Annotated in this window: 60 protein-coding genes and 3 tRNA genes (1 of these 63 cut by a window edge); 22 read left to right on the forward strand and 41 right to left on the reverse strand. The window is 48.9% G+C overall.

The genetic code is table 11. The annotated features are described in order from the left end of the window. Window positions 1–154: 154 nt before the first annotated feature. Genes pcaG through pcaD form a run of 4 tightly spaced genes read right to left on the reverse strand, consistent with a single transcriptional unit; the run spans window position 155 to window position 2,711 of the window. Window positions 155–781 (reverse strand): protocatechuate 3,4-dioxygenase subunit alpha, encoded by a 627-nt coding sequence (gene pcaG / locus ACYSNS_RS00545; protein WP_461721184.1) that lies wholly within the window; start codon window positions 779–781, stop codon window positions 155–157. Between the two features lies 1 nt (window position 782). Next, window positions 783–1,502, reverse strand: a complete 720-nt coding sequence (gene pcaH, locus ACYSNS_RS00550; protein ID WP_461721185.1) for a protocatechuate 3,4-dioxygenase subunit beta — start codon at window positions 1,500–1,502, stop codon at window positions 783–785. 23 nt (window positions 1,503–1,525) lie between these two features. After that, window positions 1,526–1,921 carry a 4-carboxymuconolactone decarboxylase gene (gene pcaC / locus ACYSNS_RS00555; RefSeq protein WP_461721186.1) on the reverse strand — a complete coding sequence of 132 codons (396 nt, stop codon included), beginning with the start codon at window positions 1,919–1,921 and terminating at the stop codon, window positions 1,526–1,528. After that, on the reverse strand, window positions 1,914–2,711 hold the full coding sequence (gene pcaD, locus ACYSNS_RS00560; protein ID WP_461721187.1) for a 3-oxoadipate enol-lactonase: 798 nt from the start codon (window positions 2,709–2,711) through the stop codon (window positions 1,914–1,916). The genes pcaC and pcaD overlap by 8 nt, the downstream gene beginning before the upstream one ends. Window positions 2,712–2,802: 91 nt before the next feature. Between pcaD and pcaQ the strand changes: the two genes are divergently transcribed. Further along, entirely contained in the window at window positions 2,803–3,726 is a 924-nt protein-coding gene (gene pcaQ, locus ACYSNS_RS00565; RefSeq protein WP_461721188.1) for a pca operon transcription factor PcaQ, read from the forward strand. A 31-nt stretch (window positions 3,727–3,757) separates the two neighbouring features. Here the strand turns inward: pcaQ and ACYSNS_RS00570 are convergent, their stop codons facing one another. The 5 genes from ACYSNS_RS00570 to ACYSNS_RS00590 form a co-directional block, all read right to left on the reverse strand. Further along, entirely contained in the window at window positions 3,758–4,150 is a 393-nt protein-coding gene (locus ACYSNS_RS00570; RefSeq protein ID WP_461721189.1) for an SDR family NAD(P)-dependent oxidoreductase, read from the reverse strand. A 32-nt stretch (window positions 4,151–4,182) separates the two neighbouring features. Further along, window positions 4,183–4,773, reverse strand: a complete 591-nt coding sequence (locus ACYSNS_RS00575) for a hypothetical protein (RefSeq protein ID WP_461721190.1) — start codon at window positions 4,771–4,773, stop codon at window positions 4,183–4,185. Between the two features lie 26 nt (window positions 4,774–4,799). Then, window positions 4,800–4,876, reverse strand: a tRNA-His gene (locus ACYSNS_RS00580). 103 nt (window positions 4,877–4,979) lie between these two features. After that, the gene (locus ACYSNS_RS00585; protein WP_461721191.1) at window positions 4,980–6,068 is read right to left on the reverse strand and encodes a quinone-dependent dihydroorotate dehydrogenase; all 1,089 of its coding nucleotides are present in this window, start codon (window positions 6,066–6,068) and stop codon (window positions 4,980–4,982) included. Further along, a complete protein-coding gene (locus ACYSNS_RS00590) occupies window positions 6,065–6,412 on the reverse strand; it encodes a DUF952 domain-containing protein (RefSeq protein ID WP_461721192.1) in 348 nt (115 codons plus the stop codon). Before ACYSNS_RS00590 ends, ACYSNS_RS00585 begins: the two co-directional genes overlap by 4 nt. A 106-nt stretch (window positions 6,413–6,518) precedes the next feature. On the opposite strand from ACYSNS_RS00590, the gene ACYSNS_RS00595 reads away from it, so the two are divergent. Then, window positions 6,519–6,905, forward strand: a complete 387-nt coding sequence (locus ACYSNS_RS00595; protein WP_461721193.1) for a hypothetical protein — start codon at window positions 6,519–6,521, stop codon at window positions 6,903–6,905. Between the two features lie 274 nt (window positions 6,906–7,179). Then, complete coding sequence (gene mscL, locus ACYSNS_RS00600; RefSeq protein WP_461721194.1) at window positions 7,180–7,593, forward strand: large conductance mechanosensitive channel protein MscL; 414 nt, start codon at window positions 7,180–7,182, stop codon at window positions 7,591–7,593. Window positions 7,594–7,877: 284 nt separating this feature from the next. Here mscL and ACYSNS_RS00605 read toward each other — a convergent pair whose 3' ends face one another. The 3 genes from ACYSNS_RS00605 to putA form a co-directional block, all read right to left on the reverse strand. Next, the gene (locus tag ACYSNS_RS00605) at window positions 7,878–10,157 is read right to left on the reverse strand and encodes a PAS domain-containing sensor histidine kinase (RefSeq protein WP_461721195.1); all 2,280 of its coding nucleotides are present in this window, start codon (window positions 10,155–10,157) and stop codon (window positions 7,878–7,880) included. 181 nt (window positions 10,158–10,338) lie between these two features. After that, on the reverse strand, window positions 10,339–13,038 hold the full coding sequence (locus ACYSNS_RS00610; protein ID WP_461721196.1) for a DNA translocase FtsK: 2,700 nt from the start codon (window positions 13,036–13,038) through the stop codon (window positions 10,339–10,341). A 189-nt stretch (window positions 13,039–13,227) separates the two neighbouring features. Further along, window positions 13,228–16,896 (reverse strand): trifunctional transcriptional regulator/proline dehydrogenase/L-glutamate gamma-semialdehyde dehydrogenase, encoded by a 3,669-nt coding sequence (gene putA / locus ACYSNS_RS00615; protein WP_461721197.1) that lies wholly within the window; start codon window positions 16,894–16,896, stop codon window positions 13,228–13,230. Between the two features lie 161 nt (window positions 16,897–17,057). Between putA and ACYSNS_RS00620 the strand changes: the two genes are divergently transcribed. Then, window positions 17,058–17,528 carry an Lrp/AsnC family transcriptional regulator gene (locus ACYSNS_RS00620; protein ID WP_461721198.1) on the forward strand — a complete coding sequence of 157 codons (471 nt, stop codon included), beginning with the start codon at window positions 17,058–17,060 and terminating at the stop codon, window positions 17,526–17,528. A gap of 23 nt (window positions 17,529–17,551) precedes the next feature. Here ACYSNS_RS00620 and proP read toward each other — a convergent pair whose 3' ends face one another. After that, window positions 17,552–19,021 (reverse strand): glycine betaine/L-proline transporter ProP, encoded by a 1,470-nt coding sequence (gene proP, locus ACYSNS_RS00625; RefSeq protein ID WP_461721199.1) that lies wholly within the window; start codon window positions 19,019–19,021, stop codon window positions 17,552–17,554. A 596-nt stretch (window positions 19,022–19,617) separates the two neighbouring features. Here proP and ACYSNS_RS00630 point away from each other — a divergent pair. The 6 genes from ACYSNS_RS00630 to ACYSNS_RS00655 all read left to right on the forward strand — a co-directional run bounded on the left by ACYSNS_RS00630 (window position 19,618) and on the right by ACYSNS_RS00655 (window position 26,716). After that, window positions 19,618–20,217, forward strand: a complete 600-nt coding sequence (locus ACYSNS_RS00630; RefSeq protein ID WP_461721200.1) for a hypothetical protein — start codon at window positions 19,618–19,620, stop codon at window positions 20,215–20,217. A gap of 160 nt (window positions 20,218–20,377) precedes the next feature. Then, entirely contained in the window at window positions 20,378–22,459 is a 2,082-nt protein-coding gene (locus ACYSNS_RS00635) for an AAA family ATPase (RefSeq protein WP_461721201.1), read from the forward strand. Window positions 22,460–22,516: 57 nt separating this feature from the next. Beyond that, window positions 22,517–23,944, forward strand: a complete 1,428-nt coding sequence (locus ACYSNS_RS00640; protein WP_461721202.1) for an aldehyde dehydrogenase family protein — start codon at window positions 22,517–22,519, stop codon at window positions 23,942–23,944. Window positions 23,945–24,036: 92 nt separating this feature from the next. Beyond that, on the forward strand, window positions 24,037–25,038 hold the full coding sequence (locus ACYSNS_RS00645; protein WP_461721203.1) for an RluA family pseudouridine synthase: 1,002 nt from the start codon (window positions 24,037–24,039) through the stop codon (window positions 25,036–25,038). 171 nt (window positions 25,039–25,209) lie between these two features. After that, window positions 25,210–26,112, forward strand: coding sequence for an RNA polymerase sigma factor RpoH (gene rpoH, locus ACYSNS_RS00650; protein ID WP_461721204.1), 903 nt, complete (start codon window positions 25,210–25,212; stop codon window positions 26,110–26,112). Between the two features lie 142 nt (window positions 26,113–26,254). Beyond that, window positions 26,255–26,716, forward strand: coding sequence for a carboxylesterase family protein (locus ACYSNS_RS00655; protein ID WP_461721205.1), 462 nt, complete (start codon window positions 26,255–26,257; stop codon window positions 26,714–26,716). A gap of 115 nt (window positions 26,717–26,831) precedes the next feature. Here ACYSNS_RS00655 and ACYSNS_RS00660 read toward each other — a convergent pair whose 3' ends face one another. From ACYSNS_RS00660 to ACYSNS_RS00700, 9 genes are all read right to left on the reverse strand, one after another. Beyond that, entirely contained in the window at window positions 26,832–28,490 is a 1,659-nt protein-coding gene (locus ACYSNS_RS00660; RefSeq protein ID WP_461721206.1) for a hypothetical protein, read from the reverse strand. A 294-nt stretch (window positions 28,491–28,784) separates the two neighbouring features. Continuing rightward, window positions 28,785–30,074 (reverse strand): adenylosuccinate synthase, encoded by a 1,290-nt coding sequence (locus ACYSNS_RS00665; RefSeq protein ID WP_461721207.1) that lies wholly within the window; start codon window positions 30,072–30,074, stop codon window positions 28,785–28,787. A 238-nt stretch (window positions 30,075–30,312) separates the two neighbouring features. Further along, entirely contained in the window at window positions 30,313–32,073 is a 1,761-nt protein-coding gene (locus tag ACYSNS_RS00670) for a GMC family oxidoreductase (RefSeq protein WP_461721208.1), read from the reverse strand. A 4-nt stretch (window positions 32,074–32,077) separates the two neighbouring features. Further along, the gene (locus ACYSNS_RS00675; RefSeq protein ID WP_461721209.1) at window positions 32,078–32,824 is read right to left on the reverse strand and encodes a gluconate 2-dehydrogenase subunit 3 family protein; all 747 of its coding nucleotides are present in this window, start codon (window positions 32,822–32,824) and stop codon (window positions 32,078–32,080) included. A gap of 21 nt (window positions 32,825–32,845) precedes the next feature. Then, window positions 32,846–34,141, reverse strand: coding sequence for a c-type cytochrome (locus ACYSNS_RS00680; protein WP_461721210.1), 1,296 nt, complete (start codon window positions 34,139–34,141; stop codon window positions 32,846–32,848). Window positions 34,142–34,754: 613 nt separating this feature from the next. Further along, window positions 34,755–35,255 (reverse strand): GNAT family N-acetyltransferase, encoded by a 501-nt coding sequence (locus ACYSNS_RS00685; protein ID WP_461721211.1) that lies wholly within the window; start codon window positions 35,253–35,255, stop codon window positions 34,755–34,757. 3 nt (window positions 35,256–35,258) lie between these two features. Then, entirely contained in the window at window positions 35,259–36,863 is a 1,605-nt protein-coding gene (gene serA, locus ACYSNS_RS00690) for a phosphoglycerate dehydrogenase (RefSeq protein WP_461721212.1), read from the reverse strand. Between the two features lie 64 nt (window positions 36,864–36,927). Then, window positions 36,928–38,091: a phosphoserine transaminase gene (locus ACYSNS_RS00695; protein ID WP_461721213.1), complete on the reverse strand. Its 1,164-nt coding sequence runs from the start codon at window positions 38,089–38,091 to the stop codon at window positions 36,928–36,930. 108 nt (window positions 38,092–38,199) lie between these two features. After that, window positions 38,200–39,075, reverse strand: a complete 876-nt coding sequence (locus ACYSNS_RS00700; protein WP_461721214.1) for an NmrA family NAD(P)-binding protein — start codon at window positions 39,073–39,075, stop codon at window positions 38,200–38,202. 115 nt (window positions 39,076–39,190) lie between these two features. Here ACYSNS_RS00700 and ACYSNS_RS00705 point away from each other — a divergent pair, with 115 nt between their 5' ends. Beyond that, a complete protein-coding gene (locus tag ACYSNS_RS00705; RefSeq protein ID WP_461721215.1) occupies window positions 39,191–39,607 on the forward strand; it encodes a hypothetical protein in 417 nt (138 codons plus the stop codon). A 77-nt stretch (window positions 39,608–39,684) separates the two neighbouring features. On the opposite strand, the gene ACYSNS_RS00710 is transcribed toward ACYSNS_RS00705, so the two are convergent. The 3 genes from ACYSNS_RS00710 to ACYSNS_RS00720 all read right to left on the reverse strand — a co-directional run bounded on the left by ACYSNS_RS00710 (window position 39,685) and on the right by ACYSNS_RS00720 (window position 43,725). Next, window positions 39,685–39,966 carry a TFIIB-type zinc ribbon-containing protein gene (locus ACYSNS_RS00710; RefSeq protein WP_461721216.1) on the reverse strand — a complete coding sequence of 94 codons (282 nt, stop codon included), beginning with the start codon at window positions 39,964–39,966 and terminating at the stop codon, window positions 39,685–39,687. Between the two features lie 182 nt (window positions 39,967–40,148). Beyond that, entirely contained in the window at window positions 40,149–43,148 is a 3,000-nt protein-coding gene (locus ACYSNS_RS00715; RefSeq protein ID WP_461721871.1) for an autotransporter outer membrane beta-barrel domain-containing protein, read from the reverse strand. Between the two features lie 502 nt (window positions 43,149–43,650). Beyond that, a tRNA-Glu gene (locus ACYSNS_RS00720) sits at window positions 43,651–43,725 on the reverse strand. Window positions 43,726–43,884: 159 nt separating this feature from the next. On the opposite strand from ACYSNS_RS00720, the gene ACYSNS_RS00725 reads away from it, so the two are divergent. Continuing rightward, window positions 43,885–43,960: transfer RNA gene (locus ACYSNS_RS00725), tRNA-Phe, on the forward strand. 308 nt (window positions 43,961–44,268) lie between these two features. On the opposite strand, the gene ACYSNS_RS00730 is transcribed toward ACYSNS_RS00725, so the two are convergent. The 6 genes from ACYSNS_RS00730 to ACYSNS_RS00755 all read right to left on the reverse strand — a co-directional run bounded on the left by ACYSNS_RS00730 (window position 44,269) and on the right by ACYSNS_RS00755 (window position 54,112). Then, complete coding sequence (locus ACYSNS_RS00730) at window positions 44,269–45,606, reverse strand: MFS transporter (protein WP_461721217.1); 1,338 nt, start codon at window positions 45,604–45,606, stop codon at window positions 44,269–44,271. A gap of 177 nt (window positions 45,607–45,783) precedes the next feature. Next, on the reverse strand, window positions 45,784–47,235 hold the full coding sequence (locus ACYSNS_RS00735; RefSeq protein WP_461721218.1) for an aldehyde dehydrogenase: 1,452 nt from the start codon (window positions 47,233–47,235) through the stop codon (window positions 45,784–45,786). A gap of 66 nt (window positions 47,236–47,301) precedes the next feature. Next, window positions 47,302–48,909 carry a benzoylformate decarboxylase gene (mdlC, locus tag ACYSNS_RS00740; protein ID WP_461721219.1) on the reverse strand — a complete coding sequence of 536 codons (1,608 nt, stop codon included), beginning with the start codon at window positions 48,907–48,909 and terminating at the stop codon, window positions 47,302–47,304. 420 nt (window positions 48,910–49,329) lie between these two features. Continuing rightward, window positions 49,330–51,054 (reverse strand): acyl-CoA dehydrogenase family protein, encoded by a 1,725-nt coding sequence (locus ACYSNS_RS00745; RefSeq protein ID WP_461721220.1) that lies wholly within the window; start codon window positions 51,052–51,054, stop codon window positions 49,330–49,332. A 1-nt stretch (window position 51,055) separates the two neighbouring features. Continuing rightward, window positions 51,056–53,191: an acetate--CoA ligase family protein gene (locus ACYSNS_RS00750; protein WP_461721221.1), complete on the reverse strand. Its 2,136-nt coding sequence runs from the start codon at window positions 53,189–53,191 to the stop codon at window positions 51,056–51,058. 108 nt (window positions 53,192–53,299) lie between these two features. Next, window positions 53,300–54,112 carry a p-hydroxycinnamoyl CoA hydratase/lyase gene (locus ACYSNS_RS00755; protein ID WP_461721222.1) on the reverse strand — a complete coding sequence of 271 codons (813 nt, stop codon included), beginning with the start codon at window positions 54,110–54,112 and terminating at the stop codon, window positions 53,300–53,302. A 103-nt stretch (window positions 54,113–54,215) separates the two neighbouring features. On the opposite strand from ACYSNS_RS00755, the gene ACYSNS_RS00760 reads away from it, so the two are divergent. Then, the gene (locus ACYSNS_RS00760; protein ID WP_461721223.1) at window positions 54,216–54,659 is read left to right on the forward strand and encodes a MarR family winged helix-turn-helix transcriptional regulator; all 444 of its coding nucleotides are present in this window, start codon (window positions 54,216–54,218) and stop codon (window positions 54,657–54,659) included. A 197-nt stretch (window positions 54,660–54,856) separates the two neighbouring features. Then, on the forward strand, window positions 54,857–56,665 hold the full coding sequence (locus ACYSNS_RS00765) for a LysR family transcriptional regulator (protein ID WP_461721224.1): 1,809 nt from the start codon (window positions 54,857–54,859) through the stop codon (window positions 56,663–56,665). 17 nt (window positions 56,666–56,682) lie between these two features. Here ACYSNS_RS00765 and ACYSNS_RS00770 read toward each other — a convergent pair whose 3' ends face one another. Further along, window positions 56,683–57,987, reverse strand: a complete 1,305-nt coding sequence (locus tag ACYSNS_RS00770; RefSeq protein ID WP_461721225.1) for an MFS transporter — start codon at window positions 57,985–57,987, stop codon at window positions 56,683–56,685. Window positions 57,988–58,280: 293 nt separating this feature from the next. On the opposite strand from ACYSNS_RS00770, the gene ACYSNS_RS00775 reads away from it, so the two are divergent. From ACYSNS_RS00775 to ACYSNS_RS00795, 5 genes are all read left to right on the forward strand, one after another. Beyond that, window positions 58,281–59,654 carry a dihydroorotase gene (locus tag ACYSNS_RS00775; protein ID WP_461721226.1) on the forward strand — a complete coding sequence of 458 codons (1,374 nt, stop codon included), beginning with the start codon at window positions 58,281–58,283 and terminating at the stop codon, window positions 59,652–59,654. Next, entirely contained in the window at window positions 59,654–60,901 is a 1,248-nt protein-coding gene (locus tag ACYSNS_RS00780) for a Zn-dependent hydrolase (RefSeq protein WP_461721227.1), read from the forward strand. Before ACYSNS_RS00775 ends, ACYSNS_RS00780 begins: the two co-directional genes overlap by 1 nt. Before the next feature lie 38 nt (window positions 60,902–60,939). Further along, window positions 60,940–62,307 carry a UbiD family decarboxylase gene (locus ACYSNS_RS00785; protein WP_461721228.1) on the forward strand — a complete coding sequence of 456 codons (1,368 nt, stop codon included), beginning with the start codon at window positions 60,940–60,942 and terminating at the stop codon, window positions 62,305–62,307. A 32-nt stretch (window positions 62,308–62,339) separates the two neighbouring features. Continuing rightward, window positions 62,340–62,912 carry a UbiX family flavin prenyltransferase gene (locus ACYSNS_RS00790; RefSeq protein WP_461721229.1) on the forward strand — a complete coding sequence of 191 codons (573 nt, stop codon included), beginning with the start codon at window positions 62,340–62,342 and terminating at the stop codon, window positions 62,910–62,912. A gap of 799 nt (window positions 62,913–63,711) precedes the next feature. Next, on the forward strand, window positions 63,712–70,806 hold the full coding sequence (locus ACYSNS_RS00795) for an autotransporter outer membrane beta-barrel domain-containing protein (protein ID WP_461721230.1): 7,095 nt from the start codon (window positions 63,712–63,714) through the stop codon (window positions 70,804–70,806). A 405-nt stretch (window positions 70,807–71,211) separates the two neighbouring features. Here the strand turns inward: ACYSNS_RS00795 and ACYSNS_RS00800 are convergent, their stop codons facing one another. The 6 genes from ACYSNS_RS00800 to ACYSNS_RS00825 form a co-directional block, all read right to left on the reverse strand. Further along, the gene (locus tag ACYSNS_RS00800) at window positions 71,212–74,481 is read right to left on the reverse strand and encodes an autotransporter domain-containing protein (protein WP_461721231.1); all 3,270 of its coding nucleotides are present in this window, start codon (window positions 74,479–74,481) and stop codon (window positions 71,212–71,214) included. 221 nt (window positions 74,482–74,702) lie between these two features. Continuing rightward, on the reverse strand, window positions 74,703–75,797 hold the full coding sequence (locus ACYSNS_RS00805) for an alpha-hydroxy acid oxidase (protein ID WP_461721232.1): 1,095 nt from the start codon (window positions 75,795–75,797) through the stop codon (window positions 74,703–74,705). Continuing rightward, entirely contained in the window at window positions 75,798–76,634 is an 837-nt protein-coding gene (locus ACYSNS_RS00810) for a tetratricopeptide repeat protein (RefSeq protein WP_461721233.1), read from the reverse strand. It abuts the gene before it with no gap. Between the two features lie 16 nt (window positions 76,635–76,650). Beyond that, window positions 76,651–77,334: a Fe2+-dependent dioxygenase gene (locus tag ACYSNS_RS00815; protein ID WP_461721234.1), complete on the reverse strand. Its 684-nt coding sequence runs from the start codon at window positions 77,332–77,334 to the stop codon at window positions 76,651–76,653. 99 nt (window positions 77,335–77,433) lie between these two features. Further along, window positions 77,434–79,764 carry a TonB-dependent receptor gene (locus ACYSNS_RS00820; protein WP_461721235.1) on the reverse strand — a complete coding sequence of 777 codons (2,331 nt, stop codon included), beginning with the start codon at window positions 79,762–79,764 and terminating at the stop codon, window positions 77,434–77,436. A 210-nt stretch (window positions 79,765–79,974) separates the two neighbouring features. Next, window positions 79,975–80,880 carry a LysR family transcriptional regulator gene (locus ACYSNS_RS00825; RefSeq protein ID WP_461721236.1) on the reverse strand — a complete coding sequence of 302 codons (906 nt, stop codon included), beginning with the start codon at window positions 80,878–80,880 and terminating at the stop codon, window positions 79,975–79,977. 105 nt (window positions 80,881–80,985) lie between these two features. On the opposite strand from ACYSNS_RS00825, the gene ACYSNS_RS00830 reads away from it, so the two are divergent. After that, on the forward strand, window positions 80,986–81,741 hold the full coding sequence (locus tag ACYSNS_RS00830) for an SDR family NAD(P)-dependent oxidoreductase (protein ID WP_461721237.1): 756 nt from the start codon (window positions 80,986–80,988) through the stop codon (window positions 81,739–81,741). 83 nt (window positions 81,742–81,824) lie between these two features. Then, window positions 81,825–82,532 (forward strand): acetolactate decarboxylase, encoded by a 708-nt coding sequence (budA, locus tag ACYSNS_RS00835; RefSeq protein ID WP_461721238.1) that lies wholly within the window; start codon window positions 81,825–81,827, stop codon window positions 82,530–82,532. Window positions 82,533–83,017: 485 nt separating this feature from the next. Here budA and ACYSNS_RS00840 read toward each other — a convergent pair whose 3' ends face one another. The 3 genes from ACYSNS_RS00840 to ACYSNS_RS00850 are packed head-to-tail and all read right to left on the reverse strand — an operon-like array spanning window position 83,018 to window position 84,265. Continuing rightward, window positions 83,018–83,305: a hypothetical protein gene (locus ACYSNS_RS00840; RefSeq protein WP_461721239.1), complete on the reverse strand. Its 288-nt coding sequence runs from the start codon at window positions 83,303–83,305 to the stop codon at window positions 83,018–83,020. Next, a complete protein-coding gene (locus ACYSNS_RS00845) occupies window positions 83,284–83,892 on the reverse strand; it encodes a hypothetical protein (protein ID WP_461721240.1) in 609 nt (202 codons plus the stop codon). The genes ACYSNS_RS00840 and ACYSNS_RS00845 overlap by 22 nt, the downstream gene beginning before the upstream one ends. Continuing rightward, on the reverse strand, window positions 83,885–84,265 hold the full coding sequence (locus tag ACYSNS_RS00850) for a plasmid mobilization relaxosome protein MobC (protein ID WP_461721241.1): 381 nt from the start codon (window positions 84,263–84,265) through the stop codon (window positions 83,885–83,887). Before ACYSNS_RS00850 ends, ACYSNS_RS00845 begins: the two co-directional genes overlap by 8 nt. 321 nt (window positions 84,266–84,586) lie before the next feature. Here ACYSNS_RS00850 and ACYSNS_RS00855 point away from each other — a divergent pair, with 321 nt between their 5' ends. Next, window positions 84,587–88,457, forward strand: partial view of a HigA family addiction module antitoxin gene (locus ACYSNS_RS00855; protein WP_461721242.1) — the 5' portion only. It continues 263 nt past the right edge of the window; only the first 3,871 of its 4,134 coding nucleotides appear in the window; its start codon is at window positions 84,587–84,589; its stop codon lies off the right edge, out of view.

Raw genomic sequence — 88,457 nt, forward strand, 5'->3', positions numbered from 1 at the left:
CGCTTCACACTTTTCGGAAAATGCTCTAGGCCGTCTTGACCATTTGAGAATACGTTGCAAAGGAGCATATCCATTCATATCGGCTGGTGGATTTGCTCCCACTCTTGATGCAATTTCTCAATTGAAAACCATTTTCCACTTTTCGGGCACCGCTCTACATGTCGAGAAAGACTGTTTCGTTGTCACCCTGAACAAAAATATTAAAAGTGAAAACCGTCATCCCATCGCGTTCAGATTTTTGCGCGATCAACGTATTGCGGCGCTTTTCTGCATCAATACGGTTTAAAAGCGGATCTTTGCTGTTGAGCTCAGCCATATCGGAAAAATAGGCCCGTGTATGGAGCCCGACATTGATGCCGCGCGCACCCACCCAAATGGTAATATGGGGAGCCTGTGTCCTGCCATCGGGATAAGGCGTTGAACCCGGACGGATCGTCTCGAACCGGAATTGCGCCTTGTCGGCAGATGCCGGCTGACGACCCCAACCGCTAAAAGATGAATCGGCCTTGCCCCGTGTCTCGTTCACGGAATTATAAAGGCCCTGCGCATCGGCCTGCCAGATTTCAATCAGGGCGTCTTTGATCGGTTCGCCGCCGCCATCAAATACCTGTCCTTCAAGAATGATACGCTCACCCCTGGTTTCTGCACCGAGCATCGTCGAACCCAAATCATGCGGATAAACGCCGTGAATACCAACATAATTGGGTGTTGCGCCGATATGGATATAAGGCCCGACTGTTTGGGATGGCGATTCTTTTAAATAATCAAGTGTTTGTGCCATTTCAGTTACCCTCCATACGGTTTTCAAACATGGTGGAACGTTGACCGCGCAAAACAATGTCAAACTTATAGGCCAACGCATCCATCGGAATCGTCGCATTCCGGTCGAGTGCTGCAACCAGACGCTCAACCGCGTCAGGATCGGGAATGGTTTTTACAATCGGACACTGCCAGATCATCGGGTCGCCTTCAAAATACATCTGGGTAATGAGACGCTGCGCAAAAGCATGGCCGAAAAGTGAAAAATGGATATGGGCCGGGCGCCAATCGTTGACGCCATTCGGCCAAGGATACGCTCCCGGCTTGATGGTACGGAAGGTATAGCGCCCATCTTCGTCGGTTATGGTACGCCCGCAGCCACCGAAATTCGGGTCGATTGCAGCAAGATAGCTTTCCTTTTTATGTCGATACCGGCCACCGGCATTGGCCTGCCAGAATTCCACCAGCGTATTTGGAAGCGGTTTGCCGTTTTCATCCAGCACACGGCCGGAAACCACAATGCGTTGCCCTATCGGGTCGCCATCCTTGGCATAATTGCGGATAAGGTCATTATCCAATGCGCCCAGAATATCATGGCCAAAAACCGGCCCGGTCATTTCCGATACGGTGGTCGGCAATGAAAGCAAGGCATTGCGCGGCGACCGAAGAACGCTGGTTTTATAATCGGGTGTGTATGCTGGCGGATGCCAATCCCTATCCCGTTGGATATACCGACCAATCATTGTATTTCCTCCCTGCTCTATGGCTAACGCTGTGCGTCGAACTCTGCTAATTCCTTTTTGGCAATCTTGATGGCGCTATTGGCAGCAGGCACTCCGGCATAAACCGCCACATGCATCAAAGCCTCCAATATATCCTCGCTCGTGGCGCCAGTGTTACGCGTTGCACGAACATGCATGGCAAACTCCTCCTCATGGCCCAATGCGGCCAGAAGTGCCAAGGTGACAATCGAACGTTCCCGTTTGGAAAAATGTGGCCTCGACCAAAGGCTGCCCCATGCCCCTTCGGTAATGAAGGTCTGGAAAGCATCATCAAATGGCGTCGCATTTGCCAATGCCCTATCTACATGGGCATCGCCCAAAACCATACGGCGGGTCTGCAACCCTTTTTCATACAGGATGTTGTGCCCGTTCTCAGCCATATATAGTCTCCGAAACAAAGGTTTTTAAATGTTCAATCGTCGCCTGCGGCTGTTCAATGCATGGCAAATGCCCACATGAACCTATCTGAACAAAGCGCGCATGCTTGATAAGGTTGGCGGTTTTTTCCACCAATTCCGGTGGCGTTGAAGCATCTTCCTGCCCCACAATGACCAATGTCGGCAAAGCCAATGTTGATGTCTGTGATGTCAGATCCGCATCTCGCAGCGCAATGCAGGTTGCGACATAGGCCTGTTCAGATGTCCGCTTCAACATGTTGCGATAACCGCGATAGGCGTCCGAACGACGCGCCGTGAAATCAGCCGTCAACCAGCGCTCCATGATTTGTTGTCCTATGGCGGACAGACCGTTTTTGGCAATAGCGTCAATCCGCGCATTCCACGATTGCTCCGTACCGATTTTGGCCGCGGTATCCAGCAAGACCAAACCGGCAACTTTTTCTGCGAACCGAAAAGCAAAATCCTGCGCGATAAGGCCGCCAACCGACAGCCCGACAAGCACCACTTTGCTTGAAATCCCAAGTGTCTCGATCAGTGCGGCAAGATCATCGGCCAAAAGTGAAATCGAGTAGGCAGCATCGTCGCCGTCGCTCAAACCATGCCCGCGTTTATCATAACACAAGCAGCGATAGTCAGCGCGAAGTCCATCCACCACATCATCCCAAATACGCAAATCGGTGCCGAGCGAATTGATAAAGACGAGGCAAGGCCCATCTTGTCGGCCGCTCAACCGATAATGTACCGCTATGTCGTGAGCGATCGTAAATTGCATGATGTTATCTCCTCAAAAGCAGGATATGAGAATTGACAGATTATGTAAAATGATAAATCATGCTCTAAATATAACTTATAGGTTATCTAAAATGATCCCCAGTGACCTGATACGTCTCCGCCATCTAAAAACATTTCAAGAAGTTGCCCGCCAGAACAGTATTAGTGCTGCGGCGAATGTCTTAGCCATCACCCAGCCAGGCGTGTCCAAAACGATCCGCGAGCTGGAGACGATCCTTCAGGCAGAATTATTTGACCGAAGCCATCGGACATTGCGGCTGACGCCGATTGGAAAACGATTCCTGACCCATATTGAAAATTCCATGTTGGCCTTACGTCAGGGCGTAGAAGAAATCGCCGAGACACGTTCTCCGCAGGCGAAGCCTTTGCATATCGGCGCATTGCCTACCGTATCGGCCCGACTGCTGCCGAAGGCCATCCAGCGCTACAATGCCCGCAAACTTGGTGGTAAACCGATGATCGTGACCGGCCCCAACGGCTATCTCATCAACGAATTGCGGGAAGGCAAGGTCGATATCGTCATTGGCCGCATGGGAGAACCATCGGAAATGCTGGGCTTGCATTTCGAACATCTTTATTCTGAAAAGGTGTGCTTTGCCGTTCGTCCCGGGCATCCGCTTTTGGCTGCCAAAACCTTCGATGTGGCTGCCATGGGCCAATATGACTTTATCATGCCCTCACAACAATCGATCATTCGCCCCGCGGTGGAAAAGCTTATTCTGATTTCGGATATGCCGCGCCTCAACATTGTTGCGGAAACGGTATCGACCGCCTTCAGCCGCTCCTATGTTCGCTCCAGCGACACTATATGGGTCATTTCCGAAGGCGTGGTGCTGGAAGATATCAGTTCAGGCGCCTTGCAAGCGCTGCCGATTGATACATCGGAAACATTGGGCCCTGTCGGCATGACTCTGCGCGCCGAGGGGGCCATCCTGCCGGGAATGGAATTTGTCATGAATGAAATTCGCCGCGAAGCAAAAAACTTCCAGCAATAAAGCGACGATTTTGCCAGTGCAGCCGACCTGATTAATAAGGTGGCTGCGGTTGCACGGCTGGAGGCTGCATACGCATTAATTGCGTCAAACCGAAACCGCCATCGACAACGATATCCTGTCCGTTGATGTAATTGGCATCGTGTGCGCATAAAAACGCGGCAACACAAGCAATATCTTCACTGTTCCCTATGCGACGCGAAGCGACAGCCTGACGACGCAAGGCATAAACCGCTTCATCCTTATAAATATCACAGGTAAGCGGTGTCATGATCATACCGGGACTCACAGAGTTTGCCCTGATACCGCGTGGGCCCCATTCAACCGCAATTTGGCGTGTCAAAGCAAGAATGGCGGCTTTAGCCGGTGTATAAGCAGGTTGAGCCAGCGGCAGACTGGCTGCAATCGAAGCAAATTGAAAAATCAACCTGACTTAAACAAGGTAAAATAGCAACAGGCCTATCCATCTACAATACATAGAAGCTTCCGCATTTCGTGGGGCTTACTTGACGTTTCAATATCACGATCCCTTACCCATAGGAAAGCCACAGAGCTTAATAATACAACATTCAAATCAGCATCTATACGACATGTTCTTACGATTTGGCCACGTGAATAAATCGTTTTCTGCCCTTGGCATAGAACGGTTATTGCAGTATCGCTCAACGTTAGCTGATACCCACGACGATATATTTCATAAGATTTTATCATCCTGCTCACCATACGTCTTTGATAGATTATGTATATAGCAAGCAATACGGCTGCCCCCACAAAGCAACCCCAAATGAAACCATCGTATACGGCACTGAAATATCTCGTGTTTTCAACAGAAAACCCACCGAGAAAAATGGTTATAGACCGTGATATCACTAAGGCCAAAACACCAATCACTCCCCCAGAAATGAAACTGCGAAAAGCCTTTTTTTTATAAAACGGCAATTGAGACGTATCTTGTTTGAAAAACTCTGTCATAATTTTCAGATACTGCCTGACGTTGAGTCCGTCGACATGCACAGTTGCTATGATCCCTTCGCCGCCATCCCAGTTCATATACGTTCTCATGGTAAGATTAAGAATGGTACGGTTGGTAGGAGTTGAACCTACGACCTCTGGTGCCACAAACCAGCGCTCTAACCAACTGAGCTACAACCGCATCGTGGGAATGCTATCTTCCGTCCGGTGACATACGGAAGATCGAACGATTTTGCAAGTGCCTTGGCGCATTTCGTGTATTTTTTACAAAACTTCCAAACCCTCTATGCCGGTATTGCGCGGTTTGCCCATTCCTTAACCGTTTGATCGCGATAGGCGGTAACCGTATCCACACCATCGCGTTGCATGGTTTTGATCACGGATTTCGATATGTCGGCCGCAAGCGACGGCCCTTCATAAACCATAGCGCTATAAAGCTGGACAAGATCGGCACCGGCTTTGATTTTATCAAGCGCTGTTTGCCCATCGCGAACGCCACCTACACCGATAATCGGCATCGTCGCCCCCAGCCTTTGACGCATTTTCGCAAGCACAATCGTCGAGCGCTCGAAAATTGGTCGGCCGGAAAGGCCGCCAGCCTCGCTGGCAAGCTCTTGATCTTTCAAACCGTCGCGCGACAATGTTGTATTGGACACGATCAACCCATCAAAATCGGCAGCAAGCAACGCCTCGGCTACATCATCAAGGCCTTCTTCGGTTAAATCCGGTGCGATTTTGAGAAAGATCGGAATATGGACGGCCTTTTCACTTTTTTCAGCGCGCCGCGCTGCACTGACAGCCGATATTAACTGCATCAAGCTGTCACGCGCCTGCAAATCCCTTAGGCCCGGAGTGTTGGGCGATGAAATATTGACGGTAAAGTAATCGGCAACGGCATAAAAACGATGGATACCGGCCACATAATCGGCGATGCGGTCTTGAGCATCCTTATTCGCGCCAATATTCACCCCGACGATACCATGACGTTTGCGCGCTACTAAACGATGATAGGCAGCTTCATGGCCACCATTGTTGAATCCCATACGGTTTATGACGGCTTCATCCTGTTGCAACCGGAAAAGCCGCGGCTTTGGATTGCCCGCCTGTGCTTTTGGTGTCAACGTACCGACTTCGACAAATCCGAATCCCAAACGCAGAACCGCATCGGGCACTTCGGCATTTTTATCAAACCCTGCCGCAAGCCCCAAGAAGTTCGGAAAATCCAATCCTGCAATATTGACGTGCAGGCGTTTGTCAACGATTTGCTGCCCTGACCCAAAGCCGGTTTTCAAAGCCGCGATCGCCATACCATGGGCGCGTTCGGGGTCGAGCATGAAAAGTGCAGGGCGTCCAATGCAATGAAACAAGCTCACGACAATACCTCCGAAAAATGAAAAACACCGTGTTCATCGGGTGCAAAGGGTTCAACCCCGACGACCGCCATTAACGGCAGTTCACCATAAAGGTGGGGAAAGAGTGCGCCACCGCGCGAAATTTCAAAGCGCAAAGCGCCCTCGTCCAAATGTGCCGGATCGACACAGACAAGCAGAAGGTCGTCGAGCCCGCTGAAATGTTTATTGGCAGTTTCAGCCAGCTGTTCGGCAGTCGAAAAATGGATAAATCCATCAGCTATATCCACTGCAGAACCGATGAACGCGCCGCGCATTTCCGCCTCTTGCCATTCCTTGCGAGGAACAATTTTATATATAAGCACCATATCTTTATCCAAAGGCCAAGTCCGCGTAATAATTCTGCTCTCGGTGGGATCTTGCATATTTGTGCCCTATATAAAGGAAGGTAACCAATCAACCAAGGGTTAAAACATGATAAAACCATGGCCGTTCATCATCATGTTGCTTGTCGGTGCCATTGCTATGGCACAACCGGCTATCGGGCAGGCAGCGCAAAATCGTTTTATTTTTGAAAAAACAGCCAATGGCATTCTGCGCTTCGACGGCAACACGGGCAGTATCGATATATGTGCGGATAAAGACGGCGAAATCACCTGCAAACTATCCGATGACGACCGTGCCGGATATGAGAAAGAAATCGCGCGATTGAAGCAACAAATAGCGGACATGCAAACTGCCAAAGACAGTACAACATCAAGCCTTCCCAGCAAAAAGGATATGGATCAGGCTTTTGACACGATGAAATATTTCTTCGACAAATTCAAAAACGAGTTCAAAGCTGAGAGCCCGTTAGAATAAATCCGTTTTTGATTGAGTCATGGATTCACTCTAACTCTTTGTTTTATCGCATTATCCTGACATAAAAGTTGATCCAACTTTTATTGGAAATGCTCTAGCAAAACCGCAAGATGGGCAATTGTAGCGATCGGTCATTGAAAAAATGATAAAGCCGGATAGAATTACGAGGTGCGGGGTTTCCTTTTTTCCGAAACGCCATATTTGCCAAAACACTGCGTAACAATCTTCCGTTTGGCGAAGATCATCGCTTTTATTGCATCAAAGGGGAGACCTTATGTTAAAAGAGTTTCGAGAATTTGCCCTCAAGGGTAATATGGTTGATCTGGCCATCGGTGTTATCATTGGTGGTGCCTTCGGCGGCTTGGTCAATTCTATTGTCAATGATATCCTTATGCCGATTATCGGTTTGATTACCGGTGGCATCGATTTCTCCAACATGTTTATCCAGCTCGCCGGTGAAAAGCAGGCAACGCTTGCAGCCGCAAAAGAAGCCGGTGCAACAATTGCCTATGGCAACTTCATCACTTTGCTGATCAACTTCCTGATTATCGCCTGGGTTTTGTTTCTTGTTGTTAAAGGGCTTAATTCCATGCGTCGTAAACAGGAAGCTGCTCCTGAACCGGCAGCCGTTCCACGTGACGAACAGCTATTGACAGAAATTCGCGATCTGCTTGCCACAAAAAAATAGTAACAGATTGGTCTTCGGACAGTGATCAGAAAGCGTTGCATTGACATCACGTCATGCAGCGCTTTTTTCATGCCGATTTTAGTAAAAACTAAAGTCAAGACTTACTCATTTGGACAAAATACTATTGGGAATGTGATTGAGAGCGAGAAGGAAAACATGCGGTGCATATATTTGACGACGAGCGACGAAAAATCTTGACGGTGTTCAACGCCGCCTTCGCCTTTTGTTTTATTCAGTCACAATCTCTGCACCAACGCAGCTAAGTCTTAAATCGCTACCACAGCCTAAATGTTGGACTGCACCAGAAACGACATTTCTATCGTCGTTCCCATGTTAGGCTTCGATAAGATCTCGAAGCGACCACCGGTTTTTTCAACCAGTGTCTTGGTCATTGGCAGTCCCAAACCGGTACCGACAAACACGCCGTCTCCCTGTCGCCCGTCTTTACGCGCAATCTGGCCATAAGGTTGCATTGCCTTTGCCACATCTTCCTGCGTCATACCGATGCCGTTATCGCTCACCGATATTTTGACAAATTGACCACCGGAATAGGCGGCATGCACGACGATTTGCCCGCCCGATGGCGTAAAGCGGATAGCATTAGATAATAAATTCCATACAATCTGACGGAATTCCTGCTCATCCAAGACGATAGCTGGAACGCTTGGCGGAGTGACTATACGCACGATAATGCCATTTTCATTCGCCTGATTTTCCAACAAAGCGACCGATTTGCGCAATTGCGCGACAACATCGAAACTCTTATCGCTGTCGATCATGCTTTCCTGTGTATCACGCGCATGGCGTGTTTTTGCCTTTTCAAGAAAACGGTTCACCAGCGTCAATATATGTTTGCCCGATGAAACAATATCGCGCACATAGCCGCGATAACGCTCATTTTCGATGCGTCCGAAACGCTCTTCCTTCATAATGTCGGCAAATCCGATCATCGCATTGAGCGGCGTGCGTATTTCATGGATGGTTTCAGCAAGGGCCGCCTGATCCAATTGTGGCTGATTCTGAACCTTGACATTGGTCATATCGCGTAACAATGCCGCAAATCCCTGTCCCGATGACAAGGGAACAAGCGTTACAAGCATTTTTACAACGGCACCGTCTTTGGTTACAATTTCAGCATCTTTGCCACGGTTGAAAAGCTGCTCTGGACCAGCGGCCAACAGAACCTTTACATAACGGTCAATGACATCCTTCGTTGCAACACTGAAAAGCGTGGAAAAGGGCTGCAACACCAGTTCCTCACGATCAAATCCGGATAATGCCGATGCCGCCGCGCTGAGGGAGCGGATATGGCCCTGCTTGTCCAGCCAAACAACACCATCGGTTGCAGTATCAAGCAAATCGGATATGGCAGCCGGTGCCAGATGATAATCTGTTTTTGTTGGATCATCCAAAACGCTCGGCGCTTCTACGACAGCAGGCTTGTTATCCACTTTCACGTTTTGCGGTACCTCAGGCAGATGTAACTCGCTGCGCAATCTTTCGGCTATTTCTTTGAATGCCGACCGTTCGGATTGGGAAAGCCCGCCTTTTACCTCTGGCTCATCACTCTCACGGTCTGGCATTGCGACCGGCGCATTTTCGGATTGGTTGATTGAACCGTGACCACGAAACCCCTGAAGCTCGCCCCTTGCATCAAAAATGGGCATACCTGATAGCGTCAGCGTAAACTGCTTGCCTGTTTCATTCACATGACTGGCGCCGATTTTCAAATCTGTCCATGGCATGGCCAATTGGATACGCTGCCCAAGCGCCGCGACATCATCCGGCGATAGAACCATAGATAGATCTTTGAGATCCCGCCCGATCACTTCGGCAGCCGCTACACCCGTTTTCTGGAAAAATATGCTGGAGAGATCGCTGAAACGACCATTTTTATCCATTTTCCAGCTGAAATGATGCGATGCTGCCGTATCGAAGGTGGTGATACTGTCCACATCTGAATCCGTCAATTCTGCCAGATCGATAAGCATGACGAGATAACACGGTTCATCTTCCAACAGCCGGATCATACTGAGTTGAAGCGGCTTTCCATCATTCTTGATCACCGTTTTAACGGGTAAGCCATCGTCGATCGATGGCAACAGGATGGGAAGTATATCATCCAGCGGGTGATAATTTTGCGTAGCAGCGACAATATTGCCTTTGGCATCGACAATGGCTGCGGAAATGTCTGCACTCTCAAGCCCAAACAGCAAGTCGGCTGCGACATCGCCATCGGCCATTGTGCTGGATTTCGCCAAAACAGCCCGTCCTACGCCTGGCAGCGAGACATTTGACAGAACAAAGGGAGCGGATTGGTTCCTGCCCCGCAGCATGACAGGGCGACCGCTTTTCAGGCCGTTATCAATCTGCCGGCAGACGGCACGATCAAAAAAGGCTTCTCTATCCAACGCATCGGCAAGACTTGAAAAGCCAAAAAATATGGCAGCAGGCCCGTTGAGCCAAAGCAGATCACGACCAGTGGAATCGAGGACGAACGCAATCCGTCCTTCAACGAAAGCGTCTTTTATTTCCCCGCTCGCCAAAAAATCCAGAAATGCCAACGGCCTCTCCCCTGACAAACCAACCAAGCAATAGAATGCTGTTGACTATATAGTGCATTTGAAAGGCAAGTGGAAACCGGTTTTATCGATAAGGGTAAACGTCAAGCGCAAAATCACCTATCGATGAACAAAAACGCGGGCACCAAGCCCGCGTTGATCTTCAGAGCTGTGTTTTTGCCAATCAGCTATGATGGCTATCCTGACCGTTGCGGCCATTCAGCAGGATTTCACGTTTGCCGACATGGTTTGCTGCGCCGACAATGCCTTCTTCTTCCATACGCTCAACCAATGAGGCTGCTTTGTTATAGCCGATACCGAGACGTCGCTGAATATAGGATGTCGAGCATTTCTTATCGCGCATCACAACCTTGACGGCCTGGAGATAGAGTTCTTCGCCATCTTCACCGGCATTTCCGGCAGCAACGATATCGGCAATGGAATCAGCATCATCAATGCTGCTGTCTTCATCCTCTTCACCGTCGGTTACTGTTGCCAGATAATCCGGCGTTCCCTGGGTTTTAAGATGGGCGACGACATGTTCAACCTCTTCATCCGATACGAAAGGACCGTGGACGCGCACGATACGGCCACCACCGACCATATGAAGCATGTCACCTTGACCAAGCAGCGTTTCGGCACCCTGCTCTCCCAAAATCGTCCGGCTGTCGATCTTCGATGTTACCTGAAACGAGATACGGGTTGGGAAGTTGGCTTTGATGGTTCCGGTGATAACATCAACCGAAGGACGCTGTGTCGCCATGATCAAATGGATACCGGCAGCACGTGCCATTTGTGCAAGACGCTGGATAGCGCCTTCGATTTCCTTACCGGCCACCATCATCAAGTCGGCCATTTCGTCGACGATGACTACAATGTAAGGCAGCTGCGCCAAATCCATCGCTTCTTCATGGTAGAGCATCTCGCCGGTTTCCTTGTCAAAACCGGACTGGACGGTGCACATAATGGTTTCGCCTTTTTCGGCGGCTGTTGCAACGCGGGCATTGAAGCCATCAATATTGCGCACACCCAGTTTTGCCATTTTACGGTAACGGTCTTCCATTTCACGCACAGCCCATTTAAGCGCGGTGACGGCTTTCTTCGGATCTGTCACAACTGGCGTCAATAGATGCGGAATACCATCGTAAATAGAGAGTTCCAGCATTTTCGGATCAACCATGATCAAGCGGCATTGCTCCGGCGTCATCCGGTAGAGCAAGGACAGGATCATGGTGTTGATCGCAACCGATTTACCAGAGCCGGTGGTGCCGGCAACCAGCAAATGCGGCATTTTGGCAAGCTCGGCTATAACCGGCTCGCCGCCAATGCTTTTGCCCAATGCCAAGGCCAGCTTATAGCTGCTATCCTGAAAAGGCTTCGACTGGATAAGCTCGCGCAGATATACGGTCTCACGCACTGCATTTGGCAGTTCAATACCAATAACATTGCGACCGGGGATGACAGCAACACGGGCAGAAATGGCCGACATTGACCGCGCAATATCGTCTGACAGGCCAATGACGCGGGACGATTTGACACCCGCTGCTGGCTCGAATTCATACATGGTCACGACAGGGCCGGGACGGACGTGGATAATTTCACCCTTAACGCCGAAATCCTCCAATACACTTTCCAACAAACCCGCGCTGCGTTCCAGGGTTTCCTGCGAAATTACCGCGCCATCCTTATAAACAGGTTGCTGGAGCAAATCGACAGAGGGAAATGTGTAAGGCCCGTAATCGCGGCCCTTGGGGCTTGCGATAAAGGCAGGATTCAACGTGCGGAATGGTGCAGAAATTGTTGCCTTGGCTGCTGTGACTTCTGTTGTCGCAAGAGGTGCAACAACAACATCTTTGCGCTCAACCATTGCTTCAACAGCAGGCTTTTCCGCAAGGGGCGCAGCATCTTCCGGCTTCGCAGCCGCAATGGGCATAACCGGTGCAATGTCTTCCACCAACGGGGCACTATCCATGGTCACCGCTTGTTGCTCATGATCGGCAGTCGGTTGGTTTTCCGGCTGCTCAACAGCATTTTCAACTGCAGGCGATGGCGTCGTTTCATGTGAATCAACCACAATCGTCGCGGGTTCAGAGACCATGGCAGCGCTCGGTGCGACCACGCTCTCTTGCATCGGTTGGGCGAGAACCGGCGCGGCGTCAACCGGCTTTCCTGCTGATACTGGTATTTGATTTATCGGCGATTGATTTGCATGTGAAAACCGGCATTCCAAAACGCGATAAAGATCTGTGATGGAGCCTTCAGGTTCCGGTGCGATTTCTGTAGCATCAGCCCGCATAGTTACCGTTGTTGCGGCTGGCTCCGGTATCCCAGCCACGGCTGGTTCCTGTTGATCCCAGACAAACGGCCCGAATTCAAAAAAAGCGGAATCAGATAGATAGATCGGTTTGGTTGAACTGGCCGCAACGGTTTCAACCATATTGGCATTTTCCACCGTGTTCGATGCGTCAGCCTGCAACGGCGCGCCACTTGGCGCGGTCGGCATAGCAGCAGCCTCGACTGTGCTTACCACTGAAACTGGTTGCGCTTCGATCGGGCCAGATGCCGATGCCGTCACCTGCTGGGGCTCAATCACCTCAATATGGTTGCGGGCGGCATTCTCGCGGCGCTTTTGCTCTGCTTGTTCGAATGCCTTCAACTTTTCGGCAAATCCCGGTTCATTTTCGATCCGTCGGCGCAACAGCTCGACTTCCGGTGTACGTGTGAAACGGACATTCTGCCCCAAGGCAAAGGCCTTTTTCCACACTGTAGGATAAGCAAGCGATGCTGCCTTATCGAGAACGGGGGGTGTTTGCTGGGAAGCAGCCGCGTCGGCGCTATCCGTTTGGGTGTGTGGAGATACTGGATTGGTTTTCAAATTACGCATGGCACTCAAACAAATTTGCGGCGATCACAATGACCACCTCATCTAAAACACTTGATAGCCGGACGTTAGATTGTGAAGGTTAATAACCCTTTGCCAAATGTTCCCTTATGAACAAAAAAGCCGCCTGATTTTTCTCAGACGGCTCTTTCTTGTTGTTATCAACAGGCGGCAAAGCACCTTGGAAGCTTATCAGCCAATAGCCATCAAGCTGGCATTGCCACCGGCAGCAGCCGTATTGACCGAAGTTGAAACCTCTTCCACCATGAAATGCATGCTGTAAGGAACCTCGGCCGCTTGCAAGGCTTCGCTATCGGCTGCCTGCGTCAAGACAAGCGGGCCTGATAATTTGGCGATGATCGACTGAAGCTTTGTTACTCTTTCGCCATTGCCTTCAATCAAGCAACCGGCATAAGGGCCATCGGCATCATAATTTTCAGTCCAGACCAAGCGTGAAGAAACCGCTTCCGGCAGATTTGGCAAGGCTTTCTGCAAACCGCTATTGGCATCAATAGCCACAGTGTTTCCTGTAGCCAGTGCCAAAGCCATCTGGCGATAAAGACCTGTTGCCGATTCGGGGAAAAGCAGGATACGGCCACGCGGATGCAACGCATAACGGTTATCTTCGCCCACGGGGCCCGGGAGCTCTATATCAAGCCCAAGCAGAGATTCTGCCCCAGCATTGCGGGCAAAGGCTGCATCCTGACTATGGCCTGCTTGTTCCAGCCAATTGGTAAACTCGGCCAATCCCTTATCGGTATAGGTGGAACCGGGAAGCTCGGGCTGTGGCTGGACATTGACCAGACGACCTAGATAAAGCGGGCCGCCCGCCTTCGGGCCGGTGCCTGAAAGACCACGACCGCCGAATGGCTGCGAGCCGACAACCGCACCAATGACATTGCGGTTGACATAGATATTGCCGACGCGAATACGGTTGGTGACATGCGCGATGGTATCATCAAGGCGCGTATGGAGCCCGAATGTCAGCCCATATCCTGTTGCATTAATATCGTCGATCAATTGTTCAATATTTTCGCGCTTGTAACGGATCACATGCAAAACAGGGCCGAAAACTTCACGCTTCAAATCGCTGATGCTTTCAAGTTCGATGATGGTAGGCGCGACAAATGTCCCGTTTTGGGTGGCGTCGCCCAGCGGTAACTGCTCTATCTTGCGGCCCATGGCCCGCATCGTTTCAATATGTGTTTCAATATTGTTTTTTGCCTCTTCGCTGATGACAGCACCAACATCGACGCCGATGAAATCCGTCCGCCCTAAACGAAGCTCGCGCAAAGCACCCTTCAACATCGTCAAGGTGCGATCGGCGACATCTTCCTGCAGGCAAAGTATGCGAAGAGCAGAACAACGCTGTCCAGCACTATCAAAGGCCGATGCGATCACATCGCCGACAACCTGTTCGGCCAATGCCGACGAATCGACAATCATGGCATTCTGCCCGCCGGTTTCGGCAATCAGCGGTATCGGCTTGCCAGCAGGTGTCAAGCGGTTGGCAAGCTGCGCCTGGATGAGCCGGGCAACTTCTGTCGAACCGGTAAACATGACACCGGCGGTTTCTTGAGCAGCCACAAGTGCTGCACCAATTTTTCCATCACCCGGAACAAGCTGTAACACATCTTCAGGAACACCCGCTTCATGCAGTATACGCACGCCTTCAGCCGCAATCAGCGGTGTTTCTTCCGCGGGTTTTGCCAAAACCGGATTGCCGGCTACCAAAGCGGCACAAACCTGGCCGGTGAAGATAGACAGCGGAAAATTCCACGGGCTGATACAAACCACAGGGCCTAAAGGTTGGTGGGAAGGCCCAAAGGAAGTGCGGACTTCTGCGGCATAAAACCGTAAGAAATCGATGGCTTCCCTTACCTCTGCGATGGAGTTCGGAATTGATTTTCCCGCCTCACGCGCAGCCAAAGCAAGCAGCGACGGCATGCGTTTTTGCATAATATCTGCGGCTTTATCCAGCATATCAGCGCGCTTGCCGGGAGCGGTTTTAGCCCACGAGGCTGCCGCTTTCGCAGCCTTTGCTGCCATTTCTGCGGCTTGCTTTTCACTGACTTCAAAGACCTCGCCCACCTGATCGCGGTGATCGCCGGGGTTTAGAACCGGACGGCCTTTTGCACTTGCTTTGATGCCCGTAGGCTCAGATGTCCATTTGTTTTGTGAACTCATCTGGAATTCTTTCGACAGTGCCGCCAGAACCGTTTCGTTGGCAAGGTCATAGCCATCAGAATTGCGCCGTTTTTCGCCAAACATATCTTTAGGCAGAAAAATCTTTTCATGCTGGGCACCTGGCACCGGCATTGCGCGCACCACATCAACCGGATCGGCAATCATATCATCCACCGCAACGGACTTATCCGCAATACGGTTTACAAATGACGAATTGGCACCATTTTCCAGCAATCGGCGCACCAGATAGGCCAGCAGTGTCTCATGCGTGCCAACCGGCGCATAAATACGTGCAGGGCGCTGCATCTTATCCTTGCCGACCACTTCATCATAAAGTGGTTCGCCCATGCCGTGCAGACATTGGAATTCAAACTGTTCGGTGGTGTATTTATCAGGCCCGGCCAACTGATAGATCGTGGCCATGGTCTGCGCATTATGCGTTGCAAATTGCGGAAATACAGCATCTGTTGCTGCCAGAAGCTTGCGCGCATTGGCAATATAGGAAACGTCGGTGTACACTTTGCGGGTGTAAACCGGATAGCCTTCCAAGCCGTCCAGTTGGGCGCGCTTGATTTCCGCATCCCAATAGGCGCCTTTGACCAAACGCACCATCATGCGATGACCGGAGCGGCGGGCAAGATCAATCACATAATCCAGAACAAACGGGCAGCGACGACCATAGGCCTGCACGACAAAACCGATACCGTTCCAGCCCTGCAGATCTTTATCGAAGCAGAGATTTTCCAAAAGGTCGAGCGATAGCTCAAGACGGTCGGCCTCCTCGGCATCGATATTGAGACCGATATTGTAGTTTTTAGAAAGAACAGCCAGCTGTTTGACACGCGGCATAAGCTCGCTCATCACACGGTCGGCCTGAGAGCGGAAATAACGCGGATGAAGTGCCGAAAGCTTGATTGAAATGCCCGGTCCTTCATAGACACCACGACCGTTGGAAGCTTTACCAATAGCATGAATGGCGTTTTCATAATCCTTATAATAACGCTCAGCATCTTCTGCGGTCGTTGCGGCTTCACCCAACATGTCGTACGAATAGCGGAAGCCACGCTCTTCAAGAGGCTTGGAGCGCTTGACGGCCTCTTCAATCGTTTCACCACGAACAAACTGTTCGCCCATCATCCGCATGGCCATATCGACACCCTTGCGGATAACCGGTTCGCCGCAGCGGGCAATCAAACGGGTCAGAGATGATGAAAGGCTGCCGGTATTAACTGTGGATGTCAGCTTACCGGTGACAACCAAACCCCAAGTCGCAGCATTGACAAACAGTGACTTTTCACCACCCAGATGCGACTTCCAATCGCCGCCGGCAACCTTGTCGCGGATCAGTGCATCGCGTGTTGCTTTATCGGGAATACGCAGCAATGCTTCTGCAAGGCACATCAACGCCACACCTTCCTGCGAAGACAGCGCATATTCATGCACCAGACCTTCAACGCCAGTGCCCTTATGTTTTGCACGCATGGTTTCGATTAGACGGCGGGCAGTATCTGCAATTTTTTTCTTGGTGTCGCTGTCGATGGTTGCTGCATCAAGCAAGGGCGGCAAACATTCCGTCTCGGGACGGCGATAGGCTGCAGTAATGGCTTTGCGCAAATCTGTCTGTTCTGCGATTGGCGGAGCGAAATCGGCAAAAGGCTTTGGTGCTTTGGTCATGATTGAAACTTTCCACTCTGGAAGGAGATAACGCATCAACAGCTCTTTGGCTGCGTTGACGGCGATAATATCATCGCCAACAGTTTACATCTCGTACAAAAAACGCTATTTTCTAGGAAATTTTCTCGTATTTAAGCGTTTTTAAAGGCTTTTTTATACATATGGACAAGAATAATAGTGAAATCGACCGTATCGATAATCGCATTATCGACGCCTTGGTCGAAAATGGCCGCATATCCATTACAGAATTATCTGAAAAAGTCGGTCTTTCAAAAACGCCCTGTCAGGTTCGTTTGAAAAGGCTGATTGACGAAGGCTATATAACCGGCTTTCGTGCAGTACTTAATCCGGGAAAAATGGGGCTCGACCATATCGCTTTTGCCGAAGTGAAGCTTTCTGATACGAGAGAAGAGGCGTTGCGTGCATTCAACGCTGCGGTGAAAAAAATCCGCGAGGTGGAAGAATGCCACATGATTGCCAGCTCGTTTGATTATCTTTTGAAGGTGCGTACCAGCGATATCAAACGTTATCGCATTGTGCTGGGCGAGAAAATATCCGCTCTGCCCTATGTTGCCAGCACATCGACATTTGTGGTTATGCAGAATGTTGTCGATGCAGGTTTCAGGCGCTGATATAATCAGCGCCTGAAAGATTTTTATGTCAATTTCGGATGCTGGTCTACAAGGTTCTGCCGTTGTTCTTCCAGATCGGAAATTTTATCTTCGATAACACTGACCTGATCTTCAATATGATCAAAGTGGTCTTGTAGCACTTCTTTTGCCTCGGACTTTGAAGATGCAACCGGTGTGGCATCCTTCAACGGACGATTTGCCGTTTCATGAACGCTTACAGCCGCGATAAAGCCGAATACCGCCACAACCATCAGATAATAAGCCGGCATATAAAGTGAACCGGTGCTTTCTACCAGCCATGCTGCGACCGGCGGTGTCAGGCCAGCAATCAGAACCGCAATATTGAAGCAGATAGCCAATGTTCTAAAACGCACTTCGGTCGGGAAAAGTGCTGGCAGAATAGACGCCATAACGCCGGTAAAACAGCAAAGAATAATGGCGAGAATGGCAATACCCAATCCAATCAGCAGAACATTGTGATGCATGATCATCCAGAAAGATGGCAATGCAAGCACCAACAATGCGACCGAGCCGAAAAACAAGAATGGCTTACGACCGATTTTATCACTCATGAAGCCGACAAGCGGCTGTAGTAACAGCATGAATGCCATAACGACAATAATGATCAACACACCATGGTCATAGCTATAACCCAGATTGACCGAAAGGTAGTTCGGCATATAGGTCAAAAGCATATAATAGGTCGTATTGGTCGCAATAACCAAAAAGCAGCTGATGACAATACCGCTCAGATTGGCACGAATGATTTCGCCAACTGACGATGATGTATCTTCTTCGCTCTCGCTTTGAGCCTCATATGTCGGCGATTCATCCAGCGATTTACGCAGATAAAGGCCAATCATTCCGAGTGGAAGCGAGATCAGGAACGGAATGCGCCATCCCCAGTCATTCATGGCTTCTTCGCCAATGCCCATGGAAATCAGCGAAACCACCATGGCACCTGCAAGAAAACCGGCGATTGAACCGAAATCAAGCCAGCTTGCCATAAAACCACGTTTTCTGTCGGGTGAATATTCACTGACAAACACAACCGCGCCCGAATATTCCCCACCGACTGAAAGGCCCTGTACAATCTTCGCTAGAAGCAGCAGGATGGGCGCAAGGATGCCGATGGTTTCGTAGGACGGTATCACCCCGATAAAAAACGTACTGACCGACATCATAATGATGGTGAAAGACAGGATATTTTTTCTACCATATTTATCGCCGAAATAGCCGAATACTGCGCCACCTAATGGCCGGAACAAAAACGGGATAGAAAAGGTTGCAAGGGATGCAATGAGCTGCACCGATGGGGGTGCTGCGGCAAAAAACGTTCGACCGATAATAACGGCCAGAAAACCGTAGACACTGAAATCAAACCATTCAACAGCATTTCCAAGACCGGAAGCGGAAATCACTTTTCGCAATTCCTTATTCCCGACGATGGGAATATCTTTAACAGTGAGTGGTTGTTGTGTCGTTTCTGACATATGTTCTTCCTTCGTTATAAACAAGCTTTCAAGGAGCGTGTTTGTTTTTCCAACGACTGCATTATAAACATTGTTACATGATGAGCAAATTTCACAATCGAATACTCGGTTGAACAACCGCATATCTTTTTTTACAATTTGCTTTTATCCCACATTACTTTTGATCGACTTCAGCTCAATTCAGACACTATCTTGATCCGCCCGATGCCCTGAACCTCTAAGGGCACACGCCGATGGGTTGACGCGCCCTCATTGAAATAGTTTGCTTGTACCGTAGACCTGAAAAACCGCAGTGACTGTGATTTTAAATAGGGCGAGAATGCGGCCCGTCAACATCAACGAAAACACATGACCGCAGATGAAATCCGCATCAATCTGCAGCTATCGTGTTATTTGCATGGCATGCTTTGGTCCGATTTTCCATGATGATTCGGCTTGAAACTTTGCCGCTTCTGCAACAACCTTACTGTTTGATTGCGGAATGAACGGGTGATTAAATTTACCACGCTATGCTATTGTGACTTTTTTCAACTTGCACGCAATGCCAATATGAAGGCGAGCTGTTCTGTTTGGTTAAATGAGGCTTCGTGTCCCTTATGGAAGAACTGATTTATCTTTTGCCGTTTGACCAATACGGTGTCGCGATTACCGTAGCGGCCATTATCATCACCATTGTGGTTCTGGCCATCGCATTACGGTTGCTCAAAGTGCCGCAGAAAATGATGGCCATCTTTATCTGCGGTTTGGCAATGATGGCTTTTTTCTTTTTCCAAACCGACGGTTCCCGTCGTATCGCGCCTTTTCAAGACCTTGTCCATAGACAGAAGCAGCTTGACCAGCAGCTTTTGGAAAAGCCACTGAAGCTTGACCATGCAAAGCTCGTACATGTGAAAGTCAGGGCACGCAGCCTTACACTTACCCTTGTACCCGACAGTGCCGATTTGTCGAACGATACAGCGCAAGACCTGCAGCATTATGCAACGACCTATATTGCGCAAAACGAAAACAGCTTTTGCAATATTTTACGGCTAGAACAAGCGCTGCCCTATCGCAAAAACGGACAAGAATTCATCAATATGGAATTTGATCATTTTCAACTCATTTTTCGGGCCGATGGGCAAACCGCCACGGTGGCAATACCGGTCGCATCATGTCTTGCGCAATCATCACTTGGTCACAATCAGCCCTTAAACTGAAGCGAAGTGCAACGCCCCATCAAAACAAAAAACGACGATATAATCGTAGCAGCAATCACCTTATTGTTCTTGGAAAGACAAATTAAAATGCCGGCGGATCTTTCCATCCCGTTTGCATAAGGCTATCAAAGCGACATTGAAACCATTTGATATGAATTATATGACCCGTACCCTTGCCCAAAAGGCTGCAGATTCTTCTAAGTCAACAATGGAACCCTGGGAAGACGCCTTCGAGCGTGAACTTCTCGCGGCGACATTTTTAAAAATACTCGCCGATATGCGCAAGAATGGCTATGCCAAAATCAATGAACAAGTTGTACGTTGGTATACGACAAACCGTGAAGCTTTAAGTTTGGCAATTCCAGCTCTTGATGAGCTGGGTGAACAGTTGTCGCAGAATATTCGGCCGGAAACTTTTGCGATAAAGCTGTCAATGGACGATGTAACCGACCGTCCGCAGAGAGCGGCCATATCGCCAACCCAGCAAAAACTGGATTGGATCAGGGCGACTTTAAAACTTTCAGCAGAAGAAGCCGAGCTGCTCAATACTGTCTATCGCTTCTCGCAATTTTTGTCATTTACCCAACTTCTGTCTGCCTTTGATGAAATAAATATCATCCGCGACGAGGTAAATCTCCGTTATCTCGCACCTGCGCTCGGCATGAAACGGCCGCGGGTGAAACGGCTTGTTGGCCGCCACACAACCTTGCAGCAGCTCGGATTGATCGAAGACCGTGCCGGTGAAGATTATGCCCCATCACGTATCATCATCAAACTTCTCGAACACGAAGATGATGGTACGCACAAATGGGAGGAAATTCTCCTTGGTTCCCATCCCAAATCAACGCTGACACTGGCTGATTTCGACCATATGGCCACGGTTCGTGATGATGTCGTCAACATCTTAAAAGGTGCTCTCGACAGCAAGGCCAAGGGTATCGGCATCCTTTTTTATGGTGCGCCGGGCACAGGAAAAACTGAATTTGCCACATTGCTTGCCGCTGCCTGTGAGGCGCGCGTTGTTTTTGTTGGCGAGAGTGACGAAGAGCAGGAAGAACCTAATCGTTATGAGCGGCTTGCCCATCTGTCATTGCTATCGGCTTTGGGTGAGCGTGCCGGCCGTGTTGTTGCGGTTGTTGACGAAGCTGACGATATTTTTGCCGGCGTCGACTCATCTGACCGTATGAATAGAACAGGGTCGAAAGTGTTTATGAACAGGCTGGTAGAAAGCAGTTCATTGCCGATCATCTGGATTACCAACAATACGGAGCAGTTTGGCGAAGCTATTTTGCGCCGCATGGTTCGCGCTGTTGAATTCAACAAACCGGACCGGCAGGTACGCCGCCGCATTATCGAGCGTCATGCCGATAAATACGGCCTTGGTTTGGACGATCAGGAAAAAGAGGCCTTGGCGCAATTGCCTGCCGCGCCTGCTATTCTGGCTTCTGCACTGCGGGCGTCATCATTGGGTGGTGGCAGTGGAAAGATCGCTTTGTCGACTGCACGCTCCATGCATCAGGCCCTGACAGGAAAACAACCGGCACCGGACCCTCATATGCCGGTGGCTTTCGATGCAAGCCTGTCTTCTGCGGACACCGACCTCAAAGCATTGGAAGAAAAAGTAGCCGCTATCGGCCCTAAAGCACTTTCCTTTCTGTTTGTCGGTTTGCCGGGGACCGGCAAATCTGCTTTTGCACGCCATTTGGCTGAACGGTTGGGTATGGATGTCATGCATCAACGTGCATCCGACCTATTGAATATGTATGTGGGTGAAAGTGAAAAGAACATTGCTCGCGCTTTCCAGAAAGCAGCCGAATCCAACCAGTTTCTGATTATTGATGAAGCGGATTCGCTACTCTATAACCGACAGGACGCCACCCGCAGCTGGGAGGTGACGCAGGTCAATGAAATGCTGACATGGATGGAAAGCCACCCGCTTCCCTTCGCCGCTACCACCAATTTTTCCGATCGACTGGATCCGGCTGTCTTTCGGCGGTTTTTGTTCAAGGTCAAGTTTGAAGCGATGACAAGCACTCAGATTGCCATGGCGTTTGAGCGCTATTTCGACAGGCCGGCACCGGAAGAGGTTTTGCGGCTTGATCCGTTAACGCCGGGCGATTTTTCCATCGTCGCACGAAAAATAGAGATACTCGGCCCCTCCACTACAGCAGAGATTGCCCATATGCTGGCCGATGAAGTGAAAGCCAAGCCAAACGCTACAAAACCTATCGGCTTTGTCTAAACGCCAACTTGCTCTATACTGTTTTCAACAAATACAACGCAATGGGAGCAAGTCACTATGATGAAACGTAAATTCTATATCGATGGCGCTTGGGTTGATCCGATCGAGGGCACCGATCTGGATGTGATTGATCCATCCACGGAAGAGGTTTGTGCCACCATCAGCAATGGCGGTGTCAAAGACGCGGACAAAGCTGTGGCGGCTGCCAAAAAAGCTTTCTTTGGTTGGAAAATGACGTCACCGCAAGAGCGCCTTTCTTTCGTGGAAAAACTGCTTGATATCTATAATAAACGGGCAGATGAAATGGCTAAAGCTATTTCTCTCGAGATGGGTGCGCCGATTGATATGGCGCTCAATGCACAGACTGGCGCAGGACGGCATCATATCGAGGTATTCATCAAGAGTTTCCGCGATTTTGTCTTTCAAAAACCACTGGTGAAAGGGCAGAATGAAAGCTGTTTGCAATATGAGCCTATAGGTGTTGTGGGACTGATTACACCGTGGAATTGGCCGATGAACCAGGTGACACTGAAAGTCATACCGGCACTGTTGGCTGGATGTACCATGGTGCTGAAACCATCGGAAATCGCACCGCTTTCCTCTATGCTTTTCGCAGAATATCTCGACGAAGCCGGTGTACCAGCCGGTGTATTCAACCTCGTCAATGGAGATGGCGCCGGTGTCGGTTCGCGCCTTTCCGGCCATCCTGATATCGAGATGATCAGCTTCACCGGCTCCACCCGTGCTGGCAAAGCCATATCCAAAAATGCCGCCGATACGCTTAAACGCGTTTGCCTGGAACTGGGGGGCAAAGGGGCCAATATCATTTTTGCTGATGCCGACAGTCAAGCTGTCGAGCGCGGTGTGCGTCATTGCTTTAACAATAGCGGCCAGAGCTGTAATGCGCCAACGCGGATGATGGTGGAGCGCTCGCTATATGAGCAAGCGGTGGAAACAGCAAAACATATTGCTGAAGATACGCTTGTAGCCTCTGCACACCAAACGGGAAAACATATCGGGCCGGTTGTGTCAAAGTTGCAATATGACAAGATCCAAGCCCTGATCCAATCGGGTATCGATGAGGGTGCCGTGCTGGTTGCCGGCGGAACAGGTTTGCCCGTGGGAATGAACCGCGGCTATTTTATCCGCCCTACAGTCTTTGCCAATGTCAAACCGGATATGCGGCTGTTTCGCGAAGAAGTTTTTGGGCCTGTCTTATCCATAATGCCCTTTGACAGCGAAGACGATGCAATCGCCATGGCAAATGATACTGAATATGGCCTGACAAACTATGTGCAATCACAAGATCGCGAAAAATGCCGTAGAGTGGCAACGCAACTGCGCTCGGGCATGGTGGAAGTCAACGGCAACAGTCTTCCGGCTGGCAGCTATTTCGGTGGCGTGAAATATTCTGGTCGGGCACGCGAAGGCGGTATATGGGGCATTGAAGAATTTCTCGATACCAAAGCCATATCACAATGGTAAGAAGCACATCGGCATCCGGCTGCTATGATTCGTATCGCGTCGGATGACTGATATAACAAGAACCACCCCGTAATGATGAATAGGACTATCCGTTGATACAACTGACAAGTAATGAAGACGCAGCCGGTCAACGCATCGATCAATGGCTTGCAAAACAGTGTCAGGACGAGTTTTCCCGTTCACGTTTACAGGCCCTTATTCGCGATGGTCAGGTGAAGGTAGATGGCGTTGTCGTGCGTGAACCAAAGACCAAGTTGCGCGGCGGTGAAAATCTCGAATTGATTGCTCCGCCGCCAGAAGCACCTGAACCGATGGGTGAAAATATTGCGCTGGATATCCTTTATGAAGACGATGATCTGATCGTTATCAATAAACCTGCCGGTCTTGTGGTGCATCCAGGAAATGGCAACTGGACAGGAACTCTCGTCAATGCACTTGTCTACCATTGTGGCGAAACACTTTCAGGCATAGGTGGTGTCAGACGACCTGGCATCGTCCATCGGCTCGACAAGGACACCAGCGGCGTTATGGTGGTCGCCAAGAATGATCGCGCCCATAAAGGCTTGAGTGAACAATTTGCCGATCACGGCAGAACCGGCGCTCTTGAGCGTTCCTATCACGCATTGGTCTGGGGCATGCCGGATCGCGGCTCTGGCAAGGTTGATGCTGCTTTGGGCCGTTCTCATCGCGACCGCACACGTCAGGCTGTTGTATCGCCATCGCGTGCGGATGCGCGCCACGCTGTTACCCATTTTTCATTGTTGGAAAAATACGGTGCAGCAAGTGATGGTACGGCCACGGCCAGCCTGCTTGAATGCCAACTTGAAACCGGCCGCACCCATCAAATCCGTGTGCATATGGCCCATATTGGCCATCCCTTGATTGGCGATATGGAATATGGCAGTGCTTTTAAAACAAAAGCCAACAAGCTGGATGATGAAACACGCAATGCCGTGCACGGATTTCCCCGGCAAGCGCTGCATGCAGCAAGTTTGACATTTGAACATCCTGCAACCGGTGAAATCATGCAATTTGCCTCACCTTTGCCTGCCGACATGGAAGCGCTCGTGAACATTTTTAGGCAGCTTAAGTGAAACTTTTTGCAATCTCGTTATTTACTGCCATGTCGCGATCGTTCACGTGATGTGATTTTTTTTAAAAAATCGTCATAATAGTGATGTAATTTCATGCAAGAGTTCTTATCTCAAAGAGCAATTTTGCGTATTCGCCTAAAATAGGGGATACGCGCAAGAGGAGGGTGCTTCATGGCCCGGGCAAGTCTACCATCTATTACCGCCGGTGATGGCGGTCTCACGCGCTATCTGGAAGAGATACGCCGTTTTCCTATGCTTGAGCCGCAGGAAGAATATATGTTGGCCAAGCGTTATCATGAACATAACGATCCGAAAGCCGCCCATAGGCTGGTAACCAGCCACTTGCGGCTGGTGGCAAAAATCGCCATGGGTTATCGTGGATATGGCTTGCCAATTGGCGAAGTCATATCCGAAGGCAATGTCGGCCTGATGCAAGCTGTCAAACGTTTCGAGCCCGAGCGCGGCTTTCGCTTGGCAACCTATGCGATGTGGTGGATCAAAGCGTCCATTCAGGAATACGTCTTGCGTTCGTGGAGCCTTGTTAAAATGGGCACTACGGCAAATCAGAAGCGGTTGTTTTTCAACCTGCGCAAGGTCAAAAGCAAAATCCAGGCACTGGATGACGGCGACTTGAAACCTGATCAGGTCAAGGAAATCGCTACCCGTCTGAATGTCAGTGAAGATGAAGTCATATCGATGAACCGGCGCCTGTCGGGCGATACGTCTTTGAATGCACCCATCCGTGCCAGCGAGGGTGAAGGCGGAGAATGGCAGGATTGGCTGGTTGATGATTCAAGCAGCCAGGAGCAAATCCTGATCGAACAGGATGAATTGGACAATCGCCGGTCGATGCTGGAACGTGCCATGGACGGATTGAATGATCGTGAAAAGCGTATTTTCAAAGCGCGCCGTCTTGCCGATGATCCGGTTACACTGGAGGAGCTTTCGAGCGAATTCGGCATCAGCCGTGAAAGAGTAAGACAGATTGAAGTGCGTGCGTTTGAAAAAGTGCAAGCCGCCGTCAAGGCATCCGCATTGGCGCAGAAACAGGCTTTGGTAACAACCTCAGCGTAAACTAACGTATGACCTTATGTGGACGGCATTGGTGGCTTCCACATAAGGTCCCCCCCATCCTGTCGCGGTATCTTGTAACTGCAGAATGAATGCTTCATTTGCTCAAAGTTACCAAGGAATTATACAGCAGGGAAATTGCCGTTTGTCTCCAAGCAGCGAAAAATATAAGCTTGCTGACTATGAAAATCCAAGTGCAGCATTTTCCGCAGCCATGACTGACAGCATGTTTGCGTGCACGGCACTGGCGTTGAACGATATACTGGCTGAAAAAATCCCTGTTTACGCCTATGAATTTAGCGACCGTACGGCGCCATCCTATTCTGGCTTCACAACCTTCCCATTGCTTGCAGCGCACACGCACGAGCTTGCCTATATCTTTCCAGGATTTCGTGGTGGAAGCAATGTCCAACCGGCATTAAACCCGTTGCAGGAAGAATTATCAAAGCAAATGGTCGACTATTTTACCAATGTCGCGGCTCTACCGCTGGAAAAGCATGAATGGTCGCGGTTTAACCAGAAAAAGACAAATATCATGACCTTTGCCCTACCGCGCGCCCAAATGGTCTCTGATCAATTTGCAAAAGTCCATCATTGCGCTTTTTGAGATCAAACGAGCACCTATTCGACGTCACGATAAGCATAAAAGCAATAACCAGATGAATTTCTCAAGTGGTTATTGCATATTAGGCGACCAACAGACTTTGCCCATCTTAAAGGTGTTAATGCGTGCCAGCAGGAGCTGCGGGAGCGGGTTGGCCGTTCTGCCCGGCATTGTTCTGATCATAAACCGTCGGCTTATCTTCCTGCTTCAACCATTGATCGATCACCTGACGGAAGATATCCTCTCCCGTCGGGCCTTTCGAGAAGGTCAGCTCTGAAATGCGCCCGTTTTTATCGGTGACAACAAGCCGCATCCATCCTAGTTGACGCATCAACTGAAGATTGCCATCAAGAAACGGCCTTGCACCGCTGAGTGCAAAGAGGAAAAAGTCATCATCAATCTTCGCCGCAACTGTTCCGGCAAGCGGTTGGCCGGTTGACTGTTCGCTGGCTTTAAAGGTCAGTTCGTGCACATTGTCGATAGCCTGCCCTTCAAAACCATCAGGTACGATGAAGATGAATTCAAGCAAATACGCAGCCGGCAGTGACGGATCAGTATTGCGGCGCAACGTCAACCGCAGTGACAACTTCTCGTCTGGTATCGTGACATTGCCGCGGACAGCCAATTCTTCAGGTCCGCCCGTTGTCGATGGCTCTTTCACCAAAGACCACTGCACACTGCCAGTTTCGATTTTTTCTGCCGCATTATCCGTGCGCGCCTGATAGAACACAGCCTCTCCGGGTTGGTCCACTGGGCCAGCAGCCGTGGCAGCGGCGGTTGAAGTGCCCTCGCCCGGTATTGCTGCGGCTTCTGCAGGGCCTGCATCGACTTCACTGCCATCGGCCAGAAGGCGCTGCGTCAGCTTTTCTGCTGACGGCTCCTTGTCGGCATCTGATCCGGCGACCGGAACATCGGTTGTTTCTTCGTGATTGCCCTTGGAAAGAAAACTCCAAGCCGTGAAAAGAACAACGGCCACCAACAGCACCAAAGCCGCAATGGAGCCTCCGACCACGATAGCGCGTTTTTTTGCAGCCTGACGTTCGCTCCGGCGCGCGGCTTGTACGAAAATATCCGAAACAATGTCGAAATCGCCGGTCTGTGGTTGTGCAGTGAATGCATTGGCCGAACGGGCTTCGCTTTCAGACTTTTGACGCGCATATTGCCTTTCAGCTGCGAGGATATCATCCATATTGACCGGTTCGGCCGCGGGAACAACGCTTGCAGCCTGAGGTCTTACTGCCGGTGAAATAGGCGTTTCAAAAGCCGGTTCCTGACGTGTCACAATCGTCTTTTGCGGTGCAACCGGCGGTTCTCGACGGAGCGGCTCAGTCGTTTCGACTGTAACTAATACTCTTTCGACCCTAGCCGTTACCGGATAGGCGAAGATAAGCGGTTCTGCAGCAGGAACATTCTGTTGTGCGCCCGCAGGAGACGGTTCCACTCGACTATCTTGTTCACGCGGTTCAACCCGCTCGATCGGTGCTGCATGGATTACTTTTTCTACCGGCGTCGAAACGTCTGTGACTTCTTCTTCCGCCGGTTCGATGATCATCGACAGCAATGCTTGTTCGACAGCCAGATATTCCGCCTCCACGGCTTTAACGGCATCATCGAGTGCTTTGCGCTGTGCATCGGCGACCGCTTCTGGAACATTGGTTTCAACAAGCTTACGCTCGACAGTTTCGCGTGCACGTGCATAAACCCGTTCGCGCAACTGCGGCGTTGGATTGGCTTGAGCATCAATCGTCTTTTTTAATAATCCTGCGAAATCCGCCATGCGTCTCTTCAGTCTCTCTCATACACCGGAGGGAAAACTGCAGTATCCTGACAGTCGATCCGCATCATCCCACCGCTTTTATTCCTAAAACATACATTCGGCGAAATTGAGCGCAAATGCATGATTGACTATATTTTCGAGTACCAATCTTCAACGGCAACAAAAAACATCGATATGTTTAGAACATTCCGATGAAAGTGGAAACACTTATATCATACTACAAGGTGTCCACCGTAACGGGGCAGCGTACCGGCTAACATTGAATGCACCGATACGCTTTCCCGTTATTGTCGATTAATCCTCGAACGGATCAGTAACGAGGATCGTGTCTTCCCGTTCCGGACTGGTGGATAATAATGCAACCGGCGCGCCAATGAGTTCTTCAATATGGCGAACATATTTAATCGCCTGCGCTGGAAGTTCTGCCCAGCTGCGGGCCCCGGCGGTGGTTTCCTTCCAGCCATCCAGCGTTTCGTAGATCGGTTTGACACGCGCTTGTGCGCCCATAGAGGCGGGCAGGTAATCAATCTTTTCGCCATCCAGCTCGTAACCGATGCAGACTTTGATTTCGTCCATACCGTCCAGCACATCGAGTTTTGTCAATGCTATTCCGTTAATGCCGCAAACAGCAATCATCTGGCGCGCCAATACCGCATCGAACCAGCCGCAACGGCGCTTGCGCCCTGTAACAACGCCGAATTCATGGCCGCGTGTGCCCAAAAACTCACCAACCTCATTCATCTGTTCAGTAGGGAAAGGCCCCTCACCGACGCGCGTCGTATAGGCTTTAGCAATCCCCAGAACATAGCTGATTGATCCCGGGCCCATACCCGAACCCGTCGCAGCCTGTCCGGCAATGGTGTTGGATGATGTTACATAAGGATAGGTGCCGAAATCATTATCCAGCAAAGCCCCTTGCGCCCCTTCAAACAGAATACGTTGACCGGCACGGCGACGCTCGTCGAGCAAACGCCATGTCCGATCCATAAATGGCAGGATCTGGTCCGCCACCTGCATCAATTCGTCATAGAGTGTTTGCGCATTGATCTCTGGCTCTCCCATTCCGCGCCTGAGCGCATTGTGATGCGTCAACAAGCGTTCAATCTTGGCCATAAGGGTGTCCGGTTCAGCCAGATCCATGACACGGATCGAACGACGACCGACTTTATCCTCATAGGCAGGGCCGATACCACGCTTGGTTGTGCCGATTTTAAGACCCGATGTCGCATTTTCGCGGGCCGCGTCAAGATCGCGGTGCAGAGACAGGATCAAAGGCGCATTTTCAGCAATACGCAAAATGTCGGGAGTGATATTCACACCCTGAGCCCGCAATTTCTTCAGCTCTTCAACAAAGTGATGCGGATCAACCACAACGCCGTTGCCGATAATCGAAAGTTTGCCGCGCACAAGGCCCGATGGCAGCAGCGATAATTTATAGCTTATTCCGTCGATGACCAGTGTATGGCCTGCATTATGGCCACCCTGATAACGCACGACAACATCGGCACGTTCTGACAACCAGTCGACAATCTTGCCTTTGCCTTCGTCACCCCATTGTGCGCCGACAACCACTACATTGGCCATAATTCTCTCCGTCGAGTTCAAAGGTCCGAAAACCTGCATCCTGAAACAAACGGTTTCTTATAACCAAGTCTGAGACCAAGTGCGACTCCTCTTTTCGGCTTTTCGATGAAAAGAGCTTTATGGTTCGCCACCATGAGGGCTCGGTCACAATTTTAGGAATGCTGCACCCCATACGCAAAGTCAGGCCAAAGGCCCGACTTTGTAGATCAGCGTCAAAGTCAGGCACGACAATCTTTGACTAGATTAATGGCCCGGGATTTTTAATATAGAGTCTGCGTATGGCATCGGCCGCCTTATAGGCGAGTGCACCCACTGTGCCCGTGGGGTTATAACCGGGATTTTGCGGAAATGCCGAAGCGCCGACAACAAACAGATTATAGACATCCCAACTTTGCAGATATTTATTTACGCTGCTATTTGCCGGATCGGCCCCCATGATGAACCCGCCAACCACGTGGGAAGACTGGTAAGGCACGGTATTCCAATGGCCCTTGGATGGACTTTCCACGATCTGCACCGGATTCATCGCCTTGGCGATTTCGGCAACTTTGCCAGTGCAGTAAAGCGCCATTTTGCGCTCATTATCGGTAAAATCATAGGTGACACGCAAAAGCGGCCGTCCATGTGGATCTTTATAGGTCGGATCAAGCGACAGATAATTGGCGGGCGACGAGTAGTTCGAGGCTTCGCAACCAATCGACATGGTGGACAGATAATTTTTCACCGTTGCCGCTTTCCATTGCGAACCCCATTTTGGCGTACCGGGAGGCACTGGACGTGATGCAATGGGTGCCGCGCCGATAGGTGTTACACGGATGCTGCCACCACCAAAAAATCCCAAGCCGGAATGGTCGAAATTATCGTTGTTGTAATCGTCAATACCCATACCGACCGCGCCGGCACCGATGAAGGAGTTGAATGTTTTATCGTCGAAAAACAATTGCACATTATTGGCAGTCTGATAGGCATAGTTGCGACCGGTATTGCCCGTTCTCGTTTCAGGGTCATAGGCTTTGCCCACACCTGAAAGCAGCATCAGACGCACATTTTCAAAGGTAAACGCTGCTATGACAACGATATCGGCAGGCTGCTCGTATTCATCCCCGTTTTCATCAACAAAAATCACGCCGGTAGCGCGCTTGCCCTCGCTATCAAGCACGACGCGTAAAACTTCCGAATTCACCCTTGCGGTAAAATTTTTCTTACGCATCAAAGACGGGATCACACAGGTAATCGCACTTGCTTTAGAGTAGTTGGCGCAGCCATAATTGGTACAAAAACCACAAAAAGTGCAAGGTGCCATGCTTACACCCAACGGGTTGGTATAGGCTTCAGACAAAAGCGATGACGGCACAGGAAAAGCGTTATAACCCATATCCTCGGCCGCTTTGGCAAAAAGTGTCGGCCCGTAGGGCTGATCCATCGGGCGCGTCGGATATTCGCTGGAGCGAGGGCCTTCAAACATATTCCCGCCTCGCACCTTCTGGCCGTTCAAATTGCCGGCTTTACCCGATGTCCCGGCCAGCTTTTCGAACTTGTCGTAAAAAGGCTCCATCTCGTCCCAGTCGGTTCCCCAATCCTGTAGTGACAGGAAATCCGGAATGGAATCAGCGCCATAACGCTCGGTCAGATGACTTTTCAGACGAAATTCTTCCGGCTGGAAACGAAATGTAATACCGGCCCAGTGATTGCCTGCACCGCCAATTCCGTTACCGGGATGAAAAGACCCCCATATGCGCATGGGAAGCGCGGTTTCGGAACTGTTATTGCGTATTGTGATGCCGCTCTGGCGTGGCGCAACCATCAACTCTTCACGGGCATTGTAACGCAATTCATCGGCTACAGTGGTAATATTGAAATCGCGGGCGGTATCGCGCCATGGACCGCGCTCCAACCCTACAACGTTGAGACCTTCTTCTGCCAATTCATGGGCAATGATGGCACCAGCCCAGCCCAATCCGACAACGACAGCATCCACATGGGGTAATTTACGTGCCATGGTTTCAACCTTTCTCGCTCTGGTTTAGGAATCCGGCAATACTGACCGGCTCGATATCCAGCTTCTGATTATGTTTATTGATAAAGGCACGGTAGTCGTAGCGTGCTCCGGGAAAGCCCAACATCTTCCAACTGACCATATTTTTATTACCGCCATAAATGGGATCGGCAAAAAAGCCTTCCATGGTGTTCTGCAAAACAATATCAAAGAACATTTTTGAGCTTATTGCGTCGAAAGCAATTGCCCCCGTCTCCATACCGCTTAAAATTGCGTCCTGTTGTGTACCATCAAGCGCAGCGAATGACTTTCCATACTGCGCTTGGCAATATTGCTCCAATGCTTTCAAACCCCTTCTATAGCGCTCGCGCGGCACCAACGGCGATTGATCGCCCTGTGTGGCTGTGCCTTGCTGGAAAGGCCCCTGCATGTAATATTTTTCAAATGTGCCGTATTTTCCCGCCAATTGGCGATCGATAAATTCCACGCAACCAGCTTCCTTGCCGCCCATGCTCAGGGCATCGGCCGGTATCAGCCGATCTGCTATTGCCCCAAGCGCAGCCACCTCTTCGGGTTGTAGGAAATACCACTTCCCGCCCGGAAACACCTCCGGCATGCTGATGTCACCCGGTGCCCATACCGGTACACCGGTGACAACACGTGCAAAGCTTGGGGCGGATGATGTGAATGCCAGAAAAGCTGCACCCGCCATCAGGAAATGTCGCCGGGAAAACCTTGTCGATTTATTTTCCATGATAAATTCCTTTACTGACCGTCAGTCGTTACGCGTATCTTGCGATACACTCTGGCTGTCCTTACGCTGTTCAGCGACCGTACCGGCCGACACAATCTCGGCCCGATTGTTCCAACTGTTGCGGATATAAGTGAGCACCGAGGCAATCTCGTCATCCGACAAAGTATGACGGAAGCTTGGCATAGCGGGCGCCGTCGGCTTGGCATCGGTTGCAACGGCACGTGTTCCATCCAGCACAGCTGTAACAAGGTTGATGACATCGGGACTTCTTACCGCCGAGCTTGCGGCAAATGAAGGCGCAATACCGTTTGTGCCTTCGCCGTTCACACCATGACAAGCACTGCAATGGGCGCTGAATATTTTCTCGCCTTCCTGCATCTTGGCGTCATTTTCTGCGATTGGTTTGGCAGGTGCCTTACGATCAGAACCGGTTCGTGATTGCAGATAGGTGACCATCGCCGCCAGATCCTCGCGGTTAAGGTGCTGAAGTGACTCTTCAATCGCTTCTGCCATAGGCCCAGAAGCAAAAGCATGCTTGCTGCTGCCGGTTTTTAAATACTCAACGACATCGTTTTTATCCCAGCCGCCAATGCCACTATATTGGTTTGCGGTGAGTTCGGGTGCATACCAGCCTTGCAATACCGCGCCTTGATAGGCTTTGTCGGCTTTATCCGCACCCAATATATTCTTCGGCGTATGACACATGCCACAATGGGCAAACCCTTGCACCAGATAGGCGCCACGGTTCCATTCATCTGTTTGTCCGGGATCTGGTTTGAAGCCATCCTTATGCAGGAACAAAGTATTCCATCCTGTCACCAGTAACCGGATATTGAAGGGAAACGCCAATTCGTTGACGGGTGCAGCTTTTTTAACCGGCGGCAATGTATCGAGGTAGGCTTTGATAGCCAGAACGTCTTCATCACTGGCCTTGGCAAAATTTGGATAAGGCATTGCCGGATAGAGAAATTTTCCACCTTTTGAACGGCCATGTTTGACAGCATTGATAAAATCCTGATCCGTCCAACCACCGATTCCTGTTTCTTTATCAGGGGTGATATTGCCCGCCGTGATCTTGCCAAAGGGTGTTACCAATGGCTCGCCGCCGGAAAACGGTTCGCTGCCTTTTTTGCTATGACATGCGACACAATCAGCCGCTGTTGCAAGATAGGCACCTCGCTCAACCTTGCTCTGCCCGACATCGCCCGCCGATTTTGGGGCTATCCCATCACGTCCGCTGCCGAAATTTGCATAGCCGACAACCCCAAGTCCAACGACGATAATAAGCCCGATGGCAATCAGGATTTTTCGTTTCATCTGGTTTAAGCTCCCATATCGAATTTCAGTTAGACGAATAGCCGGAACGCAACTAATCCACTAATTTAGAATTGATATAGAGTATTCAATTTCCACGGCAACTGACGATAATGTGAGAGACAGGCTGGAATTGTTTCAAACTCTGGAAAACCTGTGAAAATGCAATCTACACATTGTTTTGAAGAGAAAAAACACGCAACGGGTAATGCTCGGGCGGTAGTGCGATATGGAAGTCGCTAGAGCGGTTCCCGATTGATGTGAATCATCAATCGGATAAGATATCGTGGTAAATCAAAAACATGAGACGCGCCGGTCTGATGCGATCAGGTCGACAAGCGCTCTAAATCATGCCGCCATGCCGGGGCGTCAACGCGTTGCCAGATAAATGGCGATGGAAACAGAAATGGCAACGCACGACAGTAAAACTGCAAAGCGGATGAAATTCCATTTCACTGCGGTCGCCCCTATTGAAACGTTGTTGCCGAAATGCTCGCAGGCCGCTTGACAGCGTGTTCACTACCCGCTGTCATTTGGCGAAGATACTATACCAACCTGTATAAAAGCCAAAACAAGCAACCCGTTTGCTGCCTTGGGGTGTAGCGGTGCCCATAGCCTAATCGATAGAGCGTGTCATGTAACAGGCATCTTCGCTGTAGGTGAGCAATTTTTGTTTCAACTTGGCATCGACTTGCCAAGGCTTGAAACCATGCTTTTCCCAAAAAGGTGGCGAGCCGTTTACCGCGACCAGCGAAAGCGTGGACAATCCCATTTTCAAAGCACATTGTAAAATAAGTGCAACGGCCTTGCCGCCAGCCCCACCTGAACGTGCATCGGGCGCAATGGCAATATCGTGCAAATAAAGCGTATCGCTACTATCGGGCAAAACGCCTAGCATGGAGTCGAGCGCTGGCACCTCTCCCAGTCTAAACGGGTGGGCCAAAAGATAGCCCCCGACACGACCTTCCGTTTCCCAAACAAAACACGTATCGGGTGAAACCGTCTGCTTTTCCGCCAGAACATCGCGTTCTTCGGGAAAGTCAGGATGACACAATTCAGCGATCCGGCAGATATCTGCCAGATCGCTTGGTTGCATTTTCCGCCATAAGCCGGTCATGAATTAACCGGCAATCGCATCAAATTCGAGCGGCTGTGTCCGCTTGATGCCCTTAATCTGGTTCAGTTCTTCCAACACAGCAGCCGGAATTGTTGCATCGAGATAAAGAAGCGCAATAGCATCGCCACCCGGTTCATTCCGTCCCAAGGCGAAATTGGCAATATTGACGCTGTGATTGCCACAGATTGAACCAATCGTACCAATAATCCCCGGCGTGTCGCTGTTGGTAATGTAAAGCATATGCTGGCCGACCTCGGCATCCAGATTGATACCCTTGATCTGAATGAAGCGCGGTTTGCCATCCACAAAGCACGTACCGGCAATCGAACGTGTACGCTTGGATGTTTTGACCGTAAGCTTGATGTATCCATCAAAAATACCCGATTTGTCGCGCTTGACCTCCGACAGGATAATGCCACGCTCTTTCACCATGATCGGTGCAGAAACCATGTTGACGTCAGCCATTTGTGGACGAATAAGCCCGGCCAACGCAGCACTGATCAGTGCACGCGTGTTCATTTCGGCGGTCGCACCGTCGAAAATAATCTCGACTTCCTGAATGTCTTCTTCTGTCGATTGGCCAACAAAAGCGCCAAGCACTTCTGCCAATTTGACAAAGGGCTTCAACCGTGGAGCTTCCTCAGCGGTAATGGAAGGCATATTGATGGCGTTGCTGACAGCACCATTGACCAGATAATCAGCCATTTGCTCTGCCACCTGCAGTGCAACATTCTCCTGCGCTTCAGATGTCGATGCCCCCAGATGTGGCGTGCAAACAACGTTATCCAAAGCGAATAGCGGATTGTCAGCAGCCGGTGGCTCTGTTTCGAACACGTCGATACCCGCACCTGCAACCTTGCCAGACTTCAGGGCTTCCACCAGATCTTTTTCAACAATCAGGCCGCCGCGTGCACAATTGATAATGCGGACACCATCTTTCATTTTGGCAATGGCGGCTGCATCAATAATATTGCGTGTTTTATCGGTCAGCGGCGTATGGAGCGTAATGAAATCCGCACGTTTGAACAAATCATCCAGATCAACTTTTTCAACACCCAATTCTTCGGCACGTGCTTCCGAAAGGAAAGGATCAAAGGCGATGACTTTCATCTTCAGGCCGACACCGCGGGTAGCGACAATCGAGCCAATATTACCACAACCAATCACGCCAAGAGTTTTTCCGGTGATTTCAACACCCATAAAGCGGTTTTTTTCCCATTTTCCAGCTTTGGTGGATGCATCGGCCAAAGGCAGTTCACGCGCTACAGCAAACATCATGGCAATTGCATGTTCGGCAGTGGTGATGGAATTGCCGAAAGGTGTATTCATCACGATGATACCGCGACGCGATGCTGCCGGAATATCAACATTGTCAACACCAATACCAGCGCGCCCGACAACCTTCAAATTGGTCGCGGCAGCGATCAGTTTTTCAGTGACCTTGGTTGCAGATCGAATGGCCAAACCATCATACTGGCCGATCACCTCAGCCAATTTTTCTTTGTCTTTGCCCAAGTCGGGCAGATAGTCCACGTCAACGCCGCGGTCTTTAAAAATCTGTACAGCTGTTGGCGATAATTTATCAGATACAAGTACACGAGGTGCCATCACGGCCTCCATAAATCAATCAAATAGGGAAAAAGGCGGCTGACCGATGCAGCCGCCAAAGAAATCAGAGCGCGGCTTTTTCTGCCTGAAATGCCCATTCAAGCCATTGCGTCAAGGCTTCAAGGTCGGATGCCTCAACCGTGGCACCAGCCCAAATACGCAAGCCCGATGGCGCATCACGATAAGCGCCAATATCATAGGCCACACCGGCTTTATCCAAACGGCTAACAATGGCTTTTGCAAAAGCGGCCTGTTTTTCACCATCAAGCGCCAAAACCGCTGGGTCGACAATCGTCAAACACACCGATGTGTTTGAACGTGTTGCCGGCACTTTGGCCAAATTGTCAATCCACGCAGTTTTTTGCACGAAAGCATCAAGCACTGCAAAATTGGCATCGGCCCGTTTCATCAAGGCATCAAGGCCGCCGAGCGACTGCGCCCATTTCAAAGCATCCAGGTAATCTTCAACACACAGCATTGAAGGCGTATTGATGGTTTCGCCTTTGAAAATACCTTCAATCAGTTTTCCGCCTTTGGTCATGCGGAAGATTTTTGGCAATGGCCAAGCCGGTGCATAGTTTTCCAGACGCTCTACGGCACGAGGCCCGAGAATAAGAATACCGTGCGCACCCTCACCACCCAAAACTTTTTGCCAAGAGAAGGTCACAACATCAAGCTTCGAGAAATCGAGATTTTGCGCAAATGCAGCCGAAGTTGCATCGCAAATTGTCAGACCCTTGCGGTCTGCCGGAATGAAATCAGCATTTGGTACACGCACACCAGAGGTCGTGCCATTCCATGTGAAAACAACATCACGGTCAAAATCAACCTTGGTCAAATCAGGCAACTCACCGTAGGGCGCATCCAACTTGCGCACATCAGCGAGCTTCAACTGCTTGACAACATCGGTGACCCATCCGGCACCGAAGCTTTCCCAAGAAAGCATATCCACACCGCGCTCGCCAAGCAGCGACCACAATGCCATTTCTACAGCACCGGTATCCGATGCAGGCACAATGCCGATACGATAATCGGCTGGAACTTTTAGGATTTCGCGGGTCAGGTCTATTGCTTCGGCGAGTTTTGCCTTACCGATCTTTGCACGATGCGAACGCCCAAGCGGTGCATCGATAAGTGCTTCAACCGTCCAGCCCGGACGCTTGGCACAGGGACCCGAAGAAAAATTAGGATTATTCGGGCGGATGCCCGGTTCATTAAGTGTCGTCATGATATTCTACCCTTTCAGATAGCTCGCCTCTCGTTGGGAAGAGGTGGCCCACTAACCGCATTACGCGAAACATCGGCAGAACACAAGTAAAAAGAAAAAAGCGCACATTTATTTTATAGCTTTCGATGTCTGGCAAAGCTTATCAATATAGTTTTCAAGACTTACCGTGCCGGTACGATAAACCTTGGGTAACTCAATACCACCGTTTCTATTCATGAGTGCCATTGCAGTAAACGAGCGCGCTGATGCAATACCAAAGCCCAACCGGCGGTAATACTCTTCTATGGCCTCAGCCTCTATGAGATGCAAACCGACAGCAACGCCGATGGCACGACCAAACGCCGCTGCGACGTCTCTTACATCATAACGTTCACGCCCTTCGATGTAGCGGATATCGCTTTGATCCGTGTCTTCCAATAACAGTTCTGCAGCATAGGCTGCCACATCGAACGGTGCCACCATGGGCATTGTTAAGCTAGAAGGATAGACCGAGGTGATGACGTTATCCATCCGCGCTTCGTGCAGGCTGGACTGCCAATTGCTCATATAAAAAGCGGCACGCAGAACGGTGGTGCGTTCACAGCATTCGCATACTTGTTGCTCCAACTCATAAAGATTGCCAAGATCGCCGATCCCTTCGCCTTTTTGTGCTCCATAGGTTGACTGGACGACGATTTTTTCAAAATCCGTCTTGCGTAACGCTTTTCCGATAGACGCAATGGTGGCCCGTTCCTCATCATCGCTGTCTCCCATCGGGTTTCCGGGCGGGTTCAACACGTAAAGTCGTTTGCCGCGACAAAACACTTCGTGAAGGGCGCGATGGTCGCGTATATCCACAGCAGCGATTGCGGCACCACCAAGCTGCATTGTTTCTGCCCGTTCGACAGAACGCGTCACCACCGTGACGGGATACTTGTCGGCACGAAGCCTAGAAACCAGATGACGCCCGATATGCCCCGTACCGCCCATAATGATAAACATCATTTTCTCCTATTGTGTCAGCATCAAACTGTTATACTGACCGTAACTGACAGTTTGTGTCAGCATGGAAATATCCATGTGATGCTCGCTCGAATACGACATTGAAGGAAAACAAAAAATGCACCGGATGATCTTGATCGGTTTTGGTCTGCTTCTTCTGGTCGGCTGCCAATCGGCCCCCAAACTCATATCGCCGGATAATATAGCCGAGTTTTATACCCGACCATCGGCGCTGCCCGGCATACCAGACGATGTTATGAAGCGCGCTGCCTACACAACCAAACGCCGAGGATATGCGTATTTCACCATTGCAGAGGTTTCTACGCCCAGGCAAAATTCCCGCCGTCCGCGGATAGGGTTCGACTACGGGCGTTCACCCTATGGTTTTTCCGATCCGGGCGACATGTCGTCTGGTGGCTTATCAATTGATACGGGTGGGGTAACCAACCGCAGCCATTGGGTCGTCACCATGTTGCACACACCGGACGGGCGTACAGCAACGATATATACGGTCGCCTCGATTGTCGGAAACTAAAAAGGGGAAGATAAACTTCCCCTTGCACTCTTCTGATGGTGACTAGGGTCAGGTCCTGATTGACCCCAACGGCTTGCTTAATCACCAAATTCGAAAATCTCGCTCAAGAATGACTTTTTGCGCGTTTTCTTGGAAGCGTAACTGCTGTCATCATCATGGTCGCGATAGCGCTCGTGAGTGCTTTGAGCCGGCCGCGCTTCGCGGTTATCTCGCTGGCTGAATTCACTCCCTGCCCTATCGAGGATTTTATCAAGCTCGCCCCGGTCTAACCAAACCCCACGGCATTTCGGACAGTAATCAATCTCTACGCCGCTGCGTTCGCTGATCACCAGCGTGTCTCCATCAATAGGACATTGCATAATATCTCTCCTGTTTGCTCTAACACAGCTTATTTGCGTACGAACGGCTGAAATAATAAGAGGTGCAAACAAAAAAACAGTTTCGATATTCATCCTTGCGGATCAGAACCGTAGCATTATAAAGCCGGAACGTCTTTATTGCAGGGTGCGATGAAGCCAATTTGACAACGATTATGAGTGGTCTACCACTTGATTTTAAACCCTGCCGTACCGCTTAAAGCATAGCTGTCGCCGAAATCTTTGATAGATGTCTTGCCTTCAAGCTCGCCATATAAGGAATAAACGTCATCCTTCCAATTGTAGCTGACACCCGTTCCTAAACCACTCCAAATCCTATCTGAACGATTACGGAAGTTGACATCGGCCACATCGACTTCCGTTCCATTGAGAAACTGATAGCTCAGGTTTCCTATTCCGTAAGTCTTTAAGCGGCGCATATCGCCCGCTTCAGACTTCCATGTTTTTTCTTTATTGAAAGCAATACCAACACGCCCTCTCAGCTCGTCACCACCCTCACGTTTGACACGGACATCGTAACTGTCATGAAAACTATCAAAGTCAACCGAGCTATAGGATAGCTGCGCCTGAGGGGTCATTGTCCATTCTCCGTTGAGAACAATTTTGCGCCCCGTCTCAACACTCAAAGAATAACCGGTGCCATCATTTCCGTTGATCAATTTATCCCGTGATAGCCAACTGGACCTTATGTCGCTGTCATACCACATGGCCTGCGCAACACTGTCGATATAAAAACCATTTTCGCCGTACCAAGTTAATGTACCACCTAGACCATATCCATCAGTTTTGATATTGCCCCTACCGAAACGCGACCAGATATCACCTTTCGCATGACCGTATTGAAAATAGGTTCCGGCAATGAGGCGCCCGTCTTCGTTTTCAAAAGCAACAAAGTCAACGCCGAATAGCGTTTTCACCGTGTCAAAATTATAATCGGCCTCGGTGGCACTACGCGCTGCGTTGACATGCCCCGTTGCGCCTTCCACTTTCATCCAAAATCCACGCTCTTGGCCTGTAACTTCTTTTGCCTCCCCCACGAGCCATGTACGATTTCCGACACGCTGCTCTAAAGTACCAAGCCGATTCAACTGCTGTAATATCTGCGGATAGACTTCATACAATGGAACCGCAGGCGAATAGACTGGTGCAGGTTCACCAGTACCAGGTTCTGTCGGATCTGGTTCGACAGGTTTAGGGGTATCGTCGTAAAGTGAACGAAGATACCAATTGCCATCTGATGAATCTACGATACCATTATGATATAAAGAATATGCGTAGGCTCCTCCGACAATTGCTTTCCGACCTTTATATTTATAATCGCTGGCAAGGCTGAAAGCTGTTTCAGGCGATTGGCCCAAGACTTCAATGACCTTGATACCATCGCCAATCGTGATAGCACCAAGACCACCGCGGTTCGTGACTTCTAACAATGAATGCCCTGTGACATCACCATTAATCTTCAGCAAGTCAGTTTGCGAAGTGCTATCCCCCAGCACTGTCGAGATTGAAACCGTTCCTTCTTGTCCTTGATAATTGCCATCTACAAAAAAAACATTGCCGACACCATTCAAAGACAGCCGACCAGCATTCATCGTGTTGCCGACATGTCCGTGTCCTTCTACTGTGCCATCTGTGGTGATATTTAAAGCAGCGTTAGAAAGATTGCCGTTAATTTGTAGAAAACCACCTGATGCTAAAAGTGTGCCGTAAAAATCACCTTGGTCGGCGTTCAATATTGTACGGCCTGCGATGTTTTCGATTATACCAGAACCGATTATGCCGGTGCCCGATCCTTGAATATTGTTTTGACCGCCGTTGATTTCCTTGTCGAAAACGAAATCTGCCGAAGTATGATTTAATACCAAACGTGAATCGCCGTCACCTAAATTGATCGTTCTCACCTTAAGCGAACCAACGTCATCAGCGGCTTGACCGCTTTGCGCACCAATAGCAAGAGTTCCCTGCGAAACGGGGTTTTGCGCAAGGTAGATTGTTTCGCTTTCTAAACGACCATTTTGAGATAGCGTCAAGGTTGCTGTGCCAAGTGAACCAATTGTCAACTGATCGGTATTGACCCATTTCGCACCGCTGCCATTAATCGATACACTGCCTGTACTACCGGCATTCTCACCAATCACGCCATTTGCACTTGTAACACTCCCCTGCGCCTCAATTTGCATTTCTGCTGAACCGCTCCGACCGATGCGCAAACCATTTGCAACACTTACAGCACCATTATCAATGCGCACAATGGCAAATGAGCCAGCAGAATCGGCCAGATTAAGGTTTGCGGTACCCTCGAAACGCCCGCCTTCTGCTATACTCAGTGTACCCTTACCTGCTACGGCAATTGTAGCATCTCCGGTATTGGTCCAGCTCGCGTTCGAGCCGACAATATTTATTGTTCCGTCACCTTTCGCAAAACGGGCAATTCTCGCACCAACGCTGGTTACCGTGCCACCTTCTCCGATATTTAACGTTCCAACCGTGTTATGACCTACAGCCAGTTCACCACCAATGCTCCAAACACCCCCATTATCAACATCGACCGTCCCTTTCCCCGAATTTCCGACGATGGCAAACCGGCCCTGTTGCAACAAGCCATTATCGGTAATGTGTACATAACCAGTACCGACATTTCCTATGGTTAATGTTTCTGCCACATTGTATGATGAGCCACGACCCGTAATGATGAGCCGCCCACTAGACGCCGCCTCAACGGGATCAGTAAGGTCTGCATGCCCATAGGCTAAATACAAATGGGTTGAAGTAACACTCCCGCCATTTTGAATTTCCAGCGTTCCATTTCCACCATTGCCAACGTTTAAAATATAGTTATTCTGCCAAACAGAACCTGCACCCGAGACAATCACGATCCCATTTGATCCGGCGATTTCACCAACTGTCGCATCATAGTTTTCAACCTTGCTGCGATTGTCGACGATCATCGTTCCAGCGCTGTTATAACCCACTCCTAAATTGCCACTTGCCGCTGACCCCGGTATAGTCACAATCCAGGTACCGGATTTATCCGATGCAACGTTAACCGTCATGCCATCATCAATTTTTTCAGCAACAGATACAGGAGGTTTTGCCGCAGCAGATGCATTACTGGCTATCAGACTAAGAGTGAACGCACTCACTAATTGCTTTACCAAATCCATCACGAGTCATCACTTTCTATATCGTCGTTTTGGAAGAACCGGCCAAACTTGCCAGATTAATTCCACGCTTATAGTCAGAGGCACTCACAAGGCATGGATCGGATTTTTTAACGAAACAGTCCAATGAACAATCAACCCTATATCTGCCCAGCAGTGGCGAGAGTCACTTAGCGCATGAGTATTCAAACTCACTCGAAGCATCTACTAACCTCTACGCTTTACAAGGATTTACGTACGATTTTGACTCTGTTCGTTCGACCGAAATTGACCCACCATGTTTCGAATGGCGCAAACCATCTTCTAGCTTCCAATGACCCCATTTTATTTCAGAGTCTCAATAAACACATTATGACGAACGATCAAGACCGAACGCGAAAGAATGGTTAGACGATTTATAAAGCACGCGACTTACTTCTGCACGTGATAGATGACGAACTTTTAAGCTTGGGAATGTTCCATAAAACGATTGACATGATGTATTTGTCTTAATCGCAAAGCCACATGGTACGCCTAAGGGGAATCGAACCCCTGTTTCCGCCGTGAGAGGGCGGCGTCCTGACCGCTAGACGATAGGCGCATGGTGATAGCGCCTATACGCCTCGTTTCACCAAAGAGCAATGCCAATATCCAAATAATAATCTGAAATGGATAAAAATAGAATATTTTTGTTTTGACGGCTGGACACAGCTGATTTTAATGTTATAAACCCAACCGCTTCAGTAGAAATACTGAGAGTGCCCAGATAGCTCAGTTGGTAGAGCAGCGGACTGAAAATCCGCGTGTCCGTGGTTCGAATCCGCGTCTGGGCACCACGCTTCCCCTTGAATTTCCCTGATAGAGCCATAACCAACCTTCAACACGTATTCGTAGTCTTATACGATACGATATTCCGACATCTCCCAAGCTTATATATTATAAGCCTAACGTTCCTTTCAGACAGTGACTGGAAGGAAGCTGTTGAGCACGCTAATATGCGTATGGCATAAAAGCTGGGGATCAATTTATGTGTTTTAGGGCAATAATTAAACCCAATAAATTTGCAAAAATAGTTTCGGACAGCGGTGGTTTTTCGTCTCTGCTAAAAGTGTTATCGTTTACTGTAGCTACAGTGAAGGACAAATTACATCGCGGCCGGTATGTGACGCCTGACAACAAGCAGAGCAATCGTCACGATAATCATAGAGCCACCCAACAACCAAAAATATCCTGTTGCACCGCCATAGGTAATAACGGGCGCGCCGCCAAACGCTGCCGCGATGGCACCAACGCGTCCAAACATTAAGGCGCCTGATGTCCCGGTTGCCCTGATCTTGGTCGGATAGATATACGCACACAATGCATACATGGTTGACTGCACCGCATTAACAAAAAGCCCATGCAGACACAGCATAACAATTAGCAATGTGATATGATTTTGCACATTAAACAACTCGATCGCCAATGCGCTTAAAGCACCGGCAGCGCTGCACAAGATCAATGGCCAGAACGAACCGAATTTCGTGATAAACCAAGCGCAGACCAAAGCGCCCACAACACCACCAAGATTATACGCTGTGAGGCCACGTCTGGCCACCTCTTGCGCAATGTCAACGGATGTCAACATAGTTGGCAGCCAGCTGAAAGCAGCATAGACAGCCGCCAGGCAAAAGAAAAACGCGCACCAAATAGCTGACGTATCGCGTGCCAGATTATCATGGAAGAGAGCGCCATAACCGCTGCGTTTTTCGCGGCTTTGTTCGGCGACATCGGTGAATTTGGTTTCTGCATCAACCTTCATGCCCATCCGTGCGAATATATTACGAAGTTCGCCCCAGCGCTCCGGATAGCGGACGAGGTATTTAGGCGTTTCAGGCGTTGCAAAGATACAAAACAGCATCAGCGCGATAGGCATAGCACCACCAATGAAAAACATCATGCGCCATCCAAAATCCGGCATGATGACTTCAGCGAAAAAGCCCGCCACGACACCACCTAGAGGAACGCATACAATGGTTGAAGTGACGATTAAGGTTCGATAACGCTGCGGTGTAAATTCGGCAGCGATAGTCGTTGCAATTGGGAGCGCCCCGCCAATACCAATTCCGGCAAGAAACCGAAAAATAGCGATACCAGTCAGGTTATTCTGCGTGCCAACCAAACATGTAAACACGCCGAAGATAAGCAAATACACCATAATCGCTTTTTTACGCCCGAAACTATCGGCAAATACCCCTGTCGTGGCGCCCACACCCATGCCAAACACGCCTGCGACAACTGCTGGCATGAATTCATTGCGCGTTAGGCCCCACTCGCGCATCAAAGCCGGCGCGGCATAGCCGATGAGCTGTGAATCAAACCCGTCCAGTATGACGGCAACAGCGGCAAAAAATACGATCAGTTTTTGGTAGAATGTAAAAGGTGCATTATCCAATGTGGTGCTTATATCAATCACCGATTTTGATTGTCTATCGCCCGCCATACTATTCTCCTCCCGAGACGCTATTGATGCTTGATCAATCTTCAGACCTGTCAGATCGGTCGGAAGCTTTTGTTATCTTTTTCCAGGCTATCCGCCACCTGGGCCGAATCCGTTTTCGTTGATGATTGCCGTTTGAATATGGACGACTAAAGCGTATGCGACCCCAAAACCTGCCTGTCAGAACGGGTAATGACGCTTGCTTGTTTGTAGGCTCACCCAACGCAAATCGGTGAATTCGGCAATGCCGGCTTGCCCGCCGAATCTACCGATTCCGCTGGCTTTTACGCCCCCAAACGGGGCTTGCGGTTCATCATCGACCGTCGGCCCGTTCACGTGGCAAATACCTGATTGGATACGACCTGCAACGCGATATCCGCGTGCTGTATCACGGGTAAACACAGCAGAGGAAAGCCCATAGTCACTATCATTGGCAACCCTGATTGCATCATCCTCTCCATTCACACGAATGATCGCTTTCACCGGCCCGAATGTCTCTTCATAATAAATTTCCATTTCCGACGTGACATGATCAAGGAGTGTTGCTTGCATGAGGGGGCTATCTGCCTTGCCACCGCACAAAATCTTTGCGCCCTTGGAAACAGCATCGTCGATCAATCGATTGCAATGGACTACCGTTGACATGTCATAGACCGGACCGAGAATGACATTTTCTTTCCTGGGATCACCAAGTGACAATGATGTGACCTTGGACACGAGCTTTGTGAGGAATTCTTCTGCGACAATCTTATCGACGATGATCCGTTCCGTCGACATACATATCTGGCCTGAATTCATAAAAGCCCCAAAAACTGTCGCGTTAACAGCGTCATCCAGATCGGCATCATCCAGAATAAGAATTGGTGCTTTACCGCCCAACTCCAGCACAACCGGTTTTATGTGGCGGGCGCAATGGGCAGCAATTATGCGGCCGATTTTTGTAGATCCTGTGAAATTCACCCGACGAACTGGCGCAGAACAAACCAGCGCTTCAACAATATTGGCTGCGTCCGCAGGTGCATTGTTGACATAATTAACAACGCCGGCTGCAAATCCTGCCTCGTTGAGGCAATCGATGATAAGCGCATGAGTTCGTGGGCAAGCCTCGGAGCCCTTCAATATGATTGTGTTTCCACAGGCGAGCGGCACGGCAATAGCCCTGACGCCCAGAATGATCGGAGCATTCCATGGAGCGATCCCCACGACAACGCCCGCCGCCTGGCGTATTGCCAGTGAAAGATGCCCCGGTGTGTTGGACGGGATGACATCACCCGCAATGGATGTAACAATGGAGGCGGCCTCCTCGAAAATTGAGGCACCCAATGCAACATTAAAACCGGCCCAAACATCTGAAGCACCGGTTTCATCCGCCATGGCGGAGATGAATTCCTGTTTCTTTGCCAACATAATCTCGGCAGCACGTAAAAGTAATCTACGTCGCTCAGCAGGTGTTGATTGTGACCATTGGGAAAAAGCAGCATCGGCGGCAGCCACTGCTTTTACGATGTCAGCGTTTGTAGCTGCACAAGCTTCGGCCACGACAGTGCCATCCAACGGATTTTTCCGTTCAAATGTTTTACCATTATTCGCTTGAACATATTGTCCATCGATGAAAAGGGGAACATTTTTCATATCGTGTCTGCCTTGTATTTTGACTATCAGAGTTGTTAATTTAAACAGCGGATTTAGAGGCGCTGCTCAATCTGCCAAGACGATCTCAATGAGAGTTGTGGTTGGGTGATCGATTGCTGCCTTCAATTCATCTTGCAATTTTAAAGGATCGGTTACGCGAGAGGCTCTACAGCCAAGTGCACGCGCCAGCGTGACAAAATCCAAGTCGGGCAAGTCGGTTCCTTCCACTTTTTCCTGACTGGAAAACCCAAATTCCGGCGCAAAATTTTTCAAAGCCGCATAGCTTCCATTGCGAAAAATGCACCATGTAATGGGCAGCTTCAGCAACGCAGCGGTCCATAAACTCTGGATTGAATACATGGCTGAGCCATCGCCGATTATACCGATAACCCTCTTATCCGGCATGCCGAGTGCTGTGCCAATTGCGGCGGGCATTCCATAGCCAAGTCCGCCACTTTCCATCGTTAAAAACTGGCCGGGTAAATCAATCGGCAAATAAGTCTGAATCATCGCACGCGCACCTGGTGCCTCTTCAACAATCATCCATTGACTGCGGTCAAAACTGCGCAAAGTTTGCAAAACAAAAGGTGTCGTCATCGGTATCGACGCGGCGATAGTTTCAGGCAAAGAGTGTGGCTGCGGCGCTGTTCGCGAGATCGGCTGAGACATTGCCAAAAGGTCTTGCAAGGCCAATCGCACATTGCCGACAACACCGTATCCAGTCGGTGTCCAGGAGGCGGTCATCGGGTCTTCGATGATTTGGAAAAGTTTGGAGCCTTGCGGAATGTGGGGCCCGAAGCCTTCAACATGATAGGGAAAGGCTGCGGCACCCAACACAACGATCGTATCGTGTCCCTGTAATATCTGGACGATTTTTTCACGCATGGCAGGCAAAAAGCCGCCAAACAAGCGATGCGTTTCAGGAAAGCTGCATCGCCCTGTCATTGGCGCTACATACACACGCGCCTCGTTTTCTTCGGCAAGCGCAATAACAAATTCGCTGGCCTTGGCACGATCGACACCGCCCCCGACCACAAATGCGGGCTTCGCACTGCTATTGAGTGCGTCGGAGACATTTTTGATGGCAGCCAAATCGGGGCGCTGCTCATAGCTCACCTCATGTTGTTCCAGTGGTAAAGCCTGCCGGTCCCAATCATCAACCGGGATTGATACAAGCACCGGCCCTTTTGGTTCCTGCATGGCGATATGATACGCGCGCTGCATAGCCAAAGGCACATCTTCAGCGCGGGCAGGTTCAATCGCCCATTTGACATAGGGTTGCGGTAGTTCGGTTGGACGGACTGAAGCCAGAAATGGCTCATAAGGCAGGATAGAACGCGCTTGTTGTCCCGCGGTAATCACAAGCGGTGTGTGGTTTTTATGGGCAGTAAAGATGTTACCCATCGCATTGCCAACACCAGCAGCAGAATGCAGATTAACGAATGCGGCACGCCCCGTCGCCTGAGCATATCCGTCGGCCATGCCGATGACAATTGCTTCTTGAAGCCCCAATATGTAGCGAAAATGGTTTGGAAAATTGCGAAACATCGGCAATTCAGTTGAACCGGGATTACCAAAAATAGTATCGACGCCAATCGTTTCAAAAAAATCGAATACGGCATCCCTAACTGTATAGCCGCGCTCTTGCTGCTGGCACCGTATTTGGTTACTCAAAATCCTACCTCCCAATAGTATAAAATGTGAGCGAGCTGAAAACGCCTTGCGATACGCGCTGTCATTTGTGCTCGATTAAATAAGATAGACGTCCTCCAGTGTGAAAACATATCGAGTTAAACCAAGTGCGACAAATGATAAAACACCATCCAAACATAACCTTGCGGTTATAACATCCCGAAAAGGCGCTACAATTTACCAAGACACTTCGATAGCTATGGATCAGAGGCTGAAGAATGTCAGACGAAACAACACGAAACGTCGTACAAGCGGGGTCGGGCAAAACGTCTATGAAGTTCTCAGAATTGCCGACATATCCATATAAATGCGCAGTCAGCCTTGATGTTGAAGCATCCGAAAACACAACAAAGCGCTTATCCTATATCCCCCCACTTTTAGGTGGCCCCTGTTCTGTCTTTATCATTCAACGCGATCCTGCAATCGAGCACTTCCCAGTAAAGCGAGTGCTGAAAGTGATTGTGCCCTTATCAATATTTCCTCCAAAAAGAATCTAGCATTGAGAACAGTGTCAGTCGGCGCGTCATGTGCTTGCAAAATACGCGCCGCAATCCAGCTTAAAGCCGCGATGGCGACGAGATGAAGAAATGCATCGGCACCGGCTTCTGCATCCCGGGCGGCCATGGCGATGATCTTCTGTGCCGTAAGTTCCAAAAGATCGAAGACCGCGCGGTAATTTTCAGCCAAATCCTTGGGCAAGCCATGTGTCAGGCTTCGTCCTTTGTTGAGGAAAATGTGCAAACCCTTACTCTGATCGCGCCCATGCAAGCGACGATGCAACAGATCAAGTGCCTGAATGCCGCTCGTTCCCTCAAATATCGCGAGAACCCGGGAATCACGCAATCCCTGTTCAATTGGCCATTCCGAGGTATAACCAGCGCCGCCTAATATCTGCATCGCGGTGCTGGCAGCGTGAAAGCCCGTTTCAGCGCCGATTGTTTTGAGAACCGGCAAAAGAAATTGCGTTAGCAATTGGCTGTCCTGTTGCGTTTTCTTATCCTGACTTTTCAAGCTCAAGTCGGTATGATTAGCGACCGAAAAAATCAAACCACGCAGCAAGTCGACAGAACAGGCGGTCTCTCGAAGCATCCGGCGAACGTCCATATGGTGGTGGATCGGCACGGGTGGAAAATGAGCGTCCCCGCCCTGTTTACGCACAAGACTATAATTTAAGGCGGTGTCATAAGCTGCCGAAGCTATACCGCCACCCATAACGGCTACCGATAGGCGCATATTGGCGATCATAACAAACATTTGAGCGAGTCCACGCCCGGCTTGCCCCAACAAGACCGCTTCGGATTTATCGAATGCAATGGAACATGTAGGGGAGCCGTGCAATCCCATTTTTTCCTCGACACGCTGTATTACAACCCCATTTCCACTCTGCTGCTTTTCCGGTGTTTCGGTAAATTGATTGGGCACAAGAAAGAGACTGATCCCACATGGTTCTCCCTCTTCGTCGTAAGCTTTTGCGAGAAGACAATGGCCTATTCTATCGGTCAAATCGTGGTGCCCATAGCTGATCCAACATTTCTCACCTTGGATAAGCCACCGCCCGTCGGTCTGTTTTTCAGCTTTGGTGCGCATACGAGCCACATCGGACCCTGCATCAGCTTCCGATATGCAAATGGTAGCACCCCATTTTCCTTGTATGAGGTTTGGCAGCCACGCTTCGCAAGTGCATTCATCTCCCCAATGAGAAATAAGCTTGGCCGCTGAAATTTGCGGTACCGGTAGCATACCAAAAGCTGGGCAAGAACGATCAAAGATGCCTTGAACAGCCGCCCAAAGCGCGAGGGGAGCCTCTTGGCCGCCAAATATCTCCGGTTGTCCGAGCAGTGTCCATCCCGCGTCACAAAACTGTTTCCAAGCCGTCTTATGGCCGGTTGTTGTTAACACTTTACCCTCAACAAGCCGCGCACCCTCAACATCCATAGGTTGATTTAAAGGTGCAAGGATACCCTCTGCAAAACGCGCCGCCTCTTTTAACAGGGTATCGTGCATCGCCGCCGTTTCAGCGAATGCAGGATCAAGCTTTTGCACATTCTCCCATTCATCCGAACAGCGCAAAAGGAAACTGATTGGTTCACAATCTATCCGCGGAACCGGTGCTTGAGGTGATAGCATATCACTCGCCCCCGCTAATCCGCATAAGTGCATCCAGCGCGAGAGCGCCCTTGCCATTTTCATAGACAACAACCGGATTGAGGTCGATTTCTGCGATAGTGGGACTTGCTCGCATGATAGCCGCAAGCTTCAAAATCAACTCAACCACGCTTTTCTTATCCCCTGGGGGCGTACCGCGAAAACCGTCGAGAAGAGCAATGCATTTCAAACCATCCAAAGCATGCTCAATACCTCGACGATCCAAATCAGCGGGGATCAAGCAATGATCATGATAAAGTTCGGCCGTTACGCCGCCCGCTCCGACCAGAATAACCGGCCCCCAAAGCGGATCACGTTTGGCACCGATGATCAGTTCAAGCCCGCGCGCGCCCATTTTTTCTATCAGCACCCCATCAAGGGTCACGTCGGGGCGATTTTTTGCAACATTGTTGTGCAGCTGTTGCCACGCCATACGCAAACCAGCTGCATCTGGAATATTCACGATAACACCGCCGGCATCGCTTTTATGTGGCAAGCTTCTTGCCTGGGCTTTGACGACCACTGGAAAACCTATCTTTTCAGCAACAGCGACCGCTTCATCGGCAGAATGGACAAGAGCACCTTCCGGGAAAGAAAATCCTGTTAAAGCTAATAATTGTTTGGCACGGTATTCGGCGATGATACCAAGGTCATTCAGGCTATCGAGAGGGAGTGGTGAAGATGTTTCGCCGCTTGGCTCATCTGTGAATTCGGCATGTTTGCTGACCTGTGCCAAAGCACGTATTGCCCGATCTGGCGAGGTGAAATAAGACGCGCCGTTGCGCCTTAAAGCTTGAACATAATCGGCTGGTACGGGTGCCCCGTCATCAAGACCTGCAAACAGAATAGGACATTGCGGTTTTATCGCTTCGAGCGCGGCTATCACTTCCGGATATTTAATGGCACATGTCTCGTAATCTGTCTGAATAATCGGTAAAAAGATCGCGTTGATGTCTGCGTCCTTATTTAAGGCTTTGATTACGCGGCCATAAATACTCGGCTCAACCAATCCCTGTGCAGTCAGGTCAACTGGATTGGATAGTGCGACAAATGGCGGCAAAACACAGCGGAGTTCCGTATGCCGATTTATATCAAGCTTTGCGAGCGCCAGCCCAGCACTCTCGCAAAGATCAAGCGCCAATGCCTTATAGGCACCTGATTCCGTCACAATAACTGATCGTCCCTTTCTGAACGGTCCATAGCGGCTTAGTAAATCACAGACATCTATAAGCTCTTCAAGGTCGTTTACGAGCAGTACGCCGGCTTGCTCGACCATGACCTTCATCAAATCATAATCGCCAGCCATAGCACCGGTATGGGTTGCGGCAGATTCACGGGCTTCCGCGCTTTTTCCCGGATGAAGCAGCACGATCGTTTTGCCTGCAGACCTTATGTGACGCGCAACCGTGAGAAAATCTTTTGGTTTACGGAACTGTTCGACTATCATGGCAAAAACATCGACATTTTTGTCGTCGGCCAAGGCCGCAAGAAAATCCTCCACACCGTTGACGGCTTCGTTACCCGTTGAGATAGAGTAAGAAAGCGGGAGATCCCGCGCAGTCAATGACACACTCAGAACCGCCGACATCGCACCGCTTTGTGAAACGATCGCAATTTTTCTACCAAATTTTTCTTGCATCAAAGGGGCTTTGATGAAGGTCAACGGGGCATGATGGTCAAAACCAATGATACCAAGACAATTTGGACCATCAACTACCATGCCATTGTCATGAGCAATTCTTGCGAGCTCTTTTTGTTCGGCTTGGCCATCGGGACCATCTTCCGCAAAACCAGCGGAGAAAATGATAACCCCTTTGGTCTTTTTTGCTGCGAGCGATCGCATGGCAGCTAAAACCGCTTGGCGCGGAATGGCAAGTACAGCGGCATCGATATTTTCTGGCAAACCTTTGATATCCCGGTGGCATGGATGCCCCGCAATCTCGTCATATTTGGGATTAACCAGATGGATTTGACCAGCAAACCCATGTTTTTGCAAATTTTCAAAAACCGAAAACCCAAGCGCACCAGCGTTGGGCGACGCGCCAATAATGGCGATGGTTTTTGGGCGCAAAAGACAATCGAGCTTTGCATGCTCGGCACAAGCATTGATATCGGTCATATTCTCCTCCAAATCCTGCTTGTTGAAGCAGGTTGACCTAAAGCAATCTTATTTGAATGATGGAAACGACCGGTACATTGCTCTTCCTATCAATATACCGGCTGTATTCTAATGGTCGCGCTTATAAGCGCCGAGGCCCGGCTTGTATGTTTTATCGTCCAGGAACTGTTTCATACCTTCCTTTCGGCCATCATTATCAAACGAATTTGCAGCCTCTTGCATACGCACGAGGTAATCCTCTGCCTCATCATAGACCATATTTCCAACACGGCGTATCGCATCTTTAGTTGCTTTGAGCGCGGTTGGATTTTTTGCCAAGAGAACCCGGCATACTTCTTGGACACGCTCTTTCAGCTTAGCCAAGGGCACGGCTTCATTAACTAGGCCCCACTCGGCTGCCTGCTTTCCATCAACCAATTCCGCTGTCAACGCATGATACATGGCACGTCGGAAGCTAAGAAGCTCCACAGCCACTTTTGTCGCGCCACCGCCAGGCAAAATTCCCCAATTGATTTCCGATAAACCAAACTTTGCTTCATCTGCCGCAAACGCCAGATCACAAGCAAAAAGCGGTCCGTACCCGCCACCAAAGCACCAGCCATTGACCATGGCGATGGTTGGCTTCTGGTACCAACGCAACCGACGCCACCAGCCATAGCTTTCGCGCTGCGACTTGCGGATGCCCTTAATGCCATCAACCTCGGTATCGCGGAAATATTCCTGCAAATCCATACCGGCAGTCCATGCCGCGCCTTCCCCTGTTAGCACAAGAACACCGACATCATCGCGAAACTCAAGCTCGTCAAGCACATCCATCATTTTGCGGTTTAGTGCGGGGCTCATGGCATTGCGCTTTTCCGGCCTGTTAAACGAAACCCAAGCCACTTTATCGACAACTTCAAATTTGACAGGATCTGACATAGTATTTCCTCCACGCTATTGGTATGGCTGCATTTGCAACAGCCGATCCGTTATTGTTATTATTCATAGCATTTATTGAGAAGGCCGACAAGGAAAACTTACAGTGAAGCATCACGAAGGCGAAAATTCCAACGAATTGAATAATCCGATAGGCTCACTATTAGGGTATCAGATCAGGCGTATATCCGCTGATGATATGGCACGCCTTGGCAAGAGCCTGATGGCCTTGGACATATCCACGGTTGCGGCGTCAGTGCTTATCATCATTTGCGCCAATGACAGGGTAACCCAGTCCGATGTCGGCCGTTGTCTTGGCATACAAAGAGCCAATATGGCCCCTCTGACAACCATGCTGGAAGCGAAAGGTCTGGTAGAAAAGATGCCCCTGGACGGGCGCTCATCCGGTTTGACGGCGACAAATCAAGGACGTGAATTATGCGACCGAATTCTGATGGCGATGAATAAAAGCGACGCGGTTATTCTTGATCGGCTCTCGGCGGAAGAGCAGGCTGTATTTCATCAATTACTCGGTAAAATTCTTGCGTGACATTGGCGTTGCAAAAGGGATAGCCGTTGATTTTTCCATGATCATGATGCGTAAAAGATGAGGTAGGATAATCGTTTTTATCATCTAAACTGGTGTTAAGATTATTCATCAGTCACTTTATCCACGAAGGATCCCATGGCCCTTTTTCTCGAAGGCTTCTTCTCGGTCTCAGCCGTTGAATTTCAAAGGTATTGGCTATGAATTTACAACAATTAACCTATTTTAATTTGGCGTGCCAATTTAAAAATCATCGCGAAGCCGCCCGTACAATCGGTTGTCCAAGTTCTTCCTTCAGCGAAAATATCAGCAGACTGGAAACCGATCTTAATCTGCAACTTTTTCGAAGAGGGCCTTCAGGCCACTATCCGACAGATGTCGCCGCTACGCTCTATCAACGCATTGACCCATTGCTGCAATTTGCGGAAATCGCACAAAAAAGCGGTATCAGCGATGTGCAAAAGCTCCATTTAAAAACTCCGTTGAAGCTTGTCTTCGGTCGCCTTTCGACGGCAATAGGCATTGCTTCACAGAGGCTGCGCGAAAGCTTTCCGGCAATCATTGTTGAAACGCTTTACGATCAGGACGTCCGATCTCTTATAATACCACATTCCGACAATCTTATCATTGAATATGGCGACCGTAGCGACAAGGCTGAGCAAGATATACTTTATCATGACGTCTGGTGCGCCATTGTTAATTTTCATCATAATGATAGACAGGACATGTCCCTATCGCCAGAGCTGATGAAAAACCACAGGATTTTCATCCCCGATCTCTCGCCCGCGCAAAAACAAATGGTACGGCAATATTGTAAAGTTCATTGTCTGGCTGAACCCGTAGTCATGGCAGGCGCATTCGAGCAATTTCACGACCTTGCCCGCCTCGACCAACCATTCATTCTATTGGCGCCTGAAACGCGGATAACAGAAAGTATAAACCGACTGGATTTACGCAGTCTTGCCCTACGGGAGCCTCTCAGCAGCCCCGTCATCATACGCTACAACCGCGACATCGTGTTGCATCGGCACTATGTTGCCCTTCTTAAAACTGTGTTGGCACAAACGGGGCCGAAATTGCTCTATCGAAGCGACATGACCTTCAAGCAGATGGATTATTTCAGTGCTGTTTATGAAACGAGGAATATTTCGTCGGCCGCAAGAAAACTTCACGTATCGCAACCGGCAATATCCAGCCAATTGAAAAAGATGGAAACGTTACTGGGTAAGAAGCTGTTTACCAGAACCCATAAACTGATGTTGCCGGATGACAGTTCAACCGCGCTCTATAAGATTTTCAGCCAAATTCATGCCATCAGGAATGCGCTGAAAAGCAATGTTCATAATGCACTCGGTTTGAACGAAACATCATTGACGATCGGTATTATACCGCTGCTGAACCACGCGAATGATCTTGTCGATAAATTCGCCAATGCAATCGTCGAGATAAGGCAGGCCTATCCTTCACTGCGACTGGAAATTGTTGAAGCACCGGCTGGACTATTGCTTGATTGGGTCAACACAGGTTCAATCAGGCTTGGCATTGTTGAGGCGCAAGTGGCTGCCACATCACAGATCGGTCTGGATAATAAAGACCGTCTCGTCGTCTTATCAAAAAGACAAGATAAACTCTTGCCGCATGGTGACGTGGCGCTTAGCGCGCTTTTAGAGACGCCACTGGTTTTACCAAACCAGGCCTACGGTTTCAGAAGGTTGCTTGATGATGCAGCTGAAAGAATCGGACAAAATCTGAATCCGCAATTTGAGGTCAATTCTTTGGCCGCCATAATTGCTTTGGTCGGACGTATGAAGGTTGCGACAGTCATGCCAGAAACGGCATTGCATTCACTTGACATACGGACGCAATATCAAACAAACCCTATTGTCGATCCTGTAATCTATCGCAGTCTTTCTGTCATATTTTCCACCAATCGCAGCCTGAGCGTGACTGAACGGATGATCATAACCCTGCTCCGTAACAATCTTGCGCACATGCCGTCGAAAACCTGATTCCACTCATGATAGGTTCATGCCTCTGCCGATTTTACCCTTACCAATAGCGCGACTATCGCACATATACTCCCAGCAGCGGCGTACCATGCGGGAGCATAGATACCTCCATCTTTCGAAAACCAAGTGAGGATGGCGGGGGCGAAACCACCAAAAATCGTAAAAGCAGCATTGTAGGAAAGCGACATGCCGGTAGAACGTATGTGCGGCGGGAAAAGCTCAGATATAGCAACCGCGGCAACACCCGAATAAAACCCGACCATGATACAAAAACATGTTTGCACAAAAACAACACAAAGCAGCGTTGGAAAGATTTGCAGCAACCATAACAAAGGAAAAACGCAGACACCTAAAAGGAATGCAGCGATAAGCATAATCCCTTTTCGCCCGAACCTATCTGATAGGTGACCGGAATATACGCAAGTGAAAACCATAACGATATTGCCGATAAAGGATGCCAAAAACGTTTCGTTGCCAGCAATCGCAAATGTACGTTGGATATAGACCGGCATATAAACGATGAGAGAATAGATTGCGATTCCCCACAAAATGCTGATAGCTATTCCTTTGATAAGATTTTGCCAATAGCCGCGAAACACCTCTTTCAGCGGTGATGTGCTTTCAGCTGATAAGGTTTGTCGTTTTTGGGTTTCTTCAAATACAGGTGTTTCTTTCAACGTGCGGCGCATCCATAGTCCTACCGGCGCTATCAGCAAACCGATAAGAAATGGAACGCGCCACCCCCAATGCAAAATCTGGTCATGGGTAAGCCATGTCGTCACAGCAAGCGCCACCAGCGCACTCATAATATTGGAAAGCGACATACTGGCCTGCAACCAAGCAGAATATTTGCCTCTTTCTCCCGCTGGAGCATGTTCGACAAGGAAAGCTGCGGCCCCTCCAAGCTCGCCGCCAGACGAAAACCCTTGCAATAAACGTCCGGCCAATAATAGCAACGGAGCGCCTATGCCGATGGCTGCATAAGTCGGTGCTATCGCGATAATCAACGTTCCCGCCGCCATAACCATAATGGTCAATGTTAAAGCTGCTTTTCGACCAGCTTTGTCGGCATAGATTCCTAATACGATTGCGCCAACAGGGCGTATGATAAAGCCCAAGCCAAAAGCCAGAAAAGCCTTGATCAATTCCGACGTGTCATTGTCACTGGGGAAAAAATTCTGCGCTATATAAATGGCAAAAAGCGCGTAGATTGCAAAGTCATACCACTCAAGCGCATTGCCCAGCGACGCTGCAATGACGGCACGGCGGCTAGTGGAGCGGTCTATTCCATTGGATATTTTCGGCTTGCTGGTATTTTGCATCTGTCACTCCCATTTTTGGTTTAAAAAATGGCGTGACTGTATGTCTCTAGTCAAAACGTAAAATCCGAACGGAGCTATTAAGAAACTCGAACGGTCAAGTTGTAGTACACCGCTTGATACTTCTTAATCAAAAAGCAGATTGGTCTTGATGCGGCGATGAAGCCTCGCCCAAGTTCGCAGTGCTGGGTGGAGTGCTATGGCAGTTCGCATTTTGTTATAATACGTTTCGAAAAAAAGCGTTTTTTATCGCGGCAAAAATATGTTGTCATCCAGCTGAGCTGGAGGAAATACATATGAGCGATTTTGATTTGGTGCTGACGGGTAGAGTCGTGGACGCTGGCCGTATCCGCAATAAAGGTTACGTTGCGGTGCGCAATGGAACGATAGAGCGAATCGGTGAAGGACAGCCGCCAGCAGCAAAAGACCGACATGATTTTGGTGATGCTTATATTATGCCGGGCGCTATCGACTCGCAGGTGCATTCGCGCTCTCAAAAAGGTCAGGAAGATTTTGTCTGGTCTAGCCGTTCGGCAGCAGCCGGTGGTGTTACAACATTGGTCGACATGCCCTATGATGATGGTAATATGATCTGCACCGGCGAGCGATTGACACAGAAAGCGCTTGAAGCTGGCGACCAATCACGGGTGGACTTCGCACTATATGGTACAGTCAGTCCGCAAGATGGTTCTGCGCATATTCGCGACATGGTTGCAGCGGGGGCATGCGCGTTTAAATTTTCTACATTTGGCACTCATCCACAGCGTTTTCCGCGGATACCTTCCAAGATGCTGTTCGATTGCTTTCGCGAAATTTCCAAGCATGGGCTCATGGCTGGTGTACACAACGAGCATGACGAATTTATCCGCGCGACAGAAGAAGAGATTGCCGGTTCAGGCATCACAGACTATCGCGCTCATGGCTTGAGCAGACCACCTCTTGCTGAAGCATTGGCAACAGCTGAAGTTTATGAAACAGGTGCCGCTGCGGGTTGCTCGTCGCACATAGTCCATTCATCGATCAGCAGAGGGTATGATCTATGCCGCAGCTATCGTTTACAAGGATATGATACAACGATCGAAGCCTGCATCCATTATCTGGTCCTTGATGAAGAACACGATGTAGCACGTCTTGGTGGCAAAGCGAAAATAAACCCTCCCGTCCGCCAACGTGATGAAGTCGAAGCCTTGTGGCGTCATTTGGCAGGCGGCAATGTGACCGTCGTTTCGACCGATCACGTTAGTTGGTCTGTGGACCGCAAAACCGATCCGGTCATGCTGAAGAATGCGTCAGGTGTTCCCGGCCTCGAAGTGCTTTACACACTGCTTTTGGATAATTTGATCAAGAGACGGTTAAGTCCTGTATTCGCAGCGCGCCTATTGGCAGCAAACCCGGCACGTCTATTTCGAATAGGGCATCAAAAAGGGGCACTGGAATTGGGGCGTGATGCGGATATCGTCGTCATGGCGCATAATCCCGGCCGCTATGACCCTGCTGCCAGCGGGCATAATTATGTTCAATGGAGCCCATACGAAAACATGGAATTGATACACCGCCCTGCAGCTACTTTCGTGCGCGGGAAAATGGTTTTTGATGGTAAAAATGTTATTGCGAAACCCGGTGATGGTGTATTCGTCAAACCTCTACAAATCAAACAGGCAGAATGCTGATGGTAAGAGGAAATCTTCCAATAAATGGTCAGCGTCTTTGGGACGATATTATGGCGCTTGCCGCGATAACCGACCCTGGCGCTCCTTTCACGCGACGCTCATTTTCAGAGCTTTTCCTAACTGGCCGTGACTGGCTTTCAAAACGTTTTGCAGAAGCGGGCCTTGCTGTTAGCCTTGACAGTGGCGGGAATCTGATTGGCCGTTTGGCGGGTATTAAGCCCGGAACAATCATGATTGGCTCTCACTCCGACACCGTGCCAAGCGGCGGCAGATTTGACGGGATTGCTGGCGTTATCACAGCGCTTGAAGTTGTTCGTTCGATGCGCGACCACGGAATTATCGCAAACCATACAATCGACATTGTCGATTTCCTTGCCGAAGAACCAAGCGAATACGGATTGTCTTGCATTGGCAGCCGCGCGATGAGCGGACATCTTACCAAGTCGCAACTCGACTATAAGCACCCCGATGGCGAGACGCTGGCAGGTGCGATTGATCGCATTGGGGGGCGGATAGCCGATTTGGCCAATGCGCGACGAGACGATATTGCCGCCTTTTTTGAGCTGCATATTGAACAGGGTATCGTTCTCGAGCAAGCAGCCATAGATGTCGGCATCGTTACCGCTATCGCGGGTATAGCGCGGATTGAAATTGGCTATCAAGGACGCGCCGACCACGCTGGCGCGACACCCATGTCATTGCGACGGGATGCAGGCCTGGCAGCTGCAAAAACTGTCTTGCACGTAAATAGCCTGGCAACTGAAATTGCAGAGAGCGGCAACGGTCATTTCGTTGCCACCACCGGAATTGTCGAACAAATGCCAAATGCTGCCAATGTTATTGCAGGCCAATCGCGTCTTGTCATCGATGTCCGAGCTGAAGACCATGCAATGACTGAAGCCTTTTTAGCAAAACTGGATGATGAAACAAATACAATCGCCAGTGCTTGCCGCGTCAACCGCAGCAAATGGCTTTTGTTGTCGGATACGATGCCTGCAAAATGCGATGAAACACTGCAAGAACTATTGGCTGAAAGCGCTGCAAAGCTTGGCTTGAAGAGTTGCTCCATGGCTTCTGGTGCGGGGCATGATACCGCCTTTATCTCGCATGTTGCGTCTTCTTGCATGGTATTTGTCCCAAGCAAGGAAGGCATTAGCCATGCCCCAGATGAATGGACCGAACCGGAAGAGATAGCGGCTGGGGCAGCTGTCTTATTTGAGAGCGTCATTGCCTTCGATAGACGCTGATATGCAGCGAAAAGAGCCGAAAACAACAGAGTAGTAAAATGTCGAAAACAGATCAGAGTATGCGGGGATTTTTACAACAGCTTGAACGCGAAGGAGCGCTGCACCATGTGACATATCCAGTGGACATTCGATATGAGATCGCATCGATCCTAGCACTGCGCCCGCGAGAGGCTGCACAGTTTTTTGACGATGTAAAACAAGCACGAATGCCTGTCGTCGGCAATATCTATAATAGCCGGGCGCGTTTCGCTCAGGGCTTAGGCATTGAACCAGCGCGGCTTGACGCTTTTTGTCACGCAGCACTACGCAACCCAATTCCCCCGATCATAGTGGATAATGCACCGGTTCAGGATGTCGTCATTAAACCGCCTTTTGATATCGCCGATATCATGCCGGTGCCCTGCTGGTTTGAAAAGGAAGATGGCCCATATATTACGGCTGGCATTATCATTGCAAAAGACCCGGAAACCGGGCGGCGCAATGTTTCAATTGCGCGGCTGCGACTTGAAGGCGGCCAACTGATGATGGCAGGTATTGCTAAAAACCATCACCTCGCTCAACTTGCCGATAAAGCCATGGCGAAAGGCCGCAGTCTGGAGATTGCCATTGTTATCGGTAATCACACGGCGTTACTCCTTGGTTCCCAACTATATCTCGATCTTGGTGACGATGAATATGATACGGCGGGAGCACTACTTGGCACAGCGGTTGAACTGGTCAAGTGTAAAACCGTCGATCTGGAGGTTCCAGCGCATTCCGAAATCGTCTTGGAAGGTATACTTAAACCCGACCAACTGATTGACGAAGGAGCGGTTTCGGAATTCCCCGGTTTTTATGTCTATTACGGTCCCGGAATCGGTGTTGAAGCAACCTGCATCACCCATCGCAGCGACGCGATTTACCAAGCAATTTTGCCCGGTTTTGCACCTGAACATTGTCTGCTTGGCGGAGTGGCGATCGGGGCCACTCTGACGCGTGATTTGGCACGCACAATTCCAGCCGTCAGGCGGGTTATCATTACCGAAGGCGGGATGGGGCGTCTGCATGCCGTTATTGTCATGCATAAGCCCAAATTGGGTGAAGGCAAGAGAGCGGTTTTGCTAGCAATGGGTATGGTCAACCTACTCAAGCTTGTTACCGTTGTTGATGATGACATTGATCCTGAAGACCCTATGCAGGTAGAATGGTCGTTGGCTGCGCGCTTCCGCGGACATGAAGATCTGATTGTGCTTCCCGGTGTCAAGGCAGACCGGTGTGATCCAGTCCATGAACATCTGACGGTCACGAAAATTGGTTTGGTTGCAACAACACGTCCAGGAGATGGTGCCGATGGTGGGCGATCGGAATTCGTACGCCCGCCGATGGACGTCTTCAACCGCATTCGCGATACGATTGATCAATATTGAAGCCACTCATTTTTAACAACTGGATCACTTATATGAAAAAACGCTTTATAGTGGCTATAACCGGTGCATCCGGATATGTTTACGGTGTCAGACTTCTGGATGCTTTACGTGCGCTGGGCTGTGAGACGCACTTCGTCATGTCCCGTTCTGCCATGGTCGCGCTTGCATATGAAGGCGATATGAAAGTCGCCGATATCAATGCTAAAGCGGATTTTGTCTATACCAACGATGATATAGCTGCACCCATAGCCAGTGGTTCGATCCGTATCGCTGGGATGTTTATCGCGCCATGCTCGGCAAAAACCTTAGGGGAAATTGCATCTGGAAATTGTGGCACACTTGTGTCCCGCGCTGCCGATGTAACATTGAAAGAACGCCGCAGACTGATCATGCTCTTGCGCGAAACGCCACTGCATCTAGGGCATTGCCGGAACATGGTTTCTGTCACCGAAATGGGGGCTATCGTCATGCCGCCTGTCCCTGCGTTTTATCCGCGCCCAAAAACTCTTGATGAAATGGTCGATCATACTGTGGGGCGGGCGCTGGATCTCGTCGATATCGATGCGGGGCTTGTCAAACGCTGGCGTGAGGAGCAGATCATCTAAAGCTAAAGTGAGATATTATAGAGCACCCGCAATGATGATCAACATAGAACGCTATCGCCCCCCCCCTTACGAACGCTCTGCGCCAGAGGCTCGCTTTCGGTGATATCTTACGTCTCTAACCAAAACAGCTTAACGCTCTTGATCGGTATCAGTCGTTCCATGACTGCCAGTTCAGCGCGCAACTAGACCCATAATACAGAGAGCGCCCTCATGATGCCGGGCAAGCTAAAAGCGTTAATATTGCAGACTTTTAAAAACGAACACGGATGCTACCGATAATATATAATCGACAAATCACGATCGCGACATTCAGATGGCGCACACACCCTATCGACACTTTTTGCAAGATGATACTTTGACGCAGGCGACCTCTATTCACATAGAAGACATCATTCCATGAGAACCGCAGGGCCTACCTGTGAAACGCAGCCTTTTGAAATATCAATCATTATCAACAACTTAATGTTCATTACATCACATTGAACCGAATGGAAGATGCCAGTGTGACCAAAATGTCAATGCATGGATTTTTCCCGCAAAATACAACCTATGAATTGTTATTATCGTAAAAAATCAATCATAAGTTGGTTAATTATGTGTGATTCTCGTGGTAAGTCGAGTAACTTTTCATAATCTGAGCGCTTTAGTCTAGTTTTCGACGCTAAAATGTCACATTCTAGCGCTAGATGCTGTGCTCGAAACAGGTGGTCGAATGTAGAAAACGATTTAATATGAACACTATGCAGTCGGGGGCCTCTGCTGGTGTTTTTGTTTTCTGCACCAATATTGGGGTCCTATCATGCTATCTATCAAGCGGTCAGCTTTGCTGTTGACAACATTCTTGTCTGCGTCATTCTCTCTATCATACATGTCGCTGGTATCAGCATCAACCTGCAATACCGGCATCACCGACGATGCGGTCGCCAGTGGTGGATCGTGCACGATACCCGCTTGGAGTACGCAGCAAAATAGTAATGACGTTAACGCGACGTCAGGCTTCAAAGGTTCCGTATCCGTAACTGGCGGCGATACTATTACACTTAACGGTAGCTTCGATAAGATCCCGGGCGGGAAAAAGTACGAAGCCACGATTGTCAAGCTTGGCGATTATCTGACCGATAAGTCGATTTTTGATAAAACCGTTCTTAATTACGGCACTTTGAAAACTATTGAGATACCGGATCCCGTTTCCGGGACACGAGTAGTAACGGTTTATGACAGTTCTGGCTTCAATATTTCAGCCGCTTCAAAGGCAACAGATACCTTTACTATCCCCGGCAATGCTGATGATGCCACTGGCCGCGGCCTATACGTCAATATGGCTTTTGGTGCTGTCTACGGCAATCAAGGCGGCGGCACGCTTAATGTTAATTTAGGTGGTGCTAATCAATATATGATTGTGAAGCAGGATATTGGACTTTTCAGGGCCTATGGCAGCAGCGACGCTTCTGCCAATCCGACGGTGATTAATTGGAACTCAAAGATGAACATTACCTTTGATACCGTTCCAACCTTTTCCGCCGGACAGCAAGTACAAAATAGCATCAATTATACGACATTTACGGGCACCCCTATCTCTGTTGATGGGACGACATATGCTGTAACCGATGTCGCTTCCATGCGCGCCTATAACGATGCGCTCATCGCATCAATGCAGGCGGGCGGCGAAATCACAATTGATAACTACAATACCTATTTGGAAAAAGCATATAAATCCAATCAATATAACTATAACTATACAAACAACGTCACAGCCGGTGACTCTGCGACGCTTCCGCAGGGCGCTCCGAATCTAATATATGCAAATGGAAAAAGCTCTGTTGTAAATGTTTCACAAGGTTCATACGCATCAGTTTACATGCCCGCAAATATCGGTGGCAATACAATATTTATCGACAATGGCGCAACCGTTAACAATTCTGGCACGATAGCAGGAACATTGGTTTCTGGGGTTTCTGCTGCCAACGGATCCGTTGTCAACAATACTGAGACGGGCGTAATCATCGCAGGCAGAGAATTCACAAATGCGCAAGATGCAGCCGGAAATGGTGGCTCTGGTGTTACTTTAAATAGCCAATCGACTTTCACCAATAGCGGCATTGTAAATGTGTTAGGTCGTCCTTACGATTCACGCGAAATAGGTCAGGCATGGAGTACCGGCGTAAACGTCGCAAATGCAACCTTTGTTAATGATACAACCGGCGTGATGAATCTCGGAGCCTCAACGACTGGTTGGTGGAGTAATCCTGTAGGGGTAAATCTACAAGGAAATGCGGATGCTACCAATAAGGGTTCTATCCTGATTGGTTATAGTGCCCAATATGATCTTTCCACCCCCTCTGTTGCAATTGTCAATGGTAGAGGGCGTGGCGCGGAGACTATCGGTGTCCAACTCTATAATTCATTTAACATCTTCACGAACCACGGTAATATCACCGTAGGGCGCTACATGGAAAACACCTACGCTATACGTTCGCTGTGGGCAAACCAAAAAATCACCAATGCATCTGACGGAGTCATCAATATTGATGGCGGTTATAATGATAGCGACCCCAACTATAACCCATTAGCCAATTACGGTATCTATGTAACAAATAATGGGGGACTAGCAGCAACATCTTTTGTTAGCAATGCTGGCACCATCAATGTCGGCGGCGTGAACAGTACAGCCATCCTCGCAGAAGCAACAAGCGGGAATACTGCAAACGCGCAATCTTCCGGTACGATCAATATTTCCGGTTCATCGACATATACCGGTTCGCAGCTTCTCAATAGAAATTACGGTATGCGCATTCTCGGCACCGGTGCCATCGGTACTTTATCCGGTGACTTGATCGTTGGCGGCAACGGATCCGTCGGCGGATATTCACGTAATGGCGGTTTAATCAAGGTTGAAGACACCGCTGACATTACACTTCAAAACGGCAAAGACCAGATTGGCTTTGTTATTTGGGGAAACGGTTCACTGGTCGAAAGCAAGCTTTCAAGCATGAAAGTTGGAACGGAAAATTCCATCGGCTTTTATGTTGCAAGTGGGGCATCGTTTGTTGACAATAATTCCGACGGCAACAGTCTGAGCTTCGACATCTCCGGCAAAGGAGCCATCGCTATTTTGGCATCGAACAGCGGTGAAAAATCCGTTGATTCTTCAACCGGGTGGGTTGTTACAACGGGAACCAATATTACCGTTAATTCAGGTTCAACATATAATCTGACCGGTGAAGGCGCACAGGCTATCCGCATTGAAGGCGGTGCGACGGGCACGCTCAGTGATAATTCAACCATCGTATTCTCGGCAAACAATACGATTGCCGCGACGGTTGATGGCCAGAATTACAGCCTATTCAGAGAAAAGATCAACGAACCAGACAGTGCAACAAAACTGACGTCATCGGCACACATCACAGATGCGGGTTCCTTGGCCACAGGTGTAATAGGCTTTGCTGTTTCAAACAGTGCGACATTGGATCTTACAACCAACTCCAACATCGAAATGGCTGGAACCGATAATATCGGTGTTTATGTCAACCAGGCAACGATGATCAATGCCGGCTCGATCAGCGTGAAAGGTGTCGGCGTGAAGGTTGAAGGCGCCAATTCCAAGATTACCAACACAGGAACAATCAATACAGCCGGCGGCCTGGCTGCGATACAGCTTTTGGACGAGGCCGCACTAACCTTGACAGGCAGCGGAACCGTACAGGCTGATGGTGGTGCACATGGTGTATATCTCGACACCGGTGCGAGCAGCCTAACAATGGATGGCTCTGTCATCACTGTAAAAGGTACAGGCAACGGCGTCGAGAATAAAGCCGAGATTACCGGTCTTACCTTGGCAAATGGTGCGAAAATCAATGTCGAGAATGGCGCGGGCATCCGGACATCTTCGTCACTGGGAAGCGCTAACAATGGAACGATCAACGTTTCTGGCAGTGGAACAGGCGTGGCTTTTCAGACAGCTACAGGACAGGCAATATCGAACGATATCGATATACTTGACTCCTTGCAGATGACGGTCAATGTCACCGGTGCAAACGGTACCGGTCTCTCGGTTCTCCATACAGGCAACGGTGTCGTTAAAAGCGGCGTCAGCGTCAATGTTTCGGCACAGGGCGGCTCGGCTGTTGTTCTTTCCGGCGTAAAGAGCTTCACCAATGCTGGCGAGCTTATCTCACAATCGACGACCAATCCGGTCATCAGTCTGGGTACTGCAACGGAAGTTATTAACGAAAGCACCGGTTTGATATCTTCCGCTACAGGAACCGCTCTGACATTTGACAACCAGGACAGCGCGCTAACCAATAGCGGCACGATTGTTGGTCTGGTCAATATGGCCAATGGTGATAACACTGTCTTATTGAATGATGGCTCGGTCAGCGGCGAAATTATCGCTGGAAATGGCACCAATGCGTTCACCGTTAAAGGTGACGCCACTTTCGAAAAGCTTGATGGCGGAGTGGGCGGTGGTAATGACACATTGACCTTTGATGGCGCAACTTACACCGCATCTGCCGATAGTGTCATACAACATTTCGAAACCCTTAAACTGACCAATAGCAGCAGTTTCACAACCGCGGATCTCATCGACATGACCGATGTGAGCGGTGGTGTCGGTTCGGTAGACATTGATGCTACATCGACACTCAACCTTCGTCCGACAGCAGGTTATACATTCAACCACAAGCTCAGCGGTTCAGGCGTGGTTTCGGCCATAATGGGCACTGCCAATGATGCATTCAATTTTGGTGCAGACACCGGCAGCCTATTCACCGGTACGCTGAAGGCGGGCCGTGGAACATTCAGTCTTGCGGGTAATAATACCAGCGCTTTGACGAATGCGACATTGCAAGTGGATGCCGATAATGTCACCACTGTGGGCAAAGGCAATCAGACCATAGGTGGATTGGCGTTTAACGGCGGCACAGCTGTTTTTGATATGACGTTCGGTGCAAAAGTCGCCAATACGACGATAACCGTTAAGCATCTGGATGCCAACGGAACAGGCAGTGTCAAACTGACGGGAGATTCCAGCTTCGTCAACACCATTCCGGTGACCGATCCGACAACGGTTGGTTTGCTCGAACAAGATGATGAAAATCAATTCCTTCGCCTGGTTTATGCCGATACGGTGAACTATGGCGCTGGTGCCCTTAAATTGCTTGATAAAGATGGCAATGTTATCAGCGACGGCAAACAGGCCGATATCACACAAAATGGTGTCAAGGTTGCACAAGGCAGCTATGACTATCGCCTATCAACCGATGATACAGGCATGTATGTTTCCTATGGATTAACGGAAATTGATCTGATTGGAAAAGACGCAAACGCTCTTGTTCTCTCGGCACGTGCAGGAGCAACTGGTCATGCAACCGATCTCTCTGCCAAATTGACGGGGAGTGGTGATTTGGTGGTTTCAGCTCGTACGGGCGAAACGATCTCGCTGTCCAACACTTTGAATGACTATACCGGCGTGACAACAGCAAACAGCGGCACGCTGGCATTCCGTGCAGACAATGTCTTGGGCAAAACGTCCCGCCTTGATATAAAAACGTCCGCTACAGTTGAAATGAATGGCTATTCACAGTCTATCGGCAGTCTCTATACCGCCAGTGGCGGGCAAATGATCATTTCTGATGGTTCCGTTTTGACGATTGATGATACGTTACGCGCATCATCTGACTCGATCGGTGGAAGTCTTGATACCAACACACTTGCTGGCAGTGGAAGCTTTGTTATCGACCCGTCAATTGTCTACGTAAACGGCGTGCAGAGCAATTTTACCGGCACTGTTCAGGTCACGGGTGGCTCTCAGCTTTACCTCAATAATGCCTCAGCCTTTAATAATGCTCAGTCGATTGAACTGACTGGAGCAAATGACCGACTTATTTTGGCTGATCTGGCATTTCATAACAGCACTTGGACGTCCACAAAAACGTCCGAGATGGCAACATCGATCAAAGGCGTAGGTACAGTCGCCGTAAGAGATGCGTTCGACGTTACTTTGACTGGCAATAGCAGCACTTTCACCGGATTGTTCGACATTGCCGCAGGTAGCAAGCTCACGGCGCAAAATCAAAACAACATTGGCAGTGCCAACATCACCACCAATGGCACCTTTGTTGCCAATACCTCAGGGCAGTGGAATTTTGACAATACCGTTACCGGCTCTGGTCAATTTGAAAAAACCGGCGGCGGCACCATGGTGGTCAAGCAGGCTCTATCGGGATTTACCGGCTTGACGAAAGTCAGCTCTGGAATGCTGGCACTGGGGAGTGCGGATATGTCGTCTTCACAAATTGGTGGTGCTCTATCGGTCGATAATGGCGCTATCTTTGCTGGCCTAGGCAAGGTTACCGGCACTGTAACCAATAATGGCACCATTGCTGCCTTTAATGCTGTCAGTGATTATTCAACTTCCGCGGCATCTACGTTGGATCTTGGCTCATTGAGCAATAATGGCACTATCCGTTTGGCAGGTGGTGCAGTTGGCAATATTCTCAATGTGCGTGGAGATTATAATAGCAACGGCGGATCACTCATATTGAATACTGTTTTAGCGGCTGATAACTCTGCCACCGACAGGCTGTATATTAGTGGAAATGTTAGCGGGACAACATCTGTCCAAGTTATCAATCGTGGCGGATTAGGCGCCAAGACGACAGGCGACGGCATTCAAATCATCAAAGCAGATGGAAGTGCTTCCGGCAATGCATTCGCTTTGAATTCGGATTATAGTTTCAATGGCCGGTCAGCCGTCATTGGAGGCGCTTACGCTTACTCTCTCTATGCAGGCAACGCGTCTGGGACTTTCAATGGTGATTGGTATTTGCGTTCGCTCTATACAGGTTCAGGCGGCGATGGAGATGGCGGCACAACTGATCCGGATAAAGTGGTCTATTCCGCTACTGCACCGCTTTACGAAGCCTATCCGCAAATTTTACAGCAACTTAACAAGCTTGGTACATTACAGCAACGTGTCGGCAATCGTACCTGGCTTGGCAGTGGCTCGGACAACCAGACCGCTATGATCAACGAAATGGAGGGTCGCGGTTTCTGGATGAAGGTGGAAGGTTCCACTGGTCACGTAAATTCGGATATTAGCAAAACCCGCAGCAACTTCGATCTTGATATGGTCAAGACACAACTTGGTCTGGATTTCGAGATCACCGAAAGTGATGCAGGCAAGCTTATTGGCGGCGCTTACGTACAATATGGCCATGCCAAGGCTGATGTCTCATCCCGCTATGGCAAGGGCGACATTAAAACCGATGGCTATGGGCTCGGCGGTACATTGACGTGGTATAGCGCTAACGACGTCTACGTTGACGGTGTTGCACAAGTTATGTGGTACGACAGCGATATCAAGTCCGATTGGCTTAATAAGGGGTTGGGCGAAACTGTTGTAAGCGGTAATAACGGTACCGGTTATGCTGTCTCTGTCGAAACGGGCAAGAAGATTGCTCTTAACCATGAATGGACAATGACGCCGCAAGCACAGCTTTCCTACAACGCAGTCGACTTTGATAATTTCCGCGATAGTTATGGCGGCAACGTCCATCGTAAAGATGGTGATGCTTTGACTGGCCGCATCGGTGTCGCTTTCGACCGGGAGAAAGCGTGGAGGTCGGCCGCAGGAGATATGCGTCGTTTGACCACCTATGGAATTGGTAATCTTTATTATGAATTCCTTGATGGAACCGAGATATCTGTGACCAATGTAGACTTCCGTAACCGTTCCGACCGGTTCTGGGGTGGGCTTGGCACAGGTGTTTCCTACAATTGGAAAGATGACACCTATTCGATCTATGGCGAGGTTGATGCGCGAAGCAGCTTCGAAGATTTCGGCAACAGCTATTCGCTAAATGGAACGGTCGGTTTTAAAGCGAAATTCTGATAGCTATAGAACACGCTCAAAATGACAAAACGAGAGGCGGGACAGCAGATATCACTGTCTCCCCTCATTTGTTTCAAATATATAAGTGCAGGCAAAACCATTTTGGTTTGCACGCTTCACATCTCCATCACAATGACCATTCATCGGTTCGCGGCGGTCTGCAATGCGGCGAAAAGCGTCGGTGTTTTAGGAACAGAAGGCTCTATCCCATAGCAAAATATCAACCTTGAAACTGTGATCTCTTGGATACTTTAGGGCAGGTAGCATCTTTGATGCAAATTCAGGAACGGGCTTTTGCAGCTGAAATAAACGCAAGAATATGAAAAACCGCTATTCATGTGAATAGCGGTTTGTGTCAACTCTCTTAATACAGATAAAAGCTTCTAGTCTGCCTATATCAGCGCATCAAAATTCATATTTAATCTTCATGCCGCCGCCGCCGCCTTCACGTTGGCCGACAAACCCTTGTCCTGAAACATCAACACTTAGCGCTTGATTAACGCTGATTGGTTTGAAGGATATTCCAGCTTCGAAAATACCAGTGTCGCCATCTAGAGATGGTTTGTCAAGTTTCAAACCATAGGCTTGGGCTTTTACCTCACCATCAAATTCGTGCTCATAGGCGGCACCAACATAAGGTTTAATTTGCTCGCTATAAATGTAGCTATAACGCGTGCCAACCCGGATACGTGAACTATTTGTGGAATCAAAATGGAGCCGTTCGGCACCGACATCCACAGTTTCACTGTCAACTCTGGTCCATAGATAACGGCCATACACATCGACAGAATTACGATCATCGAAATTGAATACATAACCGACACTACCATGGGCGCCGAAATAATTGGCCCCGCTATCGTAGGAACCGGCAACACCATTCGCATCAATCAGATCATTGCTATCAAAATCAGTGTCAATCTTACCAGCGCGGAATGCAGCATCGAGATAAAGCCCATCCGTTTGACCAGCAGCAAGATTTGTTACGCGGCCTAATCCCGTTCCGGCAAAATCTATCCGACCAAGAATGCCACCACCCGTATAGTGCGTGTCACCGTCACCATGAACCGACGCGTAAGAAGCAAAACTATTATAGCTGTCATAAGTACCGCGGCCATATTCAAAGAATGCACCGACAGTAACCTGATGAACACCAGCCAGTTCAAAACCCGTTGCTAAACCTGCAGCCATATTGAAACCGTCAACATCAACATGACTCCCTGTTTTATAACGGCTGGAGCTGCCACTGACGACGAGAAATGGCACCAAATTCATCTGAGTAATATGAGAGCTAGCTGCCGCTACAGAGCTTTGTGCCGCACGAATCCCTGTATCAGCAATGAGATCAGCACCTTGCGTTGCAAAGCCAAGCGCTGCAGCGCGTCCTTCAGAAAATGCCTTGGATTGAGGATTGATACGACCGGCTAGTTTCGGCGTATCCTTGCTTAGATTGCCGTTACCATCAATCAAAGTGCCAATGTCTTTTGTATCGATAGGTTCGGGTGTCACTGTCTTATTATAGGCGGTCAAGACAAACGTATCCTGATCCGTTTGCTTGGCGCGCATATCGTAAATGATAAACTGGCCTTGTTTAACTTCCATAGAGATACTGTCAGGCGTGTTTACAACCTTGTCGATCAGTGTGACCTGATCTCCGACGGCAAGCCGGTTTCCATCCGAGACGAAAGCAATCGTGTGGATCGTGTTTTGCAGATCGACGGCTTCCGTACCGGTAATGTGAATCAGTGTTTCCCCATTCACCACATCCTTAGGAAGAATCCAGTTATAGTTTTGGAAATTTTTGATACCAACAAGGTCGCCGCGGAAACCGTTGAGAGTCAGGGTATTACCGGTAAAAACATCACCTGTATTGGATGCATCATAGCCACCATACAATGTACCGCCAATACTGATTCTGCTTCCAGTTAGCGTGACATAGTTATCGGTTACAGAACCCTCGCGCGAATAACCTGCATAGACGTTTCCATCTACCTTCGCATCTATAAGCGAAAGCTTATTACCCGTCACATTGCCTTTTGCAGTAAATGCGGAAATAGCAAGACCTTTTACATACGCATTTCCGGATAGTGAAAGGCTATTGTTCGTTGCATCCGATCCTCCTAAATCAACATAACCAGCGACAACACTCGTTCCTATCGTTGCGTTTGATACAGATACCTCATTTAAATTCGCCGTTCCTGTGTCAGACCAACCGCCGACAACCTGTTTTTGGAAGTTGCCTCCGGAAATGATTACCTTGTTGTTGCTAGAAGCGCCTGCACCGTCAGCTCCACCGCCGTAAACATTGTCTTGGACCTCTCCCCCACGAACATATACGGTATTGCCCGAGACCGAACCTGTCGTCGAACGACCACCGTAGAGTTGAAATTTTAACGTTCCGCCTTGCATATCAACGGTGTTGTTTGTTGCGTTACCATCCTCCGAAAAACCGCCGAGAACAGTCCCGGTTATCAAAGCTGTACCCTTGACTGTAACTTTGTTGCCCGTGACAGTCCCTGATGCGCCCGAATATCCACCAATCGCAAAATCGCGCAATGTTCCCGCCGAAATCGCCACGTTGTTTCCCTCGGCAGTACCATCTGCAACGCTGCCGCCAATCACGGTGTCTGAAATATCGCCACCGCTAATCATAACTGTATTATTTGCCGCTGTGCCACTACCGGAATTAACAAAACCGCCCTTAACCGTACTACTAACACGTGCTGAACCCGAGATATTAACCTGATTGTTTCGCGCGTCACCAGCCTGTGCTACATAACCGCCATTAACATCACGAACAACCGCATTATCTGATACTGCAACGCGGTTATCGACTGCGTTCCCGTTATAGGCATAACCACCTATTGTTGTACTGGCAGATCCACCATTGATTTTAACCTCATTTGCAGACGCGTTCCCATTTCTATCTGCATGACCGCCGTGAATTTCGCCAGTTACATTTCCGGCAGACATGGTGACCAAATTTTCCGTTGCGTTGCCGTCAAAAGTTAGACCACCCCTAACTCCATCCTTCAGGACACCGCCAGTGATAAGAACGTTATTTTTCGATACATTACCAGCTTGATCGGCATAGCCACCGAAAACGCGCCCATCTACTATTGCATCGGCAGAGATCGCCACTGTATTTGCGACTGCAGAGCCTACAACCGATCGGCCTCCAACCACCATTTTCTTCACTTCACCACCGCTTATATCGACGATATTATTGGTCGCAGTACCACTTCCTTGGTAAACGAACCCGCCATATACAAAACCCTCGATCAGCGACGTACCCGAAATTTTAACCTGATTGCGATCGACGGAACCTCCATCACCGGAATAACCGCCGATAACAGCATCTATAACTTTACCGCTTGTCATATTGACTGTATTAGCGTTTACAACGCTATTATTCGAGATACCGCCAAAAACGCGGTTAGGCGCTTTATAGTTTTCCGCGAGATTTGTGCTATCATTAATAGTAACGGTATTGCCAGTTGTGGTTTGTATTGAATAAAGGTAACGTTCCCCCGGTGCAGAGGGATCAGTATGAAGATTCTCATATTCTGTTTCTGTACCGGTGTATGTGATGTCTTCGGCTTTTGCGGCAAGTGTAGTTAATGAACTGATAGCCAATGCTACGATAGACACATTTGTCTTGAGAAGTTTTTTACGCATGAATGTTGTATCCCCACTACAAACCAGAATGCTTATCAGACAACCCTCTATATTGAGAACATCTCTTAAGCCGTTTCAATCTCTCTAACATCTCTATGCATATCAAAAACAAATGCACAATAAGATTCTTGATACGAGAGAATTCATACTTAATGATTCAATAGCGATTCATGTATTTTTGCCACATAAATGCTTTTTATTTGTATATGCAGATATATTCTTCATAAAACTGACATGTGTCTATGAAAGATGATGTCGGGGGTGATATCGGCGAGATATTCACAACCGCAGAGTGCCATGGCCATCTCGAATTCTGTTTGTAGGATTGTCAGCATATGTGCAATTCCGCTCATACCGCCTACAGCCAACGCATGAAGAACCGGTCGCCCGATTAATACAGCACTGGCACCCAGTGCCAAAGCTTTGACGATATCCGTCCCGCGCCTGATATTGCCATCAATCAACACCGGAATCCGCCCATTCACCTTCTGCGCGATGAGTGGCAATAGCTTGAGCGTTGCCGGAGTCGTATCGAGTGTCCGTCCGCCATGGTTGGAAATGATAATGCCAGCTACACCATTTTCCAGCGCGCGCTCAGCATCAAGCGGATGAAGAATTCCTTTTACCAAAACAGGCAAATGACTTTTGCTGCATATCCACCGCAGTGTTTCCCAGTCGGGCACATTATGTAGCATACCTTGAAAGACCGGACTACCGGCTTTTTTCTTGGGTATATCTTCTTGTTGGTATCGTTCCAGATTGACCGCACGGATATGCGGCGGCAGGGCAAAGCCACTGCGTTGCTCGACATTTCGCACACCACTCACTGGCGCATCAACCGTGATAACCAAAGCACGATAGCCACTATCTTCCGCGCGCTTGATCATGTCCAACGTTTCCGCACGCTGCCTGCGCATGTATAACTGCATCCACAGTTGATCCGCGCCAAATGCAGCAAGTTCTTCCAGGAGCACGCTGGACTGCGCACTGACACACATCGTATTTCCGGTAAGTGAAACAGCCTTTGCCGTTGCTTTTTCGCCGTCAGGATGAACAAGTTTGTGATAGGCCGTAGGCGCCAGAATGATTGGTGACGGGAGTGATGCACCAAAGAGTGACAATGCTGTTGTCGCATGATCGAATTTTCCAAGCACCCGCGGCAGCAGACACAATTCGTCATAGACAGCGCGATTACGTTTATGGGTCACCCCATCAGCCGCATACCCATCGATATATGCGACGATCTCAGGAGCTACGCTTTGTTGAAACCGACGCTGATAATCGCTTAGAGATACTATGTCGGCTGTTATTGTCATTTAACGTCCTTGATTCAACAGCGCCAGAGCCTTTTCAGAAACACTTCGCAAGCGCACATCCGGGTGTTGTTGGAACAGTTCCGCAAGCGTTGCACAATAGTCTCCAATTTGATGTTTTAAGGATAATTCAAGCCAATGCAATGCCTCGTCAACCTTGCCGTCAGCCGATAGAAGTCTGGCAAAATTGAAATGCGCCCAACAATCCCCTCCGACAGCACCGCGTTGATATAGCTCTGCTGCAGACTGAAGATCCTTTCTTGTTCCACGACCATCTTCAAAGAACAATCCAAGCATATTAAGGGATTTGACATGCCCTTTATCTGCAGCCTGCTGGTAAAGGGAAAATGCTCGCTCATCGTTTTGGACGGCCCCCTCCCCACGACGTAAGAGGTCGGCAAGGTTGAACATTGCCCAGTCATCACCCAAGGCTGCTGCTTTTTCAAACCAATAAAACGCCTCGACCGGTGTTTTTTGACAGCCCCAACCATTTTCATAACAACGGCCGACCATATTCATCGCAGGTGCGTATTCCTGTGCCGCGGCCAAGCCAAACCATGCAAAGGCTTCCTCGCGATCTTCAGGGACACCCTGCCCATGAAGCAAAATCTTACCCAAGGCATATTGCGCTTTGGGTGAGCCTTTTTGTGCGAGTTTCAAAGCAACATGCGCAGCGTTATGGCCTTGCAAAAGCTTTCGCCAATCCTCTATCTGCAGGATGGGCTGGCGGAGAAGGAAAATGTGCGGATCAACAGGTTCGCGTTGCTCCGTCGTTGGGCGTCGCGCCGCTATTTTTGTTTGTAGGTTTCCCGAAATGATCGATCTTACCCTTTCGGCCAAGCCCTTCCATAATCTCCTATAATTCCGCATTTTGGCGAAGAAGATTATGATAGATATTGACGAGCCGCAAGATGTCTGGATGATCATCGGCCATTGTTGAACGTAAGTTCATGATGGCAATATCAAGTTCATGCAAGGTATCACGCATGAAAACGTCGCGAATGAGCGATTGGGTCCAAAAAAATGATGCCCATCGTGATCCCCGTGTTACCGCTTCAACGCGATGCAGACTGACTGTTGGATAAACAATGGCACTACCCGCCGCCAATTTCACCCGGCTCTCGTTGTGGCCATCAATAATAACAAGCTCACCACCATCATATTCATCGGGCTCCGAGAGGAAGATTGTTGTTGAGACATCTTGGCGTATTCGCGCTCCACTACCGGAAAGCGCACGAAACGCACCATCAACATGATCGCCATAACGCATACCGACATCATAACGATTGAACAATGGAGGATAGACGTGCAACGGCATGGCCAATGAATTGAATGTCGGGTTGCGGCCCAAAGCGTTAAGGATAAGTTCGCCCAATTCCCGTGCTTCGCCGCTTTCCTGCGGTATCTGCAAATTAAACTTAACCTTTTTTGCCTGCTCTCCAGCGCTTGCTGCACCATCGACCCACTGTGACTTCTCCAGCACAGCGCGGCAATGTGCAACTTCATCAGGCGTTAAAATGGTGGGAATTTGAACGATCATAATCTAGCCTACCCCGTAAACAGATTTGGTACGCCGTCGAAACAGCGTTTCAAACCGAATTGAAACAGTGGCGGTTTCATAGAAACCGCCAAGCTTGCATTAAAATTTGGTACCAAGCTTCACGACAAATGTTCTTCCCTCAGACGGGATAGCGCGAGCGACTGATGCCTGCGATCCTTGGAAGAAGTTGTCGTAATTGACACGATCCGTCAGATTGTAAGCATTCAAGCTTAGATTCCACTTTTCTGTCTCATAAGATACGAGTGCATCCAAGGTATAGCTGTGAGGAACACTTGCACGATTGTCGCTGCGGATCGACATGGCATCGCGATATGTCATACCGCCACCGACGAGAAATTTCCCATCCATACCATCGAAATGCGGTGCCAGATTGTAAGTGGTCCAGAGCGTTGCGGCATTTTTAGCGGCACCGGCCACACTGTTGCCAATGATCGATTGATCGGAAGCATCCAATACTTCGCTATCAAGAAAACTGTAAGATGCGTAGACGTTCCATTGCATGGTCAATTCGCCGGTAACACCCAACTCGACACCGCGGACACGTTGTTTTTCGCCGGTATAGGTCAAATCTCCGTTTGGATCAGCGTAGATGCTGTTATCTTTTTCAACTTGGAAGATAGCGCCGGTCAAACCCAAACGCCCATTGAGAAGGTCGATTTTGCCACCCAATTCATAAAGATCACTGGTTTCAGGATCAACATCTTCACGACCCGCAGAAATCGGATTCACGTCAGACGAGATATACTGTCCAAATGGCAAATTGTTGGAACGCGCAAACGAAATATAATAGGTCTGGTTTTCCGTTGGCTCCCAAATCAAACTGGCCTTGGGGCTGGCGAAGGTTGCGCTTGTCGAATTGGAGTTGACACCCGAGGCACTCGTCAAATCATAATTGATTTTTTGATAGTCCCACCTTACGCCACCAACGATCGAAAACTGCTCGGTAAGCCAAACACGATCACTGACGAAGAAAGCGAAGTTACGCGAATCCGACTCTTTAAGATTATCAGGATTATTCACCAGATTGTAATTGCTGGAATCTGTGTTTTCGTCCCACAAAGTCGGCGGCGTCTTAGCTCTGCCGGATGAATAGACATATTTCAAGCCCTGCCGTTCATCATCCTGATACATCATATCAAGACCGAAAACAGCCTCATGACGCAAACTGCCGGTATCGAACTTTGCGATCGCGGTTGTTACGTTCTGAATGCCCCACGTGGTCTGGTCATAACTGACACCTCCACCAGCACCAATTGCAAGTATGGGGTTTCCACCTGCACCAAAAAGTGCCTCCGTACATCCCTTTGTTACGCCACCGCTCGTGCCACAATTCGCCGGTGTCGCACTGAACCAACGGCTGACATGGGTGTAACGGGTATCATTTTTGATGGTAAGCCAATCATTGACCTCGCGACTGAAGGTAGATGTCAACATGTGAACATCCGATTTATCACGGTCGGTGTCCTTACCGTAAAACATATCACGCGAGACACCATATTCCGTAACGGGACGGAATCGGCCACCCGGTGTCTGTACGAAAGGCACACCATAATCGACCGCGCGGTCATTATGCTGGAACATATAGTCCAGATGCCAGGTTTGTTCTGTACCAAGACCGAAACCGACCGACGCTGCCGCACCCCAACGATCATTATCAACATGATCGCGATCCGCCATATCCTGCCAGTTGCCCATGAGATTGAAACGGGCCGCTGTCGTGTCATTGATCTGCTTATTGTAATCCAACGTCGAACGATACGACGTCCCTGTACCGATAGAGCCATCTATCCGCCCGAATGTACCAAGCTTGGCCTGTTTCGATTTCATATTGACTGCACCACCTGTGGTGCCGACACCGAAACTTTCACCGCTTGGGCCTTTAAAGACCTGCACCTGCTCCATATTGAAGCTATCACGTGCGTAAACACCAAAATCGCGCAGCCCATCGCGATACTGGTCACCGATGGCTTCAAATCCGCGAATGCGAAAACGATCACCCGCCATGCCGCCATTGCCCTCGCCGGTTGAAACCGTGATGCCGGGAACGTTACGCAAGGCCTGCTCGAGCGTAGTGACGTTCTGCTCGACCATTACCCGTTCAGGCACCGTGTTGACCACTTGCGGGATGTCTTGCACCGTACCGGGCAAACGTGATGATGCTGTGCTTGCAGCGTTTGTATTGATCTGGCTAAGATTACCATTCACGGTAACGGTTTCCAAAAGCGTCGTATTGTTCACATTTGCAATTGGCGGATTATTATTGTGGCTTGGCTGGGTGTTTTGATTTTGAACCTGCGCTTGCGCGGTAGCGGGTATCGAAGTTAACGTCGCGACAATCCCAGCCTTGAATGCCAGTTCTCCCGCACGGCTGCGTTGTGCACTATTTCCCCTTGAAACTTCGCCTACCATTTTTTAATCCCTCACGTAAAATTGAATAGCCTCCTAACTTCCTTACTTAAACATGACATTTATTGTCAACATTGCGGACAGACTTTTCTCACAAAAACGTGATATTTATAGTTTTGAGGACTATATTAGTTCTTTATTTGCCTATTTCTTTGCAAAATGACCTAACCTGCCTGTGCGTTAAACCGCATCCAACATAGCAGACTTGAACGCTCAACTGGCCTTTACCGGTGATTTCAACCGACCGTCTGCATCCGTCGAGCAACTATTATAGATCAACTTTGCAATAGCGTTTATCTTCTTATCTGCCGCTCTCTTCGGGTGAACTACTAGCCACGTTAAAGCTTTTATGATCGGTTTCGTATCCTTGAGAGATAGGACTTTATAGTCGCCACTTGCAAGCTTTGGCGCAAGCACCCTTGAGGATTCCAAACCGATGCCGACGCCACTCTCAACGGCTGATAGAAGCTGCGATGCCCTGCTCACAGTCATCGTTTTGGCTTCCGCACCAACAAGCCCATTCAAATCCAGCCATTCTTTCCAACTTGTCCGCCCATGCTCGTTGCATAAAAGCAGATAGTTGAAGATATCTGCAGGAGCTGAGATTTTCTCAAAAAGACTATGATGACAAAAAGGCTGAAAATAGTCGGGACCAAGGAAGGTACTCTTAGAGATATTTGCTCCAGCTTCGTCAAGTAAAACGGCTATATCATAGCGATCGTAATCAGCCGGCGCCAGGGTTTCTCTGCTAATCATGTGAATGTCTTCGTAGCCAGCACTGAGGATCTGGCTTATCAATGGTTGAACAAGAAACGTTGCAAAACCTGGTGGACAAAATAAGGTTATAGTCCGCTTCTTTTCATTTAGATGCTGAATGCCTCGTTCTATCTCTTTTAAACCGGTTTCGACATAGGCAAAAAATTCCTGTCCAGCGGGCGTCAATTCGACACTGTTTGGCGTTCTATAAAAAAGCAAAACACCAGAGAGATCTTCAAGTTTCTTTATAGATTGGCTAACGGCACTCGTGGAGAGTAGAAGACGTTCCCCCGCCATCTTGAACGATTGACAGCGCGCAGATTCCATAAATACGTTCAAAAGGTTTAAAGGGATTTGTTTCATTTATTGTAGACCTGACTGTACTTAACCTATGTTCAATTTTATTAAATTGATAGGGGACCATTTACGCATATCATAGCATCACCTCATATGAAAAAGGCATTTGCTATGGAAATAGATTTGACAGGACAGGTCGCATTGGTGACCGGCGCGGCACAGGGTATAGGGTTCCACATCGCTGAAACGCTTGCACGGGCGGGCGCAACCACCGTGATCACCGACATCAACGATCAAAAAGGGCAAACCGCTCTGGAAAAACTGAAAGCGATCAATGAACGATGTGATTTCATCGCTTGCGATGTTTCTTCCGATGAGCAGACCTCAAGTTTAATTACCACGACAATTACGCGCTACCAAAAACTAGATATTCTTGTGAATAATGCCGGCATTATATCAAAGGGTAATGTCACCGATATTACGGTCCAAGAATGGGATCGGCTTTTCGCCATTAATGTGCGTAGTGTCTTTCTGATGACGCGTAAAGCATTGCCATACATGATGGACCGCAAATTTGGCAGGATCGTCAATATCGCTTCGGTTGCCGGTCAAGTCGGCGGCGGTTTTCTCGGCAATAGCTGTTACGGTGCCACAAAAGGTGCGATTATCTCTTTTACCAAAGGTATCGCAAGAGAAGCCGGCCCTTTTAACGTCACCACCAACGTCATTTGCCCCGGTATGATTGATACTGAAATTACAAGAGCGATGAGCGACAAAGATCGCGAAAATTCCGTTGCGGGCATCCCGCTGCATAAGGCTGCGCAGCCGGAGGAAATTGCCAATGGCGTTCTCTTTTTATCGTCTCACCTTGCAGATTACATCAACGGTGTCACGTTAAATATCGACGGTGGATTGGTACGTTATTAACAAAGACAAAAGCAAGTAAAAGCGGCCAGATGTAGTTTCTTGACGCTTGGATTTTCGTTCCCAATTTTATGGATGCATTGAATATGACAACTTCCGCAATAAAACAATTCTCGACCGTCAACGCGCTCATGTCCGGTCTTTATGATGGCGTATTTCCTGTCTCGACGGTCAAGGAGTCTGGCAATTTTGGGTTGGGTTGCTCGCACGCTCTCGGTGGCGAGGTGACGATTTTTGAAGGTACCGTCTTAGAGGCAAGAGGAGATGGAACGATAAGACAAATGCAGGACAGCGAATGTCTGCCCTTTGCACAGGTCACGACATTTGAAGCGGAAAATAATTTGCAAGCAGAAAATATTGATAAAGCAGCACTGCACGATTTTCTCGCGATCAACGTGAAATTGGATAATATTTTTCTCGCCGTCAAACTTGATGGTTCGTTTGCAAACCTGAAAATTCGTAAGCCTCATCAACAGACAAAACCCTATAAATCGGTGCTTGAAGTCGTAAGCGAACAGTCAGTTATCGAACTATCAGATATCAAAGGAACCATGATTGGTTTTTGGACACCACAGTTTTTTGATACGATTGGTGTCACTGGCTTTCACGTCCATTTTATCTCTTCAAATAAAGCCGAAGGGGGACATGTCATCGACTTCACCTTGGCAGAAGGAAGCGTCGAATATCAAACAAAATTCAATCTCGATATACAGTTGCCCGATGATACCTCCTACCTCGAGAAAGACTTGGCCATTGATGATATGCGCAAAATTATAAAACATGTCGAAAATTGACCGCCGTTTTATAAATCGACGCTACCCCATATCATCCGAAAACACTTTTGTCGGCTTCTATCCATCCAACAAAAGTTTCCGGTGCAACATATAATAGATAGTATCATTGCATTGGTATAAAGCATTTGAAACGCAAAACATATGAATTCTCATATCATCATGTTTTAAACCAAGACGTTTTTTTTTAAATATCGCAATACTGTATTGAAAGCGGACCATTCAGTTTATAGCGCAGCTCCCAGCTTTGGCAGACGCAAATCTTCAGGAGCGTGATAACAAAAGACACCCGATCTGCTGCATCAGGTCAGTCATTATAGGATCTTAATGCAATCCCTAAGCGAAAGGTGCGTCTTTCCATTGCGACCAACATGGCTGCACAGCCGATGCCGCTGCTACGTGCCGGTCATCACCGACACCTATTCCCAAATGAGCGAGAAGAAAACGGTAACCCAAAAAATAAAGGTCATAAGCCGAGATGGTTGCGCTTAACAGACAACGCAGCAACGATCAAAGTTTTGCATGACAAGATCGACGACGTCATTGAGACGTTTTTCATCCACACCATCCCTTGTCTGTACTGAAAACCCATGAATAATCGTTGAGCAGAGATCCGCAAACGCAATCGCATTGACGCTGGAAGGTAACTCGCCGCTTTTCTTGGCATACTCCATCTTCTCAATCAGCATATTCGTGCGTGTTTGACGCATGTCAGACAACCAATCAGCAATATTCTGATTTTCACGCGAACACGCTACACCGGAAGAAACAACCATACATCCCATATGTTCATGGGTGTAGATCGCAATTGCTTGTCGCAGTAAAATCTCGACTGATTGCCTGATTGTATTGCCTTTCGAAAAGGCTTTATTAGCAAAACTTCCCAACTCACTCTGGTATTGTTGAACCGCCTCTTTAAACATCTGTTCCTTGCTTCCAAACGCAGCATAAATACGAGTGACGCCATACCGCCACTGGTGCCGATCATCTTGACCATGGCAGGCTGGGCAGAATGTGATAAAGCCTTCATCCGCTCCCGTGTTGTCGGTACGGGAATGATAATTGGCTGTGATGGGATAAGGTTCAACTTGGAAATAAAGCCACGTGAGGCATGGCGCGGTTCATCATCAAACAGATTACCTTGCTCACGCCCACGCATAAAGCCAATGGGAATGGACAATGACCAGTGGGCTGCCTTATCAAACGAGCGGCTTTGCAGCTTGGCAAACTGCTGCCCGCGCGAATGACGGGCAAGGCGTTGCAGGAACATCCCTGCGATACGTCCCCGCACAGCTGCGGCATCCTTGCCGAAAGCCTTGTCAAATGCCTCGCCCAAAACAAGGGGATTGAATATCTCACTCATTACGCAAAGCTCCATCGACTTTGCTGCGTGTATGGATAATCATCTCACCATAGGTTTCGGCCAAAGCCAGACAGCCGGCATGGATTTGCTCCAAGATAGAAACAAACTCCTGCTCTGCCGGCAGATAGCCCTGAGTGACCGCACGGGTCAGCAGATTGAGGTTGACGCCGATCGCATGCAACTGCCTGCAAAGATCGCCTATTGTCTCGCTTAATTCCGGTTCTACCAGTTGCGCTTCCGCCTCTGCCGCCAGAACAAGGCGGCGGATCATGTGGGATACATTGATATTGTAGGACTGGGCTGTTTTTTGGAAGAGAGCTTTTTCGGCTTTGGAAAGGAGAAGATAGAAACCGGCATCTTTTTTCGATGCCATTATCACTCTCCATTTAATCTATGCAGATTTGGCTTTCTTATACCCTTCGCGAGAAGGGAATAGGCCGCGCTTGAGTAGCGGCAAATGATGAAGGTATACACCTTCAGCACATCCTGCCATCCTAGAAACTTATCCCACAGCCAATCGCATGGCAATGAGAACACAAGGGGGAGTTTCCTGGCGGTTTGGGATTAATCGTTCTTGTCAAAAACAAATGCTAGTTAGTTGATCAAACCATAGTCCACTTTAGTAATTTTTTTTGTAATGCGTTACATTACAGATTTTATGTACTATAGTGTTCGACACATTAGGAGGGCGCCAATGTCCATAGAACCCGATTCCACCACAAGTCAAACCAAAGCACCGCAGCATCCAGGACAGTACGTTCGCGAGATTGCTCTGATACCAAAGAACATAAAAGTAACAGAGGCAGCCAAACTAATTGGAATTAGCCGTCCAAATGTATCTAAGTTCTTAAACGGTAAGGTGGCTGCAACTGCAGAAATGGCATCAAGAATTGAACGGGTGTTCAAGATACCCGCACAAAAGCTACTGGATATGCAGGCGACATACGAAGCTGCGCGAGCCAAGTCTAAAGGTGTTCCTGAAAACACCAAGCAATATATTCCACCATTTTTGGCTATAAAGCGCAATGACATAGAAGAATGGGCATCCGAAAATATCTCGGCCCGCACTCGACTTTCTGTTCTATTACGAACCCTTATCCATTCAACAGGTATTGGTCTGAATAAAGTAGATTTCCCAGGTAACGATGACGCGGAGCGCCCAGGGTGGGACGGACTGATGCAAGCTTCAGAGGGAACACCTTGGATTCCAAGTGGAAAATCTGGATGGGAATTTGGTGTAAACTCCAATATCAAGGAAAAAGCCGCCGGAGACTTTGCAAAAAGTGTCAAAGCTGTAAGTAAAGCCGAAAGGATGGGAACAACTTTTGTGTTTGTAACACCAAGGGTATGGCACGGAAAAAAAGCTTGGATTGAAGAAGCGCGGTCTAAGAGACAATGGAAAGATGTTCGCGCCTATGACGCCCAAGATCTAGAACAATGGTTAGAGCAATCACTGGCAGGTCAAACATGGTTTGCAAACGAAATACATCGTCCGTCGGAAGGTGTCCGAACACTTGACAAATGCTGGCTTGATTGGGCTGAAGTAGCAAATCCTGCACTATCACCTACATTCTTCAAATCAAGTATTGATGCGGCAAAGCAATTAATGATTTCGCGCCTATCAAAACAGCCAGATGCACCCACAGTTATTGCTGCGGATTCCACTGGAGAAGCATTGGCATTCCTTTCACAGCTATTCGGAGATAATGGTGGTGAAGAATTAAGCCCATACCGAGATCGAATCTTGATATTTGATAAATTGGGCGTTTTTCCCCGTTTAGCACAAGGCGCACAAAACTTTATTGCTGTAGCTACGGGACGTGAGGTTGAACGTGAACTTGCCCCATTTGTTAAATCACTGCATACAGTAGTTATTTACCCTCGCAATGCAGCTATTGATCCCCATATCGTACTAGAGCCTGTCAATTACGATATTTTCCGCACCGCATTAGAAAGCATGAATTATAATCGTGATGACATTGCACGACTTGATAAAGAATCAGGAAGATCTCTAACTGTACTTAGGCGACGACTTTCTTCCACTCCAGCTATGCGCACTCCTTTGTGGGCATCAGACCATATTAAGGCAGAACGCCTTGTACCTTACCTTTTTGTAGGCGCTTGGGACACGACCAATCAAACGGATAAGGAAGCTCTTTCATTGCTAGCTGAGCTTCCTTATGACACGTTAGAAAAAGAATGCCAGTATCTAGCGCAACTTGAAGATGCCCCACTTTGGTCAGTCGGATCATATCGCGGTGTTGTCTCAAAAATTGATTTACTTTTTGCTATTTATGGTTCGATAACTGCAAATGACTTAGAGCGCTATTTCTCCTTAGCACAAATGGTTCTCGGTGAGGATGATCCAACCTTAGATTTGCCAGACAGTGAGCAATGGGCGGCAGCCTTACACAACAAAGTACGGGAATTTTCTGCAGCATTCCGAAAAGGCATCTCTGAGACATTAGTTCTACTTGCAATACATGGAAATAATTTGCTGAAGAACCGTCTGGGTCGAGATCTAGAGTATGATACAAAGCGGGTTGTCGAATATCTACTACCAGTTCCTCTCACAACTCGTAAATTGGAAGCGAACGATCGCGATCTTCCCACTTATGCTGAAGCGGCTCCGGAGACATTTCTGTCCATCATTGAACGGGATTTGAAATCAGATGAGCCTGCAGTTTTAGGCCTCTTACGTCCGAGCGATCACCAATTTTTTGGGAGTTATCCGAGTCGTACTGGCTTACTGTGGGCTTTAGAGGTGCTATCATGGAGTGCAACGACCCTCCCGCGAACTGCACAAATTCTAGCACGTCTTTCCGAAGTACAAATCAATGACAACTGGGTTAATAAACCTATCAATTCACTGAGCTCAATATTTCGATCTTGGATGCCACAAACAGCAGCTGACCATGAAGACCGACTTGCTCTTCTTAAACTTATAGCAAAAAAACATCCCAATGTTGCATGGAAAATATGTGTTGAACAGTTAGATAATCATCAGCAAATAGGTCATTACAGTCAAAAGCCGCAATGGCGCCAAGATGGTTATGGTCATGGTGCGCCCATCCCAACGTGGGCCCCGATCATATCTTTCAAGCGTGCAATGGTGGATATGGCGCTAAATTGGCCAAATTACTCACGTGAAATGCTGTGCGACCTTATAAAACACATTCACAATGTTGATGATGACGCTCAAGACAAAATATGGAAGATGATACAATCATGGGCTACTAATGCAAATGATGAAGATAAAATGGTTGTTCGCGAAAAGATCCGAGTGACGGTTAAATCTCGTCGCAGTGTGCAGCAAGCAGAAAAATCGGGGCGCGCTATTATGCCACCAGCTGCACAACTAGCTTATGAGAACTTGCAAGCTACAGATATTCTGATCCGCCATCAATGGTTATTCAAAGATACGTGGATCGTCGAGTCTGCCGATGAACTAGAAAAGGGAGATATCGACTTTAAAAAACGGGATACGTGGGTCAAAAACCAACGCGTAGCTGCGTTACGTGATATAATTAACGACCGCGGACTTGCAGGCGTTCTCGAATTAGCAGATAAAAGCAAGGCTTCATGGCAAATTGGCTCTTTGCTTGTTACAGAAGTTCTTTCATCAAACGAAATATCGAACGCTCTCTTTGCAGCGTTTCAATCAGCCATTGAATCAGATTCGTGGTCTATAAAAAACATGGTTTCAGGTGCATTATATTCGTTATTTGACCCAATTGAGCGAACTAATATACTTCAAATCATATCTGAGCGGCTTACGAGCCAAGAGATAGTCAAATTGCTATTATTAGCTCCCTTCCATCATAACACTTGGGAGATGGTTGATACATTAGAGGAAGCTGAACGCGCTTTTTATTGGGCGAACGTTGTTGCAGGTTGGATACATAATTCCGATGCAGAAAACAGCGAGGCTGTTGAATGCCTACTAGCTGCCCAGCGACCACGCGCTGCATTTGAATGTATTCGCCTAACCCCATCCAAAATCAAAGGTACACTACTCTACCAATTGCTTCATGATATGGCAAAAAGCACCAACGAGGAGCCCAACCAATACCAGTTAAGTCAATATGACATTACGGAAGCTTTCAAAGTACTCGACAAATCCCCAGAAATTAAGCTTGATCAAAAGGCAATATTGGAATTCGCGTATATTAAATTGCTGGCACGACCTTGGAGCAGTGATGAGGAACACCAGATACCAAACTTAGAGAAATTTATAGAATTACATCCTGAGATATTCGTGCAGTCAGTAGTATCTGCCTACAAGCGAAAAGACAACAACGAAGATCCACTAAAATATCAGGTCAAGCCTGAAGACCAGAAGCATCTGTCTGAAAAAGGATATCATTTATTGAACGCTATTAAGCGAATCCCGGGACAAGACGAACCGGTAGATCAGCAAACTAATTTTTTGTTCCGATGGACAAAAACAGTTCGCGACCTTTGCGCAGAACTTGCAAGGAGAGATGTTGCTGATGGGTGTTTGGGAACATTATTTTCTAATGCACCGATAGGACAGGATGGTGTGTGGCCATGCGAACCTGTTC

The organism is Bartonella sp. LJL80 (genome assembly GCF_054871565.1).

Coding starts and splice junctions, on each gene's coding strand:
- ACYSNS_RS00765 (WP_461721224.1), top strand. CDS start 54,857: ATGAATTTACAACAATTAACCTATTTTAATTTGGCGTGCCAATTTAAA.
- ACYSNS_RS00620 (WP_461721198.1), top strand. CDS start 17,058: ATGGACAAGAATAATAGTGAAATCGACCGTATCGATAATCGCATTATC.
- ACYSNS_RS00575 (WP_461721190.1), bottom strand. CDS start 4,773: ATGAACTGGGATGGCGGCGAAGGGATCATAGCAACTGTGCATGTCGAC.
- pcaQ (WP_461721188.1), top strand. CDS start 2,803: ATGATCCCCAGTGACCTGATACGTCTCCGCCATCTAAAAACATTTCAA.
- ACYSNS_RS00815 (WP_461721234.1), bottom strand. CDS start 77,334: ATGATCGTTCAAATTCCCACCATTTTAACGCCTGATGAAGTTGCACAT.
- ACYSNS_RS00805 (WP_461721232.1), bottom strand. CDS start 75,797: ATGACAATAACAGCCGACATAGTATCTCTAAGCGATTATCAGCGTCGG.
- ACYSNS_RS00705 (WP_461721215.1), top strand. CDS start 39,191: ATGCACCGGATGATCTTGATCGGTTTTGGTCTGCTTCTTCTGGTCGGC.
- ACYSNS_RS00685 (WP_461721211.1), bottom strand. CDS start 35,255: ATGACCGGCTTATGGCGGAAAATGCAACCAAGCGATCTGGCAGATATC.
- ACYSNS_RS00735 (WP_461721218.1), bottom strand. CDS start 47,235: ATGAAAAATGTTCCCCTTTTCATCGATGGACAATATGTTCAAGCGAAT.
- ACYSNS_RS00695 (WP_461721213.1), bottom strand. CDS start 38,091: ATGACGACACTTAATGAACCGGGCATCCGCCCGAATAATCCTAATTTT.
- putA (WP_461721197.1), bottom strand. CDS start 16,896: ATGACCAAAGCACCAAAGCCTTTTGCCGATTTCGCTCCGCCAATCGCA.
- ACYSNS_RS00665 (WP_461721207.1), bottom strand. CDS start 30,074: ATGGCCAATGTAGTGGTTGTCGGCGCACAATGGGGTGACGAAGGCAAA.
- pcaG (WP_461721184.1), bottom strand. CDS start 781: ATGGCACAAACACTTGATTATTTAAAAGAATCGCCATCCCAAACAGTC.
- ACYSNS_RS00745 (WP_461721220.1), bottom strand. CDS start 51,054: ATGCTATCACCTCAAGCACCGGTTCCGCGGATAGATTGTGAACCAATC.
- ACYSNS_RS00800 (WP_461721231.1), bottom strand. CDS start 74,481: ATGCGTAAAAAACTTCTCAAGACAAATGTGTCTATCGTAGCATTGGCT.
- ACYSNS_RS00595 (WP_461721193.1), top strand. CDS start 6,519: ATGATAAAACCATGGCCGTTCATCATCATGTTGCTTGTCGGTGCCATT.
- ACYSNS_RS00710 (WP_461721216.1), bottom strand. CDS start 39,966: ATGCAATGTCCTATTGATGGAGACACGCTGGTGATCAGCGAACGCAGC.
- ACYSNS_RS00830 (WP_461721237.1), top strand. CDS start 80,986: ATGGAAATAGATTTGACAGGACAGGTCGCATTGGTGACCGGCGCGGCA.
- ACYSNS_RS00790 (WP_461721229.1), top strand. CDS start 62,340: ATGAAAAAACGCTTTATAGTGGCTATAACCGGTGCATCCGGATATGTT.
- ACYSNS_RS00820 (WP_461721235.1), bottom strand. CDS start 79,764: ATGGTAGGCGAAGTTTCAAGGGGAAATAGTGCACAACGCAGCCGTGCG.
- ACYSNS_RS00750 (WP_461721221.1), bottom strand. CDS start 53,191: ATGACCGATATCAATGCTTGTGCCGAGCATGCAAAGCTCGATTGTCTT.
- ACYSNS_RS00785 (WP_461721228.1), top strand. CDS start 60,940: ATGTCGAAAACAGATCAGAGTATGCGGGGATTTTTACAACAGCTTGAA.
- rpoH (WP_461721204.1), top strand. CDS start 25,210: ATGGCCCGGGCAAGTCTACCATCTATTACCGCCGGTGATGGCGGTCTC.
- proP (WP_461721199.1), bottom strand. CDS start 19,021: ATGTCAGAAACGACACAACAACCACTCACTGTTAAAGATATTCCCATC.
- serA (WP_461721212.1), bottom strand. CDS start 36,863: ATGGCACCTCGTGTACTTGTATCTGATAAATTATCGCCAACAGCTGTA.
- ACYSNS_RS00640 (WP_461721202.1), top strand. CDS start 22,517: ATGATGAAACGTAAATTCTATATCGATGGCGCTTGGGTTGATCCGATC.
- ACYSNS_RS00730 (WP_461721217.1), bottom strand. CDS start 45,606: ATGGCGGGCGATAGACAATCAAAATCGGTGATTGATATAAGCACCACA.
- ACYSNS_RS00840 (WP_461721239.1), bottom strand. CDS start 83,305: ATGGTTGTTTCTTCCGGTGTAGCGTGTTCGCGTGAAAATCAGAATATT.
- ACYSNS_RS00700 (WP_461721214.1), bottom strand. CDS start 39,075: ATGATGTTTATCATTATGGGCGGTACGGGGCATATCGGGCGTCATCTG.
- ACYSNS_RS00630 (WP_461721200.1), top strand. CDS start 19,618: ATGGAAGAACTGATTTATCTTTTGCCGTTTGACCAATACGGTGTCGCG.
- ACYSNS_RS00770 (WP_461721225.1), bottom strand. CDS start 57,987: ATGCAAAATACCAGCAAGCCGAAAATATCCAATGGAATAGACCGCTCC.
- ACYSNS_RS00775 (WP_461721226.1), top strand. CDS start 58,281: ATGAGCGATTTTGATTTGGTGCTGACGGGTAGAGTCGTGGACGCTGGC.
- ACYSNS_RS00825 (WP_461721236.1), bottom strand. CDS start 80,880: ATGAAACAAATCCCTTTAAACCTTTTGAACGTATTTATGGAATCTGCG.
- mscL (WP_461721194.1), top strand. CDS start 7,180: ATGTTAAAAGAGTTTCGAGAATTTGCCCTCAAGGGTAATATGGTTGAT.
- pcaD (WP_461721187.1), bottom strand. CDS start 2,711: ATGCAATTTACGATCGCTCACGACATAGCGGTACATTATCGGTTGAGC.
- ACYSNS_RS00715 (WP_461721871.1), bottom strand. CDS start 43,148: ATGGATTTGGTAAAGCAATTAGTGAGTGCGTTCACTCTTAGTCTGATA.
- ACYSNS_RS00590 (WP_461721192.1), bottom strand. CDS start 6,412: ATGGTGCTTATATATAAAATTGTTCCTCGCAAGGAATGGCAAGAGGCG.
- ACYSNS_RS00850 (WP_461721241.1), bottom strand. CDS start 84,265: ATGGCATCGAAAAAAGATGCCGGTTTCTATCTTCTCCTTTCCAAAGCC.
- ACYSNS_RS00635 (WP_461721201.1), top strand. CDS start 20,378: ATGACCCGTACCCTTGCCCAAAAGGCTGCAGATTCTTCTAAGTCAACA.
- ACYSNS_RS00680 (WP_461721210.1), bottom strand. CDS start 34,141: ATGAAACGAAAAATCCTGATTGCCATCGGGCTTATTATCGTCGTTGGA.
- pcaC (WP_461721186.1), bottom strand. CDS start 1,921: ATGGCTGAGAACGGGCACAACATCCTGTATGAAAAAGGGTTGCAGACC.
- ACYSNS_RS00610 (WP_461721196.1), bottom strand. CDS start 13,038: ATGCGTAATTTGAAAACCAATCCAGTATCTCCACACACCCAAACGGAT.
- ACYSNS_RS00795 (WP_461721230.1), top strand. CDS start 63,712: ATGCTATCTATCAAGCGGTCAGCTTTGCTGTTGACAACATTCTTGTCT.
- ACYSNS_RS00660 (WP_461721206.1), bottom strand. CDS start 28,490: ATGGCGGATTTCGCAGGATTATTAAAAAAGACGATTGATGCTCAAGCC.
- pcaH (WP_461721185.1), bottom strand. CDS start 1,502: ATGATTGGTCGGTATATCCAACGGGATAGGGATTGGCATCCGCCAGCA.
- ACYSNS_RS00670 (WP_461721208.1), bottom strand. CDS start 32,073: ATGGCACGTAAATTACCCCATGTGGATGCTGTCGTTGTCGGATTGGGC.
- ACYSNS_RS00675 (WP_461721209.1), bottom strand. CDS start 32,824: ATGGAAAATAAATCGACAAGGTTTTCCCGGCGACATTTCCTGATGGCG.
- ACYSNS_RS00755 (WP_461721222.1), bottom strand. CDS start 54,112: ATGTCAGATCCTGTCAAATTTGAAGTTGTCGATAAAGTGGCTTGGGTT.
- ACYSNS_RS00845 (WP_461721240.1), bottom strand. CDS start 83,892: ATGAGTGAGATATTCAATCCCCTTGTTTTGGGCGAGGCATTTGACAAG.
- budA (WP_461721238.1), top strand. CDS start 81,825: ATGACAACTTCCGCAATAAAACAATTCTCGACCGTCAACGCGCTCATG.
- ACYSNS_RS00780 (WP_461721227.1), top strand. CDS start 59,654: ATGGTAAGAGGAAATCTTCCAATAAATGGTCAGCGTCTTTGGGACGAT.